Origin of the sequence: Metabacillus niabensis, assembly GCF_020524345.1 — a bacterium.
GTDB lineage: Bacteria > Bacillota > Bacilli > Bacillales > Bacillaceae > Metabacillus > Metabacillus niabensis_B.
Window position 1 is genome coordinate 1 of record NZ_JAIVLH010000015.1, and the last position, 115343, is coordinate 115343.

Sequence of the window (115343 nt, forward strand, 5' to 3'; positions counted from 1 at the left end):
CAAGTTGTCCTTCTTGATATTCTTTCACTACCATAAGCTTAAATTTTTCATCATATCTAGACATTAATAAAACACCCCAAAAGTTAGATTCTTTACTCTAACTTTTGGGGTGCAGTTCAGCGCCGTAGGAAGCAAAAGGGTGGTTCTCAAAGAAAATAACTTTTTGACAACCATCACTCTGACGGTAGAGGTTGCAGGGAGAAGTGTTAGCGCACTTCTCTTTTTTTATTATATTCTTATTATACATGGGATAAACCTTCAAATAAAGTGAAAGTTCCCGGGTTACTGGGTTATCAAGTAACGGTTATCAGGATTCGCAGGAAATAAAAATTCAGTATTAATAAGAAAGGGGTAAAAGGAGTCGACAATAAGAGTGGAAGAAAAAGATCAATTTACTATTCAGCTATATCCGAAAATATAAATAATATAGTAATGTCTTTTCCGAGCTATAAAAGTCCATATAGGATTTAAAAATAGTAATAAATAATCATTTTTGTTATTGAGGTTTACCTGATTGGAAATAACAGGTAGTATAAAATGCAAGATTCTGAGAATTGGTCTGAAAGGAGTTAGCATGTTTTTTAAGAAATCACAAAATAACACTCAACACGCAGACACTGCATGTTGGTTTACCTTTATTTTTTGGGGTATAATTTTATTAGTTAATTCAATATTTGAGACTTTATACAGAAAACCGTTAATATCGAGTTCTCTAATTATTTTGATTTCTGGATTACTTCTATTTTTTTTAGTTGATCAAATTTTTAGCGCAATTAAAAAAAGGAAAATATGATTTTAAAGTTTTCATCTTATGTCGTGATCTTTTTTACCGTTCTTATTTTAGCTCTTACCTTTATCACATACCTTTAGGTGAATCAGGATACCCACCAGAAATCACCCAATAAATTGAATGAAGAATACGGTTCTATGCGATGGAACTGTTTTTTATGCGCTCCAATAGGTTTAATTTTATTACAATGTGGGTATGTTGGTTGGAGAAAATGGACCAAGGAGTACGGAGCGATGTGTTCTGAATATTCCGACTTACCAGCTGAATTGATCATAGATTTTTACTTTGTATTTAAACTGAAAATAGATTAGCACTTTTAAAAGAAGCAGCTAAAAAAAGAGGAGTTCTTCTTACAGATTTTTAGCAATGTATACATTTTAGAATTGTGCTTTGGGAATAATAAGCAAAAAAACTAGGATGAATGTGCTATGCTCATAGATGGTGAAACGCAAGCTTTATTTGTTATTCCAGGTTTTCTGCTTTTTTACCTATTCATTGTATTCTTGTTTGTTAAATTTGATAAATGAAAGAAGTTATCTAGAGTCAACAATACCTGTTGGCTCTTTATTAGTTCCTATAAATTCCCCCCTATGTTTCGTGTTAAGATGAGAGTAGAGGTAAGGAGGCTATTAAAAATGGAAACAATTATTTTCGACGTAGATGACACACTATATGACCAAGCACGATCCTTTCATCAGACATTTAGAAAAATGTTTGAAGGCTCGTTTACAGATAAAGAGATTGATCAAATTTATAGAGTAAGTAGAAAGCATAGCGAAATCCTATTTGATCAAAGTGAAGCAGGTGAAATCACCCAATTTGAATGGCAAACTGGACGTATTATTAAGGCATGTAACGAGTTTAATATCCCAATAGATATAGAAAAAGCCGAAGCATTTCATCACCTTTATGTGGAGGAACAACAGAAAATTATCTTATTTGATGAAATAGAAGAATTATTAGAAGCTCTTCACAAGGAAGGAACTCAGCTTGCGATCCTCACGAATGGAGAAGAAAAGCACCAGGAGAAAAAGATTGAGCAGTTAAAACTTACCAAGTGGATTCCCGCAGAAAACATCTTCATTTCCGGCACGCATGGATACGCTAAACCAAAACGGGAAATCTTTGAAATCATGGAAGAAAAACTAGGGCTAGATAAAACGAAAACAGTTTATATCGGAGACTCTTTTGAAAAAGATATCATCGGAGCAAAACAAGTTGGCTGGCAGGCAATCTGGATGAACCACCGAAAAAGAGCATTGCCCGAAAATCCTGTCTTTAAGCCTGACCATGAAGTACAACATGCAAAAGAGCTTTTGGGTTTGTTTAGGGACAGAGGGACAGGTTCATCGTCCCATTCCTACGTATCCCACTCAAATTAATAATGCAGGAGAAGTGTTCGCGCACTTCTCCTTTTTAAATACAAACAATCGGTGCTGCTTCTAACACCTGCTTAGAATAGTTTTCGCCATAGTAAAGTATGGAGTATTAGTTCTCATATCAAACTCTCATAGTTCAACAAATAGTTCTAAATATCTGGGTATTTAGAACTTTTATATGTTAAATTTTCACATTAAGTGATATAATTTACTGGTTTCGTTTATAAGTAGAAAGATTGAATTAAAGGGAGAGAAAGATGAGATTTAAGTTATGCTTTTTATTATTAATGATTGTATTATTAGTTGCTTGTTCTAATAATGAGCTAGCAAAAACAGAAGTGGAAACTACTGAACAAGAGATAGTAGAAGAATTAAAAGGTGAATTAGAACAAAATGAAGTGCAAGATCTTCTAAGAACAAATTTGGATGCTATTTTTGAAGTATTTGTAAGCTCCGGTGAAGAAAATGGATGGAATACGGCTAATGCTCCTGATTTTAATCTACTTAGGCCAGAGTTTGTGCCTTTTGCAACGGAAAGCTTTATTGATACGACATTAAAAGAAATGTCTCAAGAGTATTATTGTGAATGTGATGCTTCGTTTAAACCGCATATCGAATACGACGTTCATTTTACCTTCGAAGAAACCGATAATAATAAGTTACATATAGAAGCCTTAGAGCCTGCAACAGAACTAAGCAATATAGGTCTTTTATGGAGCTTCAATTTAGTGAAAGAGGAAGATTCTTGGAAAATGAAAGATTGGGATCATCAATTAATTGAGGACCAAGATCTTAAACTTACAAAAGAAGAAGCAGAAATCCTGTTGGCAAGCGAGTACGAAACACCAGAATTCGTTGAAGAATATGAATCAAAAGATACTGGTGGGAAAGCATTCTTATTTAAGATGAAGAGTGCTGATAGTGAGAGATTAGTTGGAATAAGTTCTAAAAGCTCTATTTTATTGGATGATTATGAATTAGAAAAAGACACAAATCATTCATCTGAAAATGCAGGAGAGACTGTAATAGTTTATGATCTTTACAGCGAATTTTATGAAAAACTTCATTTTGGTATGACCAAAGATGAATTAGTAGCACAATTTGGAGAAGCACAAAGCGAAAAGGAATTATCCAGCGATATAACATTGCAATATACCGATGCTATTTATACCATCTCTAAATCTAGCAATCAGGTGTATAAAGTTGAAATAATTGGAGAAAAAGCATCAACCTATTATAAAAACTTTGACGAGGTAGTCAAAGCATACAATCCAGACCCAGTTTATGCTGAATACCTCGATGAAGTAAGCAATAACGAAAATGGATACCACCTATTACTAGACGACGGCTACAGCAAATCACACTTATTTACATCAGACAACGAAAAAGGCGACCCAATTAAAACCATTACAATACAAGTACTGGATTTTCAATGATGAGGGGCAGAGGGACAGGTTCACTGGTCCAGTCTCTCAATAGAAGAGATAATCACGGACCAGCTCAGAATTTGTCGAGGAATGTTAGGTTAATAGCGGAATGTAACTTGATAGAATAGAGAAATATTTCATTTAATACAAAACTGGTAGTTTGCCAGTTTCAAATAGTATGATTTCTGCATGTAATATAAAAAAGAAAGAGAGAAGATAAGGTATATAGAAACATATCTTCTCTCTTATTGAATTCATCATTTTTAAATAAAGGGGTGTGAAAATGAGTACTGATAAATATGACTACAGTATTACCTCTATTCTCATTGTCTTATTTATCATGCTAATCATCATTGCAGCTGAAGTTATTGATGGAATTCTAAGATGGTTACTTATCTAAATGAGTGAGAAATGCAGGCTACTTTAGTAGTCATTTTTTATGATATTCAATTGTTCCCAATTGTAAGGTTAAGCCCTTATAAAATGCTTTTTCATTTCTGAAATATCTTCAGCACTTTTTCAACTAAAGATTCTTTTGGCCGGTATGCCTCAAGTTTATCAGTATAAAATTGAAAATTAGCTTTCCCTCTATCCTTTGCTAAATACATTGCCTTATCTGCATTTTTAATTAAGGTTTCAATATCATGACCATCATCCGGATAAGTGGAAATTCCAATACTTGGTGTTACAGATACAATTTGACCATTTAGTAAGTACGGTTTAGCTGTGTTAGTCAAAATCCGTTCAGCAATTGTTTTTACTTCTTCTTTTTGTGTCTCTTCGCTGACGATGATAAATTCATCTCCACCTATCCGTGAGATGAGGTCTTCTTCCCTTACACTAATATTTAAACGATTTGCTACTTCTTTAAGAAGTGTATCTCCTGTATCATGTCCCAGAGTATCATTGATATTTTTAAACCCATCTAAATCTAAGAACATAATCGTAATATTATGTTCTTTTCTTTTGGCTCGGGATATAACTTTTTTCAAATGACTTCGTAGCATGACTCTGTTTGGTAAATTGGTTAAAGAATCGTAATAAGCCATTCGCTTTAAGTTTTCTTCTGTTTCTATTTGTTTTGTAATATCTATAACGATTCCAGAAATGGAATCTACTTTTCCAGAAGGATTAACACTAATCTTTGTTCTTATTTCAACCCATAGAAGGTGATGGCTGTCTCTCTGAAGTCGTACCCTTGAAATAGATGGATAACCTGACAACCATGCTTTTTTATCCTTTAAAAATTGTTGTTTATCTATAGGGTGAACTTTTTCTTCTAAGTGACTAAATTTTGAAATGCTGCTAGTCAAATTCAATAGCTCTTTAAGACTATCAGAAAAATAACATTGTGTATTCTTCATATTTATTGAAAATAAAGGAACAGGAATTCCTTGTATAAACTGATCTAGTTGAGTTGCTTTTTCCACCGACTGTTCCTTTTGTTTCAGTAGTTCATCATAGCGTAATTTTGATTCTTTGTTTTTTAGAGTTAACTGTTTATTTTCTTTGTAGTACATCCAAATAGGAAATAGGAAAGAAAAAGAGAGTAGCGAGAGAGGAACACCGTTTTGCCAGGATGGAACAGTAATGGATATCGTTATATTGATAGCTAAAAGAATAATAATGGCCAATGACCAGACCATTTTCCCAACTTTCATTTTTCCACATCCAATGTTAAAAAGATATTTCAATAATAGCATAAATCCTCATGAGTAATTCGACATTTTTCTACAAAAATAGACATGGAGGACAGGGACAATGAACCTGTCCCCCTGTTCCAACCAGTCCCTTAAATTGGTAAATGATAAAAAGTCGTTTTTACCTCAACAACCTCCTTTTGAAACCGATATTATTTATAGATAGAAAATTGAAATTAAAATCAGAGGGAGATCATCAAGTGAAGATATTAAGAAACTTAAAAATGATGAAAAAGCTGCTAATCATCATCATAGTCAGTGCATTAGCACTTGGTACAGTTGGTTATTTGGGGTTGCATTATATTCAAGAGATGGCGAAGGATTCAGAGGAGATGTACAAGGATAGTCTTATCCCACTTAATTCGATTATGCAAATCCGAGTCAATGCAAGAGCAAGTGATGCGTATACAATTGAGCTGCTAGTAACAAAAGATCCAGAAAGAAATAATGAACTACGCGATGAAATTACGTCCGCATGGGAAGAAGCGGATGCTATTATCAATGATTTAAAAGGGAAACATTTGAGTCCTGAAAATGTGAAGTTGATTGATGAATATACGATGAAGGCTGAAGCATTGAGTTCGACCAGAGATCAAGTCATTAAATTAGCTCTTGAGAATAAAAATGAAGATGCATATGATTTGTATCTGCAATCTGTTGAACCAAATCGTAAAGCATTAAATGAAACATTAAAGAGTATGCAGCAAAACAATTTAACTTACGCCTCTTCAATTAACGATGAGAATAAAGAAAGAGTAGACCAAGTAATGACGTTTGTTTTCATTATTATCATCATTGCACTTATTCTTTTAGTCGTACTTAGCATGGTCATCGCGCGGATGATTGTCAAACCAATTCATGAAATGAAGAGTCTGCTTTCAAAAGCGGAAAATGGAGATTTCACAGGCAAGGGAAGCTATCAATCGAAAGATGAAATGGGTGAGCTTACTTCCTCATTTAATCAAATGTCCATGACACTACAATCAATTTTTGCGACAGTCAATGATTCCACACAGCAAGTAGCATCGGCTGCTGAAGAATTAAGCGCAAGTGCTGAGCAAAATAGCAAAGCAAGTGAGCATATTACGATCACAATTCAAGAATTAGCATCAGGATCAGACGTGCAGGTTCAAAATGTCGATAAAAGCTCAGTGGTGATAAATGACATCATGAATCATACGAAATCGATTTTTGATAATACAGAAAAAATAACAAACGATGTGTTACATGCTTCAAAAATGTCTCAAGATGGAAACCAGGCAATCGAGCAAGTAAATAAGCAGATGGATTCCATTTATAATAATGTAACAAGCTTATCTCAGGCAGTAAAAAGCCTGGATGAACGGACATCTGAAATTGGCCAAATCTCCAATGTGATTTCAGGTATTTCAGCGCAAACCAACCTATTAGCTTTAAATGCGGCAATCGAAGCAGCAAGAGCAGGAGAGCATGGAAAAGGCTTTGCAGTTGTAGCTGATGAGGTAAGAAAGCTTGCGGAAGAATCAAATAAATCAACTGAACAAATCTCAAACTTAATTTCATTAATCCAAAAAGATGCTGAAAACACACTAAACACAATGAATAAAGCATCTGAAGAAGTGAATTCAGGTATCAAAGTTGTCAACTTAGCAGGCAGCTCATTCCAAAAAATTGATATCGCCGTAAACAACGTGGTTTCACAAATTGAAGATATTTCAAAAGCGGTAAAAGACCTCACGGCAGGTACAGAGCACGTCACAGGCTCAATCAACGAAGTAAGCGAAGTGGCAAAAGAATCAGCATCCATCACACAAAACATCTCAGCCGCAACCGAGGAACAGCTGGCATCAATGGAAGAAATCTCAGCCTCCTCCCAATCACTCGCAACACTAGCAGACGACTTACAAAACCTAATGAAGAAATTTAACATCTAATTTGGTACAGGGGGACAGGTCCCTTGTCCCGATTTTTCGAAAGAACCATTAAACCATTACCCTGACTGCAGAGTTTTAAGGAGAAGTGTAACAGGCACTTCTCTTTTTATTACTGTTCAAGTATTTGTGTATCATCCAGAATCAATCCCCGCCACCTCCACCACAACTTGAGCAGGAACTACCCCCGGACGAGCAGGAACTACATGAACTGGCAGTCCCACAACTTGTACAACTTGATGATGTACTTTTTTGGCTGATTTTCATGTAACTTAAAAACTCATCATAATGAAAATAAGAAACAGATAAGACTGGAACAAGCATTTTGTTAAAGTTTTGCTCATTTTTGCATTTTCTCATTTTGTCTTGGATCACACTTTTTTTATGATCTTTTACCTTATTTGCCGTTTTTTTCATGGAAGTGATCAGTGCGTGCACTGTATTCATATAATGGCTATCACTTTTAAAATATAAATCTATTAGTTCATTTTCCGATAAATATCTAAAATCATCAATGATATCAGGATGCACAGGGTGCCTGAAAAATCCCTGATAAAGATGGATATTCTCTTTTCGAATGAAAAAAAGCTCAGCATAGATCCAATCGAAAAATCCCCGGAAATCAGGATCAGGCTCTACTTTTACATTTGGACTGTGATGAAGAGTTGTTCCTAGGAATTTCTTTGAAAACTCATCATACTCACGGGTAAACATCAGCATCTGATGCCACAGTTCATCGACTTTGTCGCTAAACATGGGAGCTTCCTTTAAAAGCGAAGTCAAAATCAAATAACGTTTTAAATCCAGAAGGCGCCACTTGTACTCATTTTCTTTTAGCCTATTTTCTCGCTGTACCCTCTCTTCTACAACTTCCATATAGCTGTTACTAAGGGACTTCTCGAGGTCATCGCTCAGCTTTTTTAATCCTTTTATTGGCCTTATTTCCAAAGTCTCTGGAGATAGGCCGAATGTAAAAGAGAGCTTTTTGCATAAAAAGAAAATCAACCAAATTAAAACAGCACCAACGAGTATCCATTCCATTCCAATCCCTCCAATCTTTTCAAAAAATCTTTAAGTGTAATACGGTAATTTATCTTGTAAGGTTTCATTTTTTACATATTAAGAAATCAGATTCCATAGTACTTTTTCAGTCTAAAAAAATAAAAAAAGGTGATTTTTTAACTATTTATACTGATCGTAACGTCATGTAAGATGAGTAAGTGTGTGATTATTACTAATATTAGGAAAAAACTCGTTGATCATAGTATTTCATTTTAACATAAGGAGCGGATCTCACATGATTTTTTCCAAACATTATCTTCCAGTTGGAAGTGTTGTAGGGCTGCATGATGACTCAAGACGGTTATTAATTATAGGTAGACAATTATTTTCAGAAACAAATCAAGTGATCAGGGACTATGCGGCTGTGAATTATCCGAACGGATTTACGAATGCAAAAGAACAATTTATTTTATTTAATCATCAAGATATTCATGTTGTGTATCATTACGGATATGTCGATGAAAAGGAAATGAAGTTGGATGCTTTGTTAGCAGAAGCGGAAAAACGTGAGGATGATGATCATGGGGACAATTCGATTTAATAAGGATTTACCGGGGAAAACTCATTTGCTCATTATAGAATTAGAAGGAAAATTTAGTTTATTGTTGGAACATATGACGACATTTAAACAAGAGTTAGATCGACATACTGGAAAGGCAGCGATAAGTCTCCAGGATAAAATGGTGAATAATCTGGCGTTTTTTAGCAAGGCAAGCAGCAGTTTATTGTATTTTGCGGATACGGTCCTGAACTTTGTTAAGGCGGTGGAAGCGGTTGATGAGTCAACTGGGGGGCCAGCTGGATCGAGTAGCCGGGCTGAAATCAATTATACTTTTTCAACAAGCAGAATCGAAGATGAGGTGAAGCTGACTCCTGCATCACTGAAGCAGGCGACAGATCGTTTTGAGGGAAACATGGTTGCGCTTGATGAAGTGCTGGGAGATTTTCATACATTACTAGACCATGTCATGTTTGATACAGAATTTCCTTGGGGAGATGTTGCAGATCTTTGGCCGGAAGCAAAGCAGGAGATCTTTTCGATTGTGGGAAATGCAAGGAATAGATTAGAAGACTTGTTAAAAAGTGCGAGGTTATTAACTGAGGAACTGCAGCGTGTTGATAATCTGATTTCTAAACAACTGGTAAAGTAAAGGAGGGTATGACGTGTATGGAAGACATCCGGAAGTTGCGGCAATCATAAAAGGACATGAAACAACGGCTAATGGAGTCTTGACTGACGCGGGGTCACAACTTCTTTATGAAAAATTCAGTAGCAATGTAAGTACTGTTTTTGGGCTTTCAGCATCTGTTGGCGGCAGCTTGATCACATTGGATATTGCAGCTACAAAAAGTACGGTCGATGGCTGGATTAGTGATTTGCAAACTTGTTTGGAAGAGGCTTGGAGAAAGTATGATCCTGAAGATGATGAGTCGGGTACTGAATTTATGAGAATCCAAAGCATGAGTATGGATATTAACGACATCATCATGAACTATAACAGTTTGAAATATGATTTGGATGACATTGAACTTGCATTTGAAAATGCGGTCCGTTTGTACCGATCGCCTGTGCGTTCTGCGTTAACAGATATACGGATTCTTTACAATGCTGAAAATAATGTGAGTGGGGATTTTTCTGGGTTTAATAATGTTTCGGTTTATGTGCATGGGATTGAGGATACATCAAATAAGTTTCTTCAGGGTGCGACTGAAGGGGCACAAGTAGATGATATTATTGTTCGTATGCTTAGAAATGGCGATGTGGAGTATTTTATTGTTACTGAGGATGATAAGGGAAACAAAGTAATGGGAGATGTACTGAATTTTGAACAGATAGAATCGTCCATGAATAATAATGCACGTGTTCATATTGTTTATGACACAGAACAAAAAAATGAACATCGTCAAGAAACTAGTGATGATTTAGCTGAAAAACTAAATGAAATGGGTCTCATTAATGAAACAACAAAAATAGACATGTTTGGACACAGTTATGGTGGAAGAAGATCCCTCCAGTTTGCAATGGACTATCCTGATCATGTTCGTAGTATTACAACGATTGGAACACCTTATGATACAAATACATTAGGTTCCTTAGCAGATAGTGCACGTTGGCTTGCAGAAATCATTGGGCAGGATCCGAAAAATACAAGTGATTATTTAGACTTTAATCTTGATAATCAAAATGATAATGAAGATATGCTTTATAGTAATGCTTATACAGATATGAGAAGTGAACCGATGACGGACGATATTCATCATTTGAAATCAGCGAACCCAGAAGTATATCGTAAACTATTGGAAATGGATATTACGGCTTCTGCTGGATACCGAACAGAACAGATGGTTAGTTATTCTCCTTATTATTACCAGCCACCAACGGAATATAAAACTAGCAGTGATGACACAGTTTCTGTTAAGAGTCAAACTGGTGAAATTTTAGGTGAATTAGTCGATCAGAGACCTCAATTTGAGATTGATCATGGCACAGGTGTAACGGATCCAGCACATATTTATGAAATTGAAGATTCAGATTATATCGAATTGATAAAAGAAGTGAATGACAAACAAAAAGAATAGGAGCATGATATTCGTGAGAACACATAGTAATAAACTTAGTTTTTTCTTGGTACTATTGTTGCTTCTTTCTGGTTGTGGGGAAGATAATATGGCAAATCAAGATTCTTCATCGTCATCTGAAGAAAAATATGAGACAACATATCAAGAGGGCTTTCCTCAAAAAGCCAGCTCTGCTTTATCAACATTTATGCAGCATGTTCTTAGTGACAGTGTTGATCGAAAGTTAGTGGATGAAGACGGCAACTTGATTTTTACTGATGGAAATAGGAGTGCAGAGGAAACATCGGTTATTTACTATCAATTTACTGAAGAACAGCTAAAAGACTATTATAAATCACTACTTCAAACGGAAGAGTTGAATGTATCATTGAATCCATTGAAACAAAGCAATAGTTTGGGAAAATTACGAAATCCATTAGAAAATTATGAACAGTATTCCCTTCCTTCTATAGCTATGAAAGAAAATAATCAATTGGAGATAAAAACAACTGAGAATCAAAGAATAATCGATTTGAATAATGAAATGAAACAATATGGTATTACAGGTACAACTGAGTTTATTATGAATATTGAAGCGGTGAATGAAGAAAATTTTGTAATTGTGCTTGCAGATACAGCTAAAGGAAGTCGTTTAAGAGAGTTATATTATCTCTTTATAAAACGGGATTTGTCTGATTTTACGATTACCCAATTAAAATATGAAGAAACTCAAGAGATTATCAATTCAAATGTACTTAAGCCGTTTTATGATATTTTTCCAGGAGAAGGGGATTATAAGAGTCTTTTTAATAATATTTCTATTCTGGATGTAACGACAAATAAAATAACAGAAATAAAAGATAATGACTTATTAAGTGAAGATGGTAAATTTGTCTATCTAAACGGTGCAGCCGAAGAGCTTTCAGACGGAGAACAACGAATTCAAACCATAGAGAATTATGCAAAAGGGAACGACATCTACGAAGAACAATTTAATATTGATTTTGACAGAATTTCAGAGAAGATGGATTTTGAAACGAATAAGATTAGTATAGCCAAAACAAACTACTTTAATGAAGATTATATCGTTCTGCACCTACTCTACAGAGGAAAAACAATCGGTGAAGGCGGCGGAACAAACGTCATCGTCGACCTACAAAATAAGCAAAAACCAACTGCTTACCTAGTTGACCTAGGGATGGAATAACAGGTGGGACAGAGGGACAGGTTCCTTGGTCCATTTTGAAAGGGAATAAATCCATATGAATAACATGTATATTATGAACGCATGGAGAGTGGGGACAGGGACGATGGACCTGTCCCCCTGTTCCAGTAGGAGTATAATAATCATGAAAAAACAGTTCACTAAAATAAGTCTTATTCTTTTGCCTTTGCTTTTACTTTTTGGATGTGTACAGAATATGGCTGGGCAAAGTGTAGTTGCTTATAAAATAGGTTTTCCTACAAAAAACAGTCAAGCTTTAACCGAATTTATACGCTTTAAGATGACAAACAGAGGTATATTACTGCAGGAAAAAGACGACATTTTTATCCACACAATTGAGAATGTAAGTAGTGATGAAAAGACAATAAATTACTACAATTATAGTGAAAATCAATTGATGTCATATATTGAACCTCTGTTGGGTAAGGAAGATCCGAAATCAACGTTTACTACGTTAACATTTGGCGAAAATGCTGGTAAAACAATAAATCAATCAATTGATAAACCACAAGAGTATAATCTTCCTTCAGTTACAATGCAGGAAAATAACCATTTGAAAATCGAAACAAATTCAGGTGAGAAGATCCTGCAATTATCCGAAATTATGAGAGAGTTTAATGTAAAAGACTCCGATAGACTTATCTTTAATTTGAGCGCAGTGAATGAAGAGTTTTTTGCCTTAGAAATTGAAGATACTAGTATTGAAGTTGAAGAAGGAGGTAGCCTTTATTTAGGGCTGTTTGTTAAGAAAGATTTAACTGATTATGTTGTTAGAAGTTTGCATTTTAAGGATTTACAGAAAACATTGGAATCAGGTGAATTAGATAACTATTTAGATGTTTTTCCAAAAGTGGATTCTGAAGGTAACTATTCTTATCTCTTTGGCGATACAATTGTAGACACACAAACGAATCAAATTATTACTATAAAAGAAGATGACCTTTTGAGTAAAGATGGAAAATATGTATACATTAATGGCAGGAAACCTGATCTGACTGATGGTACACAACAAATTCAATCAATTGAGAATTATGCTAATGGTAACGATACGTATGAAACGGAATTTGTATTGGACTTTGATACAATTGCTAAAAAATTAGAATTAGAAACAAACGGTGTAAGTACTTCAAATATAAACTACTTTAATGAAAACTATGTAATATTAGGACTGAATTTCACAGGAACCTTCGTAGGAACAGCTGGATTTACAAACGTCATCGTCGACCTGCAAAACAAGCAAAAACCAACTGCTTACCTGGTAGACCTAGGGATGGAATAACAGGTGGGACAGAGGGACAGGTTCCTTGGTCCATTTTGAAAGGGAATAAATCCTTATATGAATAACATGTATATAATGAACACATGGAGAGTGGGGACAGGGACGATGGACCTGTCCCCCTGTACCATTTAGGAGCATGATAATCGTGAAAACACATAGTAAGACACTTAGTTTTTTCTTGTTGCTATTGCTGCTTCTTTCTGGGTGTGAAGGAGATAAAATGACCAATCAAGAGTCTGTGGCTGAAATAACTTATAAAAAAGGTCTTCCTACCGAGACGAGCCCTGCTTTAAGCGATTTTATCCAGCATTATGTAACTGGTAGTTTTGATCGGGAATTACTGAATAAGAACGGCACTTTGGTTTTTTCAGATAGTAATAGGAATGAAGAACAAACTTCTGTTACCTATTATAAATTTACTGAAGAACAGTTGAAGGACTATTATGAACCATTGATCCGAGCGGATGACCCGAGCTTGAGGTTATATGACTTAAAACAGAATGATAACATAATCAAGCTACGTACTCCATTAAAGAACATGGATGAATATTCCCTACCATCGGTGACAATGAAAGAAAATAATCAATTGGAAATCAAATTGCTTCAGAATCAAAGAACAATTGATCTCAATGAAGAGATGAAAGAATATGGAGTGACAAGCGCCACTAAATTTATCGTAAATATAGAAAATATGAACGAAAATAATATTGTACTAGTACTTGAGGATATAGAAAAATCAGGATATCAGAATGAACTATATTACCTCTTTATCAATCGAGAATTATCTCATTTTACAATTACTCAACTCAAATATGGAGAAACTCAAGAGGTTTTTAATTCAAACGAACTGAAACCCTTTTACGATCTCTTTCCGGGAGAAGGAGACTATCGAAGTGTTCTAAATAAAATATATATCCTTAATGTACAAACAAACAAAATAACAGAAATAAAAGATAATGATTTACTAAGTGAAGATGGAAAATTTGTGTACCTAAATGGTGCTGTCGAAGACCTTTCAGATGGAAACCAGCAGATTCAAACACTCGAGAATTATGCAAAAGGCAACGATATCTATGAAGAACAATTTGATCTAGATTTTGAAACGATTTCAAAGGAGATGGACTTTGATACATGTAGAATCCTTATTGCCAGAACAAATTACTTTAATGAAGATTTTATCATTTTGCGATTACTCTACAGCGGAAAATTAATAGGTGAAGGCGGAGTAACAAACGTCATCGTCCACCTGCAAAACAAGAAAAACCCAACCGCTTACCTGGTAGACTTAGGAATTGAATAACAGGGACAGAGGGACAGGTTCCTTGGTCCAATAGAGAAAGTGAATTGATCTTAGATATGAACACTGGTGTAAGGGGGAATTGGGACGATGAACCTGTCCCCCTGTACCACCAAAAAATTTAAAAAATATTTAGTTTTAACGCTACTCTATCTCAAAAAACCCCTATATAACCGGTGGAAGACAAAATGTCGATCATCCATCAAACATGATAGGGAGAGAGAAAACGTGGAAAAACTAAATTATGACACAATCCAAAAGTATCAATCATTTACAACAGTTGATGAAATGGACAAGTCAGTTCGTGGATTTTTATATAAACATAAGGCTGAATTATCAGAGGGAACTCTAGCTGTTCTTCATCTCATTTGGAAGCATTCTGTCAAAGTTGTCGGAGTTTCCTTTGCCAAATATGATTATATTGCTGAACAAGTGGGTTTGAGTAAACGTACGGTCATTCGTGCTGTAAAATTTTTAGAAGAGAGAGGAATCATTAAAAAGGTTCCAACCGCAAGAATGAATGGAAAACAGGGTGTAAATCTTTTAATCATTCAAGCATTTGAGTCAATCGATTCTATAAAAACTACTATGTCACCCCAGAATGTCACTGCACCTGTCACTCCTAATAAAACAGAGAATAAACAAAGCTCACTCTGTGAGAAAAAAACAAAAGAACGAACTAACGTAAGAGAGGCATGTGAACCAACACTGCAAGAGTTAGACTCCAGTTATCTACCAGAATCTATCCCGGAAGAATTCAAAAAAACCGCACAACCATTTTTTAACGCTATCGATATATATAACCTATGGAACCGAGTCATGATCGTTTATAACAAGTTCGATCACGGGAAAACAATCGAAGACTTTATGGACTGCATCATCAGCGCCTTCAAACAAACAGTCTTTGCAAAAAAGAGGGGAAAGATTCACACCACATTCGAAGGTTACTTCTACCGCATCCTACACGAAACCTTCACCCTAAAACTACGCCAAGAAAACAAAAGCAAACTCTTTTGGGAACTACATGACTGGGTCACGGGGACAGGTTCCTCGTCCCACTAGGTTGAAGACAAGTTATGACGAATTTATTCTGAAGAACCTCCTGCTATTTAATTCTCTTCAGGTTCAATTATAATAAAGTATCTATCCAAGTAATCAGATTAGGAGATTTGCGAATATGCTCATTCAATGTACAAAAAAACTGTTAGAGCAACTTAAATTAAAGCCTCATGAGCCAATCGAAGAACAAAATGCACTTTTCTCATGGCATGCCCATTTTATTCTTGTAAATCGTAGAAAAACGGTTGTACTCATTCATGATCTTTCCAGGTATGTCATTGTTTTGCATGGTCTAAAGGTAAAGGATTATAAGTATCTTGATCAGCTCATTGTGAATGCGATTCGCGAAACATTTGAAGCTGAAGGAGTTAAAAAAGAAGTAATTGAGCAGTTTCTAACTCTATCGATGGATTTCACCTATACGAAAACGAAGGACCGCACTTCGGTGGCAAGATTGAACAAGGCATGTGAAACAACATACTATTTTCTGGACTACTTGAATCAAGAATCTGTCATTAATTCAGAGTTAAGTAAACGTGTTAGCCGGAGTTTAGTTGGTGACGGGAAAAATAAATATATTTATCCGAATGAAGAGATGTATAAACAACTTGAGATATTTGCAGGTCAGCCTATTTTTGAGACGAAGGCGGTACAACTAAAAGTGGTACTAAAGCTGGAAGATCACCAAGTTTGGCGTCGAATCATCGTTCCGGTCAATCGGTCATTTCATGAGTTACATAAAATTCTTCAATCAACATTTGGCTGGAAAAATAATCACCTTCATGAATTTGTTATTTATAATGATGACGCAGAACCAACGATCAATCTTGTAAGTGATGAAAAAGCCTTAGCTTATCCAAAACAAACCGAAATGAAGCATGAAAAAGGTATAAAGCTATCAGAGTATATGCCTGCATATAAAACTTTAACATACACTTATGATTTTGGTGATGATTGGAAGCACGAAATTGAAGTTGAGAAGGTAATAAATGAGTATCATCACTATTACCCACTATGCGTTGAAGGAGAAGGAAACACTCCGCCGGAAGATGTAGGTGGGGTTCCCGGTTATACAGAATTCCTCTCCATTCTAGCAAATCCAGAGCATCAGGATTATAAACATACAGTTCAATGGGGGATAATGCAGGGGTATGAAGAGTTTGATATTGAGAAGATAAACAGGATGCTGAAAGATAGATAGAAGGATGAATTGCTGAATACTTAAGTCCTTTGGGACAGAGGGACAGGTTCATTGACCCACTTGATGGTAATGAGTTAGAGTGTAAGAGGAAGAGAAAGTAAATGAAAGTAACGGGTGTTAAAACATACATAGGTTCAACTTTAAAAGCAGGCGGGACAAGGGACCTGTCCCCCCGTCCCACGCCCACAGCGAGGCCCCATCCCAATTATGAAAACAGGTGTGATCAAATCAAATGAGAATTAAAACGTTAGTTATTGCTCCTTATCCGGCGATGAGTCATTTAATTGAAGAGTGTCGGCAGGAGGAGCAGGAGCTTGAATTATATATGAAGGTTGCGAATCTTCAGGAGGCCATTCCGGTTGCGAAGGAAGCGGAAGATGAAGGCTTTGATGTGATCATCAGCCGTGGGGGTACATCCAAGCTAGTTGAAGATGTGGTGAATATCCCGGTTATCGATATTCATGTGTCAGGCTATGACATGCTTAGGGTGCTGACGCTCGCGAATGATTTTCCGGGTAAAAAAGCAATTGTTGGTTTTTCGAATATTACATTAGGTGCGAAGGCGATTACGGACTTACTTGAGATCCAAATTGATGTGTTCACCGTGGAAAAGGCGAAAGAGGTCGATGGCCTGGTTGAAAACCTTAAGCAAGAGGGCTATGAGCTCATTATGGGTGATGTTATTACCATGGATGCGGCAATCAAGCATAATGTGGAAGGGATTTTGATACAGTCCGGCCGGGAAGCCATTTTTGAGGCGTTTCATAAGGCAAAGTCTATTTATCGTCTGCATCAAAGACAGCAGCAGGAGATTACTTTGCTTCGCTCGCTATTAGAGGAAGCATCCTCAAACATCATCGTCCTATCACGTGATGGTAACATGGCCTATCAGCATTGGACTGATTTTGAAGAATGTCCACTTCCACTAAACAAACTGCATGAATACATTCTTGAAAAAAATAATCTAAATAATGATGTAAGAATCTTTAAAACAAGTGAGCAGCATATGATAAAACAATCTGTAAAGAAGAAAGTGATCGAAGCTCAGGAATATTACTTCTTTCAATACTCGATCGTCACTACTCAAAATGCTCATCAACAATACATTCATGTTGAAACCATTTCACAGCAACCGATGATCATTTCAAACAGTCAAGCTATGAAAAGGTGTATGAATCTCATTGAAAAAAACGTAAATCATGATCAATGGCTTCTTATTGGAAGTGAAGGAACAGGAAAGAAGCTTCTCTCTCAGTACATTCATTATAAGAAAAACAACGGTCAGGGACTTTATGCAAATATAGCGGCTGAAAGTCTGTTACTGCTTGAACATGGAATAGATCGTGATATACGAACACTTTATTTAAATGAAATAGAAGCATTATCACCAAAAGAGATGAAAAAGCTAACAACAATTTTGGGACATTTAAAAACGGAAAACCTAACTATTGTCTTGGCTCTTACAAAGGAAGAGGAAATTCCTCATTCTCTCATTTATGACAATGATCTAGTACGTGTGCAAATCCCATCTCTAAAAGACCGAAAAGATGACATTAGACCGTTAACGACCTATTTTATTGCTGCTTTTCACGGTCAAATTGGAACATCAGTCATTAAAATGAAAGAAGAGGCGATGGAACTGTTAGAGGAATATTCCTGGCCTGGAAATGTCGCACAGCTTCGATCAATTCTTCACTCAGCTGTTTTAGAAGAAAAGGGTTATGTTCTAGGGAAAAAACTTCTCCAGCAACATGTCGAGGAGCAAATAGAAGAAGCAAATACGGTGGATAAGGAATTTCTTTCTGGTACATTGGAAACAATAGAAAAACGAATTATTGAGCATATTATGGAAGAAGAAAATCATAATCAAACAAGAGTTGCAGAGCGGTTAGGAATTAATCGATCTACTTTATGGCGCAAGCTGAAACAATAACTGTTCAGCTTGCTTTTTGTTTTGTTGCAAAATACAACATTTTATATTTAATGTGTTGCAAAATATTGTGTAAGCCATTACAATAATTCTTGTAACCGATTACTAAATATATTTAGTGTTTAATATTGAAACAATTATAAAAGGAGTGTTACAATTATGAAGATAAAAGCAACTTTAGATCGAATTCCTGGCGGTATGATGGTTGTACCGTTGCTAATTGCAGCATTAATAAATACATTTTTCCCGGACTTATTACGTATTGGTAACTTTACTCAAGCACTATTTGTAGACGGTGCGAGTACATTGATTGCACTTTTCCTATTATGTACAGGTGCACAAATTAACGTGAAATCTTTTGGTGTGTCAGTTGGTAAAGGGGCAACACTTTTAGCAACAAAATGGGCAGTAGGTGCGGTATTTGGATTAATCGCTTACTTATTGGCTGGTGACAATGGATTATGGTTAGGTTTAGCTCCGATCGCTGTTATCGCAGCCATGACAAATAGTAATGGCGGATTATTCGTTGCATTAGTTGGTCAATACGGAAGTAAAGAAGATCGTGCGGCATATTCACTTTTAGCGCTTAATGATGGTCCTTTCTTAACAATGATTGCGCTATCTATTTTTGGAGCAATGGGCTTTGTTGATGGTATGTTCTCATTAACTTCATTTATATCAGTGTTACTGCCAATTTTAGTTGGTATGGTTTTAGGTAACCTTGATGAAGACATGCGTACGTTCTTAGATAAAGGTAGCTCAATGTTAATTCCGTTCTTCGCATTTGCATTAGGGATGGGAATTGATTTTGGAGCCATCCTTGAAGGTGGATTAGCGGGTATTATTCTTGGATTGTTAACGGTATTTGTTACAGGTACAGCAGGATATTTCGTCTTTAAAGCATTAAAATGGAATCCAATCGTTGGAGCTGCAGAAGGTTCAACAGCAGGAAACGCAGTAGCAACACCGGCTGCGATTGCGGCAGCAAATGCGAGCTTTGCGCAAGTTGTTGACATTGCTACTGTCCAGGTAGCAGCATCAACGGTAACAACGGCGATCCTCCTGCCAATCTATGTTGGGTTCTTAGTGAAACGATTAGAGAAAAAAGGCTATAAATTTGAACAACAAGAAGACGTAAAAGAAGCAAACGTCTAAGGGTGTGATAAGAGTGGAGAAGAGAATTGGCATAATATCTGATGATTTAACAGGTGCGAATGATTCAGGTGTACAATTAGCAAAAAAACATCTATCATCAACGGTTGTGTTTGATTATGAAACATCAACATTAGCGACAAAGCCGGATGTGTTAATCGTTGATACAGATAGTCGAGCGAAGAAGCAAGAAGAAGCGTATAAAGGGGCTTACCAAGCTGCTTTATTCCTTCATAAAGAAGGCTATCAACATGTATATAAAAAGGTTGATTCAACATTAAGAGGAAATATTGCAGCTGAATTATCAGCTGTTGAACAGGTGTATCAGCCGGAAGTTGTCGTGATTGCGCCGGCTTTTCCAAAAATGAAGCGTCAAATAATTGATGGAAATCATTATGTGAATGGTGTGTTAATCACGGATACGGAGTTTTCAAAGGATCCGAAAACACCGGTAACAGAAGCGTTTATACCGGAATTATTAACGCAATATCAAGATCGTAAAATTGCCTTAGTTGATAAACGTATGCTGGGACAATCTGTAGAAGAAATAAACCAAATCATTACGACTACCCTCAATCAAGGGGTAACATGGTTTGTATGTGATAGTGAAACAGAAGAAGATCTACAAAGAATTTGTGGCATTTTTTCTAGCCTGAACAAGAAAACGGTCTGGGCTGGGTCAGCCGGATTAATTGAATATTTACCAGATGCTCTTCAGTTAACACATTCTAATGAAGAAAATCAGGAAGAAATCAAAATTGAAAAGACGTTAATCGTTTCAGGTAGCTTATCTCAAGTAACGAGAGAACAGCTGTGCAAAATAGAATTTCTGCAAAATTCTTTCTTTATGGAAGTAGATCCTGCGACTTTAGTGAAAAATACGTTTAAATTAGATCACTATTTGGATCAACTAAACCAACATTCAAAATACGAACACTATGTTTTATATGTAGAGGCTTCTGAGGAAAACCGTGTTTCAGCGAAGGAAGCAGGCGAAGCACTTGGTTTACATTTAACGGAAGTAAGTGAAGCGATATCTCGAGGACTTGGACAGATTGCGAAAGGTCTTTTGGAAAATTGCGCCTCTATTCAAGGTTTAGTTCTGACAGGCGGAGATACAGCAAAGGCAGTCTGCTCGGAATTAGCGATTTCAGAAATGGAGCTATATTCTGAAGTAGAACCAGGTCTTCCGTTCGGTCGCTTAAGAAGTGAGGATCGCAGCTATTGGGCGGTCACAAAAGCTGGTGGATTTGGGCATGAACAATCATTAGTCAATGTAGTCAAATACATGGCAAACAAAAGAAGGGTGAGAGCATGAATCAAGTAAAACCAATCGTTGGCATTACAATGGGGGACGCAGCGGGTGTTGGCCCGGAAATAATTCTAAAAAGCTTAGCAAATGAAGAAATATATAAGATAAGCAGACCTCTAGTAATCGGTGACAGTAAAATTCTTGAAAGAGCAAAGAGTTTTGTAAACAGTGAGCTAATCGTTGAGTCTGTAACAGCTGACCTTATTGAAAACTTACCATATAATTTTGGTACAGTTTATTGCTTAGATTTAAATCTATTGGATGCCAATCTGCCAATTGGTCAAGTGTCACCAGAAGCAGGTCATGCGGCCTTTGAATATTTAGCAAAAGCAATCGAACTAGCAAAAGAAAACAAAATCAATGCCATTTGTACAGCGCCATTAAACAAAGAAGCTTTACACAAAGGCGGCCATAAATACCCTGGCCACACAGAAATTCTTGCAGATTTAACAGGGACTGAAGACTTCTCAATGATGTTGTCAGCGCCTAATTTAAAAGTCATTCACGTGACAACACATGTCGGAATCATCGATGCAGTGAAAATGATTAATCCAGAGCGTGTCTACCATGTCATCAAACTTGCCCATGAAACACTGAAAAAATCAGGTATTGAGTCACCAAAAATCGCTGTTTGCGGAATCAATCCACACGCAGGAGAAAATGGATTATTCGGTTACGGAGAAGAAGACGAAAAGGTCGTTCCGGGTGTAGAAAAAGCACAAGGAGAAGGAATCAATGTAGTAGGTCCGCTACCTGCAGACACATTATTCTTCCGTACCGTTCGCGGAGACTTCGACGTCGTTGTCGCTATGTACCACGACCAAGGACACGGACCAGTTAAAGTACTGGGCTTAGACGCAGGCGTCAACATCACGGTCGGCCTGCCAATCATCCGCACAAGCGTCGATCACGGCACAGCCTTCGACATCGCCGGCAAAGGAATCGCAGACGAAAAAAGCCTAATCGAAGCCCTTCGCCAAGCTGTGGAATTTGCGGGATAGGGACAGAGGGACAGGTCCCTTGGTCCAGTTTTGATTGAGATATGCGAATCGAGGGAACAGGTCCCTTGGTCCAGTTTTGATTGAGATATGCGAATCGAGGGAACAGATCCCTTGGTCCAGTTTTGATTGAGATGCGCAAATCGAGGGAACAGTTCCCTTTTCCAATTTCTTGACAAGAGGACACGATTGCGGTTTGTATGAATCTCTAGATTAGGGGGACAGGGACGATGAACCTGTCCCCCTGTTCCATTCTGTTGGAGAAACGCCGTGTCGTTTTTTGAAGACTCTGTGGAAGTATGTGTAGCTGCTGAAACCTGATAGTTCAGCGATTTGTTCTAGAGTCATGTCGCTGTATTTGATTAATTTTATTGCGGTGTTGAGTCGGATGTCGATAGCGTATTCGATTATGGTCTTACCGAATTTTTCTTTAAATAGATGGGATGCGCGTGAAGAGCTGAAGCCTACGTGATTCGCCACGTCCTCCACTTTAATGGATGTGTTTGCATTTTCCTCGATATAGCTTTTCATTATACGCACAGCTTGGGGCAGGTTCGATTGAGAAAGACCTGAATTACGAATAGACACATCAATAGATAAACAGAGTGAGCGCATTAAATAATCTAAAAACTCTTGATTTTTTTCATATATACGATGCTTTTCCCGGATCATTTCCTTCCAGAGAACCAGCAGTCTCTCAGAGTCATTGAGCTGTATAATCGTTGGTCGTTCCGTTCTTTCCCACCATTCATCTAACCATGACCCTCTGCAAATAATAAAATAATCCCCGCTGCAAATAGCTAAATTATCTTGGTTTTTCCCATATTCATCAATGAGTAGCTCACAAGAATCCCCTGGTTTACATAACAGTATATCCCCCGGTGCGAGTTCCTTCGTTTGATGGTTGACTTTTGCCACGCAATGCCCCTCCGTCTGCAGACGGATAAAATAGTTTTCCAATCCATTTTTCCAGTTAAAATGCTTTCTTTCTGTATGGTAAGAATATTCACAAAGGATAAGTTCTGTTTCCATGTTATCACCCGCTTATAGCAGAATTGTATATGGTTATTATATTACATAAAATGAGTGATTTTAAGGATATAATTCATAAAATTAGCAGAATTGTTCATGTGAAAAAGTACTTGTTTTAACTAAAATGGAATCAAACCAAAAAGGGGATGAACCTAATGGAACAAGTACCAGCATATCAAAATGAACACTTAAGCTTTGAGGAACGGGCTAAAGACCTTGTATCCAGAATGACGATAAGGGAAAAGGCTTCGCAAATGATTCACAAATCTTGTGCAATTCCAAGACTCGGAATCCCAAGCTATAATTGGTGGAATGAAAGTTTGCATGGTGTTGCACGTGCGGGTGTTTCGACGATGTTTCCGCAGGCGATCGGTATGGCGGCGACATTTGATGACCAGCTAATGAATAAAGTGGCTGATGTCATCGCGACAGAAGGAAGGGCGAAGCATCATGAATTTGCTCGTAAAAATGATCGGGGGATTTATAAAGGGCTCACATTTTGGGCGCCAAATATTAATATTTTTAGAGATCCTAGATGGGGACGTGGTCATGAAACGTATGGAGAAGATCCGTATTTAACTGGAAGGCTCGGTGTTGCATATATTAAGGGCCTGCAGGGAGACGATCCGAAATATATGAAAGCTGCAGCCTGTGCAAAGCATTATGCAGTCCACAGTGGTCCTGAAGATGAAAGGCATTCCTTCAATGCGGAAGTGAATCTGAAGGATTTATATGAAACATACCTGCCTGCTTTCAGAGATTGTGTGAAAGAGGGACAGGTAGAATCAATCATGGGGGCATACAACCGTGTGAACGGTGAACCATGCTGCGGCAGTCAAACTTTATTAGAACAAATTTTAAGAAAAGACTGGGGCTTTCAAGGGCATGTTGTTTCAGATTGCTGGGCAATAGTAGATTTCCATGAAAGTCATGGAGTAACAAGCTCGAAGTTGGAATCAGCTGCTTATGCACTGAATAATGGTTGTGACTTAAATTGTGGTTCTATGTATAAATATCTAGTCGAGGCCTATGAAGAAGGGAAAATGACAGAAGAAACAATTGATAAGGCTGTAACAAGACTGATGATGACTCGAATGAAATTAGGGATGTTTGATGATCTGGAAAAAGTGCCATATGCTTCTATACCGTATGATGTGAATGATAGCCCGGAGCACAATCAAGTTGCATTGGAAGTATCAAAGAAAAGTTTAGTCCTCTTAAAAAACAACAATCAAACTCTGCCATTAAACAAAGAAGAAATAAAAAATATTGCCGTAATTGGACCTAATGCAGACAGCAGGGCAGCACTGGTTGGGAATTATGAAGGAACGGCATCCGAATATGTCACAGTTTTAGAAGGAATTCGTGAAGCAACAAAAGGAAAAGCAAGGGTTTATTATGCGGAAGGCTGTGAGCTTTATCAAAAGAAAAAGAGTACACTGGATCATCCGAAAGACCGATTTGTCGAAGCGATATCTGCTGCAGAGCGTTCCGATGTTGTTGTCATGTGTTTAGGACTTGATGCAACAATTGAAGGGGAAGAAATGCATGAATCAAATACCTTTGGTAGTGGTGATAAACAAAACCTTGATTTACCTGGGCTTCAACAGGAATTGCTGGAAGCTGTATACGCAACTGGAAAACCAGTTATTTTAGTTCATTTATCCGGAAGTGCGATGGCATTGAACTGGGCCGATCAGCATATTCCTGCCATTATTCAGGCTTGGTATCCTGGTGCTCAAGGTGGAAGAGCCATTGCGTCGGTATTATTTGGTGAACACAATCCATCAGGAAAGCTTCCTGTTACATTTTACAAAAGCACAGAAGACCTGCCGGATTTTAGGGACTATTCAATGAAAAACAGAACCTATCGTTACTTTAAAAACGATGTTCTATATCCATTTGGGTATGGCTTAAGCTACACTTCGTTTTCTTATGAAAAAACAGCAGAAAGCAAAGCGTCAATTGACGTAGGTGAGTCCATTTCGTTTACATTAAAAGTAAAAAACATAGGTGAAAAAGATGGGGAAGAAGCAGTGCAACTGTATGTGAAAGATGTAGAGGCATCAATAGACATTCCTGTAAGACAGTTAAAAGGTTTCAAAAAGGTATTTCTTGCCACAGGAGAGGAAAAAGAAATAACCCTCACGCTCGATCCAAGGGACATGGCACTAATTAATGATGAAGGAAAACGAATTCTCGAGCCAGGGAAATTTGAAGTATATATTGGAGGAAGCCAGCCGGATCAAAGAAGTTTAGAATTAACAGGTATGGATGTTTTGACTTATGTTTTTGAGGTAACTGGACAGGCAAAGGAATTAGCGTATTGATTTTACTCAGGGAGGGCCAAACTCCCCAAACAATTAAAGGGCTGCAATAATTGAGGCCTTTTTCTAAAGGTAAGAAAGTATGAAATTTTGTCCTTAGTGTAAGTGTCCAGCTCCAGCGCCTAGCCTTAGATCGCACAGGATGTGCAAGTGCAGTCAATGCGACAGGACCGTCGCGCTTTTGGCTGCCTCTAAGGTCTAGCCACAAGTGAATTGAAGACAAAGAACGTCTTCTATTCATTTGCGTCTTGTTTGCCCTAGACGGACCAAGGTGCTTGCGCTTTTCTTATTCATCACTTGTCGAAACAACAATGACTTCCACGCCGATTTTTGCGATTTCTTCCAACACTTGTTTATCGGCAAGATCACTAGTAATAAAGATATCGACATCTTGAAATGTACAAAACGACGTAAGTCCTGCTTTTTGCAGTTTGCTATGATCAGCCAGTACCACTCGTTTGTGACTTGCTAAGACCATTGCCTTTTTCATCTCGGCTTCGTATAAATCTGAGCTGGTAAAACCGTGCCGTAATGAAATGCCGGAAGTACCTAAGAAAGAGTAATTTGCATTATATTTTTGTAGCTCTTCTTCAGCTTGTGGTCCTACAGTACTTAATGAATTTCTTCTTAGTTTTCCACCTAATAAATAGATTGAGGCAGCTTCATTTGTCGTACATTGTTCAGCGATATTCATGGCATTGGTAATAATCGTTAATGGTCCTTTTTCAGCTAAACCTGTGGCTACATGCCATGTTGTTGTTCCTGCATCAAGGATGATGGTTTGCCCTTCTTCAATTAATTCGGCCGCTTTTCTTCCTATTAATTCTTTTTCTTTCGCAAATTGCTGTTGTCGTTCTTGGAGAGGTAAGACCGTTGGATGAGGCGATTTTCTGTCAACTAAGATAGCGCCACCGTAGTTCTTCTCGACGATCCCTTCCTTTTCCAATTGGTTTAAATCTCTGCGAATGGTCTCTTCAGAAACATCGAATTGTTTGACTAAATCAGATACTTTAACACTTTTGTTTTTGATTAATAAATCCTTAATCATGTTTCTTCGTTCTGCAGCAATCATGGATAACACCCCGCTTTTTCTATTAGTAGATATTTATTTTGAGTGGATTCTTCTAATGTAAATCTGCTTTTTAATCAGCTAAACCAACTAATACCACTATAATACACGAAAACAAACTAAGTTTATAGGAATTAGTTTATAAATGCAAGTTCTGTGAATATCATAATCTTCCTATATTTTAACTGAAAATAGCTACTAATTAGGGAGAAAACGGTTGACTGATGGAACGTTTTCACTGATAATAAAAACAACAAAAGTATTCATAAAGCCACAACACACCAACTATTGTACGTATTACAATAAAGGAGAGGGTATCTTGAAAAATAAAATTGCTGTCGTGCACACCACTCCGGTGACAATTGAGCCGCTAAAAGCACTGATTAATGAAACCGTTCCCAGTTATGAGATTGTTAATTTCGTAGACGATTCGATTTTACCTGAACTTAATGAAAATGGTGGAGATGTTCGTAAGGTTGAAAGCAGACTAATCCAATATTATAAATTTGCCGAACAAATAGGGGCAGGTGTCATTCTTAATGCTTGTTCCTCTGTAGGGGAAGTTGTAGCTACAGGGCAAAAACAGGTTGACATTCCGATTGTAAGAATAGATGAAGCTATGGCTGAAAAAGCCATTCAAACAGGCAGGGAGATTGGCGTAATCGCAACATTAGCAACTACATTAGGTCCTACCGTGACATTACTTAAAGACAAAAGTGTTGAACTTAATCGTGAAGTTGAGCTCACATCGAACTTGGCGGAAGAAGCATATAGACGATTGCTTTCAGGAGATACAGAAGGACATGATCAAGTTTTGGTGGACGTTTTAACAAAAGTAGCAGAGAAGGCAGATGTGGTTGTGCTAGCACAAGCATCCATGGCCCGGGTTGTTTCTTCTCTTCCAAAAGAAATGCAACATAAGTTTTTATCAAGCCCTAAGTTAGGTGTAGAAAGGGTCAAGGATGTGTTGGAAGGAATGTCAAAGTAAATGAGTTTACTAGCGATCGACATCGGTACTACGCACATTAAGGCAGGGTTTTTTAAGCAAGACGGAGAATTGCTTCAGCTTGCAATCTATCAAAATAAAAGCTACCAAAATGAACAAGGTTCCTTCTATTATAAACCGGATGAAATGTGGGACATCGTAACAAAAGCGATCCAACATGTCACAACAAGCCAAAATGATAGCGTTTCCTGTATCGGGATTACGAGTATGGCAGAAAGTGGTTTATTAATTGACTCAGAAACGGGTAGCTTCCGTTCAGACGTGATTCCTTGGTTCGATCGTCGAACGGAGAGAATTTCCACTCAAATAGAGAAGGAATTGAATCCACTCGAGCATTTTCAAAAAACTGGCTTGCGAAATAACTACAAACATGGATTAGCGAAGGTATTATGGCTGAAGCAGCAAAACTCGGATGCATTAAGAGGAGCAAAATGGTTGTCTACTTCTGACTTCATTGCCTATATGCTGACAGGGAAAATGGGGACCGATTACACCCTGGCAGCTCGAACTTTTTCGTTCCGGATTGACCATAAGAATTGGGATGTTCCATGGATTCGTCATTTTGGTCTTCATGAATCTTTATTTCCTGAAGCGAGACCTTCTGGTACAAAGGTGGGAGAAATTGCTTCAGCTGATTTTGACAATATCGGTTTGAAAAAAGGGATACCAGTCGCTGTTGCTGGTCATGATCATATCTGTGCGGCTTTAGCGGTAGGGGCTGTAAAGCCGGGGTTTGTCTCAGATTCAGTTGGTACTGCCGAAACATTAGTCGGTGCTTTCAGTGAAAGGGCTTTAACCTTAAAAGACTATGAATCAGGCTTTAACTTTGGTTGTCATGCCCTGCCGAATACCTTCTTTTGGATGGGGGCGATTCAATCATCAGGAGGGTCAGTGGAATGGTTAAGAGATCTTCTATCGACAGATGTTTTATCTTATGAAGACATTGTCGCAAGGTTGGATGAAACACCAAAGCATCCCACAGGAATCTTGTATTACCCGTATCTGGCCGGAAGCGGATCTCCCTATGCAGATTCTAACGCAAAAGGAGCTTTTATTGGTTTAACATCCAGACATGGAAAGGGAGATCTGATCCGGGCGCTTTTAGAAGGAACAGCATATGAATTTGAACATATGAAACAAGCCGTAGAATCCTTTGGAATTGCCAAGATATCGAAGGTTTTTGCTGCTGGCGGTGGTACAAAAAATCATCACTGGATGCAAATAAAGGCAGATGTTTCTAATTGTTCATTAACGATACCTTCAATTCAAGAAGCCACGTTACTTGGTGCAGCCATCATTGCTGGGCTGGGTTGTGGCATTTATAAAGATGAAAAAGAAATAGCGCGAACCCTCTCTAGGGAAAAATGGGTTGAAATCATCCCAAATGAAAAAAATTATCCAAAATATAGAGAATTATTTGCAGACGGATACTTACCTCTACAAAAGCCGTTGAGGAGCTTTTATCAAAAAGAATGGTAGGGACCTACTATTAAACCAATGGGAGAGATTTCAATGAAGGTTGTTAAGCAGAAAAATATTATCACACTGAAAAAAGCATTAGAGCAAGCAGAAAATGGAAGATATGCGATCGGATCTTTCTCCCCTCGATATACAGATATGATTCTTCCGATTTTAAGAGCTGGTGAACAAACGAAGTCACCAATCATTGTGCAGATTTCTGAAAAGGAGCTGAACAGATATGGAATCACTCCTTTTGAGGTTGGGGAAGTTTTTTATCAAACAATGAAAGATGAAAACATTACAGTTCCAACTGTTTTGCACTTAGATCATACAAAGGACCTTCAAGTCATCAAGGATGCCATTGAAGCGGGGTTTACTTCCGTTATGATTGATGCTTCTGAACATCCATTGGATAAAAACATTGACATCAGTGCAGAGGTTGCTGAATATGCACATTCCAAAGGAGTATCAGTTGAAGCAGAGCTTGGCATGATTGGGACAACAGATTTTATTGAAACAGATCATGACGAGGAGTTATATACAGATCCGGATGAGGCACTCATATTTGTGACGAAAACAAATGTAGATGCCCTGGCTGTATCAGTTGGAACGGCACATGGTGTGTACAAGGTGAAAGAGCCAACTGTAGACCTTGAACGACTTAAAGCCATTCGCTCGTTAACACCTGTACATTTAGTCCTGCATGGAGGTTCCGGCGTACCTGCTGAGATGATACAAGCGGCAATGAATCTACCGAACGGCGGGATTAGTAAAGTAAATATCGCAACAGATTTAGAATTAAGTTTACTAGGTGCTCTTGGAAGAGAAGAAAGAATGACAAACCAGGAATGCAAAGCATTAAATCGTGATAAAAAACAAGTTGGGCAAGCAGCAGTACAAAAGACAGTTACTGATAAAATAGTTAACTTTCTAACTAGTGCCAACCGTGCAAATGACTTTGAGTTATAAGGTGAAAATGATGCACAAGGGGAGGAGCACCTTCCCTTGTTAACACAATGGAGTGAAGAAAATGGTGATGACACAGGTAATAAACAATCAATTAAGACAAGTTGGGCGTTATATGATGGACCATCATCTTGCATGGGGAAATGCGGGAAATATTAGTGCAAAGACATCCGATGAAAAGTTTCTTATTACAGCTAGTGGAACCTATCTAGGTGAACTTTCGGCTGATGACTTTGTTGAGTGCTCTTTTGATGGAAGTGTATATCAGAGTGAAAAGAAACCGTCTAAAGAAGTGCCTATGCATCTTGCCATCTATGAGAATCGACCTGAAGTACAAGCAGTCCTACATGCCTCACCTTTTTACAGCACGTTAGTGGCATGTTCTAAATTGGACATTCCTTCAGACTGGTTTGTCGAGTCAATGTACTATCTGGAAAGAGTTGAACGTGTTGGCTATCATCATCCAGGCTCCAAGGAATTAGGAGAAGCAGTCAGGGAAAAGGCAAAAAAGGCAAACATTTTATTACTGGAAAATCACGGTGTTCTTGTTTATGACACAAGTATCAAAGAAGCCCGAATGGCCTTACAGACATTGGAATATACATGCAAAATGATGGTAACAGCAATGGGTGCATCGGTAAACATGAATTCAATATCTAGAGAAGTCGTGACTGATTTCCTTGACTCTTCGGGATATAAAACAAGAAGAAAGTGGGATCTTCGATGATAGGTGTGATAGCGGACGATATTACCGGATCTAATGATATAGGCGTTATGTTTAGTAAATCAGGATATATTGCTGACATCTATAGCTGGCATTCCTTTGTGCGTGATCAGTTGCCTGGAAATTACCCGGATGTATTAATCTTTGATACTGACTCAAGGCTGGATCAAGCAACAACTGCTTATCAAAAGGTATACAGGGCCACAAAGGAGATTCAACAAGCCGGTGCTGTTCAGTTTATTAATAAAACATGCTCCGTTTTTAGAGGGAATATTGGAGCGGAATTTGATGCGATGTTAGATGCTCTTGATGAGGATTTTGCGATTGTTGTCTTAGGTTTTCCTAAAAACGGAAGAACAACGATTGATTCTGTCCATTACGTGTACGGAGAAAAGCTGGAAAACTCTCAGTTTAAACATGACCCTATTCATCCAATGACAACATCAAATGTGGTAGAGATTTTACAAGCCCAAACGAAGAGAGCTGTGTTAGGTCTTACACACGATATCATTAAACAAGGTTCTGAGGTCATTAAACAAGAGATTCATAAAGTAAGAGAGAACAAGCGGGCTCATTATCTTATTTTAGATGTTGCTGATCAGGAAGATTTATTTGTAATTGCCAAAGCAGTAAAAGATGAAAAGATCATTTGTGGAAGCTCTGCATTGGCAGAGGAGCTCCCAAAGGTGAAAAGCAAGCAGGTGACAAAACAACATACACTTCCCCTACCAAAGCTTATACCTGAAAAAGGATTGTTTTGTGCAGCAGGAAGCTTAATGCCGCAAACCTTTCAACAAGTGGAATATATGAAGAATGCCGGGAGTTATGTGGTTGAACTGGACACTTTATCTTTAATCCAACATGGTATAACGAATCAACTGGATCCTTTAATAAGTGATATTGTCAAAAAAATAAATGAGGGCCAACACGTTTTGCTTCACTCTTCTAATACAAAAGAGAAAGTAAGAGAAACAAAGGAAACAGCCGCAAAGTTGAATTGGAGCAATACTGAAGTGTCCCGATTTATCTCATCCACGATTGCGGCAATTACCTCAGAGGTCATTTCACAAACAGGTCAACATCGATTTGTCATTGCAGGTGGTGACACATCTGCTACAGTCTGCAAAGCTTTGGGGATTAGTGGAATGCGGGTTTGGGAGGAAATTCAATCAGGCCTGCCATCATGTATATCACACACACAACCACCCTACTTATTTGTGTTAAAATCAGGCAGTTTCGGTGATGAGATGTTTATTAAACAAGCGTTTGATCATTTGCAGCAATAGAACGATAAGGAACTGATAGGAAAGGAGTATCCCCTAATGAACCATGAAATGGAAAGATTAATAGAGAAGTATCCAGAACTTTCTTCATGCAGAAAAGACATAGAAATGGCAGTTGAAACTTTAGTATCAAGCTACCGTCATAAAGGGAAAGTTCTTTTATGCGGAAATGGTGGAAGCGCTTCAGATTGTGAACACATTGTTGGTGAGTTGATGAAAGGGTTCACATTAAACCGTCCTGTGGATTCTGAATATAGACAGAGGTTACTTGAAATCGATCCGACTGAGGGAGAATACCTTGCCAACCACCTGCAGCAAGCATTACCAGCGATATCACTCGTCAGTCAAACGGCATTAATGACAGCATTTGTGAATGATGTAGCCGCTGATATGGTCTTTGCCCAGCAGGTCTATGGCTATGGGAATGAACAGGATGTCTTGATAGGGTTAAGCACCTCTGGTAACTCATCAAATGTGATCAGAGCTTTTAAAGTAGCAAAGGCTATGGGTATAAAGACGATTAGCTTAACAGGTAAGAGTGGCGGAAAACTAAAGGAAATCTCTGATGTTTCCATTTGTGTGCCATGGGATGAGACGGTAGATATTCAGGAAAGACATCTGCCAATCTACCATACGATTTGTATTATGCTTGAAAAGGAGTTTTTCGAATCATGACGATTGTAGCTGGATTAGATATTGGTGGAACAAAATGTGCAGTCCTGCTTGGACGAGTAGAAGGAGATGGCATTGAAACAGTGGGAAGAGTTCAATTTCCTACTCCAGATACTCCGGAAAAAGCAATCAAAAAAATGACAGATACATTAGATGACCTTATAGAAACACATCAAATAAGTGATCTTTCTTCGATTGGGATCAGCTGTGGTGGTCCATTAGATAGTAAAAAAGGGATCGTGCTATCACCACCAAATTTACCGGGATGGGAAAAAATAGAGATCGTTAGAATGCTAGAAGAACAATATCGCATTCCGGTTGCTCTGCAAAATGATGCCAATGCGGGTGCAATGGCAGAGTGGAGATGGGGTGCCGGCAAGGGTACAGAAAACATGATCTTTCTTACATTCGGCACAGGAATGGGTGCTGGTCTGATTTTAAATGGGCAATTGTATTCTGGTACAAATGATCTTGCCGGTGAAGTAGGGCATATCCGTTTAGCAGAAGATGGGCCGGTTGGTTTTGGGAAAGCTGGTTCATTTGAAGGCTTTTGTAGTGGAGGAGGAATCGCAAGACTTGCTGCTCAAATGGCAGAGGACGCAATCCGGCAAGGGAATCCACCCGGCTATTGTGAAGACCTTGAGTCACTAAAAGATATCACCGCAAAAAAAGTAGGAGAGGCAGCCCAAGCAGGTGATTCACTTGCTCAAGAAGTATTTTCGATTGTTGGTTTCCGTTTAGGAAGAGCTCTTTCCACGTTAATTGATATCTTAAACCCAGAAAAAATTGTCATTGGCAGCATCTATGGCAGGCAGCAGGAAATCCTCGAACCGGTTGTTCTTGAGGAGATAGCCAAAGAAGCGATTCCATTATCGGTATCGGTCTGTGAAATAACGCCAACAGGGCTTGGCGAAAAAATTGGTGACTATGCAAGCTTTTCAATTGCACTACTTGCTTTGGAAAAGGCACAGAAAGGTAAGAAGGCAGCTTTTAAGTCCGGTGGTTTTATAAATTTATAGTTTTTCTAATGAAATTAGATAAGTAAAAAGCATTTTACTCAACGGGGAGGAAGAACAATGAAAGAAAAAACACTACACATGATCGGCAATGCGCACTTAGATCCAGTATGGTTATGGCAATGGCAGGAAGGATTCCAGGAAACAAAAGCAACCTTCCGTTCAGCGTTAGACCGGTTGAATGAATATGAGGATTTTGTCTTTACATCAAGCTCTGCAGTTATGTATGAGTGGGTTGAGAAAAACGATCCAAACATGTTTGAAGAAATCAAGGAGAAAATTCAAGAAGGGAGATGGATCATTTGCGGCGGGTGGTGGTTGCAGCCTGATTGCAATATCCCGAGTGGCGAATCATTTGTAAGACAGGGATTATATGGTCAGCATTATTTCAAAGAAAAGTTTGGAGTGACTGCGACGGTTGGATATAACGTCGACAGCTTTGGCCATTCAGGAATGCTTCCTCAGATTCTTCAAAAAAGCGGGATGGATCATTATGTGTTCATGCGTCCGGGACCACATGAAAAAGGTTTGCCGGGCCGTTTATTCTGGTGGGAATCTGATGACGGTTCACGAGTGATGACATTCCAAATTCCTTTTGAATATACAACATGGGGACAAGATTTAGAAAATCATGTTCGCAGATGTTCAACGGAATTAAAAGAACCTGTTAATGAATTAATGAGTTTTTATGGAGTCGGTAACCATGGTGGCGGACCAACAAAGGAAAATATTGAAAGCCTTAAACGATTAAACAAAGAAGAAGATCTGCCGAATTTAGTTTTTAGTTCGCCAAATCAATTTTTTGAAGAGGTAAAGAAAAAGGATATAGCTCTTCCAACAGTTCACCATGATTTACAAAATCATGCGAAAGGCTGTTACTCCGTTCATTCTGGTATAAAAAAATGGAATAGAGAAGCAGAGAACATGCTGGCTAAGGCGGAAAAATTGTCTGTTATCGCTGAAGCAACTACAGGTCAACCATATCCAGATGATTTTAAACAAGCGTGGAAAAATGTCATGTTCAATCAATTTCACGATATTTTAGCTGGAACAAGCATTGAGGATGCTTATGAGGATGCTCGGAACATGCATGGAGAAGCGATGACGATTGCAGAACGCGGTCTTAACTATGCTGTCCAATCTCTTGCATGGAATATTCAAATAGAACAAGACGAAGATATGCTCCCAATTGTGGTGTTCAACCCGCATTCATGGGATGTTGAGACAAATGTTGAGGTGGAGTTTAAACGCTTTAAGGGAGATCAAATATTAACAGATGAAACGGGACAGGAAGTTCCTGTTCAAGTCGTACAATCTCAAGCAACAGCAAACGGCAGAAATCGTTTGAGTTTTATTGCAAAGCTTCCAGCTATGGGATACAGAGTATATAAAGTCATCTCTAATTCGAAACCAAAGCAATTTGAACCAATCAAAGCAAATGATTTTAGTTTAGAGAATAATCGTTTTCGATTAGAGTTTGATCCAAATAGCGGGTTTATTACGAGTCTTTACGACAAACAAAAGCAATATGAAGTGTTCACAGGAGATGCGGCAAAGCCGGTTGTGATTCATGATACAAGTGATACATGGTCACATGATGTTGTTCGTTACAATGATGTAGCAGGGGAATTTAAAGCGACAAGCATTAAGCGAATTGAGCACGGGCCAATCAAATCAGTTATTCGTGTAATAAGTGAATATGGCACATCAAAACTGGTCCAGGAATTTTCGATGTATAAGGATTTAGATCATATTGATGTAAATGTAACAGTTGATTGGAGAGAAAAGTTTAAAGCTTTGAAGTTAAAATACCCGGTAAATGTGGTACACAGAAAAGCAACCTATGAAATTCCTTATGGTCATATCATTCGTGAAGCAAATGGGGAAGAACAAGTTGGACAGGCTTGGATTGATGTTTCCGGAACAGTCAAAGAAACAGGTGGTCGCTATGGTCTAAGTATTGCCAATAATGCAAAGTACAGCTATGATGTGGAAGGAAATGTCTTAAGTCTTACTGTGTTAAGAAGTCCAATTTATGCGCATCATGATCCGCTAATTCCAGATCCGGATGGACACTATTCTTTTATTGATCAAGGAATTCAACAATTCCGATATACTTTATTACCACATGAAGACAGCTGGGAAGAAGCGCAAACTGTGAAGCATGCAGCTGTTTTAAACCAGCGTCCGGTTGCATTAATTGAAACGTACCATAAAGGTTCATTGCCACAGAAGGATTCCTACGTCGCTATAGAACAGGATAATGTGATCATTAGTGCAATGAAACAAGCAGAGGATAACGATGATATCATTATTCGCTGCTATGAGACAAATAGAGTGGCAACAGAAGCAACGATTCGATTACCTAAGTGGGATCGTATGATTACAGCGAGCTTTCAGCCTTGTGAAATTAAAACATTTAGAATTCCAAAGGATACTTCAAAACCAGTCATGGAAACTAATTTGCTAGAATGGGAAATGTAAAGAAATATCAAGTTGTCAATTCCAAAGTGAAAACGTTCCAACATAAAGGGTGGAATAATAGTTTGTGTGAACACTTTGATGATAATCGTAAAATGAAAAGTCTATTAGGATGAAGTTTCCCTCTAGAATTAGTAGTTGAAATACCTGAAATCCAGACAAAACATCCTACAAAATAACTAAATCTTATTTAGGGTTTAGTTATTTTTGTGGGATTTGTGTGGTAAATAAATAAAAACATGTTGTTTTCTTGACTGATTCAACAAAAATTCATTGCCTATATAAGATTAATAGGTTAAAATACAAATATAGAAATTTTGGGAACGGTTTTACTAGATGTTAAAGAAAGCGTTTACTACTAGTTTGGAGGGCTGGGAAATGGTGAATCCAACCATTAATGATGTTGCGAGAATTGCAAACACTTCAAAGAGCACAGTTTCGCGGTTTTTAAATGGCTATACAGTCAAAAAGGAAACAGAAGAGGCACTAAAATTAGCTATTCAAAGCCTTAACTATCATCCGAATGTAAATGCAAGAAGATTGGTGAAAAATCATACACAGAGCATTGGAATTGTGGTGGATGATATCGCGAACAATTTTTATTCCGGTATTTATAGAGGGATAGAAAATGTTGCGAACCTAAACGGTTATCAGTGTACTTACTATAGCAGAACATCAAACTACCAAGGGGAATTTGGGTTTATGGACCTGGCGCAGGAGAGGCAGGTAGATGGATTAATTCTTATAAGCTTTTTAAAACGTTCCAACGAGCTTATCAAAAAGATAGAAGAATTAATGACTCCAGTTGTACTTATCGGGGATACCAATTCAAACAATACGATCTTTTCGGTAGATGTTGACAATGAACTAGGTATTAGTGAAGTTGTTCGCTATCTTCATCGATTAGGACATGAAAAAATCGGCTATATAACGGGACCGGATGAGTTTTCCGCCACCCATTGGCGAAGAAAAGGGTATGAAGGTGCTTTAAAGGATTTGGGAATTGAGCAAAATCCATCATGGATCATTGCTTCTGATTGGTCTGAATCCGGTGGACATAAAGCGATGAAGGAATTACTTGATATGAATGAAATTACCGCTGTTATTGCTTCCAACGATGAAATGGCCATTGGTGCACTTCTTTGTGCGAATGAATTAGGTTACAGGGTTCCATCAGATATCTCCATTGTCGGTTTTGATGACATTCCTGTTGCTAAATGGGTGTATCCCCCATTAACTTCTGTCAAACAGCCTTTTGTGGAAATGGGAGAAAAAGCAGCAACTGGTTTAATAGAGAAATTGAATGGGGAAGAAATCGTAACTCAATCAAATCGAGTACTTATCAAACCTAATCTGGTTGTGCGTCAATCATGCAGAGGCCTATAAATTGAAGGAGGTTACCCTATGTTTAAAAGCAAAATAGATAAAAATCCGTATGGATATTATTTTATTGCCCCATTTTTTATAAGCTTTATCGTTTTTGGGCTTGGTCCAATCCTTTATTCGTTTTACCTAAGTTTCACAAGCTGGGAAGGATTTAATGAACCAACATTTATCGGATTAGCTAACTATGAAAGGTTAATTCACGACACGCTTTTTTTAAAATCTATATTGAATACACTTGTGATTTGGATCTTTTCTATTATTCCTCAGTTGACGATTGCCTTAACACTGGCACTTGTGTTACATGAAAAGTTTATCAGAGGAAGACACTTGTTCCACGCGATCTTTTATTTTCCAAACATCATTACACCTATTACCCTGGGGGTTATGTTTGCATTGATGTTTGATTGGCAAACAGGCAGCATCAATCAATTCTTAGTGTCAATTGGACTTATTGATGAACCGATTTATTGGATGAACAATGTTTGGACATCAAGAGCCATTGTCGCACTGACGATGATGTTTCAAAACTTTGGTTTTAATATGTTAGTCTTTTTGGCTGGTTTGCAAGCGATTCCACAGGATTTATATGAGGCAGCTGAAATTGATGGCGCTTCAAAATTCCAAACAGCGATTAAAATTACTATTCCGTTAATCAGACCTGTTCTTATCTTTACATTAATCACATCGGTTATAGGCGGTCTGCAAATCTTTGATGCACCATTAATGCTAGGTAAGGGTCCGGATAACTCAACTGTCACCATGATTATGAATCTTTATGAAGCAGCATTTATTCGTTATGACTATGGATATGGAGCAACGATCGCATATGGAGCATTTGTGGTGATCGCTATTGCAACAGTTATTACATTTTTGATTCCTGGTGTGAGAAAAAAGAAGGAGGCGTAAGAAATGAAGCAAACATTGGAGATGAATTCGACCTCTATTATAACGGATAAGGAGCAAAAAGCGAAAAAGCGGAACAGCTTAATCATCATTACACTTATTTGGATTATGCTCATCATTTCAGCCGTAATCTGTCTGATTCCTTTTTATAGTATGATCATTACTTCTACCCATGCGAACTCAGAGATTGCCAGAAAGCTATTGATGACACCGGGCGATAAATTTATAGAAAACTATAAACGGCTGGTTGAGGTTGTTCCCATTTGGAGAGGGTTTGCAAATAGCTTATTTATCACATTAATCTCAACTTTTATAGGTTTATATTTCTCAGCAATGAGCGGTTACGGTTTCTCAAAATATCAATTCAAAGGAAACTCGTTTCTATTTGCTTGTGTGCTGGGTACGATGATGGTCCCTGGTCAATTAGGAATTATCGGTTTCTTCCGATTAGTTAATGAGATGGGATTAATTAACACGTACTGGCCAATTATTTTACCATCAATTAGTAATGCATTTGCTTTATTTTTCTTTAAACAAGTCGCAGATAATTCTGTTCCGAAGGAAATTGTTGAAGCGGCAAGGATTGATGGTAGTAGTGAAATGACCATCTTCCATCGGATAGCGCTTCCTCTTATGGGACCTTCCTTAGCAACATTAGGAATCTTTCTTTTCATTGGAAAATGGAATGAATTCTTACAACCTATGATCCTGCTATTTGATAATAAGTTACAAACACTGCCGGTTATGATTGCGAGTGTAAGAAGTCAATTTAATGTTGACTATGGTGCACAGTATGTTGGGATTGTTATCTCGATCATTCCGATTTTGATTGTATTTGCGATTTTTTCTAAGCAAATTATTGGAAATGTTATGGCGGGTGCAGTTAAGGAATAGTTTGTGAATCGCTTTCTTTTGGGGAGGTGGGGCAGTATATAATTTTATACTTCGTTTTGGTGTCTAGCTCCAGGCGCCTTAGGCATTTCTTGAAAACAACAATTTAAAGGGGGATTCAACGTGAAACGTTTTAAATTACTAAATTTGGTATTCGTATTAGGGCTAGTATTTGGTTTGCTCGCTGCTTGCTCTGGTGCAGATGAAACAAAAACGAATGGTAGCTCGGATAATGGTACAACAGCAAATGGAGAACCAAAGAATCCAGAAGACTTTGAAGGTGAATTAACGATTTGGACATTTTTCGGTCAAGTTGAACAAATGGCAGAAAAGTTTGAAGAAAAATATCCAAATGTAAAAGTAAAAGTAAGTGTTTTCCCTGGGGATCAATATCAAACAAAATTAATGAATGCCATAAATACAAAAACAGATGTACCTGATATTTTTGACCTTGAAAGAGGCTATATGGGTAAGTTCATTAACCAGCCTTTTGTAGCAAATCTATCTGAAATGGGTGCAGATGATTTAGTGAAAGATTATATTCCTTATGTGAAAGAGCTTGGAGTGGCTGAAGACGGATCAGTTCGTGCGATTTCAGATCACTCTTCACCAGGTGCGTTCTGGTATCACAGAGATTTAGCGAAGAAGTATTTGGGGACAGATGACCCTGCTAAAGTGTCTGAAATGGTTAGTTCATGGGATAAGGTTGTCGAATTAGGTAAGAAAGTAGAAAAAGAGAGTAATGGTGACGTACATCTAGTTTCACACTTTAGTGATGTGTATAACGTGGAAAAGTCCAATCCGGAAATGTGGGAGAAGGACGGTAAGTTACATGTCGATCCTGCATGGGAAGAGATTTTTAATAGCATGAAATCAATCAGAGAAGAAGATGTTGACGCAAAGCTTGGTTTCTTCTCAGGTGGATGGGGTGATGCCTTAAATGATGGTGGTGTCATCATGTTTGCAAACCCGGCATGGGCGGGCTTCATGGTTGATAACGAAGATGGAGCAGCAAAGGGGAAATACGGTCTTGCCCAAACACCAAGTGGGTATTACGAAGGTGGAACATACCGTTCGATCTATGAAGGCTCTGAAAACAAAGAGTTAGCTTATGAATTCATTAAATTTATTGCAAGTGAAGAATGGCAGCAACACAACCTTGAAGAAACAGGAAACATGCCTGCTCTCGCGACTGTTTATGAAAAAAATCAGGGTGCATTTACATCAGAAATCTTTGGCGATCAAAAGATTTTAGAAGCTTATTATGAACTTGTAAAGAGTATTCCTCCACATAAAGCAACAGGTGATAACCAAGCTATATCACAATTATGGTATGATGCAGCAGCTGAAGCAATCGATAGTGGTGAAAGCTATAAAGATGCCTTAAAAGACTTCAAAGCTTCTGTGAAAAATGGCTATCCGGAAATTGATACTAAATAATAGATAAATCCTAGGACGGCTGCTTATTTTTTGGCAGTCGTCTGTTACTAAAGGAGTATGGACAACAGTGGATACAATAGCTAAGCACATAGACAATTTAAGGGTTATCGACGGACATGAACACTTAATTCCGCAAAAAGATCGTAGTAAAATGAATGCTGATTTCTTTGATTTATTGCATTATGTAAGCTCTGATTTCATTACAGCAGGGATGAATCCATCCTTTTTCGATCGAAACAAAAACAAGATGTCTGATCAAGAAAAGGCAAAGGAGTTCCTTTATTTTTGGAGACGTGTCAAAAACACAACCTATGCTCAAATGCTGCAATGGGCGGTTGAAGACCTATATGATATGGATGATTGGACGGTTGAAGGAATATGCGCGCTGAATGAACGAGTGAAAAAAGCGTCACAAGATCCTGATCTCTACAGAAAAATCTTAACGGATAAATCAAAAATAGATTTAGCGTTTACCCTTATCTTTACTACAAAAGTAGACTTTGAAATTTTTAGACCTGTAATGTGGACTGATCACCTTGTGAAGGTAAGATCATTAAAGGATATTGAGTCTGTTGAACGGGAAGCTTGTACAGATATATACGAGTTTGAAGATTATCTGGGTGCAGTAGATGCCATCTTACAACGCTATGTAGACGAAGGGATGGTAGCGACAAAAATTGGAGTGGCATACTGGCGTACATTAGCTGTGGAAAAACCAACATTTGATGAGGCGTCAACAGTATTTAACAAACTTAAAACAAGTCATTTATGTGAATCGGTTTCACAGGAAGAAGCAAAACCCCTTCAGGATTTTATTATCCACCGGATTATTCAGCGTTCCATTGAATGTAATGTGCCTATTCAAATTCATACGGGACACCAGGAGCCAAGTGTTTCATCCAACGGAAATGTTGTCACAAATTCAAAGGTGACAGATTTAGTACCGCTTTTACTAGAATACAAGAAAGCCAAATTTGTTTTATTACATGGTGGCTATCCTTTTTATAACGAGTATTTATCCTTAGTTAAAAACTTTCCGAATACCTATGCAGACCTAACATGGTGCTATATTCTGTCCCCTACTGCAACAAAACAGATGTTAACACAAATGATTGAAATGGTTCCGCAGTCGAAAATTCTTGGCTTTGGAGGAGACTATAGTCAAGTGGAAGGAACTTATGCTCATTTAAAGCTAGCCAAAAAAGTTTTATCAGAAGTACTGACATCTAAAGTAGAAAATGGCGATATGACGGAGTATGACGCATGTGACTTTGCCAATCGTGTGTTACGAAATAATTTAATTGAACTGTATCGGTTAGATTTAAAACCAGCTACCTTAGAAAAGGAGGATCTTTATGTCTAAGCTACAAGAAGAGAATACATTTATTTTTCATAGAAGTAAAGTCATGAGTGATGTGAGCTTTGAGGTTCAGCTAGATCAACTTGGTAAAGTACCGTTGACCTTTACCGGGGTGGATGTTGAAGAGAAATTAGATTCTTCAGGATCCTATATGAAATATACCTATAGCTACAGGTATGAAGGTAAGGTTGATCTCTCATTTATTATTCACAGCTATGAGTCCTTTCTTCATGCATATCTAGATGTGTCTGTTCATAGTGAACGATTGTTTGGGAAGAATGATTGTTTAAGTGGTGAAAATGGTGTCATCGTTAAGATAAAGGATATAGGTGAAGTGAACGGTTTGTTTGCGGCTTACCGTCATAAAGATTGGTGGACACGCCCGCATTTTAATAACGACGTTACGACGCTTCCGCCAAGAACACAATCTTTATTATGGAACAATCAACAAGATTATTATTACTTACTTCCTGTTGTCGGTTCTGTTTTTAAAACAGATATTGCAGGAGGGGAACAAGGCCTTCAATTGTTGGTTTCTTCTTTTGATGGCGGACGAACGAAATGTGAAACACCTGTTTTTGTATTAGGTAAAGGTGAGAATCCATTTAAGCTTGCAAAGCTTACAACCAAACGATTAATAGAAATAAATGGAGGTACACGCCCGATAGAGGAAAAACAATATCCTGAACGTTTAGATTATCTGGGCTGGTGCAGCTGGGATGCTTTTTATCAACAGGTGAATGAAAAGGGTATCTTAGATAAAGCAGAAGAATTTAGAAAAAAACAGCTTCCTGTAAAATGGATGATGATTGATGATGGTTGGTCACAAATGAAAGAGGAACGATTAGATGGCTTTGAACCTGATAAGGAGAAATTCCCAAATGGGTTTAAGTCTCTTACCAATAAATTGAAGAATGACTATTCCGTAGATTCAGTCGGCGTTTGGCATACACTTGCCGGATATTGGGGCGGAATTCATCTAGATAGTTCATTGGCAAATGATAAGGCGCCCTATCTATTCAAGACAAATAGTAATAAGTTGATTCCTTATCCTGAAAAGGGAAAAGGGTTTGCGTTTTGGGATGCCTGGCATTCATATTTACAGCAACAAGGAATTGACTTTGTCAAAGTCGATGGGCAAAGTGCGATCAACAACTTCTTAATGGGACAAATGTCAATAGGAGAAGCTTCGATAGAAACACATAAGGCGTTGGAAGCATCTGTAGGAGTTCATTTTAATCATTGTGTGATCAATTGTATGGGAATGGCATCTGAGAATATATGGAATCGTCCGATTTCTTCTGTGGCTAGAAGCAGTGATGACTTTGTTCCAGAAGATGAAAACGGATTCGCGGAACATGCCTTACAAAATGTATATAATTCTTTTTATCAGGGCGAAGTTTACTGGGGAGATTGGGATATGTTCTGGACAGTTCACAAAGATGCAAACCGCCATGCATTACTGAGAGCACTTAGTGGAGGTCCAATTTATACTAGTGATCGTGTAGATGAAACAGATGCTTCTGTATTATGGCCGCTCATTTTAAATGACGGACGTATTTTGCGCTGTGATCAACCGGGCCGGCCAACAATCGATACATTGATGATCAACCCGGTAGAAGAGCTGAAGCCATTGAAGTTTTGGAATACTAGTAATGGTATTGGTTTACTAGGTGTTTATAATCTTTCACAAAGTGTTGTTAAAGGGACTGTCTCTCCTGCAAATATAGAGGGACTTGGTGCTAAAGAATATTTTGTTTATGATTATTTCAATCAAAAAATAACTGTACTAGATGATGATGAAACAATCGAATTCACTCAAGAAAGAAATGACTATTCCTTCTATTTCATTATTCCAAAGGATCATGTGATCAAACCTTTAGGTTTACTAGAAAAATATATTGCTCCTGCTACTTTTGCAACGCAGTATTCGACTGAAGATAAAGTAGTGGTTTCCTTGGAAGAAGCAGGTGAGTTTAGTTTCCTTGCTGAATCAGGGGTTAATCAAGTAAAGGTGAACGGAGAAGAAGTATCTGTTAAGCGTCTGAACAAAGAAGAGCCTATTTATGTTGTGGATTGCTCCTCCGTTACGAACGGAAAAATTACAATTGAAATCCAAGGATAACAATCAAATATAGTTTATGACAGCAGGGGGTGGCGAAAGTGGCTCAAGGATGGAAAAGTGTATTTGTACGGTTTACAGAGTGGTTTTCACGTTTAGCATATATAAACCTTTTATGGATCAGCTTTACCCTTTTGGGTCTTGTTGTATTTGGGTTTATACCTGCAACTGTGGCGATGTTTGCCGTTATGAGAAAATGGCAGAAAGGGACTTTAAACGAACCGGTGTTTCAATCCTTTTGGGGCTTTTACCGAAAGGAATTTGCAAAATCAAATTGTACCGGCTTTGTGTTAGTCATCATTGGGTATATCCTTTATGTTGATATTTTCATTCTCAATTTTGATGAATCATTATCGATGCAAATCGTAAAGTTGCTGCTTTATATTTTAGCATTTGTTTACTTACTGATCCTTGCCTATTTCTTTCCTGTGTTTGTTCATTTTGATATGAAATGGTACCAGTATTTTAAATTGGTCACATTACTAGTTTTTGCCGCACCCCTTCAAGCTGTTTTGATGCTTTTGATCGGATATGGGATGTTCTTTCTTTTGGCAAAAATGCCAATTCTCATGTTGTTCCTGTTAGGAAGTTTGATTAGTTATGTTTGGCTTCTCATTGCGCTGCCGACCTTTACTAGACTTGAGCAGCGGACATCTCCGAATGGAAAATAAGTGTTGAGAGGAAGGTTTGACATAATGAAACAGCAAATACAGCAGCCAAATATCGTCATGATCATGGCTGACCAGATGGCTTTCGATGTGATTGGCGCCTTAGGGCATCCAACTGTAAAAACCCCGAATATTGACCGTCTTGTTCAAAGCGGTGTTACATTTGAGAATGCCTACTGCAATTCACCGATATGTGCTCCTTCAAGGGCTTCCTTTGTATCAGGTAAATTCATCAGCAACATTGGAGTGTATGACAATGGATCAGAGCTATCCTCAGACACTCCAACTTTTTTGCATCACTTAAGACGTGCAGGATATGAGACAGTCTTGTCAGGAAAAATGCATTTTGTCGGTCCTGATCAGCTGCATGGCTTTGAACATCGTCTGACAAAGGATATTCATACGGCAGCGTTTGACCTTACACCTGATTGGTCCAGGGGAGTTTACCCTAATCATGGAACCGGTGTGAAACGGCTCAAAAACCCCGGTGTCATGGAGATCAATAATAATTTAGACTATGATGAAAAAGTATTACACCGTACATTAGAACAAATTCGGACATTTAAACGGAAAAAAGAAGAAGAGAAAAGGCCGTTTTTTCTATGTTCGTCGTTTTTCCATCCGCATGATCCTTTTCATATTACTGAAGAATATTGGAATATGTATGAGGATTCATTCATCCCAATGCCTGACATTCCTTGTGAAAACCTCGAAAATATGCATCCGTTCAATCAATGGATTCAAACCCATCATGAAATAGACATTTGTGAACTTTCCGAGGAGGAAATGAAACGAAATAGGCGTGCTTATTATGGAATGGTCACCTACTTTGATCAAAAGGTAGGACAAATTGTGAATGAATTAGAAAGATTAGATATGTTGGAGAACACGATCATCGTTGTGACGAGTGATCATGGGGAAATGCTTGGTGAACATGGCATGTGGTTTAAGCGAACCTTTTATGATCATGCTACAAAAGTTCCATTAATTTTTTCTTTTCCAAAGCGTTTTCCTGCTGGGAAGAAGGTTAGAGAAGTCGTCTCTCTTGTTGATCTTGCCCCAACCTTTATGGCATTAGGTGCTGTACCTGATCGAGAAAAGTGGTTCGGTGAACTGGATGGAGATAATCTTGAAGCCTTACTAATCGGAGAAGACGCAAACTGGAAAGATGAAGTGATTTGTGAATATTATGGCGAAGGTCCGATTCAACCGTTAATCATGTTACGATCTGGTGCTTATAAATTTGTGTATGTTCATGAAGAAAAACCATTATTATTTGACCTTGAAAACGATCCACAGGAATGCACCAATTTGGCTGATTCTCCTGAACATCAAGATATTTTGAGAGAATATAATGTGAGAGTGACCTCTCAGTTTGATATGGCTCAACTGAAGAGTGACATTATGAGAAGTCAGCAACAAAGACTGTTAGTTACTCATTCTTTATCAATAGGTCGAAAGAGTAGTTGGGATCATAAGCCAAATAATTAATCTATTAGAGTAGTAGAACAACAGATAATAAGTCCTTAGATTATTTTTGATTAGAGAAAAAAGGAGGACATTTAGGATGAATATACATGTGAAAGGAAGTTTACCTGAGCTTGAAAACGGACTTTCAATCATTTGTGAAGAACTGAAAATCACCCAAAGTTCAACGGGTTTTCCTATCCAAATAGAGCAAAGAGTTGGTCCGCTTGAGGTTAGTTGTACAAGTAAAGGTGGGATTCTTCGGTATGAGAAACAAATTCACTTTTTCCGTGCTTTTGGATTAATCATTGAACAGCTTACTGAGCAAAAAGAGTTTCACATTGTAGAGGAGCCTCAATTTGAGACAAACGGCATTATGATCGATGCCTCCCGAAACGGTGTGATGACTGTGGATGCCATTAAATTATTTTTGCGCAAAATGGCACTAATGGGTCTGGATGTTGTGATGATGTACACAGAAGATACATTTGAAATGGAGAAATACCCATACTTCGGCTATATGCGCGGTCGGTACAGTGAAGCGGAGTTAAGGGAATGCGATCAGTATGCGGCTAATTTTGGAATTGAAATGATACCATGTATTCAAACATTGGCCCATTTAACGGAAGCGTTAAAATGGAATTATGCCGGGGAAATAAGAGATACAGAAGATATCCTTCTTGTTGGGGAAGAGAAAACGTATCAATTTATTGAGGAAATGATTAAGACAGCCAGTCGACCGTTTAGAACAAACCGTATTCACATAGGAATGGATGAGGCACATCGACTTGGTTTGGGGACTTATTTACAGAAAAATGGATATTGTGATCGGTTTTCTATCATGAATGAACACCTGCAGAAGGTTGTTTCGATTACTGAAAAATATCACTTAAAACCTATGATTTGGAGCGACATGTACTTTAGACTGGGCTCAAAAACCGGTAATTACTATGATCTTAACACAGATATTCCAACTGGCGTGATTGATGGGATACCAAAAAATCTGCAATTAGTGTACTGGGATTACTACCATACAGTTCAGGACTTTTATGAAACATTTCTTGAAAAGCATAAAGCCTTGGGATCAATTCCGGTATTTGCCGGCGGCATTTGGACATGGAATGGGATTTCCCCAAACTATGGGATCACCTTTGCAACAACAAATGCAGCTTTAGCTGCATGCAAGAATAAAGGTGTGAAAGAAGTGTTTGCCACGATGTGGGGGGACAATGGTGCAGAAACAAGTCCTTTAACAGGATTTCCTGGAATGCAATTATTTGCTGAGCACGGATATGCCAAGGAAGTGGATAGAAGCAAACTGGCTGACCGTTTTTCTTTCTGTGTGGGTGGGAATATTGATGACTTCTTAGCATTGACTGAATTTGATGAAACACCTGGAGTCACAAAAGGTAATTTGAAAGAATCACATCCATCAAAGTTTTTACTCTGGCAAGATCTATTAACTGGATTATATGATGAGAATATAAGAGGCCTTTCGATGAATGAACATTATGCAAAACTGGCCGACCAATTAACTAAAGCTAGGCAAAATCAACATGAGTGGGAATTGATGTTTTCCTATTATATACAGCTTGCAAAGGTTTTAAGTGTGAAAGCGGAGTTTGGTCTGAACTTGAAATGTGCATATGACGAGAAGAATAAATCAAGATTAGAAGATCTTCGTAACCAAGTTGAAGCACTACATAATATGGTCGATAATCTTCGAATCAAACACCGTGAACTATGGCTCTCTACGAATAAGCCATTCGGATGGGAAGTATTAGACATCCGCTATGGCGGTGTACTTGCCCGCCTAAACACAACTACAGATCGCTTAACCGATTACTTAGAAGGAAAAATCCAAAGCATAGAAGAACTAGAAACAAAAAGACTATACCACGACGCCCCATGGATCATGCCAAAAGGAACACTAGGTCGAAACACCTACCACCGAATCGCAACAGCCGGCTCATTCTTTTAGGGACAAGGGGACAGGTCCCTTGTCCCGGTCTTTGTATAGAGGATATGGGTGAAATTGTAAATGTACCTTCAATTAGTTGGATGGGGACGATGGACCTGTCCCTCCGTTCCACTTTACCTCTCCGCAACTCCAATGAGAAACGATTCCCACTTTTCTTTGGATGAAAGGTTTTTAAATGCGTTCTTTTTTAGGTATGTCGGCTGCATGGTTGTGGCAAACTTGCTTTTATTATGTGATTGATCTGATGTCATGACTACTTGTCCAATTTCTGTTCCTTCCTTTATCTCCTGTAAATCTCCTGAGCGAAGTCCGGTTGTAACTTCTTTTCTATTCACCAGCCCATTTTTATCTAAGAAATAAAGAAACGTTTTTTCACCATGCGGTTGCTTTACAATAGCCTTACTTGGAACTGCCGGAACTTTTAATGCTTGATCCAGTGTGACTTTTACGTCGGCTGTGGTACCGATTGGAAGTGCCTCTGCTTGTTCTGACAGTAAGGCTTCATATGGATAGACATTCTTTTTATCTATCTCCGGTTCATTTTCAGGAAAAGAACTTATTTCAAATATCGTTCCTTCTAGCTTTCCTTTTTCTCCTGAAACTGTCGCGTTAAAGGGCATATCAACCTTTACCTTTTTCAGTTGTTCCTCAGTTAAAGTGCCTTTGATGGATAATGAAGTGGAGGCAATCGTCACAACAGGGTTTCCGAGCTGATCGTTTACGTCTTTCACAATCCCGTCGCCTTCACTAATGATCATAGCGGAATCACTTTTCTCGTTAATCAAACTAATTTGGGTTTCATAGTTGAAAATTTTATCTTCAAGCTTGCTTTTTTCAAGCTCCTGCTTATAGATTTCCTGTTCGATTTGACTGATAATCACATCATTAGACGTAGACGTGTCATCCGTGTCGGGAATATCTTCCGTAAAACGAAAGTCATCTTCAAAGGCAAACACCGAATCGTACTCGTATGCATAGCTGGTGTCAGAAGAAGAAATAGAAGCCTGATAGTCTAATAGCTTTGCGATGTATTCGTCAATACTGCTCAGCTCTCCTTCTGCCTGGCTAATATCACTCTCCAACGTATCTCTTACCTGATCAAGCTCAGGTGTTGCATATTCAATTAGCGGAGTACCGGCTGTTACTTCGTCGCCTTCCTTAACAAGAAAACGCAGGAACTCTTTATCTTTCTCATCAAAATAAACGTTATATTCCTCCTGTGGCATCAGAATTCCCTTTGTATCAAGTGTTTTAATGATATTGCGCTCCTGAACTCTTTTCCAATCATGGACATATACGGTGTGCTCTGCTTTACTATCTTTTTTCCAGATCAAATAGGCATTTAATGTAATAAAACTTATACAAAAAAAGATAAGCGAGAAAATAAACCATTTTTTCAACCAAACCACATCCTTACTAATACAGGTACCTCAAGATACGCCATAAATGCGTGTAAGAGCCAGCTTAATATGTAAAACAGAACGATGATGAAAAGAGTCAATAAATTATGTTTTTCAGTAAGTCGTGATAAATAAACATAAAGAACAGAGATAGCTAAAATTTGAAAAAGGGTGATGGAACTAAAAAAGTGAACCCAATATTCGTGGTCGATCAATTGCTGAGCAATGACCCCTAGTGAGAAGGGATTGCTTGCCTGGCTTAAATGATAAAACATAAGTACAGGATAGGTGACCGCCTTTTCAACTAAATGAATAGATAAAGCAAATAGTTGAACAATCAAAGCCTTTTTATAGGAAACATCAAGTACGATCCAATAAACAAAGGCTGGAAACCAAAGGAGTAGAGTCGTATAAAGTAAACTAGAAACTAGTTTTCCTAATAAAATAAATACCTTCCCAACCTCAAATTCCTCTCTGGAAAAGTCCATGATTGCTCCTGAGTATGTTTCAGTGCCGATGCCAAAATAAACACCAGCTGCAAATATAAGTAAACTGAATAGATAGAGAAGGAATATTCTCCAGCCAATGCCTCCTGCTGTCTCGGCCTTTTGCAGTTGATAAAGGCTTACCTGCGGACGGAAAATCCCTTTTATGATCGATGTTTCATATATCATGATTAATTCTCCTTAAATAAAGTTACCCCTCTAGTCTATATGATCATGTAGAAGAATAACGTTGGAATTTGTCGATTTACATAATATTTTAACGAATTTGGTGAATTTGGACTAACTTTGTAAAAAAGCACTTATGAATGATCTACTATTCACCTAAATTCAGGAATTGTAAAAATCTAATTGCAGTGTAAATCCAATGTTAATTTACTGTGTGATTTTTAGATCTTTCGTATAAAAAAATAGTGTCCTTCTTATATATAACACTAGTATTTTTGAAATCCGCAAGAAAAAAGGGAGAGTTTATGACAAATTTAAAGAGGGTTATAAACAAAGAATTTCTAAAAAGGCATCAACTTGAAATAGGGGTTCTATTTTGTTTTGTATTGCCTCCAGTGGGAATTTTATGGCTGATGTTTATCGGATGGATTCATTTGAAAAATACAGTTGATTTAAAGGTTCCATTCTATCTTAATACAACCACTTTCTTTTTTATTTGCTTGGCATTAGCAACATTGGGGGCAACTTTTTCAGAAGATAAAGAAGGTTACATGCTGATTTTTGCGATGATTTTAGGGTATTTAGGGCTTTACTTATATATAAGAGAATGTGTAACAATGACTCTTATTCGGCGTTTTAAGTGGATCATGATTGTTGGTGGTGTGTTTTTGGTCGCGTCAGGGAGTGTATTGAAAAACGTTCAAGTAACAGACATGCTAATTGGAGGGTTGACTGGTACGATCTTCCTTGGTCCTTCACCTGATTCTGATGGCAGATTGTTTGGAACGGCATATAACCCGAATTTTGCTAGTTTCCTGTTATTGCTTATTCTTTCTTTTTTGTTAGCAGAACAATTAAAAAGGCAGCAATGTAAACGGATCGTCATATGGAATTATGTATTCGTGGCTATTATGATGTTTGGCATTTTTCAAACAGGTTCACGTGCGGGGATTGGTGTGATGTTTCTTGTACTGGTTATATTTATGTTAAGGTATTCAGCAAAAATCGGAATGGTGGCTGCCGCCCTTTTCATTCTTTTCCATAAACAAATCCTTGATGTCATACCGAGGTTTGATGTACTTAATGAAGCAATTCTTGAAAGAAAAGAGATTTGGATGACGAGTATTAGAATTTGGGAGAAGTATCCTTTCTTTGGAACAACTCCATTAGGGTACCGTCATGCTTATGATCAATTTACTCAACCGGAACCACATGCTCATAATATGGTTTTAGGTTTGTTTGCAGAGTATGGCACAATTGGTGGACTGGCTTTTCTATTACTTGTTATGACCTTAATGTTTAAGGTTTGTTGTATGTTATTTGTGCATGCGAAAAATAAGGAATTGCTCAATTTTTTTCTGTTATCACTTCCGGTTTTATTTTTCACAGGAATTTTTGATCATCCGCTTGTGTCACCGCAGACAGCCTTGTTGGCTGTTGTATTGGTCGCGTGTTTTGACCGGTATACAGGGAGTGTTCCTTTTTGGCAAAAAACGGTGCTGTTTGTCAATTATAAGGTTGTGAGGATGATATATTTTGAGGGTCCGCGGATGATGAGATTGGAGAAACAGAGGGTGAAAGGTTAGGGGGAGTGTGAGAGCCGTAAGATGCTTTTTACGGCTCTTTTAGTGTAGTGGAATCGGTTATACACGATAAGTGGGACAAGGAACCTGTCCCCGCGACCCACCCGCGACCCACGGCGCACCCCGGAACCCGCGATCCGCTCAAGAACTTCCCCGCTCGATTAATGATGGTTCGAGTTTAATTTGGACGGATTCGGCTGAGACTTCATCTTCCATGCGGTTTAGTAATAGTTCGATGGTTGTTTTTACTATTTCTTCGATTGGTTGATGAATACTTGAGATTCCCATGATTTTTGCGAGGTAGGTATCATCAAATCCGATCACACTGATATCCTCTGGTATTTCGATATTTCTTTCTTTTGCTGCTTTCATAAATTCAAGTGCCATAATATCGTTTGCTGTAAAAAGGCAAGTGAAATCAAGAGATGCAGCAGAGTTTAAATAGGTTTCTATATCCTGCCTCATTAAGAAGTTATTGGTTGAGGTTTCTTGAAGCTGAATATAGTTTTGCTGTTTGAATTCAAATCCGTTTTCGTATAATGCGCTTTTATAGCCGAGGAATTTATCGTCAGGTATGGTTCCCATAAATCCAAAGGTTTTATGACCACCATGAATGAATTTTTCTCCGACAATCTTTCCGGCTTTTACATGGTCAAGGCCTACACTATCAAGAGGCTTACGGTTTTGGGTCATGACGACAGATGGGATGGCCAGTTTGCTAATCCGCTGAATATTGTATTCTCCAGTAGGGACAAGGATCATTCCATCTACCTGACGGGCGATAAAGTTCTGGATACTTTCCCATTCTGTGATCGGATTATGCTTAGAATTGTGCAGCAGAATACTGTAGCCGTTCTTACGGGCCTCAGATTCAAGTGCGTCGATTAATTCCACAAAATAAGGGTTATACGTTTCAGTTAAACATACCCCGATAATTTTAGATTGACTCTTTTTAAGGGTTTGGGCGGCTTTATTTGGTACATAACCAACTTCCTCAATGACCTGAAGAACTCGTTTTGCGGCATCTTCATTTACTCCGTTATTTCCATTTATCACCCGTGATACAGTTGATTGGGAAACGTTTGCAAGTTTGGCGATTTCTTTCATCGTAAGCTTACTCATAATGGCTCCTCCGTTTGAATACGTATTCTTATATTAACCTATAATTATTCTCGTTTAAACGATTACATTGCTTGTATACACCTATTATATCACAATATTTCAACCATCTTTGTATGATGACTAAACAATAGAAACGCTTTAAAAATATGTGTTGACATTTATTTATGCCTATCGTAACATAAAAACCAGAAAGCGTGAATACGTTTTCACCAATTATTCAGACTAGGGGGTCTATGAAAGTATGAAAAAATTAATGTTGTTCGTATCAATCTTAGTTTTATCTCTTTCGTTAGTTGCGTGCAGCTCAAATGGTGCAAGTAGCAAGGATGACAAAATTGTGATTTGGACACAAGCTGCAGCCGATCATCCGGAAGGAAAGATGTTTGCAGATCGAGTAAAGCGCTATAACGAAGAACATCCTGACAAGCCTCAAGTTGAAATTCAAAATATCACACGTGCAGGTGCGGGATCCGGCTACATAGATAAATTAAACGCAGCCATTACCGCAAACGATATGCCGGACATTTTCACACTGGATGGACCAGATATTGCCGCATATGTAGATTCCGGTCTACTTGGTGAGCTTGACGGTTATATGAGTGAAGGCTTCAAAGAAGGCTTTACAGAAGCGATTATTGATCAAGGAACAGTTGATGGAAAGTTCTATGGGATGGGCTATTCTGATTCAGGTGTAGCGATTATGTATAACGAAGATATGATCAATGCATTACCTGAAGATGTCAAAGCACTAATTCCGGCATCGGATCAAGATTGGACATGGGATCAATTTGTTGAACTTGCTAGAAATGTAGATGAGTTTGCAAAAACATCAAATGATCCGGCATTTGAAGGGTATGAAAGTGCAGTCAGCTTACTATTGCCCGATATTACAGCAGGTGCTTATGAAACAGGCACATACTATTTCACACCGCTTCTTTGGGGAAATGACACAAACATAGTTGGTGAAGATGGAGTCACAGTAGACGGTGTATTAAACAGTGATAAAAGTGTTGAAGCATTAACAAAATATGCCCAATTATTTGCAGATCCGCAGCTTGCAAGTGCAACTGAGTCAGAAAAAGCATTTCATTCTGGTAAAACAGCTTTATCTGTAAGCGGTTTCTGGTATGTGAGTGAATTAACAAGCAACTATCCAAACTTAAAGTTTAAAACTCTTCGTTATCCAAAAATGAATGAAAACTATGATGGTTTATACACGCCATCAGGAAGCTGGGCGTTTGTGCGCAATGGACAAGAGGAAGACGAAGAACGCATTAAGCAGGTAGTTGAAGTAATGGAATGGTTAAACAATGATGAAGCATCTGAGGAATATTACCATGCGAATGGATCAATTCCAGCTCGCATAAATGCAATCGATGTGATTGATACAAATACAGACAATCCATATCATAACGAAGCATGGTCAGTATTGAAATACCAGGTTGAAAACACAAATAAATCCCGTCCTGTTTCACCAGGGTATCCTTACCTTTCAGAAACATTTGCAAAAGATGTGATCTTGAAAATCGGTCAAAATAAGGCAACAGATGAAGCGACAATCAAGCAATATTTAGATGATGCCGTGAAAAAGATTGATTTAGAGTTTGAGAAATATCAAAAATAACGGGCTTAAGAAAGAGGTGAGGTAATGACCTCGCCTCTTCTTATAAACGTGGCTTATGCTGACAAGCCAAGTGAAAAGGGTGTGAAATGATGAAAACGGTAAAAAACTTTGTGAAAGTAAGAAATACAACTGAACATTACCGAAACAGTGAGCATTATAAAAAAGGTGAAGTTGTCTCAGCCTATGGATTTTTAACACCGGCAATGGTACTTGCTATTTTATTTATCGTTTTACCTATTATTCTAGCTTTTACGTATGGATTTACAGATTACTATTTATTAAAACCGAATGATAAACAATTTATCGGCATGGAAAATTTCAAACGAATGCTGACAGATGAAGTGCTCATTCAAAGCTTTTTGAACACGATCAAGTTTGTTGTGTTTGTTGTACCTCTTCAGTTAGCGATGGCACTTGGCTTGGCATTAATAGTCAATAAGAAGATCAAAGGTGTCGGCTTTTTTAGAACCGCGTACTTTTCACCGGCAGTATTGTCTCTTGTCGTCATTTCCATTCTATGGACGGTTATGTTAAACCCGACTTCAGGGTTAATCAATGAAATTTTAGCAAATATCGGACTGCCGAAGCAGCCGTTTTTATCAAGCGCTGATCAAGCGATGTACACAATTGTAGCGATTTCTGCCTGGTCCGGTTGCGGGTATCAAATGATGATTTTCCTGGCAGGCTTAAAAAATATTGACGGTAGTTTATATGAAGCAGCAGACATTGATGGGGCAAATGCTTTTCAAAAGTTTTTATTCATTACCATTCCTTCATTAAAACCAATTCTGATGTTTTTAGTGATTACCACTACGATTCAGGCGTTTAAGCTCATCGTTCAACCGATGGTGATGACAGGCGGAGGACCGGATTACTCTACGATGACCATTTTACAATATATCTATGAATACGGATTTAGACACCGAAACATTGGATATGCAAGTGCGATTACGTTGGCATTCACCGTTTTCTTAGTGGTGGTGTCGATTGTAATTAAAAAGCTATTTAGAGAGGAGCGGGCGGCATGAAAATCGTAAAAAAATCACTGTTTTATTTATTGGCATCAGTTGTGGCGTTACAGTTTTTAGTTCCTCTTTTTTGGATGATTTTATCTTCTTTTAAAATTGATGAAGTGATCTACCGGGATATTGGTTCGATTTATGCAATCATCCCGCGGTTCTCTGATCTTTCATTAAAATCGTATACAGAGCTGCTGGGCTTTTATAATATTTTTCAAAATGTCGGTAATAGTTTGATTTATGCTTCAATTACGGTTGTGTTTGGACTAACCATTAACTCTCTGGCAGGCTATGCGTTGGCACGATTCCAATTTCCATTCAAGGACTGGATTCTCATTTTTATTATCGCATTGATGATCGTTCCAATTGAAGCAACGATTTTACCTTTATTTTTAGTTGTGAATGAAATGGGCTTAATTAATACAGTGCCGGGATATTTAATGCCATTTATCATTAATGTGATGAATATATTCTTATTCAGACAGCATTTTTTATCATTCCCGGGTGAACTGATTGAATCTGGAAAAATAGATGGCCTCAGTGAAATAGGCTGCTTTTTCAGAATAGTAATTCCTTCTAGTTTAAATATGTATATCACAGTTGGAATTTTAACCTTCCTGGCATCCTGGAATGATTTCTTATGGCCGGTTATGGCGTTATCAAATGCCGACCTTATGCCAATTCAGGTTGCATTAAATGCTATTTTCAGTGATACGTATAATATTTACACAAGCCATATTATGGCTGCGTTAACGATTGTCACGATTCCGATCGTTGTGCTTTATATCATTTTCCAAAAATACATTGTCGAAGGCTCGATGCAGAGCGGAATTAAATAAGTGAGGTGCAAAATGAACCGATTACAAAAAGCAAATGACTATATCCAAGCAAATAAACATACCGTACAAAGCAGGCCAACCTATCATTTTTCACCTGAAATAGGGTGGATGAATGACCCGAATGGATTTGTCTATTACAAAGGGAAATATCATCTGTTTTATCAGTATTACCCATATGACATTACGTGGAATGACATGCACTGGGGTCATGCTACAACTGAAAACTTCATCGATTGGGAGCATTTGCCTGTTGCGATGGCCAATGATAAAGCGTATGACGCAAATGGGTGTTTTTCAGGCAGTGCCATTGAAAAGGATGGAAAGCTTTATCTGATGTATACAGGACATATTGATCCGAACATGGGATTTGATAGGGATGAACCGGAAATTGCGGAGCGCCAATGTGTGGCAATATCTGAAGATGGGGTTCAATTTGAAAAGTATCAGTTAAACCCTGTGATCGGCGAAAAACAATTACCGGAGGGATACCTTATTTGCGACTTTAGAGATCCGAAAATTGTGGAGGCCGATGGCGTTTATTATTGTGTGCTATCGGTAAGAAACACTCAAAGACGCGGCGAAATCATTATGTTTAAGTCGGAGGACCTTTTAGAGTGGACATTCCACTCATCCATTTATCAATCGAAGTTTGAAGAAAACACGCTACTAGAATGTCCGGATTTGTTCCGGATTGATGATAAAGATGTCTTGTTATTTTCTGAAATGCCATGTGACCCTGAATTCGCAGGAGAAATACAAAATAAAACAGCATATGTCATCGGTCAGATGGATTTTGAAAAAGGACACTTTACACCGGAAAGTAAAGGCCTGCTCGACTACGGCCAAACCTTCTATGCTCCACAATCAACAGAGGGCAAGGAGGGTGAACGATTACTTATCGGCTGGATGCACCGCTGGCATGAAACAGCACCACCAAAGGAATACGGCTTTAACGGAATGATGTCCTTGCCGCGAAAGCTGGACGTAAAGGACGGACAGCTCATCCAACAGCCTTTTATTGAAACAGACACCTACTTCTCTTCTATCAATGCCGATCAATATGTTCAACTAGTAAATGGTGAGGAGTTAAAGTTTGAAGGAAAACCAACAGGCTATATACAAGTAAGGGTCCCGAACACAAGCGGAAATTTCGAGATCCACTTGAACAAAAGTGGGGAAAAATCAACCAAAGTAGAAGTAGACATAGAAAATAACACACTATCTCTCACATCAGACTACGGAAACCAAGGGGAAATCAAAGTAGAAAAACTATCTGCATCTCCTAAAGACGAGATACTACTAGAAATCTACCTAGACCTCCACTCAATCGAACTCTTCCTAAACTCAGGAGAAAAAGTCATCAGCTTCACAGCCTATGACGCAGACAAAGGAACTGATGTAGTGTTTGCGGTTGGTACAGGGGTCGTTCCGGTTGGGACGGGGGGACAGGTACCTCGTCCCGCTTCGTTTCATTTAGTGTACCGTGATTGAGACTGAGGTGTTACGTTTTGTAGGTAATTCAGACATGCGCTATAAGAGAGAATAGTAGTAATCAAACAACGATCTAGGACTGGAAGGTGAAGAGAGAAGTGTTTATGCGCACTTCTCTCCTTTTAGCTTGTGATTTAATGCAGCAGGAGTTGCTCGATTGGGACAAGGAACCTGTCCCTCCGACCCACCCCCGACCCACCTTTTCTTAGGTCTAAAGACTCAAAAAGAAGATAGGTACTAGTGTGTTTGAAATGTAATAGATTATAATAATTGTAGATTGTTAGAAGATTCTGTCAAAAATTTGGATTTCTTGAAGGTCGGTGAAGGTACGATGGTTTATGATGGCCTGCTTGTTGCCATTTTAATAGGGTTTATTCGAGGTGGTAGTTTAAAAGGATTTGGAGAGATTCGATTTAAAATGGGATGGGTGTTCCCGGCACTTCTACTATTTCAGCTTTGTATTTTCTATTTTCAAAATAAAATTGAATGGGTAGGGGAAATTAGTCAGTTTTCCTTCATAGGCGTCTATGTGATTGGACTGATCTTTTTATGGATTAATCGATTTCATGCCCATTTCAAGTTCATTTTTGTTGGAGTACTGCTTAACTTCATCGTGATGGCGGTAAATGGAGGGAGAATGCCTGTTTCTGGAGAGGCTGCCCTACACTTAGATCCTTACTATTTAGAAACATTAAAAAACAGCTTATATGCTAAGCATACGCTTGTCACAGATTCTACGATTTTTGCCTTTTTAGGTGATATTATTCCGTTAAAGGCACCATATCCAAGAGAGCAGATTATTAGCATTGGTGATGTGGTGATGAATATAGGAGGCTTCCTTGCGATTCAAGCAATCATGCTGCGTAAAAAGGAAAGGGAGGAGCCATTAAATGGAAATTCGAAGGAGGTGAAAATATAATGAAAAATAAAACAAAAAATGCTATCCTAAACATACTTATTATTGGTTCAGCTATCGTAGCGTTAACTTCAGGGTGGAAATTCTGGTAATCATATAAAAAGAGGGAATCTGTGGTTCCCTCTTTTCCAATTAGTATGTAGTGAGTGTGATAAAAAAATGATACTTAATCGTCAAAATCTCTATATTACGTTCATCTGTCTATTCAGCATGATTCTCCTCTTTTTGAATCTGCCTCTTTATGTTGAGGAGCTATCAAATTGGGTCTTAATTTATACACTCATTGGAGCTATTCTCCTCTTGAATCATTTCAACATTATTCTTCCGTCCGGAAATTCTCTCTCAATGGATTCTGCTATTTATTTAGCGTGTATCTTTTTGTTTGGATTAAATGTACCACTCTATGTACTAATCCTAAGTAGTTTAGCCTTTTTCCTTATTCGTTTTAAACTTGAATGGTGGAAGCATTTGTTCAATTTCGCCAACTATTCAATTATGATCATTACAACTTATTATACGTTTATCATCACAGGCGGAACAGTCGGGAGTATAGACATCACAAATCTATGGCCTTATACCATATCGTTAACCGTCTATTTTATCCTGAATGTGATCATTATGTGGCTGTACTTTTTCTTAGTAACGAAACAGCCTTTTGGGACAGTTTTTCAAAGTTTATTAAGTAAAGATGATTTAAAAGAAGCATTCATTAGCTATTTATGCACATTGGTGCTATCACTTGTCATGACGATTGTTATTCATGCACAACCAATCTTTGGCGTTTTCTTATTTATATCTCTATCCATTACGCTGTCACTCGCCTTTCAGAAAGTGTTTTCTTTGTATAAAAATGAAGAAACAAGAGCACAAAAAGACTTTTTAACAGGCCTGTATAACCATGGCTATTTTAAACAAACGCTTGATGAATTCATTAAAAAAAGTGACTATGAAGGTCCGTTTTCTATTGCATTGCTTGACTTAGATGATTTTAAAAAATACAACGATTTCAATGGACATGTTCAAGGAGATGAGCTGTTAACATTCTTTGGCAGCTTCTTATCAGAAAAAATAAAGGAGCTCCCTTACATTGCCGCACGGTACGGCGGAGAAGAATTCGGCATCATCATGCCTGAAACAAGCCAGGAAAAAGCAAAAATGTTCATGGACAAACTACGTAAGGAATACAATGATACACCTTTCAAAGGTGTTGATATTCTACCATTAAGGTGCCTATCCTTTTCTGCCGGAATTACAGAGTATGAAAAAGGCACATACGGCGCTTCAGAGCTATTAGCTAGAGCAGACAAAGCACTTTATTTTGCAAAGGCAGAAGGAAAAAATAACTGCCAAATTTATAAAGAAGGTCGTTTTAATCATAAGGGACTTCAAATTAAAGAGGAAATTGACGGTCTAGAACAGCAGCTGCAGATTTTTCTATCAAAGGATATCTACACATACCAACACAGTAAAAGAGTGTTCAGGTATGCCGTCGACATTAGTGATCAACTTGCGCTAAGTGAAGAGGAAAAAAGAAGGTTAATTCTCGGAGCGCTCATCCATGATATTGGAAAACTAGAAATCCCACGCGACATCATTAATAAAAAGGGCAAACTGCAAGTTCACGAATGGGAAATGATGAAAAAACACGTTACGTACGGCAAGGAAATTCTAGCATCGACAAAAAGATACGATGACCTCCTGCCTCTTGTCGAGCTTCACCACGAACGCTACGATGGAAAAGGCTATCCATATGGACTCAAAGGAGAAAACATCCCAAAGCTCGCCCGGATTCTCTGCATCATCGACTCCTTCGATGCCATGACAACCGAGCGACCTTACCAAAAAACCAAAACCTTCGCAGAAGCCATCGAAGAACTACGCAAATGCTCAGGCCAGCAATTCGACCCAGCCTTTGTCGACCCGTTCATTCAGATAGTGGAACAGGGGGACAGGTAACCTGTCCCAGTTCCAATTTCTTGAGAAATTTAAGTGGGAAAAGTAGAATAATTTATGTGTGAATTTCCCCTCATTACACCTCTGGTTTCGTCTCCATTCTCTTTCATTTTATCTATAATTCAAAAAAAGTGTGGTGGTCCCTATCCCAAGAATAGCAAGAAAAAAGAGTCCAAACGGCATCTATCATATCATGCTCAGAGGCATCAATCGACAAACGATTTTTGAAGATAATCAAGATAGGTGGAAGTTTTTAGAAGTGCTAAAAAGGTATAAGGAAATGAATCATTTTCACCTTTTCAGTTATTGTTTAATGGACAATCATATTCATCTATTGATAAAGGAGTCAGATAATATCTCAAATGTGATAAAGCGAATCAGTTCAAGCTATGTTTACTGGTACAATTTGAAATATGACCGCTGTGGCCATTTATTTCAGGAACGGTTTAAAAGCGAAAATGTTGATAGTATAAAATATTTTCTTACCGTGCTTCGGTATATTCACCAAAACCCGCTAAAAGCAGGATTAGCTCCTACTATCTTCGAATGCAAATGGACAAGCATCCATGAGTACGTTCGTAAAGCAACGATTGTTGATGTAGATTATCCCCTTCAATTTTTCTCTTCAGATAGAAAACAAGCCCTATTATTGTTCAAGGATTATATGGAAAAACCAAATGATGATCAATGTTTGGAAGATACCGTAAGAATACGGTTAACAGATGATGAAGTAAAAAACTACCTTTTTGAAATAGGTGTGTCCAATATAAACATGCTGCAGCAGATGGATAAGGAAGAACGAGATTCTGTCCTATTTAGACTTAAGGCTGTAAATGGCATTAGTTTAAGGCAAATTGCAAGAGTGACAGGTATTTCGAAGAGTGTGATTCAGAGGGCTAGGGAGTGACGTGCATGACCTTAGATTTAAATATCATTTAGCTATAGAAATGAGTGACGACAGAGCAAATTGCGTTCAACTAAAAAAGAGAAGGATTCTAGGAAGAGATAAGTCTCTACGTCAATAAAAGCGATACAAAAAGCTGAAGTAACCGTTATGCAAAATTTTCTTTTTTTGTGATAGATGAATCTTTGAGAGAATACGTGTTGATTGTTATGTGGAGAGCGAAAAAGCTTTTAGTAGGAAAAAACAGCAGTAAGCATCTGGGACGAGGAACCTGTCCCCATGTACCTGTTATTGGATATAGACTTCCTGCTTTGATTATATGATAATAGGAGTATTGATATTTTTCTGTTAAGTAGAAAGGTAGGGAATGACATGATAGATATCCATTGCCATATTCTCGACGGAATTGATGATGGTGCTCAGGATCTTGATGCTTCGTTGAATATGATTAAGCATGCGGTGAATGAGGGGATTACGAAGATTATTGCAACACCACATCATAAAAATGGAAAGTACGACAATATTGCTTCATCTATTAAAGATAAAGTTGTAGAGTTGAATAAGACGATTAAGGAACACAATCTTCCTATTGAAATATTACCTGGCCAAGAGTCACGAATTTATGGAGATCTTTTGGAGGATTATGATAAGGGTGAGATCTTGACTCTTAATCACTCAAAATATCTTTTTATTGAATTTCCGTCAAATCACGTTCCGAGATATACAAAAAAGTTATTATTTGATATTCAGCTAGCAGGACTTTCTCCAATTATCGTTCACCCTGAACGGAATTCGGAAATTATCGAGAATCCTTCAATTTTATATAAGCTAGTTGAACAAGGTGCTGCAACACAAGTAACAGCCTCTAGTGTCACTGGACATTTTGGCAAGAAAATAAAGAAGTTTTCTCTTCAGTTAATTGAATCAAATCAAGCGCATTTTATCGCTTCAGATGCACATAATCTATCAGGAAGATCTTTCCGATTACGCGAAGCTTATGATGAGATCGGTAAAGAATTTGGACGTGATTTAGTCTATATGTTTCAGGAAAATGCGGAGCTGGTAGTTGAAGGTAACACAATTTATCGTCAACCACCTCAAGAGGTTCGACGCAAGAAATTTTTAGGAATATTTTAAAAGGACATGGTGAAGATACCATGTTCTTTTTTTGCGCAAAATCACTAGCTAAAAAAATAGAGGATCATTAAATGTTAATCATTTCTTTACATAAAATTATCAAAACATTAACCATGCCTATAATGTCGCTTAACATCAATCTATTATACTTACTTTAAAAGTTTTGAGACGATGTTGAAAAATTTAGGAGGAAAAAACATGAATCTAGTAAAAGGCGGATTTCTATTAACTCTTGCATCTCTTGCACTTGTTGGCTGCGGGAGTGAAGAAAGCAGTTCAAATAATGGCAGTTCTACGGGAATTGAAGGAGATTTATCTTTTTATACATCACAGCCTGATGAGGATGCTCAAAAACTAGTAGATGCATTCACTGAAAAATACCCTGATGTAAATGTCCAAACATATCGATCAGGAACAGAAGAGGTCATTAGCAAAATTAAAGCTGAGCAAAAAGCTGGAGATGTTCAAGCAGATGTCTTATTAGTAGCAGACTCTGTCACCTTTGAGGACTTGAAGGAAGAGGATTTATTGCTCGAATATAAGTCAGAGGAACTCAGTGAAATACCATCTAATCTAGTAGATCCTGAGGGCATGTATGCCGGGACAAAGGTTATGGCTACAGCTTTAGTAGCAAACACAGCAAATGTAGAGGAAATGCCGGATTCGTGGAATGTCCTGACGGATGATAGTGCTAAAGGTAAAACGATCATGCCAAGTCCGTTTTATTCAGGTGCTGCAGCCTATAATTTAGGTGTATTTACACGTAATGAAGCATTTGGCTGGGATTATTTTAAGAGTTTAAAAGAAAATGAAATGACAGTGACAAAAGGAAATGGAGCAGTTCTTCAAGCTGTTGCAGATGGTGAAAAATCATATGGTATGGTTGTCGATTTTATCGTAGCCCGAGCAAAAGCAGAAGGATCTCCAGTTGAATTAATTTATCCAAAAGAAGGAGTACCTGTTATCACTGAGCCGATCGGTATTATGAAGGATGCTGAAAATGAAGAAGCGGCTAAGGCATTTGTTGATTTTGTATTATCAGAAGAAGGTCAAGAATTAGCGGCGGAAATAGGCTACACACCAATTCGCAAAGGTGTTGACGCTCCGGAAGGTTTACAAACGATTGATGAAATGAACGTGATCGATGCAGATATAAGTGAGCTTTATCAAGCAAAAGAAGATGATAAAAAGGAATTTGAAACGATTTTTGGACAATAATGGTTTGGAAATTATAAGGCTTATCCAATGGTTTAAAGTTGAGATAGCCTTATTTCCTTTTAAAAGTTAAGGAGAGAAATTCCTCATGTTGCAAAGCTTTGTTCATCGTGTTCAACACAAAAATAAATGGTGGTTTTTAATTGGTGTACTATTTGTAGTTATCTTTTTTGTTGTGCCTATTTTCAGACTAATCTTCTTAAGTTTTTCTTCAGAAGGCGGGTTCACATTCGAAAACTATACATCCGTGCTTCAAGATCGTTCAACATGGAAAACAATTGAAAATACGTTATATGTTGTGGCGGGTTCATCTTTTATCGCGATTATCTTAGGGATTATGACAGCTTGGGTTGTTGCGTACACAAATATTAGACAAAAGAAGCTGATTCAATTATTCATCTTTTTACCTTTTATTATCCCTTCCTATATTACAACATTGGCATGGACTCAATTTATGAGTAAAAATGGATTCTTCGCTAATCTATTAAGTCTGCTTCCCGGATCTTTAGAGCCGCTGAACATGTATAGTTTACAGGGAATTATTATCGTGATGGGATTATCCCATTATCCTCTGGTTTATTTATTAACGGTGGGGGTTCTGAGAAAAATTCCGCGTGATCTTGAATATGCGGCAAGGGTTTCAGGATCAAGCAAGTGGAAGTCTTTCAAAAACATTACTCTTCCCCTTGCATTACCTGGGATTGCAAGTGGAGGATTTCTGGCTTTTATTGCGAGTTTAGATAACTTTGGTATTCCTGCGTTTCTTGGGATACCAGGTAATATAAGAGTGTTAAGTACATATATTTATGAGCAAATCGTAGGGTTAGGACCGAATTCCTTTGAAAGAGCTGCAACCTTATCTGTCATCTTAGGACTCATTGCATTAACAGGTACGTTTATTCAGTGGCTGCTGTTAAAGAAGTCTAAAAACAATGAAACAGCTGTTGAGGATAAAGAACCAAGATTTCCCTTTTCGAAAAGAAAGCGTCTGACGATTGAACTGCTTTTATGGAGTTTTTTGTTGCTAACAACAATGGTGCCGCTTATTTCAATGCTCTCTGCCTCTCTTATTAAAGCGTATGGTTTGCCGTTTACACCTGAAAATATAAGTTTAAAAAACTATCAATTTGTATTGCTTGAAAATCAAAAAGCTGTCACTTCCTTGAAAAACAGTGCGAATTTAGCGATCATTACCACTATTTTTTGTTTGGTAGCAGGGACTGGAATTGCTTATATGAGAACAAAAAAGCCTACTATCTTGTCAAAGGGATTAGAGATGATCATCGGCATTCCATATGCATTGCCTGGTACAGTTTTAGCGTTAGCGATGATTTTTGCTTGGATGGAACCAATTCCGGGGTGGAATCCAGGGATATACGGTTCGATTATGATTCTCTTCATTGCCTATGTCACCCGTTTTTTAATCTTACAGGTCAGAGGAAGCATTACAGCGTTCATGCAGGTTGATCCTTCAATAGAGGAAGCCGCCAGAGTGAGTGGTTCTAATGGATTTTATAAGTGGAAGCAAATCCTGCTGCCATTGATTATCCCGGGTGTCATCAGTGGGGCTTTACTCGTCTTTTTAACGGCACTAACTGAACTAACAGTTTCATCGCTGCTATGGTCCAGTGGAACGGAAACGATAGGACTTGTTATTTTTAATTTTGAACAAGCTGGGTATTCAACCTATTCAACTGCTTTTTCTTGTATTGTCGTTCTGTTCATTTTGTTAGCCTTTCTTATGTTATCTATTTTGCAAAAGTTATGGGATCGGAGGGTGCTGCATCATGACCACTCAAATTAAAAATGTAGAAAAAAGCTTTGGTTCATTTCGGGCACTACAGCAAATCAACCTTGATATTAATGAAGGAGAGTTTGTTGCAATACTTGGCCCATCAGGCTGCGGAAAAACAACATTGCTTCGCTTATTAGCCGGTTTTGATTCTCCAACTTTAGGAGAAGTATTAATGAAAAATCAAGTAGTCGCTAATGAAACGTCCTTCCTGCCACCGGAAAAACGTAACATTGGCATGGTGTTTCAATCCTTTGCTTTGTGGCCGCATATGAATGTAAGGGACCATATTCGTTTTCCATTGAAACATCATCAATTTTTAAGTGAGGACCTTAAAAAGGGCATTGATTTTAGAGTCGATGAAGTATTAAAGATGGTAGATATGCATCATCTTGGCGAACGAATGCCGAGTGAACTATCTGGAGGTCAAAAACAGAGGGTAGCCTTGGCGCGTGCGATCGCTCCAAAACCGGCTTTATTGTTAATGGATGAGCCGCTTAGTAGTTTAGATGCTGAATTGCGTATGTCGATGCGAAAAGAGATTCAGCAACTGCACCATCTGACGGGTGCCTCGATTGTATATGTTACTCATGACCAAAGTGAGGCACTGGCAATGGCTGATAAAATTGTTGTCATGAATAAGGGGAAGATAGAACAAGTAGGCTCACCAAAGGAAATTTACAGCTCGCCAACATCACCATTTGTTGCCTCCTTTGTTGGAAAAGCGAACTTAATCCGGGGTAAATGGGAAGGAACCACTTTTTACCCTTTCCATCAGCAGTCAATTAAATGGGAAGGAACAGTTGTAACAGAGGAATTGAGAAGGGAAAACCTCTTTCCTGCCCGTCCGGAACAGCTTGAAATCTCGTTTAGAGAAGGTGGTATAAAAGGAGTTATCACGAATGTTCAGTATCAAGGAAAAGAGATTCACTATACGATTACAATTGAAGATGAGCAGTGGGTGATCCACCAAGACCTTGATGATGTGTTTTCTATCGGTGAGGAAGTATATATTCATTTAAAGAAATCCCAAACTAGGGCTAAGAAAAAACAACTTCATTTTGTATAAACGAAAAAAAGGCTGACCCATAATGAGTCAGCCTTGTTAGTAATTCTTTATTCTTCTGAAGCTTTACCCCACGCCTCAACATTTTTCAACCCTTCAATCGTATCCGCTGTAAAAGTAGGATTCTTCCCGGCTGCACGTTGCTTCGTATAGTCTGAAAGAGCAGAAAAGGCAATTTTACCGAGTAGTGTAATCGCGATCAGGTTAATGATAGCCATTAGTCCCATGAACAAGTCAGCTAGACTCCAAACAAAGCTTAAGGATGCTAAAGAACCGAATGCAACCATTGCTACTACGGCAACACGATAGATGTTAAGGAATAATTTATTGTTGTTAATAAATTCAATATTTGATTCACCGTAATAATAGTTTCCTACAATTGAACTGAAGGCAAACATAAGCACGATAATGGATAAGAAAATACCAGCCCATGTTCCCATTGATGTTTCAAGTGCTTGTTGCGTTAACACAATACCGTCTGATTCTGGTGAAGTATATAGTCCGCTAAGCAAGATGATAAACGCAGTTGAACTACAAATAATCAGTGTATCAACGAAGACACCAAGAGATTGGATAAGGCCTTGTTTAACAGGGTGGCTAACATCAGCTGTAGCAGCAGCGTTTGGCGCACTACCCATTCCGGCTTCATTTGAAAACAATCCTCGTTTAATTCCATTCATCATCGCAGCACCTAATGCACCACCAGCAGCTTCCTGCAATCCAAAGGCACTTTCGAAGATTAAAACAAATACACTAGGAATTTCTGTAATATTGATAATCATAATGAAAAGTGCAATTAAAATATAGGCTCCTGCCATAACCGGCACGATAACCTCTGATACTCTTGCGATTCTTTTGATTCCACCGAAAATGATGATAGCGGTAATGATCGATAATATAATTGCAATTAAACCTTTGTTAATTCCAAATGATGAGTGAAAAGCACTCGTGATCGTATTGGCTTGAACAGAGTTAAAGGCTAGTCCGAAGGTAAGTGTAATTAACACCGCAAACGTCACACCCATCCAGCGGGCATTTAACGCTTTTTCCATGTAGTAAGCAGGTCCGCCTCGGAATGTGTCACCATCTTTTACTTTGTAAATCTGTGCTAATGTACTTTCTACAAATGCAGAGGCAGATCCGATAAGTGCGATAAGCCACATCCAAAATACAGCTCCGGGTCCACCCGTAGTAATCGCAATCGCCACACCGGCTAAGTTCCCTGTACCAACACGCGAAGCCGTACTAATACAAAACGCCTGGAAGGATGACACACCTTTTTTATCAGCCCTTGCACCTTCCCCTAATAAACGGACCATTTCACCAAATAAGCGAAACTGAACAAACTTTGTCCTAAACGTAAAATACAGCCCTAACCCTATTAACATAATAATTAATACATAAGACCACAATAATGTATTCGTCCCATTAATCATACTCTCAATCAGGTTCATCCAAACACCCCTCATTATTTTATTCTTCATTAAATACTATTCAAAGTTATGCACTTTTATTATATTAGCATATTGTGGGTCAGGGGGACAGGTTCCTTGACCCAATTTTTCGTCAATTCAAAAAAGGAGAACCACCCTGTGCGATTCTCCTTAGTACTATTTGATTAATTTTTCCCTAACTGCGTTGGCAGCATTTGTATGGAATGATTTAGCGTATCAAGTTTGCTTTCAATCCTATTGAGCAAATAAAGTGTCACCACAATAGGAAAGCCAAGCTCGCTAATAACCGATAACCATTGCTCCATTTTTTCACCCCATTTCGTTTAGGATAAACGTATAAACGACAAAGAGCTGACAAGAAGAAAGATACCTCGTCAGCTCTCAATTGGTTTAAGCAAGTCCAACATCTGTTACATTACGCTCAACAATACGCGCACCTTTCTTAGCTACAAATTCCCCACCGGTTGTGAAGAAGATGTTGCTCGCTAAGATGTCATCCATTGCTGCATTGATTGCAGCCGGATCAACAGGTTCGATAGGCGAGTCAACGTTAAGCTTGACTGTTTTTCCGTCAGTGTTTAAAAATTGAAGCTCTAATGTTTTGGCCATGTGGTCACCTCCTTTCTTTCAAGTCCCAAACGCTCATGCGATTAAGGGTTAATTTGGTTAGAGTCGTTTCGCTCGATAGATGAAAGTGTTTCAGTTTGTAAGCTAGCTAGGGCTTGAGCAACCTGAAGCAACTCATCAGGTGTTGCAGTTGTTTTCACATTGTTGTAATTTTTACGCTTTAAAATGACCTTGCCATCTTCGTCCAAGCCCATGTCGAACACAAGACTTAATTGTGAATCAAGGATAACTTGACTTGCCATGCTGATCACCTCCTTTCGCCCTCTATATATAAAAAAAGGGGAGGAGAGTAGCGTGAAAATGAAAAAAATTAATATTTTTTGGGGACAGGGGGACAGGTTCCTTGTCCCATCTGGGACGAGGAACCTGTCCCCCTGGTCCACTCCCTGATCCAAGACAAAGAAAAACCCTAACAATATACCTAAAAAGGTTCATTGTTAGGGTTGAATTTCGGTGGTATTGCACTCGGCCCAGGGTGTTGGGACAAGGAACCTGTCCCCCCGACCCACCCCCGACCCTCCACCACGGAGCCACATTATTTTTCTTGGACAATTCTTCCGGAGATCCAGCCGGTTTTTCCGGATTTTGTTTGGACTTTGAGCCATGTGATGCCGCTGTTGTCGGTTTTTTGTTCGTCGAGGTATGTGACGGTTTCGTCATTGGTGATGGCTGCGACGATTTTGGCGTTTAGCGTAGGATTGGCACGGATGTTGCCGCCGCTGCTTTTGTATTGGTCTGTTAAGGTGTATTCCTTCGGGTTCACCTTTGCGCTTACTTCATCCACTTTTGCTAGAAATGTTCCTTGATAGCTTTTAATGTCAAAGCCTAGGTCGTTTTGGACTTTTTCTTCTGTCATCCATTTGTCAAAGCGGTCCCACGTTTGCGAGTAGGAGCTTGTTGGGTTATTGATGATGGCAAGTGGCAATAGTATGGCAAGAGCAAATCCAACAAGACGGAATGTCCTTTTCCATTTGGCTTTGTTTCGGGTACGCTTTTTTGTGAGACGTTCTGTTTTGCTGGAAGTTTTTAAGAGAAAAGCAAAAACCTCTTCAGTTCCTTCGATCCAGGAAGGAATCGAGTAGTCCCCTTGATTTCTTCTTTTAGTCAGCATTCTATGAAATAACACCATTACCGGATAGGATAGGTAATAAACGGCTTTATGCAGTAATATGCTGCCCCAGTGGATGAGCCTTGGTGCTAAATGAAATAGAATAGGCCGCATGAGAATGATGACGATAAACGTAAAAATAGCAATTCTGAGCCAAATGGGTAGCAGGGCAAGTGGTACCCACAGCCAGTATAGTTGCTGAAGTATGGTTTCCACTCTCGTTACTCCCCTTTAGCTGATTGATAGCGATCACGTAAATCATCCAGCTGATCTTCTTCAGTCGTTCTCATGGAAAGACGGGTCTGGTTGCCACCGCTGCTAAATTCATAAGGAAAATAAGTTTTAATTTTTTCTACCTGCCTATCGATTTCGACTTTATCAACAGTAGGGTCCATCATCAGGTTTTTCACCTGGTGTTGTACCTCAAGCCTGAACGCTTCTTCGTTATGAATGCGGGTTTGGACAACTTCTAATGCAGCTTTATTATCTTCAGCAATGAAAAGGGCATTAAGAAGATTTCCCTTTTCGATCTCTCTCTGAATTTCGCCTGCAACAAAGCGGGCCTCACGCATTTTAATTTCTTTTTCGTGCAATCTAAGCTCACTATCTTGATCCTGCTTCCAATATTGTTTGTCATGCTCTTGATCCCGTTGACTTTGTTTGACGAGAACATTAATATCAGAAATCACAACCCCAACCTGCTTTAAACCAGCTACCATGGAAGAGTGTTCATGCAGATCCTCAATATGCTTTTTCACTCGCTTGGAATCTGAGATCGGGTAATCGGTTGTGATTTCCTCAAGCCAGTAAGGAAGCTTCTTTTTAATATATGTCACAATTTCACCTGCTCCTTGTTGAACAAGGGAAATCGGATCAACCACTTTATAATCAATGGAGAGATCAATCAAAAAGTCACGACCTCTATCTAATGAAGGATACTCTTCTTCACATTGAAAACTCTGTGTCGCCATGTTAACAATGTACACCTTCGTGTATTTTCCGGCACGAAGATCACTGCGGCTTAAACGGTCACCATTTTTAACAACTTGATAGTTGTTTTGTTCATTTGTATAAACAAACGCTTGATTCATAGATGAAGCTGGCGGTTTTTCAAAAAAGCTAAATTTAACGGGTTGGACATCAATTAGATTCATTTTGTGATCCTCCTTTTAAATTCCATCATGTTTTCATATCGTTCAGCATACGCTGCTTGTTTTATCCTAACTAACCTTGTTTGTATTTTCACAAATATACATGTCCCTTAATAGGCATGTTTCCATTATAAGCATTGGTTTGCGAAAAAATGACTATTTTGATAGCATCAATTTTTAAAGAAGTTGAAACTTCTTCATGTAGGTTTGTGTCTAACCTTGTCAATTATTTCTACTAAAATAGTATACAAAAAAGGAGACTGCTTTCCTAGTTGTGTAGGAAATGATAAATTTCTTTGAACTGTGGATAAGCGCGCGACATCCAGCTCCAGCGCCTAGCCCCTCTATGGTCTAGCTAATTTAGAATTAAAGGCAAAGAACGCCTTCTATTCTAAATCGTCTTATGCTTGTCGGGACTGATCAAGGCGCTTGCGCTTTTGTTCAGTTGTCCTATATTTTGACATAGCATCATGTATAATGGGAGATAATATGCTATTATGAAATTTTGTTTTTAAAAGAAAGGGGAGGTGGGTTCAAATGTTTTTGTTAAAAACAAAGTGGTTGTTGATCGGCTTATTTGTTTTAGTTGAGCTATTCGTATTAGTTGCAGATTTTTTCCTTCCTAATAAACATATTGCTTTTTCTATATTACATATTACCATCTCCTTAGTAACGGTTGTTTTCATCTTAATTCTTATTTATGTGATGAACAAAACGACGAAAGAACTTAAACATAGTAATGAACGGTTAAGATATATTTTTGATTCATTAGATGTTGCAATATGGTCCCATGATATGAAAACAGATCATTTAATGATTACACCAGGGATTGAAAAATTATATGGGTATTCTCTTGATGAATTTTATCGTGATCAGCTTTTATGGAGGAAGGTTGTTCTTCCGGAAGATCAGAAGGTTATTGAAGAGCGGCTGAAGCAATTGACCAAGAAGGAGCCTGTCACGAGCTTTTATCGGATTGTTCGGCCGGATGAAAAGGTGCGCTGGATTCGTGATCGGGGTATTCCGACTTATGATGAAAAAGGGGACTTTGTTGATTTTACAAGCGTTTTATTCGATGTAACAGAGCAAATGGAGCGGGAGGAGCGTTACCGGGGCTTAGTAGAAATGTCTCCTGATATTATCGCTGTTATTAGGGATTGGAAGTTTGTGTTTATTAATAAAGCGGGAAGTGAGCTTTTTGGTACATCTGATATTATTGGGCGACATGTACTGGAATTTGTCTCTACTGAGAATGTGAGGAGTATTAAGGACATTGTTCAGGAGATGGATGACAATGACAAGGATATTGAAAAAAATTATTTCGAATGTCAGCTTTTATTGTCAAATGGTGATGTGATTGATGCAGAAGTTTCTCTTATGAAAATATTGTATGAAGGCAGGATTGCAAAACTTGTTGTCGGTCGTGATATTACCGAGCGAAAAAAAGCCCAGCAACTGATTCACAATATGGCCTATTATGATTCTGTTACAAATCTTCCTAATCGAAACATGTTCAAAGAGCATGTAAACAACAGTTTAACAACAAATGGTGAAAACCAAGAGCTTGCTGTCTTATTTTTAGATTTGGATCGATTTAAGGTGATTAATGATACGAAAGGACATTCAACCGGTGATCTTTTATTAAAGGATGTTGCAGATCGTATACGAAATACAGTGAAAAGTGATGGTCTTGTTTCCCGGCAAGGAGGAGATGAATTCTTAATCCTTTTAGAAGGAATGAAAAAGGACAAAATCGAAAAAATTGCCCAGCAAATTATTGATGACTTTTCCCGCCCGTTCTTTGTGCATGGTGAAGAAGTTTTTGTGACAGCCAGCATTGGTATTAGTCTTTATCCTTATGATGGAAAAGATCAGGAAACACTGATTAAAAATGCGGATACCGCTATGTATTTGGCGAAAGAGCGTGGAAAAAATAATTATCAATACTATAATGAGGGTCTTAACACCCAATCAACAAGAAAAATGGTCCTTGAGGTTGGATTGCGAAAAGCACTTGATACAAATCAGTTTAATATGGTGTACCAGCCTCAGTTTGAACTGGAAACAGGTACTATTATTGGAATGGAGGCCTTAATTCGTTGGGAGCACCCAACGCTTGGTCCAATTTCTCCTGTGGAATTCATTCCGATTGCTGAAGAAACAGGAGTGATTGTTCAAATTGGAAAATGGATTTTACAACAAGTATGTAACGATCATAATCAATGGAAGCAACATGGTCATGGATCAATCAAGATGGCTGTTAATATTTCCGTTCGTCAAATGCAGGAACAGGAATTTGTGAGCAGTGTAAAGCAAGTATTGGAAGAATATAATATCGATCCCAATATGTTTGAGCTTGAAATTACGGAAAGCATTATGCAAAATATCAATCACTCAATTGTCATTTTGAAGGAGCTAAAAGAACTTGGCGTCAAAATCGCCATTGATGACTTTGGCAAAGGCTATTCCTCATTAAGCTACTTAAAACATCTGCCGATTGATAAAATCAAAGTGGATAAATCATTCGTCGATGATATTCTGGATCCAACTCACAATGGCTCAATTGCAAAAGCGATCATTGATATGGGACATATTATGAAATTCACCGTCATTGCTGAGGGAATTGAAGAAGAGAAACAAGTAGACTTTTTATTAAAAAATAACTGCAAACTGGGACAAGGGTTCTTTTTTAGCAAGCCCTTGCCTGAGCATGATATACGGAAGTTGTTGAGCTAAAGCCCCTTGTGGAGAGATCTGCAGGGGTCTTTGCTTTGTTGATAAGGTTGATATGTGTGTGGGGCGCAACGAAGTAGGAAAACGACGCAACGCATATCACAAGCTAATGAATGCCGTTACTGCCTCTGTGGATATACAAGAAAAACAGCAGCATATTATTGTTTTGCTGCTGTTTTTCTTAAATTCTACTAAAATACTCAGCACTTTCAATCATCAATCGACAGTCAAGAAATTGACTTTCACTCAAATCAATTTCAAAAATGAAATCTGTATCTCCAACGAAAGACTTCACCAACGCCCAGTTGATGTTTCCTTTTCCAAGTGGCAATGAATCATGCTCAACACCAAGTGAATCAACAAGGTGATAGTAATCTGCGTATGAAGCATATGTTTTCAAATGTTGTTCCAACGCTCGATTATTTCCTTTTAACGCAATGAATGAATGGCTAATATCAATATTTAAAGGCAAATGAAGGGGACGGACGATTTCATCAAGCAGATGTGGATTTTGCGCTGAAAAAATTCCTTCTGTTGTATCCTCCCATAAAAAGGATTGACTACATATATGAAGAATTTCCTCAATGCGCTTTCTCGTTTCATACCGTTTTATCTTATCGGTGAAGTTCGAGCACTCAGATTCTGAGTAATGACAATGAATAATACATTTAATGTTTTCCTGCTTACAAATAGAGGCAATAAGTTCACTGGACCAATTATAAAATTGCCGCATCTCCGGACTGGAGCTAATAATATCTAAATACTGTCCATGATGTTTCATCGGATGATGAAGATAGACGCGAATTCCCCTTGCTTTTAATAAGCGAATATAATCAACGATTTCATGCGGATGATATAGGTTTTTCTCTGTTAAATGAAGCTCCATAATCTCAGGCTGATAAAGAAGACGATCATGTATTTGCTCTTCATTAATAGCTGCCTTTAATCGAATGTACCGAATAGTTCTCAGCTCCTTTAAAAAGATACCTAATAAAGTGTATTCAGAGTTATTTGTTTCTATTAATTAAATGGAGAGGTTGTTGCGTTTGAATATTTTGAAAGCTGATAGTGGAGCACAATGCAACGGACTAAGTTTTTAAAAGCGACAAACTAAAACCCTGAAAGTAATCCTCCCAGGGCTAAGCTCTATTTACCATACTAATCAAATATCCAACTACTATCCCAACAACAGCAGGTACAAACCAACCAATTCCAATCGTAAATAATGGGATAAAATCTAAATTCAATCCATCCACATTCACACCCGCAGCCTTCAATCCATCAATGATACTGAAAACGGCCGTGATACTTAAACTAATGATATATACAATTGATTTTGTTGGAAATACATACTCCAAAAACGATAACAAAATCAAAACAATCGCTAAAGGATAGATAGCTGTTAACAATGGAACTGACAAAGAAATCAGTTGTGATAAGCCGAAGTTCGCTACACATGTACTGAATATAGATAAAATAAGAACGATTCGTTTATACCTTAATTTCGGAAATGCCTTTGATAGGTAGTTTCCGCAAGCAGATATCAAACCCACACTTGTTGTTAAACAAGCAAATGTGATCGCAAGTCCCAGCACTATTTTTCCAAGAGGACCGAATAGAACACTGGCTGTTGAGGATAAAATAGCGCCTCCGTTGTCTAGATATCCTATTGATGATACGCTTGAAGCGCCGATAAATGCTAGTGACGCATAAACAAACACAAGCCCTGCGCTTGCGATAAGTCCTGCCTTAATACATACTTTCGTAATGGCAAACCGATCTTTTATTCCCTGCTCTTTAATGGAAGAAATCACCACGATACCAAATACAAGAGCACTTAACGTATCCATTGTTAAATATCCTTCTAAAAATCCCTTGAAAAACGCACCATCTACATAATCACCTTGTGGCGCTTGAAAACTTCCCATCGGTGTGAGCAGTGCTTTTCCAGTTAAGATAACAAGAATAGTTAATAAAGCGGGTGTCAGTATTTTTCCAATTCTATCAACTAATTTGCTCGGATTTAATGATAACCAATACGTTATCGCAAAGTAGATGGCAGTATAAATGAATAGAGGTGTTTTTGTATCTATTAATTGTTCCGGAAGAAACGGTATCACACTAATTTCATAAGAAACTGTCCCGGTTCTTGGAATTCCGAAAAATGGGCCAATGGTTAAATACAAAATAATCGGAAAAATCAGACCAAATGTTGGGTGAACTTTGTTTCCGATGGTTTGAATGTCATTACCTGATAGTGCAATCGCAACAATTCCTAAAAATGGTAGACCCACTCCGGTAATTAAAAATCCTAAAATGGCTGTCCAAGTATGGACTCCGGCCTGTTGTCCCAAAGCTGGTGGGAAAATCATATTTCCTGCACCAAAAAAGAGCGCAAATAGCATTAAACCGATAACAATTGTTTGCTTACCGGATTGTGTTTGTTTCATAATTTCCTCCTGAAAAGCTATATTAATAAAATTCCCTAAATTTCGACACAAAGGATAGTGTAGCATAAATTATAAGAATTTTATAGAAAAAAATAAATTTTATAATAACTTCCAATTTTAAAATTTATATTAGAATAATCTTAATTGTTTTAATACTCTATCTATTTTTAATAGACTAGATTTTATAGTGGCTCCTTGTTATAATTCACCCTATTATACGGAAGGAGCTTGGTTAACCATGCTAAAGAAAAATGAACTTATTTTTATTAGTTTTATGCTTTTTTCGATGTTTTTTGGTGCAGGAAACCTTATCTTTCCAGCATTTTTAGGTAGTTCTGCAGGAGAAGATGTGTGGCTTTCTCTCGCAGGCTTTATTACAACAGCAGTAGGTTTGCCAATTCTTGGTGTTCTAGCTGTTGCCAAGGCTGGCAGTTTTCATACACTCGCAAACCGTGTTCATCCAATTTTCGCCTTTTTATTTCCATTATTAATCTATGTTTCCATTGGACCTGGTTTGGCGATTCCAAGAGCAGGTTCGATTGCTTATGAAATGGGGATGAAGCCATTTTTACCTGAAACATTGATGAATCAACCCGTCATGTTAGCTGTGTATACAGTCATTTTTTTCGCTGTAACATTGTGGTTAAGCTTACAACCATCGAAGCTTGTTGATCGGTTTGGGAAACTATTAACACCTATTTTATTAATCATGATTGCACTCATTTTTGTAAAAAGCCTGATTACACCGATGGGGGAATTTACTGTAGCAACAGGTGCGTATCAGGATAATTCGTTTTTTCAAGGGTTTATGGATGGCTATTTAACAATGGATGCACTAGCTGCTTTGGTGTTTGGAATTGTTGTTGCGAATACGATCCGTTCTAAAGGAGTACAGGACACAAAGCTTGTTTCAAAATATATGGGCTTTGCAGGTCTAGGTGCTGGAATCTTACTTGCATCCATTTATACGATTCTCGGATTCTTGGGTGCATCAAGCGCATCTCTTGGTGAAGCTGAAAATGGTGCAGGAGTATTAACGAATGTGATGAATGAATTATTTGGCAGTATTGGCATTATCTTGCTTGGTTTACTTTTTACTCTAGCTTGCTTATGCGTATGTATCGGTCTCATTATTTCATGCAGTCAGTATTTTTCTACGTTATTTCCAAAGCTTTCGTACAAAAAGTGGGCTGTGATTCTTGCTGTGCTTAGCTTATTGGTTGCGAATTTAGGGTTGAACCAGATTTTATCGATTTCTGTTCCAATTTTAGGAGCTATTTATCCGGTTGCTGTTGTCTTAATTTTGCTTGGACTTGTTGATAACAGGGTGAGTCATTCTGTTTATTTGGTTGCGACGATATTCACAGCTGTATTTAGTGTGATTGAAACGATTAATACAACGTTTTTAAATGGGATGTTAGATGATGTGTTAGGGGTTATTCCTCTTTATGAGCAGGGTGTTGGCTGGATTTTACCGGCGCTTGTGGGAGTGATTGTTGGTTATTTTATGAGGAAAATATATCGTCAACCTGATTTTGAAGAGGTTGCTGCGTAGGGAGAGTGCGGGTTCGCGCTCTTTTTTTGTAGGATCATAATTAGTGTTGTGTGGGATGATTTCCGCTCCAATCAACCTACAAAGAACCTTCAAAAAATTTTCTTTAAAAAAGGGACTCACCCCTTATCACAGGAGAAAGTCCCTACTTAAAAATTATTTCACTTTTTGTCCTTCTACATACTCAATTAACTGTTCCTCAGCATCTTTAGCAATATGACCTACTGCTTTTGCAATCAATGTTGCTTTATCTTCCTTCACAAGCCATTTTGTTAGAGCTTTTAATGTGCTCATAAAGTCTTTTACAACGGTTTTGCTCATTGGGTCATAGAGTGAAGGGAGGTCTTTTAAGCATACTTGCTTCCAAAAATCCTCGTCACATGCATCCCAGCTGTCAACCGCATGTCCTTCTAGAATTTCTCTTAAATCAAATAAACAGTTTCGATATTTTCGTAATGTGAGGTCTGATTTTCCGTCTGTTTTTTCCTTGAAGAACGTAACAAGGTCTTCTGAATAAAAGGTATTTACTGTTGATGGAGTGAATCCTAATAATTCATAAACAGGGATATCTTCTTCTTTTACGAGTGTTTTTCCTTCATTCGTCGAGACAATTTCGGTCATGGTTGTGACACGCTCAGTTCCACCTGTGACAAATGGTGAAAGGGGCAGACCGAGTTCTTTTCGAACACTGTTGAAATCAGCTGTGATCTCGATTTGCTTGTATTCACGTTGTGCTTGCGTAAATAAATTGTTTTCTCGCTGCTGTAAATATGCTTCAACCACATCTGTTTGTCCTTCATTCACTAAGTCTAGTACAGATTTGTCTCCGAAGTGTGGAAGCTTTCTATCCAAATCTAACCGTATATCATGGTTAGCGTAAAGCATCATATATTGTGGAGCACCCTCCGGTAAGGAAGCCACTGTGTTTTTCAGCTCAACCGTTTTCGGGACCTCCATTGTTTTCTGCTGTTCATCCAGCAATGTCATGAGGCCTGAATGAATGATCGATTGCAATTCTTCTATCGTATCCTCTTTAAGGGTGATGTATGTTAACGTATTACCCTCAATTGTGAGTGTTCCGATCACATTTCCAATATTGATCGGTTCGGTTAGTGCATTGTCAGTATATTGATACCAAGCATTCACCCAATTACTTACTTTCAGCTGGTTCTCCCATTTGTCGATTAAAAAGTGAGGCTCAGCTTGGAGTAAATCGAACAGTGCTTGCTGATTAAGAATCTGATATCTATTGATATATTGAGTAATGGCAGTTTTTTCGGTGTTTTCCCGAACTTTTACCATATTAAAGGCAGCCAACACTTCAGGATAATAATCCATCATAACTTGTTCGGCAGATAGATTATGTTCTTTTTGAAGCTCTGTTATCACATTTCTCGCTTTTTCAATGTTTTCCGGACCTTGAACGATTCGGACTCCGTTAAAATAGGATAATGAGTCAAATTGCTCAATCAGAGCGAATGTACTGCTCCAAGGTGCAACCGTATCTTTAAGATTCTCCTCCATTTTTGCTAGAGGATAGGTTTCACTTGTTAGCATATCCTTGAAAATGACGCTTTTTTCATCGTGGTCAACAGCTTGAACCAGCTTTGGAGTCAGAGACTTCCATGTTTGAGCCATTTCAAGTTCATCCTGTGAAAGACGTTTCTCTTGGGTTGAAATAAACCATTCAATCCCACGCAGTCCATTTTCATAACGATGGAAAAAGATAAGCCAAAACTCAAAAAATGGGTTTTCATTTTTACTAGAAAGAGTGTACTCAGTTCTTTTTTTAAACTCACTAAATAATTTGTATTGCTGACTAGCAGGCAGCTCTTTATAAATGAAATCCTTTATTTTAAGTGTCAGCATATGCTTTTGCTGATAAAAACGCTCTTCCTTTACTTCGTGCAGCTGAATAACACTTGATTTCTTCATACAGCACTTTTTATATTTTTTCCCGCTTCCGCATATACACGGGTCATTACGTCTTGGTTCCACTTTCATCACCTATCATTTCTTTCTAAACATATTAAGGAGTTTATATTTATACATAGTTTTGGTGTCTAGCTACAGCGCCTAGCCCCGAAGCTGATCAAGGCGCTTCCGCTTTTCTAATCCATTCTCTATATTAAACTAAGTTTTTACGATGAGCAAAGTATACAAAATTTGATTTTAGTCAAGAGCTGAAGTATGTTCAAGTAAATAGGCGAAAACTTAATGAAAAATGAAACTTATCACGCGCTTCAATCGTACTATTTAATAAGAAGTGAAAGTTATCTATAGGAGACGATAATGATGAAGCAAGTTGTCCATTTTTTTATACAATCAACAGCTGCAACCATGTCAACGGGATCGATTTGGCTGGTTAGTTTTTTTCCATTAGATCAGACGTTTCTATTATCAAGCGCATATGCCCTTGGTGGGGGAACAGCTGTATTTTTTTCAACAAAGGCACTCACCCATCAGCATTTCTTAAAGCAAAATCAACTGTCGAGAAAAGAATATGCCTATATTAAAAGACACTTAAAAGAAGCGGATCAGAAAATAAAACGACTCCGCAAGGCACTTTTTAGCATACGAACGATTTCAACGATTAAACAAAACATTGAGATGTATCGAGTAGTAAATCGAATTTATACCATCACGAAAAAAGAGCCAAAGCGCTTTTATTTAGCGGAATCATTTTATTATTCACATCTGGATTCTCTTGTTGAGCTAAGTGAAAAGTATGCATTTTTAGCTGGCCAGCCTTCGAAAACTAGTGAGCTGTCACAATCATTAACTGAAACACGCCGCACGATATCACAGCTTTCTGACTCACTTGAACAGGATTTACATGATGTGTTATCGAAGGATATATCTCAGTTGAATTTTGAATTGGATGTTGCAAAGTTAACAATCGATAAAACGGTGAAAAAATAAGAGGAGGCACTATTTATGAGTCATAATCAACTTGATGATTTGCTATCAAACCCGTTTGGGGAAGAGGAACTTGTTGTAAATAAAGAACCTGAAGCAGAAAAGCCAGTCAAGCTGCTAGATGTTTTACCAGAGGAAAACCGTAAAAAGGCAATTCAGCTAGCTGAACAAATCGATCCAAAAAACCAGCAGGCCATCGCATTATACGGAACACAAGCTCAATCAAAACTATTAAGTTTTTCACACTCTATGCTTGATCATGTCCAAAAAAAGGACACCGGTGAAATTGGACAAATCATTGGAGACCTAATGAAGAAGCTGGAACAAGTGAGCCCAGATGCATTAAAGCCGGAAAAACGCGGGCTTATCTCAAAAATGTTTGGGAAAATCTCTAACTCTGTTCAAGAAGTATTAACAAAATACCAAAAAACAGGCGCCCAAATCGATCGAATTAGCGTCAAGCTCGATCATTCCAAAACAGGCTTACTTCAAGATATCCAAGTACTTGAACAGCTTTACGAGCAAAACAAGGAATACTTCCATGCGTTAAATGTATATATTGCAGCAGGTGAACTGAAACTTGAAGAATTGCAAAACAAAACAATTCCGGAGCTAAAGAAAAAAGCAGAACTCACACAAGATCAAATGGCCTTTCAAGAGGTTAATGATCTTATGCAATTTGCCGACCGCTTGGAAAAACGGACACATGATCTTGTCTTAAGCAGACAAGTTACCATGCAAAGTGCCCCGCAAATCCGCTTAATACAAAGCGCAAACCAGGCATTAGTTGAAAAAATTCAATCATCCATCACAACGGCGATTCCGCTCTGGAAAAACCAAGTAGCCATCGCACTCACACTACTTCGCCAAAAAGACGCAGTAGAAGCACAGAAACTCGTATCAAAAACAACAAATGATTTACTGTTGAAAAACGCAGAAATGCTTAAGGTCAATACGCTGGAAACAGCGAAGGAAAACGAGCGAGGACTTGTCGATGTAGATACATTGAAAAAGGTTCAAGACCACTTGATTTCAACACTAGAGGAGACACTCCGTATTCAAGCAGAAGGACGTGCGAAGCGACTTCAAGCCGAACAGGATTTAGCGTTGATGGAGACAGATTTGAAGAAGAAATTAGCAGGGATGTAGGAATAAGGAAAAGCCGTGTGCTTTAGTAGCACACGGCTTTTTTGTCTTTAAAGTTAGGTGCACAACATCCAGCTCCCCAGCACAAGTTGTGCACGTGCAGACCTGGAGAGGGGGCGAATTTTGGCGAAAATTGTCTAATCGAAAATAAGTTAGTGAGAATCGTAAATAAATTCTAATAATCGAAAATAAGTTACCAAAATCGAAAAAAACAAATCAAAAATCGTAAATAAATCTTATTTAGATAGCTTAATTAAAAAAACAAAGCAAAATCACTCAATATTTTATTCCCGAACAAGGGAAAGTGCCTGTTTGAGGATTTCTGATTTCCGTTCTTCTTTTTGTTGCTCATATATTTGTTTAAACTCTACTGCTTCATCCTCGGGATATCCGTTTTGGGCAAGCTCGAGTTTGAGTTCCTGATACAACGTCTGAAAGTCTATTTCTGTCTGTTGCTCAATTTTTTGCCCTTGAGCAGCATAGCTTTGATAGAGCGTTTTCAGTGAATCATCAGAATACTCTTTATTTATGTAGGCTTTGAAATCATGGAGTGCTTTCTCAACTAAGGTATCAATTTGGCTATTTGTTTTTGATTGAAGCTCTTCAAATTTAGTTTGATAATTCGCTTTTATTTCCTCGAGTGAATGGGTTTGATTGGTTACTGCAACATGATCAACCTGTGTTTGATAAAAGACCGTTTTATTCGGGGCGGTTAATTCCTTAGTGATTTCACGTTGCGGACTGTGGATTGTAACAGGCTTTTCATTGAAATCTCCGAAGGCATATTTACTCCCTAAAAATAAAACAATCAACAAGATAAAGGCAAAAATAGTGACTCTTCTAATATCCATTTTGATCTTCCTCCTCTCCTGCTTAGTTTTGTCCATTTCTTTAGGGTTTAATCAAGAGAGGAGGCAATTATATTTAACTTGCAAAAAAAGTAGGCAATGTTAGCGGAATTGCACTATAGTTTACTAGAATAGGGACAAGGGACCTGTCCCCGTGGACCACCCATGCTGCTCCTTCTTACACGTCCAACTCGTCTTTTTTATGTTTCCCTTTCCTAAATAATGCTTTAACCAGGATAAAGAATACCAGTATTCCAGCATATACAAGGAATAGCGCAATGTATCCCCATAACCCGACAATCGCATCAGCGAATTCCATATTTCCTCTGCTTGTGATCGCTTGCTGAATTTCGATGGCGAAGACGAGGACGAACATAAACGTTAATGTATATAAAAAAGCAATTAAATGAATACCAAACGGAAATTGTGATAGCCATTTTGAGATCATATAAACAGCAATGAATGTTACCATTCCAATTACACCCATTATCCAAAAATGCATGTCTTTGTCTGTCATCTGTAAGCCTAAAATATCATTAATAATGACAATCAATACATCGTGTAAATTGTTCATGACCTCAACAAGAAACAAAATGCCATCCTTCATTTCATCACTCATTTCTCCGGAAAATATTTAAAAATCTATTATACCAGTTTTTTGAAAATAGGTAAGAAGAATATCTGTCCAATTTGGTACATACCTTGTATTACTTAGACAGCGAGGTGTTGCAAATTGAGGAAACGCCGAGGAAATGCAGTTCCATTGGTTATTGTGATCATTATTTTGATGATTGTTTTGATTGTATCAGTTCGTTTATTTTCAAGTTTTGCCAATAATGACCCTGAGGATATTGTCTCAACTTTTTATCATTATGAACAGGAAGGTGACTTTGGCAGCGCATGGGAACTGTTTCACCCTGCCATGCAGGAGCGCTTTTCAAAAAATGCTTATGTAACAGAGCGTTCACACATCTACATGAGCCACTACGGTGTTACGACATTTGAGTATGAAATCGTAGAGGAAGAAGAAATTCAAAACTGGAAAATGGCAGAAGATCAAGAGACGTTCCCTACCGCTTATAAATTGACCGCTGAACAACAATTTAAAAGCAAATTCGGGGACTTCACGATCTTACAGAATGTCTATGCAGTAGAACACGAGGGTGAATGGAGAATCGTGTGGCAATATTAAAAGGACTAGAGGGACAGGTTCCTTGTCCCTCCTTGGGACAAGGAACCTGTCCCCTCGGTCCACTTTACATACCATTAAAGATGAAGTACATTCCAACTGCGAATAAGAGAATGACAAGAATGATAAGCAGGATGGAAATAACCAAGATGATCCAGCCGGCCACTTTTCTGCCTGTGACGATTAAGTATATACCTAACACGATTGGTCCAAATAAGAAGCCTAAAATTCCCCAAAGCCATGGATTCTTGTTATGCTTTGGAGCATCAATTGCTAAGTATATAGCGATTATAATCGATATAATAAATCCAAAAGAAAATTCCAAAAATGATCCCTCCCAACAGATGATTTCTATAAAAGAATATGGAATCCTCATAAAATTATGCCTAATAGATGATATGAAAATCTTGGCGACCACTTCTGATAAAATTCCCCATTCTTATGAATTATAACAAAAAATGACATAAAAAAAGTTAGTCCTTGTAAAATAGGACTAACTTCCTAAAAATCAATTTGTGCTTGCTGTATTTGTGCTGATTTCAAGATGTTCCTTTAGCTGATCAGATAGGGCTAAACGATTTTCTTCAGGAACGATATAATAATAAATACCATCGATTGTATCGCCAGAGCCTTCTACTTGGAACTGCTCAAGGTTTTGTGCAGCTGTTTTATAATTAGCTTGAATATCCCACATTTCATCAAATGTTAGGTTTGTTTTTACATTATCACGGACAACACCGAACATATCACCGAATTTTGTAATAGAAGAGACGTTAGCACCTTTTTTAATTACGGCTTCTATTATTTGACGTTGACGTTCTTGTCGACCGAAGTCACCTCGTGGATCTTCTTTTCGCATTCTTGTAAAAGCTAATGCTTTATCACCATCGAGTGTGATTTTACCTTCAGGAAAGTCATATCCATCGTATGAGAAATTCAATGTATTATTTACCTCTACACCGCCAACCGCATCAACTGTATCTTTAAAGCTTTCCATATTGATTTTTACAAAATAATCGACTGGTACATCTAAGAAGTTTTCTACTGTATTAATAGCCATTTCTGTACCACCGAAGGCATACGCATGGTTAATTTTGTCCTGCTTACCTTTACCAATAATCTCTGTTCTCGTATCACGTGGAATACTCACCATTTGAGTTGTATTGGTATTTGGATTTACAGTCATTAAAATTAGAGAGTCAGAGCGACCACGGTCACCGTCACGTTCATCCACACCCATTAAGAGAATCGAAATAGGATCTTTTTCTTCGAACACAACCTGTTCTGTTCGTTTTTCTGATTTATCCCGATCAAGATCTTCCTGAATGCTGGCCACTGTATCAGCAGCAGATTTATATAAATAAAACGCATAGCCACCAGTACCTAAAACAAGAAGACCAATGATACTTAATGTGATCCACAGCCACTTTTTCTTCTTCTTTTTGCTTTCTCTCATGTTCTATATCATCCTTTTAGAGTTATTTTCATAATAGCCTATAAAGATTATATTGCTCTGTGACTATTATCACAATCATTTTTTGTAAAAAAATGTTTCCAGTTATATGACGTATGGGCAAAATAAAAGGTTTCACTCTTTGTAGAAATTTGTCTAAATAATAAGATAGGCAAAAGCAAAATAAAAAATTATAATTTATTTGTTAAAATATAGAATTTTATAGGAGGAAAGACGAACTTGAAAAAACGGTTTGTTACATTATCACTAGTTTTCACCCTGGTTTTTTCCATTTTTGTGCCTTTCGTACAGAAGGTAGATGCGGAAGAAAGTAGCAGTATTACATTTTTACCTGCGGTTAACACAGAAGAAGGTATTCAACTTCAGTGGAAAACAGTCAGTACATCACCTGGCGAGGAAGTTTTTAGTGTAGAAAAAAATCAGGAAGAACTTTCTACAGAATCAATTAAAGAACTGAATACAGTTGTGAATGAAAATGAGATTGAGAGAACATACCAACTTCTTGATACAGATGTTGTAGCAGGTGGGGAATACACTTATATAGTGAAAAAAACTGGTGAAGCTTCTCTTCAGACAAATCCTCTTAGTGTAACGTATAAACAGGAAATCCAAGAATTAATGTTGAAAATCACAAACATTACAGAAAATTCGCTGACAATTTCATGGTCAGACATTCAACAGGCAGATGCTTATCAATTAATTATAAATGGTAAAACGATTGAGCAATCAGAGAATGTAAGTATATATGAGCTGGAAGGCCTTACAAGTGGTACAAGCTATTCAGTAGATGTACGGGCGATCCAAAATGAAAAGGTGATAACAGAAGCCTCACAAACAGTGAAAACAGAAGAGGCGGAAGGAAAAGAAGTACCATCAAGTACAACAACAGATACCGAAACTCCAGTTTCTAAACCAAGTACCACAAAAGAAATCAAAAAAGCATCCACAGAAACGGTTTCCATTCCGGACTCAGCGCTTAAGCGTGCAATCAAACAACAATTAGGAATTCAAACAGATGAAATTTCCGTGAAAGACATAGAGAGTCTGACAGAGCTTGATGCTTCTTATCAAAACATCAAAAATCTTACCGGGCTAGAAAAAGCAGTGAATGTAACAAAGCTTAATTTATCAGGAAATGAATTTAAGAATGTAGATTCATTAAAAAACTTAACAAAGCTGGAAACATTAGATATTAGCTTGACGAATGTAACAGACCTGACGTCTTTGGCTGCATTAATATCCTTAAGGAATATAGATATTAGTTACCTTGAGTTGAATACGATTTTGCCTCTTAAGGATCTATCTCTTACTTCCATTACAATGTTTGGTGATCGTTATTTTCTATTGAAAGATGAAGTTGCTGTATTAGAAGCAGCAAATGTAGAGATTGTACATGACGATTATTTTAATGTCTATTTCTCATCAATTAAAGCAAACGAAAACAGAGCCATCATCAACTGGGAATATGAAGGCGAAGAAGATGTTGCTCAGTATCAATTAAAAGTTGATGGAAATGAAGTTAGTACGATCTCACCAGACGATGAAACGAGTTATACATTAACTAGTCTAACAGCAAATACAGAATATTCACTTGAAATCTTTGCTTATAACAATGATGGGGAGTTGATTGGACAAGCTAAAGAGAAATTTCAAACCCTTGCAGATCCAACTGGAGGTAAAGAAGTTACGTTCAAAGATCCACTATTAGAAAAAGCACTTCAGAAGCAATTTGGTCTGGAACGTAAAATTGTTGAAAGTGATATGAAACACTTAAAAGAATTAAGTCTTGAGCGTAAACGAATTACGGATTTAACAGGGCTTGAGACAGCGACAAATCTCGAGTATCTATATCTATCAACAAACAAAGTATCCAATATTAGCCAATTAGCATCACTTCAAAACTTGAAGTATGTGTACCTTGATGGAAATCCAATTTCAGATTTCACTCCATTAAGCGGGTTAACAAATCTAACCAGCCTAGGTTTAGGGAACACTGGGGTGACGGATTTATCCTTCTTAGCGAACTTACAAGCTCTAGAAGATCTTTCAATAGACAACAACGGGTTAGAAAGCCTAAGTACACTTCCGAAATTAAATCAGTTAGCGTTTCTATCTGTTTACGGTAACAAGTTAACAAGCCTAGAAGGGGTAGAAAAATTAGAAAACTTAACTTCTCTAAGTGCGGATGAAAATCCAATTAAATCACTTGATGACCTTGATGTGCGCTCTAAATTAAAAGATTTAAGTCTAAGTTATACATTGCTTGAAGATATAGATAGATTACTAGATTTAAAAGAATTAGAGTACGTATCTCTTTACGGGGTAGATTTATCTGGGAATAACAAAGCTATGGATGTAATCAAAATCCTTAAAGAAAACAATGTTTATATCGAGTATGAAAATACCGAGGAAGAAGAATGGTTCGAAGTATATGTAGGAACCGTAACGGAGAATTCCATGCAGCTCATGATCGACTATTATGGAGAAAAAGAAATTTCAAGATATGACGTTCTTCTTAATGGACAGGTTATTGAAACATTACCTGCCGACGAAACATACTACGAGCTTAAAGGTCTAACCTATAATAAAGAGTATGAAATTGAAGTACGTGCTTATGATACTAAGAAAAACCTGCTCTTCACCAGCACAGTAACGGAAACAACTTGGGACAAACCAACAGGTGAGGTCATTCCATTTAAAGATCAAAACTTAAAAGACCTTATTCAAGCAGAGCTAGGTCTGGAGCGTGATCCAGTAGAAAGCGACATGGAGCACCTGAACTCTCTTTACTTATTTGAAGGAGATATTAAAGATCTATCGGGCTTGGAATATGCGACAAATTTATTTGACTTCAATGTATTTGGCAATACCGAAGAATTGGATTTAGCTCCATTAGCGCAATTACCACAATTAAATTATATAAGTATCTATGACACACCGATTAAAGATTATACTGTTCTGAAAAACATGAAAAAGCTGCAATCACTTAGTATTGTCAATAATCAGCTTGATGATCTATCCTTCTTACAAGGATTGAAAAATTTAACTGATATCACATTACAAAACAACGGCATCAAAGATATCTCAGCTTTTTCATCATTAAAAAAGCTGAATTTCATCAGTTTGGCAAACAATCAAATTACAGACATTACACCATTGCTTGCATCTAAAAACAATCTTTATTCTTTGGATATAAGTGGCAATCCAATTGAAGATCTTTCAATTTTAGCTCAGTTTGAAGAATTAAGTGATTTGAATTTAGATGAAACAAATGTAACAGATCTTAGACCTTTGTTAGATTTGTATAGCCTGCAGTATCTATCTCTATATGGAGTACCATTAGATGATGAGGCTCTTCAAGTTGTGGAAGAACTAAGATCATACGATGTTCAAGTCAATCTTGATGTAGATAACACACCTGACCTTTATATTGATGAAGTAACCGATACATCGATCTCTGTTTCATGGGATCCAATGATGCCAAAGAATTTAGCAAAAGAAGATGGTGTATATACGGTCAATCTTTATGAAAATTATGAAGAAGTTCCAGCTCAACAAACTGAACTGACTGGCGCTGAAACAAGTTATCAATTTACAGAACTTAAGCCTAATACAGCTTATTATGTTGAAGTTATGGTCGAAGCAGAAGAGTATTATGGATACGTATCTGCTGATGTTACAACATTACCAACAGAAGGCTCAATGAAAGATGTTGCCTTATACGTCTATGACACAGAAGAAAATCCTGCTGTTGACGTCATGTTTGATTTATACGGAATCGATCCGGAAACAGAAGAACCATACTTCTACGGATGGTCTGATGAAGACGGTAGACTATGGGATCATACAGGAGAAGAAGCGGTAGATGTATTAACTCTTCCAGTAGGGGAATATGAGATCCTGTTTACTACAGAAGAAGAGGAAATCACCTTCCAATTCGAGATTGAAAAGAATAAAGATTATCTCAATAACCCAATTTACTTTCTTTTAAATGAAAACCCTGATGAACAAACACCACCCGCAGTAGAACCTGATGATGAAGAACAAACAGATTCACAGCCAGTTAAAGTTAACAAACCAAGTCAACAGGACAAAGTAAAAACCGAAAAAACAAAGAAAAACAAAGAAACGAACAAGAGTGGAAAATTACCAAATACTGCAACAATGACACATAACCTCCTTCTACTAGGTATAATTGTTTTGTTAGTAGGTAGCGGCATTCTGTTTATCCAAAAAAGGAAGAAAGCATAACACGAAAAAGGGAGCTTAGGCTCTCTTTTTTGTTTAGCTATGTTAAATAATTTTGTTGATAAATGACAAAAAACAAGAACCGTAATTGGATCCTTGTCTTAAAACTTCATTGAAGATTAGCACCCTTGCTTTGGCTGAATTAAGTGTTTTTTTCTAACATTTACATAAATAATCATGATCAATAAATTCGTTATTAAAACGAGGTTTGTAAATACAATCCCACTCAAAATTAAGGTTTCTATATCCCATCCTGTATCGGCGTTAAAACTATAATACGTCCATACTATAATTCCACAAGAGTAAAAGATTAAGTTAACTAAACTAGTGAGAAATACTGCCGCGAATAAAGAATTACTCTTCATATAAAGAAATAATATGATTTTGTTTTGGTAAATAAACGGGAGTATAAACAAAATTAACGTGTAAACCAATACTTCCACTTTCTCAACTCCATTACAAAAGAAAATTATAATGCCTAACAGAATTAAAAATATCTTAAGTAAACCTGCACCGTAAGTTGACAAGATTATGATACTCTGAAAGTAGATAACCTTAATTTATCTAAGTAGTAACGGACGGAAATAAGAATTATCAACAATTAATTTACTAACCGTTGTTGAATCGTTATGAAACGATCACATCCAAAAATAGAAACAAGCTCAACTTATGGTCCAGTTTCTTTGTCGCCACACCATAGAACGGTTCATCTAGCCCTTTACGCGGTTAAGATAGTTATTGACACTTTAGATATGATAAAGCCCTTTGACCCTTTCCTTTCCATCAGGTTTGTACGGGTAATGCTCAATTCCTTGTTCCTTTGTCTAAGCTTTGAAAGGCCTCCAGACATCTGGCAAAGGGTATTTGTTGGGGATACCTTAGAGCTGATTGCTTCATCAAGTTTCGTTTTAACGATGCGACCCTGTCCTAGCACCTTTCAAAAGGTTTGTTTTTTGGCAGTCTCACGCAACCAAGACACAGATTTCTTCCTTGCTGATACCAAGAAAGTGGGAAGAATCGCCATGCTTGCGGGGCCAGTTATTTTCCTTTCCCTTTTTCAGAGTACAGGAAATAGGTATCGTCCATTACGATGATACCTAAGGAATGATCGATGTCATCAGTTTCGGGGCATATAAAATTTTGCGCCGACAGTAGAATAGAGTGACGTGATGGACACCTATTAGCTCCGATACCTTCCGTAAAGAATAAACCTCTATCATACCATGGGGGGGGGTTAACTACAGTTGATCTGCGGGTAGTTTTTAAATCTCTTTAATAATATCCATCAGTGCTATTCGAAAATCACCAGTCCTTTGTTCTAGACCAAAAGTTTGTAGCAAATATTAACTTAACATAATCAATTAACATAGCTTTTTGTTTAATTCCTCTAAAGAAATTCATATATTTTAGCCGAAATAATAAATGGACGACAATTATTTGAATTACGACTCTTTTTTTACATAAAATCTTACAAGTATTTCGTAAAGGAGTAGTAGTATGACAGGCCAAGAGTTAACAAACCATTTACAATATGTTCAAAAGCTACTTTTAACGTTAATGAATAGCTATGAAGATTTTCAATCAAGAAAAATTCAACTAAAGGAACCTTCTATTCCTTTTAAACAACATGCTATCTATATAATAGGAATTCTTACCGCAATTCTTATAGCGACACTAACAATCAGTACATTTATTAAAGTAGAAAGGTCCGTTCTTTTTTTGATTACAATCATTCAAATGGTTCTAGCCGTTAGTGTGTACATGTTTGTTATGAAAAGGATGGCACAAACGGATCATGCTCAAAAAGAAAAGCAAGAACTAATAGCGAAATCATCGATGTCCATTTATGAACTGGATCAGCTTCGATTTAAGATCTTACAAGATTTGGCTAAGTCACCAATTCCTCCATCATATATGACCCCAAGCTCAATTGGAAAAATGCTCAAATTAGTTGAGAGCGGAATGTGCATCTCATTAGAAGAGTGCCTAAAATCCCTTAATAAAGAGACAACTAAACAAAAACACATGGAAGAGCTTGAGATAATGAAGCATCTACAAATGATTTCCTACCAATAATTTAAAAGACAGATATGGAAATTGTTTGTAGATCCTTATAGAATGTGTATAATTTTATATAGAAATGTCGAAAATTGGAGGACTCATATAGTGAAAAAAATTATGGTTATAGTAACACTTATTGTGTGCGGTGCTGCAATTATATTTGGTAATCTTCATTGGAATGAAAAAATAACCGCACAAAGTGAACCAGCTCAAGAAAAAACTGATCCGGTGGAAAAGGTAGAACAAAAGCAAGTGAATTCAGATGCAGAAACATATATGGCAAACCTCCCGGAAGCTGCACAGAAAAAAATAAAAACAGCTATCGACACTGATGAGCCAGTGAAACTTGTTATTTATGGAACAACGGAAGTAGAAGGCGCCTGGATTGATTCATTTAAACAGGAACTGACAACTGCATATGGTGAGGATGTATTTAATATCACAGCCATATCAACAGGTACAAATACAACACGTGACATAATAAATGAAAATTCATATAAAGAAATAAATGAGTTAAACCCTGATATACTATTATTTGAAGCACCGATGCTAGAGGATAACGGAGATGTCGGGATTACTAATACTCTTGAGAACCTTGAGAAAATGTACGAGTCCTGGCAAGGTACAAATGAGAATCTTGTTTTGATGGTTCAGCCGTCACAACCGCTCTATAATGCTACTTATTATCCTAGTGAAGTTAAACAGTTAGAAACTCATGCTGAAAAAAATAAGATGGTATATTTGAACCACTGGGAAAATTGGCCAGAGCTTGATGATCCTGAAATGAAAAAATACTTAACAGAAGATAATGATGTGAATGAAGAAGGTTTTGCTGTTTGGGCGGAGTACTTAGTTGAATATTTTGTTGCGAAATAAACACAGGAGATGATCCTGTGTTTTTTTTGTGTGAAAATTGTTTAGTGAGGTCAGGGGAAGATATACATTCTTACTTTTACCAGTTCTAATTGTGGAGTTTGTTTAATTAAAGGCCATTTTTCACACGGTCAACTTTAATTAAAATTAACAAAATCTTTACTTTTAATAAGATAAAATACGATACAATGAATATAAATTAATATAAAAGACATCCAGCGTACCCATACAAAAATATGTATCAAGTGATTTTAGGAGGAGTTCATATGCAGATTAAGAAAGCGATTATTCCTGCTGCAGGGTTAGGTACTCGTTTTTTACCAGCGACGAAAGCACAACCAAAGGAAATGCTGCCGATTGTTGATAAGCCAACGATTCAATACATTATTGAAGAAGCTGTTGCCTCTGGTATTGAAGATATATTAATTGTAAGTGGTCGAGGGAAACGTGCCATTGAAGACCATTTTGATAAATCCTATGAACTAGAGGAGACTTTAGCGAATAAAGAAAAGTGGGACATATTAGAGGAAGTTCAGCAAATATCAGAATTAGCAAACATTCATTATATAAGACAAAAAGAACCAAAAGGTCTTGGACATGCGATTTATTGTGCAAGACGTTTTATTGGAAATGAACCTTTCGCTGTCATGCTTGGTGATGATATTGTCCAGACGGATTCAACTCCATGCTTAAAGCAATTAATTGATGTATATGAAGAATTTAATAGTACCGTAGTAGGTGTACAAAAAGTTGCTCATGAAGATGTTTCGAAATATGGAATTGTAAGTTACAAAGAAGAGTTAGCAACAGATATATTTCATGTGAATGACATGGTTGAAAAGCCTAAGCAAAATGAAGCACCATCAAATAGTGCTATTTTGGGACGGTATATTCTAAGCCCGGAAATCCTTGATCTATTAGCTGTACAAGAACCTGGCTCAGGTGGAGAAATTCAATTAACAGATGCATTGAAGCAGCTTTCTACACAGCAGCGTGTATTAGCCTATCATTTTAAAGGAAAACGTTATGATGTTGGCGATAAGCTAGGATTCATTAAGGCAACAATTGATTTTTCATTACAAAGAGAAGATTTGAAAACAGAGTTGTTAGACTATCTTGAGAAAATTGTTGGAAAGCAAACACAGATAGGAAACTAAATTCTCTTGAGGAGGAAACGACTTGAAAATTACTGTAGCTGGTACAGGTTATGTCGGGTTAGTTACCGGGGTTGCTTTAGCTGAAATTGGTCATAATGTAACATGTTTTGATATTGATACAGAAAAGATTGCTCAATTATCAGAAGGAAACACACCAATTTATGAGCCAGGATTAGATGAAATCCTAAGAACAAATCAACGGTCAAAACGGTTGTTTTTTACTTCAAATCCTGAGTTGTCGTACAAGGGTCCGGAAATTGTCATAATCGCAGTCGGTACCCCCGAAAAAGAGGATGGTTCTGCAAATTTATCCTACGTTCAAAGTGTTGCTGAGCATATTGCAAAATACATAACAAAAAATGAAATCATTATTGTAACAAAAAGCACAGTGCCGGTAGGTACAAATCGTAAAGTTAAAAAATGGATTGAAGAAGATCTCACCCAACCATGTCAAATACATATCGTTTCGAATCCGGAGTTTTTAAGAGAAGGGTCTGCTCTCCATGATACGTTTAATGGAGATAGAATTGTTATCGGTTGTGAAAATGAAGAGGTTGCTTTGAAAATGGAAGAACTTTATGCCCCATTGAACGTTCCTATTGTTCATACAGATATTGAAAGTGCAGAAATGATTAAATATGCTTCTAATGCATTTTTGGCAACAAAAATAAGCTTTATCAATGAGATTGCGAACATTTGTGAAAAGGTTGGAGCCAATATTGAGGATGTCTCAAAAGGCATTGGGATGGACGAGAGGATCGGTCCTAAGTTTTTACAGGCAGGATTGGGGTATGGGGGATCCTGTTTTCCGAAGGATACGAAGGCACTTGTGCAATTGGCTGGAGACTTACAACATCGCTTTCAGCTTTTAGAGTCTGTAATTAATGTGAATAATAAACAGCCTTTATTATTACTTCAGAAAGCAAAGAATCAAATAGGGAATCTTGAACGAAAAAAGGTTGCGGTATTAGGGCTAGCATTTAAGCCTAATACGGATGATATCCGAGAGTCTGCTGCCTTAATATTAATAAAAAGCTTATTAGAGCAAGGTGCTGATATACATGTTTATGACCCGATTGCCCTAAAATCAGCAAAAAAAGTATTAGGTGATTTGGTTTCTTATTACGAAACAATTGATGAAACTATTCTACATGCAGAGGTAACGTTTATTGCGACAGAGTGGGAGGACGTGTTAAATTATCCCTTAAGGAAATATAAGGAATATATGAAATATCCCAATGTTATTGATGGGAGAAACTGTTATTCATTAGAAATGGCAAAAAAGGAAAAAATTACATACATCTCAGTAGGCAGAAAAATCATTGTTTAGATCATTTTTATTTGAAAACTCCCTGTTAAGGGTGTTTTTTCTTTAGTACATCGAAAGAATATGAAAACTTGTGAGAAAATTAGAAGTTTCCTTAGTTTTTATAAAATTCGCGTTTACATTTGGAATTAGTTATTATAGTTTTAGTAAGGAAGAATCTTTTATATCTAAAATTGGTAAGTAGGGAGCTGGCTCCATGTTTAAATTTACTGAAAATGTATACGAAAGCAATTTACCGATTCGCTATGTATTTGAAGAAGGAGAACATAACAAAGATTTTTTAGTTGTTGTCTTTTCTGGTTTTAATCCACCTAATGCAAAATTGGCGAATAGCTATAATTACATACGTACTTTGAGAAATGTAGATTGTAACAGATTATTTATTTTAGATAATTATGGGCCAAGAGGAAGTTATTATTTAGGCTCGAGGGAAGAATATGAGGTTGAGTCCTCTATTGCATCGTTAATTAACTTTATTTCTAGAAAATATGGAATAAGCCAGGAAAATGTCATTACAGCGGGGTCTTCGAAGGGAGGAAGTGCTGCTCTTTACTATGGGTTAAAATATCACTATGGTCACGTTGTAACAGGAGCACCCCAAACAAGAATTGCGGACTATATCCAACGAAACACCAAGGAAACAGCTGACTACATGCTTGGTCACAATCCAGGAGAAGAACAAATTAATCATTTAAATGACATGATTTTTAAACAGTTAAATGAAGATTCTTTAACAAAGATTCATTTATTGACGAGTGAAAATGATATCCAATATAAACGTCATATTACGCCATTCGTTGAAAGATTGGACAAATTTGGAATGGATTATCAATTAACAGTTAATAATCAAATTGAGAGCCATAATGCAATTGCAGTTCATTTCCCACTTTTTTTAATGACGAAAATGTCAAATATTATGTATGGAATAAACATTCGAAATCTGCAATTACAAAAACAGTCGCCTGCAAGTTGGAATTTAAAAGCGGACTATGAGCTGTCAAATCAGAATAAGTCAATACTAATGAAAATCGTTGTGAAAAATCAAGAAAAGGTTATCTCCGAAGTTCCTGTTAAGGATGAAACCTTTTTCAATATTAAGGACTTGAAAATCAAAGGATCTAAGGTATTAGATATATACTTTTTAATAGAAGTTGATGGACAAGCTATCTTACATCTGCCTATGGATAGCTTATTTATAAGTAATGGATCAATCCTTGAAGGAACAGAATTTTCAATTGAAGCTGACAAAATCCATTTCAAGATCAACATCGAGGATCAACCAGATATTCAATATGCTTTTTATATTAGGAGAAATAATGTCGTGATTGATAAGCTTATGTATCAAGATTCTCAAGAACTTGTATACCCTATAAAGGATAAAGGTAAGTACCAAGTTCATTATTTTATTCGGACAAATAACGGAGAGAAATTTAGTGATCGAACTAAAGCTATTACATATGAATAACCGAGAGTGAAATAGGAGTGTATGATGTGAAAAAACCTATAGACCGTGTTAGCCAGGCGTATTTTGATGAATTAGGTACTACGTTTGGGCAAAAGGTAAGAAACCGAATTAATTGGATTTGTGGCGAAGTAAAAGGTCCAAACGTTTTAGATGTAGGGTGCTCCCAGGGAATTGTTTCAATCTTACTTGGGAGAGAAGGTAAAAATGTATTAGGAATTGACCTATTAGAGGAAGCGATTGAATATGCTAGTAGCACGTTAGAGAAAGAAGCGGAGCCAACAAAAGAACTTGTTTCTTTTGTGAATGCAAATTTTATTACATATCCTTATGGTGATAGGAAATTTGATACAATTATTTTTGGTGAAATTCTCGAGCATTTAACAAACCCAAAGGATTTTCTTACTCATGCTAAAAGTCTCTTAACCGAAGACGGAAAAGTTATTGTTACCGTACCGTTTGGTGTTAATGATTATTTTGATCATAAAAAAACGTACTACCTAAGTGGCTTATTAGATTTACAAGACAGTGACTTGAAAATCACTGAACTGAAGTTTTTTGGGAAATGGATAGGGGCAATTTTTAAGCTTCACCCTTCGGATGAAGCTGTGGAATTTGGCGGTGAACTATTAATTCATTCAGAAAAAGCTTTTGAAGAAATCGAAAGGGCTAATAACAAAGAAGCAAGTATGCTTAAAAAGCGAGTACAAGAATTAGAAAAACAAAATGAGGATTATAAACAGCAGATGTCGAATTTAGAAGCTGTAAATACAAGTTTTGTTGCTGAGTTAAAGGATGAAATTGATCGTCTAAAAGAAATCACAGAGAGTAGTATTTCAGACGATCGGAAGAGATTGGAAAGTGCTACCCAAGCATTAATAGAAGAGAAAAAAGCCAAAATCACCCTACAACAGGAACTAATTGACACTTATAAATATGAAGAGAAGCTGTTAAAATCCTATAAGAAACTATCGAAGAAATATGATGCATTGAGCCACTCTAAGCTTGGTAAATTAGCAGTTAAATATTGGAAATTTAAAAAAGGTATATTCAGGGGGAAGTAAATTGGATATTACATCTATAGAGGATAGACTATCACTTGTCCAAGAAAAGAGAAGGCAGCTTTCAGAAAGTATAAATGATGAAAAAGAAATCATCAAGCTCTTAAATTCAGGGAAAAAAATTGATGATTTCATGAAGTATGTACGAACAGGTGCTGTTGAATCTGTTGAAGATTATTTAAAATACCGAGATGATGTTGCCGACAAAGCATTCTTTGAGAATGTTAAACCACTTCTTGACCAGATCCCTTCAAGTAATGGCAGCAGGTATTACAATAAATTTAGTGTGAATATTGGTATAATCGCTGATGAATTTTTATACTCTTCTTATAAAGATATCGCAAATTTTATCTATATTACACGAGATAACTATAAAGAGTTCAAGGGTAAGTTAGATTTAATTTTTGTTGCAAGCACATGGAGAGGAATTGATGAGGGATGGAAGGGTCTTGCTAATCCTAAATCTGAAAAGATTCGGAATGAGCTTTTTGATATTCTTGAGGTTTTTAAAAAAGATGGAGTTAAAACCATCTTTTACTCAAAAGAGGATCCTGTAAACTATGAGCGTTTTATTGGAATTGCTCAAAACTGTGACTATGTTTTTACGACTGCAAAAGAAGTCGTGGAATCGTATAAAAAGGATTGTGGGCATAGTCGTGTCAGCGTATTAGAATTTGGGGTTAATCCTTATTATCACAACCCTGTAGGAATGAAGAAGGTCGAAAAGAAAAAAGAAGTTCTTTTTGCGGGTTCATGGTATCAAAAATATACTCATCGTCAAGAAGAAACACGAACCATTTTTAATGGTGTATTAGCGGGTAAAAGAGATCTGAAGATAATTGATCGTAATTATGAATTAAATCATCCAAATTATTTCTTCCCAAAATCATATTTACCTTATGTATCTCCATCTATTTCACATGAATATATTCAAAAGCTGCATAAGCTTTACGACTGGTCAATAAATTTGAACTCGGTTACTTTTAGTGAAACTATGTTTGCTAACCGTGTTTATGAGCTGCAGGCAATTGGGAATCTTATTTTATCAAATTATAGTGTAGGAATTAATAATAAATTTCCTAATGTCTTTTTAATTAACGATGAGGAAGAGGTTCCGTATATCTTAAACCAATACTCAGAGAAGGAGCTATATAAACAGCAGGTTTATGGGATAAGAAGAGTGATGTCATCTGAAACAACCTTTGACCGTCTTCAATTCTTGATGGATTTTGTTGGATATGATCATAAACCGATCGTCAAAAAAGTTGCGGTTTTAGCCAAAGACATTACACCGGAGCTGCAGAGAGATTTTGATGTACAGACCTATCAACATAAGGAATTGTTTCTTGAAAGTGAATTTAATGAAGAAAAGTTTAGTCAATTTGATATTATTGCCTATTTCAACCCTGATAATGCATATCATGAATTTTATTTGGAAGATATGATCAATGCTTTTAAATATACAGATTCTGACTATGTAACGAAAGATAGCTTCTATGATGGTAGTCAGTATGTTGAAGGTCACAATCATGATTATGTAAACGAAATGAAGGATAAATATCGAACTGTTTTCTGGAAGGATTCTTTTAGTCTTGAGACACTAAATAATTTAAATGGCCAAACAAAACTAAAAAATGGTTATAGTATTGATCCATTTGAGTTAGTTGTAAATAAAGATCAGTTAATCGGTACTCCTGACCAAACAGAGTTTGATCTTTCAGTTATTATACCTGTTTATAACAATGGTCATCATTTATTTAATAAATGTTTTCTAAGTCTACGTCGAAGTACCATTTTTGATAAAATGGAGATACTCTTAGTGGATGATGGTTCATCAGATCGAGATACGCAAATGTTTATCCACCGTATTTGCCGGGACTATCCAAATGTAAGAAGTTACTTCTTTAACGATTCAGGAAGTGGAAGTGCTTCAAGGGCAAGAAATAAAGGCTTTGAGCTTTCAACTGCACCATATGTAACTTATTTAGATCCAGATAATGAAGCTATAAATGATGGTTATCAAAGGCTTTATGACATTATTGTTCAAAATGATTTTGATATGGTGGTCGGAGATATCGTGCGACTAGATAATGAGAAAAAGATAAAGCTACCATTCCATAGAGTAGCGATGAGATTTGCGCTGGGGGATGTCATAACAGATCCTAAGAAATTTCTAGTCGATTCTAATCTAAAAGCACAAAGTATCCAAGCTTTAGTGGTGAAACGTGAAATCATTGAAAATAATGATATTAAGATGGTTTTAAATGCTGCGGGTCAGGATACTTTATTCTTCCATGAATTGATGCTTAACTCTCAAAAAATTAAGACAGTTGATTTGGATATTCACATCTATTATGCGGCTGTTACAGGATCTGTAACGAATACTATAACAAAGAAGTTTTTCGATAAGTATTTAGTACTTGAACAGCATAGAATTCCTTTCCTAAATCGCCAGGGCTTAATGAAAGCATATATGGAGCGAAGATTTAATTATTACTTTAAAAATTGGTATATGAAACGACTAACAAGGGTAGCAGACGAAGACTTACGCCCGGCTATTGATAAACTGTATGAAATTTTCTCACTTTATAAAGATCAATTGAAAGTTTATGATGAAGTAATTGATAAATTCAATAAACTTTATAACAAAGGTGAGTATGCTAAAATAGTCGACTTGGTCAATGAAAAAATATAGTTTAAGTAAAAATGGAGGGGAAATGAACTAATCATTTCCTTCTTTTTTATTTTAAAAAACACAAACTATTCTAAGATAGAATTAGCTAATCAGTTTACCCTCAAAAAAACATTTAAAAATCGAAACCTTTAAAGGAATGTATTAACTTTGGATTTAAGGGGAAAATGTCAAATAAGAAAAAAATATTTAATTTTAATTGAACAGTCGACAAAAAGTGATATAATTAGAAATTGGTATTTAGTAACAAAATTTAAATGGTAAAGTTTCCATATGTATATTGAAAGTGGGGATCCATAAATGAAAATTTGTACAGTAGGACTAGGATACATAGGTCTACCTACATCCATAATGTTTGCAAAGCATGATGTAGAAGTAGTTGGTGTTGACGTAAAGCCGGAAGTAATTGATTCTTTGAATGCTGGAAAAATTCATATAGAAGAGCCTGGATTACAAGAGGCTTTAGAAGAAGTAGTTGCTAAGGGGACATTCAAGGCAGCTTTACAACCAGAAAAAGCAGATGCATTTATTGTTGCTGTTCCAACTCCGAACAATGATGATGAGCACAAATCATGTGATTTAAACTATGTCCTAAGTGCTGTGAAAAACGTTATTCCATTCTTACAGCAAGGAAATGTATTAATTGTAGAATCTACAATTGGACCAAGAAGTATGGATGATCATGTAAAACCATTAGTTGAAGAGGCAGGATTTGTAGTTGGAAAAGATATTTTCCTCGTGCATTGTCCGGAGCGTGTATTACCTGGTCAAATTATGCATGAGTTAATTTATAATAACCGTATTGTTGGGGGGATCACTCCAGCATGTACGGAAGCGGGAGCAATGGTTTACAGCACATTTGTAAAAGGAGAAATTATCCGTACAGATGCTAAGACAGCTGAAATGTCTAAATTAATGGAAAATACTTTCCGTGATGTGAACATTGCATTAGCAAATGAGTTAACTAAAGTGTGTAATGAATTGGATATTAATGCCTTAGATGTTATTCAAATGGCTAATAAACATCCACGTGTTAACCTCCACACTCCAGGGCCAGGTGTTGGTGGTCACTGTTTAGCAGTTGATCCATACTTTATTGTGGCGAAAGCTCCAGAAACAGCTAAGTTAATTAATCTTTCAAGAGAAATTAACGTTTCAATGCCACATTACGTTGTTGAGAATGTAAATAAATTAATGGAGAATGCAAACGGAAAAGTTGTTACTATATTTGGCTTAACTTACAAAGGTAATGTTGATGATATCCGTGAGAGTCCTGCAATGGAGATACTTGAACTTCTTAAAGAAGAAGGCAAATATGAAGTCCGTGCATTTGATCCACATGTTGAAAAAGACTTTGTTATTAGTAATATGGAAGAAGCAGTTCAATCATCAGATTTAGTGCTTATTCTATCTGATCATAATGAGTTTAAAGAATTAAACTGGGATCAATTAAAAGGTATGAATACAAAGCAAATATTCGATACGAAAAATGTAGTGAAAAATTCTTCTGACGAATTTAACTATATTAATTTTGGTACCTTATACCAAGCGTTGAAGAAAGAATCAAATAAAATTTATCAATAAAGTAATTGCATGGACACTCTAGTGTCCATGCTTAATCGTAGATAAATTGATATTGGCAGGAGGAAATCCTGCTTTTTTATATTATAAGTATCATCATGAGTTTTGCTCATTTTGGATACACTTATGATATTGATAAAATTGTGACGATTAATGTAATTGTTTGCAATATGTGCTAGTATAGAAATGTTTTTATTTTATTCTCATACTAAAAAGAGAGCATGAGAAAACATAACATAAGCTAGGGGAACTTTTTTATGAATGTACTTAAAAAGTTTTTTAATGAAATATTTGAAAATAGAGATCTTATTCGCTATTTAACTGTTTTTGACTTGAAGTCTAAGGTAGCAAGAACTTATCTAGGGATATTGTGGTGGGTTTTAGATCCACTTTTATATATGGCTATCTTCTATTTACTTGTTCATGTCATACTTGGACGAGGTGGTCCAGATTATCCAATTATTTTATTTACAGCGTTAATTCCGTTAAAATGGACAACTGCCTGTTTAGTTGATGCGACTACAGCGATCTCTGGGAAAGGACGAATAATTAAACAGATATATGTTCCAAAGATTGTATTTGTGGTTATTCGACTGTTAGTAAACACGTTTAAATTTGCTATTAGTGCCGTTGTCTTATTTTTATTCTTGACTATCTATGGTGTACCTTTGCATGCATCAATGTTATATTTTCCAATAATTGTCCTTGTACATGCCCTTGTTTTATTACCAGTGATGGTCATGTTCGCACATTTAGGCATTTATTTTAAAGATATTAAAAACTTCATGCAATATGTAGCACGTATGCTGCTTTATTTATCACCGGTAATGTTTACCTTAGATACCGTGCCAAAGCAATTTGTGGCGATCTTTTTCTTAAACCCAATGACGACTTTCATAGAATCATATCGTAATGTCTTAATTCACGGTACAGAACCGATGTGGGGGCCTCTAGGCATTATTGTTCTCGTTGCTATGGTTGTCTTATTCTTTGCATTACGTCTATTATTTAAATACGAAAATGAATATGCTAAGGTGATGTAGTATGAGCGATTCAATTATTGAATTAAAAGATTTATGGGTTTCTTATCCTCGTCAACAGGAAGGAATTATGAGAAATCCTTTTAAAAAAAGAGTGAAAAAACCAGATTTTTGGGCATTGAAAGGTCTGGATTTTGATGTTAAAAAAGGGGAAGTCCTAGGGGTTATTGGTCGGAATGGATCAGGAAAAAGTACACTTCTTAAAATACTAAGCGGATTGATTATTCCGGATAAAGGGGAATTTGTTCAGCATGGTAAGCGACCAATTCTTTTGTCATTAGGTGCTGGTTTTGAACAGGACTTAACCGGTATAGAAAATATCTACTTAAATGGGTTGCTTTTAGGACAAACAAAAGAACAGATTGACCAGAAGATGGATGAAATTATTGAATTCTCTGAGCTGGGCGATTTTGTCCATGAGCCAGTCCGAACATATTCCTCTGGTATGCGTTCAAGACTTGCATTTGCAATTGCCATAACAATTGACCCTGAAATTCTGCTAATTGACGAGGTATTGGGTGTAGGTGACCAAGCCTTTAGGGAAAAAAGCAAAACAGCTATCCTGGAAAAAATTAAGCAGAATAGAACGGTTATTATTGTGACACATTCTCCAAGCTTAGTTCGTGAACTATGTGATCGATGTGTATGGATTCATGTAGGAGAGCAAAAGGCTGTAGGAGAAGCAAATGAAGTTGTAACAAATTATGTGAAATTCATGAATGAGGCAGCTAAAAAGAAATGAATGTAACCATGTTATTGTTTAAGGATGTTTTGTATGATGCTAGAGTTCAAAGGGAGGCTTTATCCCTTGCAGAAGAAGGTCATCTAGTCGAGATACTTTGTTTAAAGGAATATGAAGAAAACCTTCCTAAACTGCATGATCATCTTTCAATTAAGAGATTTTCAATCTCAACAAAAGCTGTTAAACAGAAGTTAGCAGGTCAATCAAAGTCTGCAACAAATAGGTCTCATTCAGTAAAGAGTATATTGTTTAAGGTTGTTCAACAACCAGTCGTTAAATTAATCAAAGATTTGTGGGCATATGATCAATTCTATAAACAATGTGATCAGTATCTCACTGAAAAGAAAGATCAAGTGGATGTTATTCATTGCCACGATTTAAATACTCTTTCAGCTGGGGTAAAACTCTCCCGAAAATATAATATGTATCTGATCTATGATTCACACGAACTATTTAATGAGATGGCCGGTAGAAACGAAGTTGATCGTAAGTACGGTTATTGGCTGGAAAAAAAGTTAATGAAAGAAATTGACCATCTTATTGTTGTCAATCCATATGTTGAACAGGAATTCAAGAAAATGTATGGTGATCATATTAAGGCGACTATTATTCAAAATACACCCATTAATACTCTGCAAACTAAAAGGTCAATGGTAGTGAAAAACTTGCGGGAGTTCTATCGTATTGAGAATAACGAGATTTTTCTTATCTATCAAGGAGGCTTATCACCTTTTAGAGGCATTGAGCTGATTATAAACTCTTTAACCTATTTGCCTGATAAGTTTAAACTTGTGATAATGGGAACAGGAAGATTATTAACGAATCTCATAGCCTTAGTAGAAGAGCTTAAGTTGACTGATCGTGTTTTCTTTCATCCTCAGGTTAAAGCTTCAGAAGTCCTGCATTATACAAAACAGGCAGATATAGGGCTAGTAATGTATGAGAATACAAGTAAAAATAATTATTTTTCAACGCCAAATAAGATTTTTGAATATTTACTGGCAGGCATACCAACAGTTGCTTCAAAGCACCCGGGTAAACAATATGTTGTTGAAGTTGAAAAAACAGGCATTTGTACTGAAGAGAATCCTGTTTCAATTGCTAAAGCTATTCAAGATGTGATAGAAAACTATGATACCTATGTATCGAATTGCAAAGCTAAGCAATATGTATATACCTGGGAATATGAGAAACAAAAGCTGCAAGCTTTATATAATGAAATTAAACAAAATGTAAAACAATAATAGTAGAGTAGAAAAGGGAGAGCTGATGCTTTCCTTTTTCATTAAATGGAGGGAATGGATGTGAAACCTCATTTATTGTCAAAAGGGTTCATCTATAGTTTATCCTATCATTATTATCCTGCTCAAAATCGACTTTTAAGATTATATCTTGAAAGTGGTAAGCCGTATGAAAGAGCTAAGCAACTTATTCCTCAAGTGTTGAAAGCAAACAAAACAGAAAGTTTTATTGAAGCAATTTCCAGATCTGTTAGCTTAAATGACCGTGAAAAAAGAATGATACATGCAGACATTTATTTACGAGTAGGTCTCTATGAAAAAGCATGGGAAGCAATTAAATCGATTCCAACTACAGATAATATTCTATTTGCGATGAAAGAAAAGATATTGTTTCACATGAGAAGTGTTGATCATTATCTTGCTTTACTTGAAGAATACAGAGCAACAAGTAGGTTATCTGAAAAGGAGAAACATGAACTTTTACTGTATGCCAGCCTAAAAAGTACATGGAGTAACCACGAAAGATTAGCTGCTATATTTGAAATAGAGATATACAGGATTAGTCATAAGGATATAGAACTTGTTGATAACCAAAAGATATTTGAACGCTTAGAACAACTATCTGGTGTTGATCAATTATTTGTATTTTCACAGTTACTTCAAAAGGTTGAAAAGGATAAGGATATAACTACATATAAAAAACTTATTGACAAAGCTATATCTTTAAATAACGTAAGTCCTGGTCAATTCTTGTTCGCTGATAGCTTTATTCAGGATTTAGATGAGGCGGATAAGGCTATAAAAAAGAAGGAATACAAGCGAGGATTTCATAAGCTTATTGATGCTTATGAAAAAGGAGAGCGTTCTCTTATTTTAAAAGATATGTTGTTAAAATTGTTAAAGGTACATACTATTACTCCACAAGAAGAGCAAAGAGTAGAGCGGCTTGTATTTAATGATTTTATAGATATTATGAGTAATGAATTTCTTGACGTGCTTAGTGAAAATGAATTTTATGTATCATTTTATCAGTATTTAAATATGGAAGATTTGACTCATGATAAACTGCATTCTTTTCTACATAAAGTGAACCAAAAACCGATATTACGGGGAAAAATTGTGCAATCTCTTGTTCAGGTTTTTTATCATTATGATGCTTCTTTGCCCTTAGACGACAAACTATTTACCCTATTGGAAGAGAAGCCGATAAATGCATCTAACTATCTTGTGGTAAAAGGGAAATTTTTTATTGATCAAGGAAAACAAGAAGAAGAGCTTTTATCCTTAATAAAAAACAGTCAAAAGCAATATCAGGTTTTTATGAAATTAGTTGATTATGCTTATGAAAAGGAAAAGTATGGTTTATCACTCAGTCTCGCTAATGAAGCTTTAAAACTTCATTCATATGATCCCTTTCTATTACGAAAGGTTACAAGCATTCACCATCGAATGGGGAATCTAAGAGAAAAAGTAAAATATCTAAAGAAGTTAAGGCGTTTATTAGTAGGTGCTTTTAAAACAGAATATAACATTGCACAAGATGAGGTTATATTAGATGAGAAGTTGTGGACGTGGAATCGAAAGCCTGATTCCATCCAAGGTGAGTCAGGTATATTGCATGTTCATAATAAATCATTGCCGGAAATTAATGGCTACACAATTCGAAGCAAAGAAATTGTTCAGCATCAAATAGAATTAGGTCTTGAACCAAGTGTTGTAACAAAGCTCGGTTGGCCAGTAAGGCCAAAGGTTGGAAGTACTGAATTTGAAGTGATCGATGGAGTTAGGCACTATCGATTACATAATCCAAACAATAAGATGAAACTTAATGTGGTACCTTTAAGTGAATATTTTAATGCATACGCAGATGAATTTTTGTTGCTTCTTAACAAAGTGAGACCTAAAATTGTGCATGCTGCATCAAATTTTCAAAATGCACTACCTGCCTTAGTAGTAGCTAAGAAAGTGGGTATTCCAACTGTTTATGAGGTTAGAGGCCTTTGGCAGGATTCGACTGCCAGTAAAATTCCTGAATTCGATGATTCGGAACGGTATTGCATGCAGCAAAAATATGAAGTACACTGCTGTGAAATCGCAGATCGTGTTGTTGCAATTGGAGAAAGTTTAGCTGAACATCTTATTACACTAGGAGTTGACCGTCATAAGATTGATATCGTTCCGAATGGTGTAGATACAAAGGTGTTTACTCCTCAAGAAAAGAATCAGGAGCTTATAAAACGATATCAGCTGGAAGATAAGATTGTTTTCGGATTTATCGGGTCTGTTACCAAGTACGAAGGACTCAGTGATCTGTTTTCTGCTATATCTTTATTAAAAAAGGAACAGCCAAACATTCATTTTCTATTAGTGGGTGATGGACCGGCATTACCACGATTAAGAGAACTTGCAGATACACTTAAGATCTCGGATATTGTCAGTTTTGTAGGTAGAGTCCCACATACAGAGGTAAAGGATTTTTATTCTGTAATTGATATTTTTCCTTTCCCTAGAATTAATGCAAAAGTTTGTCGATTAGTAACACCGTTAAAGCCATTTGAGGTTATGGCTATGGGAAAATTAGCACTTGTCAGTAATATTCCGGCTTTACATGAGATGGTCATAGAAGGCAAGACAGGGTTAATGTTCGAAGCTGAAAATGTAGCGTCATTGAAAGAATGCCTTCAGAAGGCTCCTCATTATACTGATCTAGGAATAGCTAGTAGAGAATGGGTGGTAAAGAATCGGGATTGGGCTATATTAAGTAAGCGATATCTTGAGGTATATAGTAAATTGGAAAAATGAAAGTATTTTTCGGTAGGGCATTTATTCAGATAGGAATGAGATAGGTGTCTTACTTTATGTCTAAGTTTTAATGAAAGAGGTAGAAGAGTACATGGTTTTTAGTAACTTGGTGTTTCTGTTTTTATTTCTGCCTATTGTTTTAGTGATTTATTTCCTGTCGCCACAAAAGTTAAGAAACACGATTTTATTACTGGCAAGCTTGGTTTTTTATGCTTGGGGAGAACCTAAGTATGTCTTATTAATGCTTTTTTCTGTCTTTATTAACTATCTATTCGGTTTACTTGTGGAGTTCGGTTCTTCTAATAGGAAGAAGAAGTTCTTTTTATCTATTGCAGTGATTGTTAATCTAATTATTTTAGGCTTTTTTAAGTATATGAACTTCATTGTTGCCAATTTAAATGAGCTCTTTCATCTGTCGATAGAGATGGATCCTATACCATTGCCAATAGGAATTTCCTTTTTCACCTTCCAGGCAATGAGTTACGTAGTTGATGTTTACCGAAAGGACGCACCGGCACAAAGAAATTTATTAGATCTATCTCTTTATATTTCCTTATTCCCACAATTAATTGCTGGTCCAATTGTCCGTTACAATACAGTAGCTGATCAAATCAAAAAAAGAATCACGTCTTTTTCAAAGTTTTCTGATGGAGTGAGTCGTTTTATCCTTGGTTTAGCCAAGAAAGTATTAATTGCAAACCCGCTTGGCGGAATCGCTGATGAAATATTCGCTTTACCTGCTGAAAGCTTAACAACAGGAACAGCGTGGATTGGAATTATTGCTTATACATTACAAATTTACTTCGATTTCTCCGGGTATAGTGATATGGCCATTGGACTAGGTAAGATGTTTGGCTTTGAATTCGAAGAAAACTTTAACTATCCATATATATCTAGAAGCATTTCGGAATTTTGGAGAAGATGGCATATATCCTTAGGTACTTGGTTTAAGGATTACCTGTACATTCCTCTTGGTGGAAATCGAGTTAGTACATTTAAGATTTACCGAAATCTATTAATTGTTTGGACTGTAACGGGATTCTGGCATGGAGCAAGTTGGACGTTTATGGCTTGGGGGTTTTATTATGGTGTCATTATCTCTTTAGAGAAGCTTGGATTAGAAAAGCTAATTAGGTCTACGTGGAGACCTTTGCAGCATGCTTATGTTATTTTAATTTTTATGGTTGGATGGGTATTTTTTAGGGCAGATAATTTCACTTATTCATTTGATTATATCCAAATTATGTTTGGAGGAGGAGGTGACATACACCTTAACCAGGAAACATTCTTGTATTTAGCTGATTATTGGTTTGTTTTTCTATTGGGAATTTTGTTCAGTACACCTGTATACCCTAAAATTGCTGGTACTATCAACATAATAGCAGAAAAGAATATGCTCCTTAGACTTGTAAGAGATGTTGTGAGCAGTAGTATGTATCTCATATTAATGATTATAATCACTATGTATTTAGTAAATTCTACTTATAACCCGTTTATTTACTTCCGATTTTAGGGGAGGTTGAAATATGAAACTGAAACATTTTTTATTGCCAATATTATTTCTGTTCTTTATCTTTGGATTAAGCTATTTTTCCATGGCTACTCCTGATCGAGAGATCTCAGAGCTGGAGAATAGAGGGTTAGCTCAGTTTCCAGATCTAACAAAGGATTCTGTTTTATCTGGAGAATATTTCAAGGAGTTTGAAGCATATTTCACTGATCAATTTTTTGGACGTGATCAGTGGGTAAAGCTTTATACTATCTGGGAAATGATGATGAACAAAACCTATGTGAATGGCTATCATGTCACAAAAGATAACTGGATTATGGCTCAGCCTTCTAATACCTTGAAAAAGGAAGAACTAAATGCTTCAGCAGCAGCTTTAAATACACTAGGAACAAGGCTGCAAGAAAAAGGGACAGAACTCTATTATTTCCCAATGCCGGCAAAAGTTTTTGAGATGGCAGAATTGCTTCCTTCATTTGTACCTAGAGGAAAAGGAATAGAAAGCACCGACTATTTGCTTTCAAACCTCAATCCCAACTTGGTTAATGGTGTTAATGTGTCAAAGAAGCTAAATAAAGAAGTATCCTTTGAGAAAAAGAAAGACTATTACTTTAAGACAGATCACCATTGGAATATAAAGGGGGCTTTTTTTGGATTTGGATCGCTAATTGAGGAAGTTAGTAAAACTCAACCAATTAAAAAGGAATTAAATGTGGAAGAGAATTATACTTTCTCTTGCGAAAAAGGAAGAGAGTTAATAGGTAGTTGGAACCGAAATCTCCATATGCTTGTGGATGCGAATGACGATCGAGCTTGCTATTATCAACCCAAAGAATTCTCCCTGGCTGAAATGGACTATTATAATGGGAGTATTTCGGAGAAGAATAAAATGGCATATTCGGAATACTATGCAACAGGTCTTCAAACAAAACATAGTAAGTTGGAGTACCATGATACGTATGCGAATAATTATCCGGAACTAAATATTGTAAATGAAGAAGTGAATAATGAGACTCGTGCCTTATTGATAAAGGATTCATATGCTAACCCCCTTGTTCCGCATATTGCTTCTCTATTTAAGCAGACAACTGTGTTTGACCCTAGGTATGATAAGAAAAGGTCAGTTAATGATTTGCTTGAAACAAGTAGCTTTGATGTTGTCATTATATTATACAACTCAAATAATTTAACGGGTGACATGTATCAGTTTGATCAACCAGCTAAATAAGGAAACTAGGAATAATCTTTGTGTGTAGCACAGGATTATTCCTTTTTTTTCCTCAGCTAAGACTTTACTATTATTTTATTCATATTATAATAGAGTGTATGTGTCGAAAAAGGAGGTAGATTGATAGATTATGTCCAAATTGGTTACCAAATTAGCTACCAAATTAGTGGTGCTCTTTATTATATTTTCTATATTTGTTTCTGGTATTCCGATTCAAGAAGCAGATGCTATGGAACTAAATCAAGAAGAGCAAACACCTGTTTATATCATTGTGAATGGTGATGTATTGATCAAAGATTCAGAAGATAATCGATTAGGAACTATTTTAAAAGATGCAAAAATTGCAGGGTTTAAAAAGGGGAATGACTTATTTATTGACTGGTTTGGAAATCAAGTTTTAATTGATCAGGAAGATGTAAAAGAAGTTCTACCAAGTCCTGCTACAACAATTATTGAAGGCGATTTAGATGACCTTGTGTGGACTGCGGATAGTCCTTTAGTAGTTAGTACTATTGAAGGAGAGCAACTTGCAACTCTTGAAACAGGTTCAACCTTTTTTATTCAAGAGGAGCTAGAAGAATATTTCCTTTCTTATCTATTCAATGAAGAGGTTATAATCCATAAGGAAAGTAAAGAAACAGATCTCTCAAATGCAACAGAGCAAATAGCAAATACAGTAGTTGATGATGAAGGCGTAGATAACAAAAACGTTATAATCGAAGAAGAGTTAGAACATACGGAAGAGATTGCAGAACAAGAACAAAATGAAGTGACGAAAGAGGTTCTAAGTCAGGAAGAAGACGTGATAGAGCCTAAAACAAGCTCCTCTAACGTTTTGTTTAAAAAAACAGATGCCTATTTCAAAGTTGTAGAAGAGAATCTTCCTGTATATGAAAAGAAAAATGGGGAATTACAACTAATTGCTTCATTGAAGGGTAAACAAGTTTATGAGCGTACAAGAGATTATACAAGCTGGCATGAGGTATCTCTTGGGGGGAAAGTTGCATATGTTCCAAAACAAGGAACAATACCTTCTCAGGTTTCTTTTAGTAATAACAAAGTAGGCTCAATTAGCTCACATAAACAATTTATAACATTTAAAGTTAATACAGCGGTGTATGATCATTACAATAGCGCTAAATTAAATATTGCATCCATCAATAAAGGGGTTCGTTTGCCTGTACTTAAAGAATATTCAGAATGGTACGCAGTTGATCTTTCAGGGCGAATTGGTTATGTCCAAAAGAAAAATGTAAATGCTGAATTTTCTCCTAGTCATGAATACTTTGAGGTCACAGGTGATAATGTTGTTGGGTATAAAAAAGTTAATGGAAAACTGATTGAAGTAACAAAACTCATAAATGGACAGGTTTATCCTCGTATTGCTGATTATACAAGTTGGCATGAAGTTAAATTTGGTAATGGTACAATTTTTGTCAATAAAAAAGAAACACGCCCAGCATCAGGGGACTTGTTAAAAAATGAGAATAATAGCTTTGAAAATAGCAAATATACAGTAACTATTTCTAAAGACACTTATGTTTATGATAATACTTCGTCATCATTGGTAGAGTTTGCGGAATTATATAAAGGGACTAAATACCCTATTATTAGTGATCATGGTAAATGGATTAAAGTTGATCTCTCAGGGCGTATTGGATATATCCGAAAAAGTGACACTGAGATTGAGTTCTCCAAAGGCATTGAGTACTTTACATCAGTGAAAGCCAATGTTCCGGTATACGACAATAGTGGAAAGACACTTAAGGTAGTTGGCTATTTACGTTCAAGTGAAGTTTATCATCGAACGAAGGACTATACGAGCTGGCATGAAATCCAATATGGGAACAAACGAGCGTTTGTAGCAAAAGATCTAACGACTCCTGTACTTAACAAAACGTATCGCAATTCTTCAAACAAATATGGTTCAGTTGGTTCGTTTAAAACAAAAAAACTAACAGCTATATACTACTATGTTGGAAAGAAGTTAGTTCCTTTTGCTTCTATAAGTCCCAATGTTGAATATTCTTATGTTGAAGATCGAGGTAGTTACGTAAAGGTAAACTTCGGAGATCGTTATGGTTTTGTAAAGAAGAGTCAGGTTTCTATTAAATCTGCTACTGCAAAAGATTTAGTTAACCCAAGAGTTGTCTATTCATATAATCAAATGGTGAAGGATATTGATGAAATTGTGGCAACATATCCCGATCTAGCAACAAAAAAGGTTATTGGGAAGTCAGTAGATGGTCGTAATATTTATGCTGTAAAACTTGGAAAAGGCAGCACGGAGATTTTGATCAATGGTTCTCATCATGCAAGAGAGTATTTGACAACAAATATTGTGATGGAAATGATAGATCAATATGCACAATGTTATGTTAAGAATTCCAAGATTGATGGCTATGCTGTCAGAAGTATATTAGATAAAGCTTCGATCTGGTTTGTGCCAATGGTTAACCCAGATGGTGTAACATTAGTACAACAGGGACATAAATCAGCAAAAAATTCATCCCAAGTTCTGAAGATTAACGGTGGGAACACAGACTTTTCTGCTTGGAAAGCCAATGTAAGAGGTGTTGATTTAAACCGTCAATATCCAGCTGGGTGGAATAATATTGTTTCAAATCCAGGAAAGCCGGCTCCTCAAAACTATAAAGGTCCTAAACCTTTAAGTGAGCCAGAGTCAAAAGCTATGTATGACTTTACAAATACTAGGAATTTTAAAACATCTGTATCTTATCACTCTTCTGGTGAAATTTTATATTGGCATTTCAAGCAAGGAGCAGAAAGAACAAAAAGAGACCGTGAAATTGCAGAAATGATCAAGAGTAAAACTGGTTATGCACTTGTTACTCCAAAATCCAACCCAAGTGGCGGCGGATTTACAGATTGGTTTATTTCGTCTCATTTAAAGCCAGCTTTCACACCAGAAATTTCTCCATATGTTGGACCACGTCCAGTTCCCATCAAGAGCTTTGATTCAATTTGGACAGAAAATAAAGCAATTGGAATTATGCTGGCAGATGAAGCTTATAAAAATAGAAATAGCCGATAGATATATAGAGTCTAGTAAAATGCTAGACTCTTTTATTAATAGAAGAGGAATAATGAAAAAAACCTCATATTTCCAAATAAAATGAGGATTTTTGTCTTGTTAAGTTAATATTCATGTCATAATATAATAGTTGGGTATTTGAGATTAATAGAAAAAGGAGGACATTGTGAAACAGAACTTTTTAACCAGGAGTATAGTATGGGTGCTTGTTACTTTATTGGTAGTATCAAGTTTTCCATCCAGCCTATTAGCAGTGATGGATGAACAAGAACAAGAGCCTATACTTATTAATGTATCAGGTGAATCTAAAATATTGGATAGTAAAGGTGAACAGCTAGGATTTTTACACAAAGATACTACTTTTTATACAATTAGTACATCTTTTGAAGAAGGAGAAGTTGCTATACAGTGGGGAACGGAGAACGCAACTGTTCAAACTGAAGCAGCTATTATACCTGTTCAGGAACAAGACGTTTTAGCTAATTACAACTATCTGGAAGTAGATTCTGAATTAATCGGTGTGATTGAAGCAAAAGATGAACCAATTCCTTTTTTGGATCAATCGAAGAAAGAAATAGGTACTATTAGTCCCGGGTCGACTTTGTTAGTAAGTAAATTAGATGATGACTATTTTTATATTTTAGTAGGTGGAGTAGAGTACTTAATTGATCGTGCGGAATACAGTGACTATTACTTATCTCAAGATGCAGATCAAGAGGAGACAACTACTAATAATGAAGACGCTGGTCTCAATGAAGATATTGATATGCCTGAGGGAAGCACTGAACAGGAAGTTATTGAGGAAGAATCTGAAGCTACTCTAACAGACGATCACGATCAGGAGCAGACTAATGAGCAGGCAGAAATAGAAACACCTGACAAAGATCATATTGAAGTAGTAGAAGATGAAAAAGTGGAACAGGAGGCTAAAAAGGAAACAGAAAATATTGAGCGAGCTCAATTAAAACTGGCTGTGGAAACCAAAGCCCCTGTATTTTCTAAAGATACTAAGTACTTTAAAGTAACAGAGGATAACATTCCGATCTATGATAACCGTTCCTCTTCATTAAAACTTGTTGGGTACCTAACTAAAGGACAGGTCTTTCCAAGAACTAGAGATTACACAAGTTGGCATCAAATTACATTTGGTGATTACTATGCATATGTTCCAAAAGAAGGAACCGTCCCAAGTGAAAGGTTAATTCAAAATGAGTATGCGGCGAATAGTCTAGTACAGGGAACTAGAACCATTACTACTTTGAAAAGTACTCCAGTTTACGACAATTCCAGTGGAAATCTCGTCAAGTATGCAACACTAGTAAAAGGTGTAGAACATACTGTCATCAAA

87 protein-coding genes and 1 pseudogene (1 of these 88 running past the window's edge) are annotated in these 115343 nt (G+C 37.1%); 67 read left to right on the forward strand and 21 right to left on the reverse strand.

The window, feature by feature from the left end; all coding sequences use genetic code 11:
- The first annotated feature begins 1425 nt into the window (after positions 1–1425).
- Together LC095_RS16550 and LC095_RS16555 are read left to right on the forward strand one after the other, a co-directional pair.
- Positions 1426–2172, forward strand: coding sequence for an HAD family hydrolase (locus LC095_RS16550; RefSeq protein WP_226529184.1), 747 nt, complete (start codon positions 1426–1428; stop codon positions 2170–2172).
- Between the two features lie 254 nt (positions 2173–2426).
- The gene (locus LC095_RS16555; RefSeq protein WP_226529185.1) at positions 2427–3605 is read left to right on the forward strand and encodes a DUF1311 domain-containing protein; all 1179 of its coding nucleotides are present in this window, start codon (positions 2427–2429) and stop codon (positions 3603–3605) included.
- 482 nt (positions 3606–4087) lie between these two features.
- On the opposite strand, the gene LC095_RS16560 is transcribed toward LC095_RS16555, so the two are convergent.
- Entirely contained in the window at positions 4088–5290 is a 1203-nt protein-coding gene (locus LC095_RS16560) for a sensor domain-containing diguanylate cyclase (RefSeq protein WP_226529186.1), read from the reverse strand.
- A gap of 206 nt (positions 5291–5496) precedes the next feature.
- Between LC095_RS16560 and LC095_RS16565 the strand changes: the two genes are divergently transcribed.
- The gene (locus LC095_RS16565) at positions 5497–7209 is read left to right on the forward strand and encodes a methyl-accepting chemotaxis protein (protein WP_226529187.1); all 1713 of its coding nucleotides are present in this window, start codon (positions 5497–5499) and stop codon (positions 7207–7209) included.
- A gap of 141 nt (positions 7210–7350) precedes the next feature.
- Here the strand turns inward: LC095_RS16565 and LC095_RS16570 are convergent, their stop codons facing one another.
- Entirely contained in the window at positions 7351–8247 is an 897-nt protein-coding gene (locus LC095_RS16570; protein WP_226529188.1) for a hypothetical protein, read from the reverse strand.
- Positions 8248–8503: 256 nt separating this feature from the next.
- Here LC095_RS16570 and LC095_RS16575 point away from each other — a divergent pair, with 256 nt between their 5' ends.
- The 12 genes from LC095_RS16575 (at position 8504) to pdxA (ending at position 22283) form a co-directional block, all read left to right on the forward strand.
- On the forward strand, positions 8504–8809 hold the full coding sequence (locus LC095_RS16575) for a DUF4176 domain-containing protein (RefSeq protein WP_226529189.1): 306 nt from the start codon (positions 8504–8506) through the stop codon (positions 8807–8809).
- Complete coding sequence (locus tag LC095_RS16580) at positions 8790–9419, forward strand: hypothetical protein (protein ID WP_226529190.1); 630 nt, start codon at positions 8790–8792, stop codon at positions 9417–9419. Before LC095_RS16575 ends, LC095_RS16580 begins: the two co-directional genes overlap by 20 nt.
- Before the next feature lie 13 nt (positions 9420–9432).
- On the forward strand, positions 9433–10848 hold the full coding sequence (locus tag LC095_RS27125; RefSeq protein ID WP_226529191.1) for an alpha/beta fold hydrolase: 1416 nt from the start codon (positions 9433–9435) through the stop codon (positions 10846–10848).
- An 88-nt stretch (positions 10849–10936) separates the two neighbouring features.
- Positions 10937–12034: a hypothetical protein gene (locus LC095_RS16590; protein ID WP_226529192.1), complete on the forward strand. Its 1098-nt coding sequence runs from the start codon at positions 10937–10939 to the stop codon at positions 12032–12034.
- A gap of 142 nt (positions 12035–12176) precedes the next feature.
- A complete protein-coding gene (locus tag LC095_RS16595) occupies positions 12177–13331 on the forward strand; it encodes a hypothetical protein (protein ID WP_226529193.1) in 1155 nt (384 codons plus the stop codon).
- Positions 13332–13476: 145 nt separating this feature from the next.
- A complete protein-coding gene (locus LC095_RS16600) occupies positions 13477–14631 on the forward strand; it encodes a hypothetical protein (protein WP_226529194.1) in 1155 nt (384 codons plus the stop codon).
- A gap of 225 nt (positions 14632–14856) precedes the next feature.
- Positions 14857–15690: a helix-turn-helix domain-containing protein gene (locus LC095_RS16605; RefSeq protein ID WP_226529195.1), complete on the forward strand. Its 834-nt coding sequence runs from the start codon at positions 14857–14859 to the stop codon at positions 15688–15690.
- Positions 15691–15805: 115 nt separating this feature from the next.
- On the forward strand, positions 15806–16888 hold the full coding sequence (locus tag LC095_RS16610; protein WP_226529196.1) for a plasmid pRiA4b ORF-3 family protein: 1083 nt from the start codon (positions 15806–15808) through the stop codon (positions 16886–16888).
- Positions 16889–17120: 232 nt separating this feature from the next.
- Positions 17121–18821: a sigma-54-dependent transcriptional regulator gene (locus tag LC095_RS16615; RefSeq protein WP_226529197.1), complete on the forward strand. Its 1701-nt coding sequence runs from the start codon at positions 17121–17123 to the stop codon at positions 18819–18821.
- Positions 18822–18977: 156 nt separating this feature from the next.
- Positions 18978–19973 carry a 2-keto-3-deoxygluconate permease gene (locus LC095_RS16620; RefSeq protein ID WP_226529198.1) on the forward strand — a complete coding sequence of 332 codons (996 nt, stop codon included), beginning with the start codon at positions 18978–18980 and terminating at the stop codon, positions 19971–19973.
- Positions 19974–19986: 13 nt separating this feature from the next.
- A complete protein-coding gene (locus tag LC095_RS16625) occupies positions 19987–21288 on the forward strand; it encodes a four-carbon acid sugar kinase family protein (RefSeq protein ID WP_226529199.1) in 1302 nt (433 codons plus the stop codon).
- Positions 21285–22283, forward strand: coding sequence for a 4-hydroxythreonine-4-phosphate dehydrogenase PdxA (gene pdxA, locus LC095_RS16630; RefSeq protein WP_226529200.1), 999 nt, complete (start codon positions 21285–21287; stop codon positions 22281–22283). The genes LC095_RS16625 and pdxA overlap by 4 nt, the downstream gene beginning before the upstream one ends.
- Positions 22284–22493: 210 nt before the next feature.
- Here the strand turns inward: pdxA and LC095_RS16635 are convergent, their stop codons facing one another.
- Positions 22494–23312, reverse strand: a complete 819-nt coding sequence (locus tag LC095_RS16635; protein ID WP_226529201.1) for an AraC family transcriptional regulator — start codon at positions 23310–23312, stop codon at positions 22494–22496.
- A 155-nt stretch (positions 23313–23467) separates the two neighbouring features.
- Here LC095_RS16635 and LC095_RS16640 point away from each other — a divergent pair, with 155 nt between their 5' ends.
- A complete protein-coding gene (locus tag LC095_RS16640) occupies positions 23468–25642 on the forward strand; it encodes a glycoside hydrolase family 3 C-terminal domain-containing protein (protein ID WP_226529202.1) in 2175 nt (724 codons plus the stop codon).
- Positions 25643–25925: 283 nt separating this feature from the next.
- Here LC095_RS16640 and LC095_RS16645 read toward each other — a convergent pair whose 3' ends face one another.
- Positions 25926–26687: a DeoR/GlpR family DNA-binding transcription regulator gene (locus LC095_RS16645; protein ID WP_264196078.1), complete on the reverse strand. Its 762-nt coding sequence runs from the start codon at positions 26685–26687 to the stop codon at positions 25926–25928.
- Between the two features lie 340 nt (positions 26688–27027).
- Here LC095_RS16645 and LC095_RS16650 point away from each other — a divergent pair, with 340 nt between their 5' ends.
- The 17 genes from LC095_RS16650 (at position 27028) to LC095_RS16730 (ending at position 48535) form a co-directional block, all read left to right on the forward strand.
- Positions 27028–27696, forward strand: coding sequence for an aspartate/glutamate racemase family protein (locus LC095_RS16650; RefSeq protein WP_226529204.1), 669 nt, complete (start codon positions 27028–27030; stop codon positions 27694–27696).
- A complete protein-coding gene (locus LC095_RS16655) occupies positions 27697–29193 on the forward strand; it encodes an FGGY-family carbohydrate kinase (RefSeq protein WP_226529205.1) in 1497 nt (498 codons plus the stop codon).
- A 33-nt stretch (positions 29194–29226) separates the two neighbouring features.
- Positions 29227–30144 carry a class II fructose-bisphosphate aldolase gene (locus LC095_RS16660; RefSeq protein WP_226529206.1) on the forward strand — a complete coding sequence of 306 codons (918 nt, stop codon included), beginning with the start codon at positions 29227–29229 and terminating at the stop codon, positions 30142–30144.
- Between the two features lie 61 nt (positions 30145–30205).
- Positions 30206–30868: a class II aldolase/adducin family protein gene (locus LC095_RS16665; RefSeq protein ID WP_226529300.1), complete on the forward strand. Its 663-nt coding sequence runs from the start codon at positions 30206–30208 to the stop codon at positions 30866–30868.
- Entirely contained in the window at positions 30865–32151 is a 1287-nt protein-coding gene (locus LC095_RS16670; protein WP_226529207.1) for a four-carbon acid sugar kinase family protein, read from the forward strand. The genes LC095_RS16665 and LC095_RS16670 overlap by 4 nt, the downstream gene beginning before the upstream one ends.
- 36 nt (positions 32152–32187) lie before the next feature.
- The gene (locus LC095_RS16675; RefSeq protein WP_226529208.1) at positions 32188–32823 is read left to right on the forward strand and encodes an SIS domain-containing protein; all 636 of its coding nucleotides are present in this window, start codon (positions 32188–32190) and stop codon (positions 32821–32823) included.
- Positions 32820–33839, forward strand: coding sequence for an ROK family protein (locus tag LC095_RS16680; protein WP_226529209.1), 1020 nt, complete (start codon positions 32820–32822; stop codon positions 33837–33839). Before LC095_RS16675 ends, LC095_RS16680 begins: the two co-directional genes overlap by 4 nt.
- Before the next feature lie 57 nt (positions 33840–33896).
- Positions 33897–36320, forward strand: coding sequence for an alpha-mannosidase (locus LC095_RS16685; RefSeq protein WP_226529210.1), 2424 nt, complete (start codon positions 33897–33899; stop codon positions 36318–36320).
- 333 nt (positions 36321–36653) lie between these two features.
- A complete protein-coding gene (locus LC095_RS16690) occupies positions 36654–37703 on the forward strand; it encodes a LacI family DNA-binding transcriptional regulator (protein ID WP_226529211.1) in 1050 nt (349 codons plus the stop codon).
- Between the two features lie 18 nt (positions 37704–37721).
- Positions 37722–38609, forward strand: coding sequence for a carbohydrate ABC transporter permease (locus LC095_RS16695; RefSeq protein ID WP_226529212.1), 888 nt, complete (start codon positions 37722–37724; stop codon positions 38607–38609).
- Positions 38610–38612: 3 nt separating this feature from the next.
- Complete coding sequence (locus tag LC095_RS16700; RefSeq protein ID WP_226529213.1) at positions 38613–39500, forward strand: carbohydrate ABC transporter permease; 888 nt, start codon at positions 38613–38615, stop codon at positions 39498–39500.
- Positions 39501–39620: 120 nt separating this feature from the next.
- On the forward strand, positions 39621–40937 hold the full coding sequence (locus LC095_RS16705; RefSeq protein ID WP_226529214.1) for an ABC transporter substrate-binding protein: 1317 nt from the start codon (positions 39621–39623) through the stop codon (positions 40935–40937).
- 67 nt (positions 40938–41004) lie between these two features.
- Complete coding sequence (locus LC095_RS27130) at positions 41005–42300, forward strand: amidohydrolase family protein (protein ID WP_226529215.1); 1296 nt, start codon at positions 41005–41007, stop codon at positions 42298–42300.
- A complete protein-coding gene (locus tag LC095_RS16715; protein ID WP_226529216.1) occupies positions 42293–44422 on the forward strand; it encodes a Sip1-related alpha-galactosidase in 2130 nt (709 codons plus the stop codon). The genes LC095_RS27130 and LC095_RS16715 overlap by 8 nt, the downstream gene beginning before the upstream one ends.
- 38 nt (positions 44423–44460) lie before the next feature.
- Positions 44461–45090: a YesL family protein gene (locus tag LC095_RS16720; protein WP_226529217.1), complete on the forward strand. Its 630-nt coding sequence runs from the start codon at positions 44461–44463 to the stop codon at positions 45088–45090.
- A gap of 24 nt (positions 45091–45114) precedes the next feature.
- Positions 45115–46578, forward strand: coding sequence for a choline-sulfatase (gene betC / locus LC095_RS16725; RefSeq protein ID WP_226529218.1), 1464 nt, complete (start codon positions 45115–45117; stop codon positions 46576–46578).
- A 76-nt stretch (positions 46579–46654) separates the two neighbouring features.
- Positions 46655–48535, forward strand: coding sequence for a beta-N-acetylhexosaminidase (locus LC095_RS16730; protein ID WP_226529219.1), 1881 nt, complete (start codon positions 46655–46657; stop codon positions 48533–48535).
- 113 nt (positions 48536–48648) lie between these two features.
- Here LC095_RS16730 and LC095_RS16735 read toward each other — a convergent pair whose 3' ends face one another.
- Positions 48649–49935 (reverse strand): efflux RND transporter periplasmic adaptor subunit, encoded by a 1287-nt coding sequence (locus LC095_RS16735; protein ID WP_226529220.1) that lies wholly within the window; start codon positions 49933–49935, stop codon positions 48649–48651.
- The gene (locus tag LC095_RS16740; protein WP_226529221.1) at positions 49932–50609 is read right to left on the reverse strand and encodes a hypothetical protein; all 678 of its coding nucleotides are present in this window, start codon (positions 50607–50609) and stop codon (positions 49932–49934) included. The genes LC095_RS16735 and LC095_RS16740 overlap by 4 nt, the downstream gene beginning before the upstream one ends.
- Before the next feature lie 302 nt (positions 50610–50911).
- Between LC095_RS16740 and LC095_RS16745 the strand changes: the two genes are divergently transcribed.
- On the forward strand, positions 50912–52192 hold the full coding sequence (locus LC095_RS16745) for an O-antigen ligase family protein (RefSeq protein WP_226529222.1): 1281 nt from the start codon (positions 50912–50914) through the stop codon (positions 52190–52192).
- A 138-nt stretch (positions 52193–52330) separates the two neighbouring features.
- Here the strand turns inward: LC095_RS16745 and LC095_RS16750 are convergent, their stop codons facing one another.
- Positions 52331–53311, reverse strand: a complete 981-nt coding sequence (locus LC095_RS16750; RefSeq protein ID WP_226529223.1) for a LacI family DNA-binding transcriptional regulator — start codon at positions 53309–53311, stop codon at positions 52331–52333.
- Positions 53312–53552: 241 nt separating this feature from the next.
- On the opposite strand from LC095_RS16750, the gene LC095_RS16755 reads away from it, so the two are divergent.
- The 11 genes from LC095_RS16755 to LC095_RS16805 all read left to right on the forward strand — a co-directional run bounded on the left by LC095_RS16755 (position 53553) and on the right by LC095_RS16805 (position 67270).
- A complete protein-coding gene (locus tag LC095_RS16755; protein ID WP_226529224.1) occupies positions 53553–54935 on the forward strand; it encodes an ABC transporter substrate-binding protein in 1383 nt (460 codons plus the stop codon).
- Positions 54936–55024: 89 nt separating this feature from the next.
- Entirely contained in the window at positions 55025–55963 is a 939-nt protein-coding gene (locus tag LC095_RS16760; protein ID WP_084043029.1) for a carbohydrate ABC transporter permease, read from the forward strand.
- Complete coding sequence (locus LC095_RS16765; RefSeq protein ID WP_216775262.1) at positions 55960–56793, forward strand: carbohydrate ABC transporter permease; 834 nt, start codon at positions 55960–55962, stop codon at positions 56791–56793. Before LC095_RS16760 ends, LC095_RS16765 begins: the two co-directional genes overlap by 4 nt.
- Before the next feature lie 12 nt (positions 56794–56805).
- Complete coding sequence (locus LC095_RS16770) at positions 56806–58284, forward strand: glycoside hydrolase family 32 protein (protein ID WP_226529225.1); 1479 nt, start codon at positions 56806–56808, stop codon at positions 58282–58284.
- A 331-nt stretch (positions 58285–58615) separates the two neighbouring features.
- On the forward strand, positions 58616–59203 hold the full coding sequence (locus tag LC095_RS16775) for a DUF5317 domain-containing protein (RefSeq protein ID WP_394187091.1): 588 nt from the start codon (positions 58616–58618) through the stop codon (positions 59201–59203).
- Between the two features lie 156 nt (positions 59204–59359).
- Entirely contained in the window at positions 59360–61156 is a 1797-nt protein-coding gene (locus LC095_RS16780) for an HD domain-containing phosphohydrolase (protein WP_226529227.1), read from the forward strand.
- Positions 61157–61289: 133 nt separating this feature from the next.
- The gene (locus tag LC095_RS16785; RefSeq protein ID WP_413467507.1) at positions 61290–62060 is read left to right on the forward strand and encodes a transposase; all 771 of its coding nucleotides are present in this window, start codon (positions 61290–61292) and stop codon (positions 62058–62060) included.
- A gap of 369 nt (positions 62061–62429) precedes the next feature.
- Complete coding sequence (locus LC095_RS16790) at positions 62430–63194, forward strand: tyrosine-protein phosphatase (RefSeq protein WP_226529228.1); 765 nt, start codon at positions 62430–62432, stop codon at positions 63192–63194.
- Between the two features lie 198 nt (positions 63195–63392).
- Positions 63393–64412 carry an ABC transporter substrate-binding protein gene (locus tag LC095_RS16795; protein ID WP_226529229.1) on the forward strand — a complete coding sequence of 340 codons (1020 nt, stop codon included), beginning with the start codon at positions 63393–63395 and terminating at the stop codon, positions 64410–64412.
- An 85-nt stretch (positions 64413–64497) separates the two neighbouring features.
- Complete coding sequence (locus LC095_RS16800) at positions 64498–66213, forward strand: ABC transporter permease (protein WP_226529230.1); 1716 nt, start codon at positions 64498–64500, stop codon at positions 66211–66213.
- A complete protein-coding gene (locus LC095_RS16805) occupies positions 66197–67270 on the forward strand; it encodes an ABC transporter ATP-binding protein (protein ID WP_226529231.1) in 1074 nt (357 codons plus the stop codon). The genes LC095_RS16800 and LC095_RS16805 overlap by 17 nt, the downstream gene beginning before the upstream one ends.
- A gap of 47 nt (positions 67271–67317) precedes the next feature.
- Here LC095_RS16805 and LC095_RS16810 read toward each other — a convergent pair whose 3' ends face one another.
- The 6 genes from LC095_RS16810 to LC095_RS16835 form a co-directional block, all read right to left on the reverse strand.
- On the reverse strand, positions 67318–68721 hold the full coding sequence (locus tag LC095_RS16810; RefSeq protein WP_226529232.1) for an alanine/glycine:cation symporter family protein: 1404 nt from the start codon (positions 68719–68721) through the stop codon (positions 67318–67320).
- 164 nt (positions 68722–68885) lie between these two features.
- Positions 68886–69026, reverse strand: a complete 141-nt coding sequence (locus LC095_RS16815; protein ID WP_226529233.1) for a YvrJ family protein — start codon at positions 69024–69026, stop codon at positions 68886–68888.
- Positions 69027–69111: 85 nt separating this feature from the next.
- On the reverse strand, positions 69112–69330 hold the full coding sequence (locus LC095_RS16820) for a DUF2922 domain-containing protein (RefSeq protein WP_026560950.1): 219 nt from the start codon (positions 69328–69330) through the stop codon (positions 69112–69114).
- 41 nt (positions 69331–69371) lie between these two features.
- Positions 69372–69590, reverse strand: a complete 219-nt coding sequence (locus tag LC095_RS16825; RefSeq protein ID WP_026560951.1) for a DUF1659 domain-containing protein — start codon at positions 69588–69590, stop codon at positions 69372–69374.
- A gap of 293 nt (positions 69591–69883) precedes the next feature.
- A complete protein-coding gene (locus LC095_RS27135) occupies positions 69884–70672 on the reverse strand; it encodes an SH3 domain-containing protein (protein ID WP_226529234.1) in 789 nt (262 codons plus the stop codon).
- 5 nt (positions 70673–70677) lie between these two features.
- Complete coding sequence (locus LC095_RS16835) at positions 70678–71610, reverse strand: hypothetical protein (RefSeq protein ID WP_226529235.1); 933 nt, start codon at positions 71608–71610, stop codon at positions 70678–70680.
- Between the two features lie 534 nt (positions 71611–72144).
- On the opposite strand from LC095_RS16835, the gene LC095_RS16840 reads away from it, so the two are divergent.
- Positions 72145–74343, forward strand: a complete 2199-nt coding sequence (locus tag LC095_RS16840; protein ID WP_226529236.1) for a GGDEF and EAL domain-containing protein — start codon at positions 72145–72147, stop codon at positions 74341–74343.
- Between the two features lie 178 nt (positions 74344–74521).
- Here the strand turns inward: LC095_RS16840 and LC095_RS16845 are convergent, their stop codons facing one another.
- Together LC095_RS16845 and brnQ (LC095_RS16850) are read right to left on the reverse strand one after the other, a co-directional pair.
- A complete protein-coding gene (locus LC095_RS16845; protein WP_226529237.1) occupies positions 74522–75226 on the reverse strand; it encodes a TIM barrel protein in 705 nt (234 codons plus the stop codon).
- 253 nt (positions 75227–75479) lie between these two features.
- Positions 75480–76790: a branched-chain amino acid transport system II carrier protein gene (gene brnQ, locus LC095_RS16850; protein WP_226529238.1), complete on the reverse strand. Its 1311-nt coding sequence runs from the start codon at positions 76788–76790 to the stop codon at positions 75480–75482.
- 238 nt (positions 76791–77028) lie between these two features.
- On the opposite strand from brnQ (LC095_RS16850), the gene brnQ (LC095_RS16855) reads away from it, so the two are divergent.
- Positions 77029–78345 carry a branched-chain amino acid transport system II carrier protein gene (gene brnQ / locus LC095_RS16855; protein WP_226529239.1) on the forward strand — a complete coding sequence of 439 codons (1317 nt, stop codon included), beginning with the start codon at positions 77029–77031 and terminating at the stop codon, positions 78343–78345.
- 153 nt (positions 78346–78498) lie between these two features.
- On the opposite strand, the gene LC095_RS16860 is transcribed toward brnQ (LC095_RS16855), so the two are convergent.
- A complete protein-coding gene (locus LC095_RS16860; protein ID WP_226529240.1) occupies positions 78499–80346 on the reverse strand; it encodes an SEC-C metal-binding domain-containing protein in 1848 nt (615 codons plus the stop codon).
- A gap of 291 nt (positions 80347–80637) precedes the next feature.
- Here LC095_RS16860 and LC095_RS16865 point away from each other — a divergent pair, with 291 nt between their 5' ends.
- Positions 80638–81264, forward strand: coding sequence for a 5-bromo-4-chloroindolyl phosphate hydrolysis family protein (locus LC095_RS16865; protein ID WP_216775279.1), 627 nt, complete (start codon positions 80638–80640; stop codon positions 81262–81264).
- Between the two features lie 15 nt (positions 81265–81279).
- Positions 81280–82410, forward strand: coding sequence for a toxic anion resistance protein (locus LC095_RS16870; protein WP_226529241.1), 1131 nt, complete (start codon positions 81280–81282; stop codon positions 82408–82410).
- 281 nt (positions 82411–82691) lie between these two features.
- On the opposite strand, the gene LC095_RS16875 is transcribed toward LC095_RS16870, so the two are convergent.
- The gene (locus tag LC095_RS16875; protein ID WP_226529242.1) at positions 82692–83258 is read right to left on the reverse strand and encodes a DUF515 domain-containing protein; all 567 of its coding nucleotides are present in this window, start codon (positions 83256–83258) and stop codon (positions 82692–82694) included.
- A 175-nt stretch (positions 83259–83433) separates the two neighbouring features.
- Positions 83434–83874 carry a hypothetical protein gene (locus LC095_RS16880; RefSeq protein WP_226529243.1) on the reverse strand — a complete coding sequence of 147 codons (441 nt, stop codon included), beginning with the start codon at positions 83872–83874 and terminating at the stop codon, positions 83434–83436.
- Positions 83875–83988: 114 nt separating this feature from the next.
- On the opposite strand from LC095_RS16880, the gene LC095_RS16885 reads away from it, so the two are divergent.
- Positions 83989–84447: a hypothetical protein gene (locus LC095_RS16885; protein WP_226529244.1), complete on the forward strand. Its 459-nt coding sequence runs from the start codon at positions 83989–83991 to the stop codon at positions 84445–84447.
- 64 nt (positions 84448–84511) lie between these two features.
- Here LC095_RS16885 and LC095_RS16890 read toward each other — a convergent pair whose 3' ends face one another.
- Together LC095_RS16890 and LC095_RS16895 are read right to left on the reverse strand one after the other, a co-directional pair.
- Entirely contained in the window at positions 84512–84769 is a 258-nt protein-coding gene (locus LC095_RS16890) for a hypothetical protein (protein ID WP_226529245.1), read from the reverse strand.
- A 183-nt stretch (positions 84770–84952) separates the two neighbouring features.
- Positions 84953–85900: a LytR family transcriptional regulator gene (locus tag LC095_RS16895; RefSeq protein ID WP_226529246.1), complete on the reverse strand. Its 948-nt coding sequence runs from the start codon at positions 85898–85900 to the stop codon at positions 84953–84955.
- Between the two features lie 237 nt (positions 85901–86137).
- Here LC095_RS16895 and LC095_RS16900 point away from each other — a divergent pair, with 237 nt between their 5' ends.
- Positions 86138–90169 carry a leucine-rich repeat domain-containing protein gene (locus LC095_RS16900; RefSeq protein ID WP_226529247.1) on the forward strand — a complete coding sequence of 1344 codons (4032 nt, stop codon included), beginning with the start codon at positions 86138–86140 and terminating at the stop codon, positions 90167–90169.
- 746 nt (positions 90170–90915) lie between these two features.
- Here the strand turns inward: LC095_RS16900 and LC095_RS27285 are convergent.
- Positions 90916–91386 (reverse strand): annotated as a pseudogene (locus tag LC095_RS27285) (IS1595 family transposase); the annotation flags it as partial.
- Positions 91387–91663: 277 nt separating this feature from the next.
- On the opposite strand from LC095_RS27285, the gene LC095_RS16905 reads away from it, so the two are divergent.
- The 16 genes from LC095_RS16905 to LC095_RS27145 all read left to right on the forward strand — a co-directional run.
- Positions 91664–92242 (forward strand): hypothetical protein, encoded by a 579-nt coding sequence (locus tag LC095_RS16905; RefSeq protein ID WP_226529248.1) that lies wholly within the window; start codon positions 91664–91666, stop codon positions 92240–92242.
- 90 nt (positions 92243–92332) lie between these two features.
- Positions 92333–93103 carry a hypothetical protein gene (locus LC095_RS16910; RefSeq protein ID WP_226529249.1) on the forward strand — a complete coding sequence of 257 codons (771 nt, stop codon included), beginning with the start codon at positions 92333–92335 and terminating at the stop codon, positions 93101–93103.
- Between the two features lie 263 nt (positions 93104–93366).
- On the forward strand, positions 93367–94257 hold the full coding sequence (gene galU, locus LC095_RS16915) for a UTP--glucose-1-phosphate uridylyltransferase GalU (protein WP_226529250.1): 891 nt from the start codon (positions 93367–93369) through the stop codon (positions 94255–94257).
- Between the two features lie 22 nt (positions 94258–94279).
- Positions 94280–95587 carry a UDP-glucose dehydrogenase family protein gene (locus tag LC095_RS16920; RefSeq protein ID WP_226529251.1) on the forward strand — a complete coding sequence of 436 codons (1308 nt, stop codon included), beginning with the start codon at positions 94280–94282 and terminating at the stop codon, positions 95585–95587.
- A 193-nt stretch (positions 95588–95780) separates the two neighbouring features.
- The gene (locus LC095_RS16925) at positions 95781–97049 is read left to right on the forward strand and encodes an accessory Sec system protein Asp2 (protein ID WP_226529252.1); all 1269 of its coding nucleotides are present in this window, start codon (positions 95781–95783) and stop codon (positions 97047–97049) included.
- A 26-nt stretch (positions 97050–97075) separates the two neighbouring features.
- Positions 97076–98110, forward strand: coding sequence for a class I SAM-dependent methyltransferase (locus tag LC095_RS16930; RefSeq protein ID WP_226529253.1), 1035 nt, complete (start codon positions 97076–97078; stop codon positions 98108–98110).
- 1 nt (position 98111) lies between these two features.
- Positions 98112–100802 carry a glycosyltransferase gene (locus LC095_RS16935; RefSeq protein WP_226529254.1) on the forward strand — a complete coding sequence of 897 codons (2691 nt, stop codon included), beginning with the start codon at positions 98112–98114 and terminating at the stop codon, positions 100800–100802.
- A gap of 297 nt (positions 100803–101099) precedes the next feature.
- Complete coding sequence (locus LC095_RS16940; RefSeq protein ID WP_226529255.1) at positions 101100–102383, forward strand: nucleotide sugar dehydrogenase; 1284 nt, start codon at positions 101100–101102, stop codon at positions 102381–102383.
- 254 nt (positions 102384–102637) lie between these two features.
- Entirely contained in the window at positions 102638–103423 is a 786-nt protein-coding gene (locus LC095_RS16945; protein ID WP_226529256.1) for an ABC transporter permease, read from the forward strand.
- Positions 103424–103490: 67 nt separating this feature from the next.
- Positions 103491–104162: an ABC transporter ATP-binding protein gene (locus tag LC095_RS16950; protein ID WP_413467508.1), complete on the forward strand. Its 672-nt coding sequence runs from the start codon at positions 103491–103493 to the stop codon at positions 104160–104162.
- Entirely contained in the window at positions 104159–105406 is a 1248-nt protein-coding gene (locus LC095_RS16955; RefSeq protein ID WP_226529258.1) for a glycosyltransferase, read from the forward strand. Before LC095_RS16950 ends, LC095_RS16955 begins: the two co-directional genes overlap by 4 nt.
- Positions 105407–105466: 60 nt before the next feature.
- Positions 105467–108205, forward strand: coding sequence for a glycosyltransferase (locus LC095_RS27140; protein WP_226529259.1), 2739 nt, complete (start codon positions 105467–105469; stop codon positions 108203–108205).
- 91 nt (positions 108206–108296) lie between these two features.
- Positions 108297–109718: an MBOAT family O-acyltransferase gene (locus LC095_RS16965; RefSeq protein WP_226529302.1), complete on the forward strand. Its 1422-nt coding sequence runs from the start codon at positions 108297–108299 to the stop codon at positions 109716–109718.
- 13 nt (positions 109719–109731) lie between these two features.
- On the forward strand, positions 109732–110940 hold the full coding sequence (locus LC095_RS16970; protein WP_226529260.1) for a DHHW family protein: 1209 nt from the start codon (positions 109732–109734) through the stop codon (positions 110938–110940).
- A gap of 130 nt (positions 110941–111070) precedes the next feature.
- Positions 111071–113995 (forward strand): M14 family metallocarboxypeptidase, encoded by a 2925-nt coding sequence (locus tag LC095_RS16975; protein WP_226529261.1) that lies wholly within the window; start codon positions 111071–111073, stop codon positions 113993–113995.
- A gap of 166 nt (positions 113996–114161) precedes the next feature.
- On the forward strand, positions 114162–115343 hold the start of the coding sequence (locus tag LC095_RS27145) for a glucosaminidase domain-containing protein (RefSeq protein WP_226529262.1). The gene runs 1887 nt beyond the window's last position; only the first 1182 of its 3069 coding nucleotides appear in the window; the start codon lies at positions 114162–114164; its stop codon lies beyond the right edge, outside the window.

Excerpts from the sequence above, each read along its gene's own strand:
- LC095_RS16550 (WP_226529184.1), top strand. The coding sequence starts at position 1,426 with ATGGAAACAATTATTTTCGACGTAGATGACACACTATATGACCAAGCA.
- LC095_RS16555 (WP_226529185.1), top strand. The coding sequence starts at position 2,427 with ATGAGATTTAAGTTATGCTTTTTATTATTAATGATTGTATTATTAGTT.
- LC095_RS16570 (WP_226529188.1), bottom strand. The coding sequence starts at position 8,247 with ATGGAATGGATACTCGTTGGTGCTGTTTTAATTTGGTTGATTTTCTTT.
- LC095_RS16575 (WP_226529189.1), top strand. The coding sequence starts at position 8,504 with ATGATTTTTTCCAAACATTATCTTCCAGTTGGAAGTGTTGTAGGGCTG.
- LC095_RS16580 (WP_226529190.1), top strand. The coding sequence starts at position 8,790 with ATGGGGACAATTCGATTTAATAAGGATTTACCGGGGAAAACTCATTTG.
- LC095_RS16590 (WP_226529192.1), top strand. The coding sequence starts at position 10,937 with ATGGCAAATCAAGATTCTTCATCGTCATCTGAAGAAAAATATGAGACA.
- LC095_RS16595 (WP_226529193.1), top strand. The coding sequence starts at position 12,177 with ATGAAAAAACAGTTCACTAAAATAAGTCTTATTCTTTTGCCTTTGCTT.
- LC095_RS16610 (WP_226529196.1), top strand. The coding sequence starts at position 15,806 with ATGCTCATTCAATGTACAAAAAAACTGTTAGAGCAACTTAAATTAAAG.
- LC095_RS16615 (WP_226529197.1), top strand. The coding sequence starts at position 17,121 with ATGAGAATTAAAACGTTAGTTATTGCTCCTTATCCGGCGATGAGTCAT.
- LC095_RS16620 (WP_226529198.1), top strand. The coding sequence starts at position 18,978 with ATGAAGATAAAAGCAACTTTAGATCGAATTCCTGGCGGTATGATGGTT.
- pdxA (WP_226529200.1), top strand. The coding sequence starts at position 21,285 with ATGAATCAAGTAAAACCAATCGTTGGCATTACAATGGGGGACGCAGCG.
- LC095_RS16635 (WP_226529201.1), bottom strand. The coding sequence starts at position 23,312 with ATGGAAACAGAACTTATCCTTTGTGAATATTCTTACCATACAGAAAGA.
- LC095_RS16640 (WP_226529202.1), top strand. The coding sequence starts at position 23,468 with ATGGAACAAGTACCAGCATATCAAAATGAACACTTAAGCTTTGAGGAA.
- LC095_RS16645 (WP_264196078.1), bottom strand. The coding sequence starts at position 26,687 with ATGATTAAGGATTTATTAATCAAAAACAAAAGTGTTAAAGTATCTGAT.
- LC095_RS16655 (WP_226529205.1), top strand. The coding sequence starts at position 27,697 with ATGAGTTTACTAGCGATCGACATCGGTACTACGCACATTAAGGCAGGG.
- LC095_RS16660 (WP_226529206.1), top strand. The coding sequence starts at position 29,227 with ATGAAGGTTGTTAAGCAGAAAAATATTATCACACTGAAAAAAGCATTA.
- LC095_RS16665 (WP_226529300.1), top strand. The coding sequence starts at position 30,206 with ATGGTGATGACACAGGTAATAAACAATCAATTAAGACAAGTTGGGCGT.
- LC095_RS16670 (WP_226529207.1), top strand. The coding sequence starts at position 30,865 with ATGATAGGTGTGATAGCGGACGATATTACCGGATCTAATGATATAGGC.
- LC095_RS16675 (WP_226529208.1), top strand. The coding sequence starts at position 32,188 with ATGAACCATGAAATGGAAAGATTAATAGAGAAGTATCCAGAACTTTCT.
- LC095_RS16680 (WP_226529209.1), top strand. The coding sequence starts at position 32,820 with ATGACGATTGTAGCTGGATTAGATATTGGTGGAACAAAATGTGCAGTC.
- LC095_RS16685 (WP_226529210.1), top strand. The coding sequence starts at position 33,897 with ATGAAAGAAAAAACACTACACATGATCGGCAATGCGCACTTAGATCCA.
- LC095_RS16690 (WP_226529211.1), top strand. The coding sequence starts at position 36,654 with ATGTTAAAGAAAGCGTTTACTACTAGTTTGGAGGGCTGGGAAATGGTG.
- LC095_RS16695 (WP_226529212.1), top strand. The coding sequence starts at position 37,722 with ATGTTTAAAAGCAAAATAGATAAAAATCCGTATGGATATTATTTTATT.
- LC095_RS16700 (WP_226529213.1), top strand. The coding sequence starts at position 38,613 with ATGAAGCAAACATTGGAGATGAATTCGACCTCTATTATAACGGATAAG.
- LC095_RS16715 (WP_226529216.1), top strand. The coding sequence starts at position 42,293 with ATGTCTAAGCTACAAGAAGAGAATACATTTATTTTTCATAGAAGTAAA.
- betC (WP_226529218.1), top strand. The coding sequence starts at position 45,115 with ATGAAACAGCAAATACAGCAGCCAAATATCGTCATGATCATGGCTGAC.
- LC095_RS16730 (WP_226529219.1), top strand. The coding sequence starts at position 46,655 with ATGAATATACATGTGAAAGGAAGTTTACCTGAGCTTGAAAACGGACTT.
- LC095_RS16740 (WP_226529221.1), bottom strand. The coding sequence starts at position 50,609 with ATGATATATGAAACATCGATCATAAAAGGGATTTTCCGTCCGCAGGTA.
- LC095_RS16745 (WP_226529222.1), top strand. The coding sequence starts at position 50,912 with ATGACAAATTTAAAGAGGGTTATAAACAAAGAATTTCTAAAAAGGCAT.
- LC095_RS16750 (WP_226529223.1), bottom strand. The coding sequence starts at position 53,311 with ATGAGTAAGCTTACGATGAAAGAAATCGCCAAACTTGCAAACGTTTCC.
- LC095_RS16755 (WP_226529224.1), top strand. The coding sequence starts at position 53,553 with ATGAAAAAATTAATGTTGTTCGTATCAATCTTAGTTTTATCTCTTTCG.
- LC095_RS16760 (WP_084043029.1), top strand. The coding sequence starts at position 55,025 with ATGAAAACGGTAAAAAACTTTGTGAAAGTAAGAAATACAACTGAACAT.
- LC095_RS16765 (WP_216775262.1), top strand. The coding sequence starts at position 55,960 with ATGAAAATCGTAAAAAAATCACTGTTTTATTTATTGGCATCAGTTGTG.
- LC095_RS16770 (WP_226529225.1), top strand. The coding sequence starts at position 56,806 with ATGAACCGATTACAAAAAGCAAATGACTATATCCAAGCAAATAAACAT.
- LC095_RS16775 (WP_394187091.1), top strand. The coding sequence starts at position 58,616 with ATGGTTTATGATGGCCTGCTTGTTGCCATTTTAATAGGGTTTATTCGA.
- LC095_RS16780 (WP_226529227.1), top strand. The coding sequence starts at position 59,360 with ATGATACTTAATCGTCAAAATCTCTATATTACGTTCATCTGTCTATTC.
- LC095_RS16790 (WP_226529228.1), top strand. The coding sequence starts at position 62,430 with ATGATAGATATCCATTGCCATATTCTCGACGGAATTGATGATGGTGCT.
- LC095_RS16795 (WP_226529229.1), top strand. The coding sequence starts at position 63,393 with ATGAATCTAGTAAAAGGCGGATTTCTATTAACTCTTGCATCTCTTGCA.
- LC095_RS16800 (WP_226529230.1), top strand. The coding sequence starts at position 64,498 with ATGTTGCAAAGCTTTGTTCATCGTGTTCAACACAAAAATAAATGGTGG.
- LC095_RS16805 (WP_226529231.1), top strand. The coding sequence starts at position 66,197 with ATGACCACTCAAATTAAAAATGTAGAAAAAAGCTTTGGTTCATTTCGG.
- LC095_RS16810 (WP_226529232.1), bottom strand. The coding sequence starts at position 68,721 with ATGAACCTGATTGAGAGTATGATTAATGGGACGAATACATTATTGTGG.
- LC095_RS16815 (WP_226529233.1), bottom strand. The coding sequence starts at position 69,026 with ATGGAGCAATGGTTATCGGTTATTAGCGAGCTTGGCTTTCCTATTGTG.
- LC095_RS16820 (WP_026560950.1), bottom strand. The coding sequence starts at position 69,330 with ATGGCCAAAACATTAGAGCTTCAATTTTTAAACACTGACGGAAAAACA.
- LC095_RS16825 (WP_026560951.1), bottom strand. The coding sequence starts at position 69,590 with ATGGCAAGTCAAGTTATCCTTGATTCACAATTAAGTCTTGTGTTCGAC.
- LC095_RS16835 (WP_226529235.1), bottom strand. The coding sequence starts at position 71,610 with ATGAATCTAATTGATGTCCAACCCGTTAAATTTAGCTTTTTTGAAAAA.
- LC095_RS16840 (WP_226529236.1), top strand. The coding sequence starts at position 72,145 with ATGTTTTTGTTAAAAACAAAGTGGTTGTTGATCGGCTTATTTGTTTTA.
- LC095_RS16845 (WP_226529237.1), bottom strand. The coding sequence starts at position 75,226 with ATGGAGCTTCATTTAACAGAGAAAAACCTATATCATCCGCATGAAATC.
- brnQ (WP_226529238.1), bottom strand. The coding sequence starts at position 76,790 with ATGAAACAAACACAATCCGGTAAGCAAACAATTGTTATCGGTTTAATG.
- brnQ (WP_226529239.1), top strand. The coding sequence starts at position 77,029 with ATGCTAAAGAAAAATGAACTTATTTTTATTAGTTTTATGCTTTTTTCG.
- LC095_RS16860 (WP_226529240.1), bottom strand. The coding sequence starts at position 80,346 with ATGAAAGTGGAACCAAGACGTAATGACCCGTGTATATGCGGAAGCGGG.
- LC095_RS16865 (WP_216775279.1), top strand. The coding sequence starts at position 80,638 with ATGAAGCAAGTTGTCCATTTTTTTATACAATCAACAGCTGCAACCATG.
- LC095_RS16870 (WP_226529241.1), top strand. The coding sequence starts at position 81,280 with ATGAGTCATAATCAACTTGATGATTTGCTATCAAACCCGTTTGGGGAA.
- LC095_RS16875 (WP_226529242.1), bottom strand. The coding sequence starts at position 83,258 with ATGGATATTAGAAGAGTCACTATTTTTGCCTTTATCTTGTTGATTGTT.
- LC095_RS16880 (WP_226529243.1), bottom strand. The coding sequence starts at position 83,874 with ATGAGTGATGAAATGAAGGATGGCATTTTGTTTCTTGTTGAGGTCATG.
- LC095_RS16895 (WP_226529246.1), bottom strand. The coding sequence starts at position 85,900 with ATGAGAGAAAGCAAAAAGAAGAAGAAAAAGTGGCTGTGGATCACATTA.
- LC095_RS16905 (WP_226529248.1), top strand. The coding sequence starts at position 91,664 with ATGACAGGCCAAGAGTTAACAAACCATTTACAATATGTTCAAAAGCTA.
- galU (WP_226529250.1), top strand. The coding sequence starts at position 93,367 with ATGCAGATTAAGAAAGCGATTATTCCTGCTGCAGGGTTAGGTACTCGT.
- LC095_RS16925 (WP_226529252.1), top strand. The coding sequence starts at position 95,781 with ATGTTTAAATTTACTGAAAATGTATACGAAAGCAATTTACCGATTCGC.
- LC095_RS16940 (WP_226529255.1), top strand. The coding sequence starts at position 101,100 with ATGAAAATTTGTACAGTAGGACTAGGATACATAGGTCTACCTACATCC.
- LC095_RS16945 (WP_226529256.1), top strand. The coding sequence starts at position 102,638 with ATGAATGTACTTAAAAAGTTTTTTAATGAAATATTTGAAAATAGAGAT.
- LC095_RS16950 (WP_413467508.1), top strand. The coding sequence starts at position 103,491 with ATGAGAAATCCTTTTAAAAAAAGAGTGAAAAAACCAGATTTTTGGGCA.
- LC095_RS16955 (WP_226529258.1), top strand. The coding sequence starts at position 104,159 with ATGAATGTAACCATGTTATTGTTTAAGGATGTTTTGTATGATGCTAGA.
- LC095_RS16965 (WP_226529302.1), top strand. The coding sequence starts at position 108,297 with ATGGTTTTTAGTAACTTGGTGTTTCTGTTTTTATTTCTGCCTATTGTT.
- LC095_RS16970 (WP_226529260.1), top strand. The coding sequence starts at position 109,732 with ATGAAACTGAAACATTTTTTATTGCCAATATTATTTCTGTTCTTTATC.
- LC095_RS16975 (WP_226529261.1), top strand. The coding sequence starts at position 111,071 with ATGTCCAAATTGGTTACCAAATTAGCTACCAAATTAGTGGTGCTCTTT.